Origin of the sequence: Brevundimonas sp. MEB006b (genome assembly GCF_030209705.1) — a bacterium.
GTDB lineage: Bacteria > Pseudomonadota > Alphaproteobacteria > Caulobacterales > Caulobacteraceae > Brevundimonas.
This window is the reverse complement of record NZ_JARVRL010000002.1, coordinates 169720-281081: the sequence shown is the minus strand read 5'-3', so window position 1 is coordinate 281081 and position 111362 is coordinate 169720. Positions and strand designations below refer to the sequence as shown.

The window sequence follows — 111362 nt, the reverse complement described above, 5'->3', positions numbered from 1 at the left end:
CGTCGGTGCCGGTTTCCGTCTCTTCAACCTCGACCTGACCATAGGTGTAGGACAGGCTCCAATCGACGTTCTTGACGAAGGAGACCTTGTCGAAGCTGCCTTGAACGCCGGCCACGAAGCGCAGCAGGTCGCGCGTGCTGTACTGGTCGCGGTTTTCGCCGAACAAGGTGTGACGCGCGTAAGGCGCGGCGGCCGTGCCGGCGACGGTGCTGGGCGCGGTCGCGGTGGGCGGATTATAGAGGGTGATCCGGTTCGCATAGATCGCCTGGCGCAGGTTGTCAGGGATGTAGGCGTTGTCGGCGATCCGCAGACCTTGGCGGTTGAAGAAGTTGTAGTTCGAGCCGATCTGATTGGCCGTGGTCGCGCCGCCGTAGAAACTGTTCGGCAGGTTGTCACCCAGGATAAAGTCGTAGAAGTCCGGCTGCGACGAGAAGTGCGTGTCTTCGGTCACATACTTGGCTTCGACGAAGGCCAAGATGTCGTTGGTGACCTTGAAGTTCGCGCCGACCTGATAGCGCTGCGATTCCGAGGCGGGAACGCGGGTGATGAGCGAGAACTCGGCAGGCTGGTCGCCGTCGCCGCCGATGGTCAGCGGACGGTTGATGCCGGTGTTGCCGATACGCTGGCCGAAGTTGGCCAGGCGTGCCGTCGTGCCGTCGAAGACCCAGGTGCGGCCCGGTTCGACCGAGAAGCAGTTCGCGCTGCTGCCGCCGATTGCGGTGTTGACGCTGGCGCAGTTGGCGTAAGGCACGTCCGGATCGTTCAGCGGGCTGGCCTGCTGGTTGTTGGCCAGGGTCGTTTGGCCCCAACGCGGGCGTTGCAGAGTGCGGTAGCCATAGAACAGCTGGTTGTCGCGGTCGCCGTCGTAGCGAGCATTGGTCGGATCGGCGTCGATGCCGACCAGACCGCGGGCGTTGCGGAGCCAGTCGATGTCTATCGACTGCACTTCGTCGAGCTTTTCGTATTCGCCGAAGCCGTAGACGTTCAAGCGATCGTCGAAGAAATTCTTGCCCAGCAGGGCGGAGACGCGGCGGGTGGCTTCGCCGTTATCGTTGATCATGCCGTAGTTGGCGTCTAGTTCCAAACCTTCGAAGTCCTTGCGCAGGACGAAGTTCAGAACGCCCGACACAGCGTCAGCGCCGTAAACCGACGAGGCGCCGCCGGTGATGATCTCGATGTTCTGGATCAGCAGACGCGGGATGGTATCGACGTCGACCGAAAGCGTGCCGCCTTGAGAACCGACGTGACGACGGCCGTCCACCAGGGTCAGGGTGCGGCCGGCGCCGAGCGAACGCAGGTTGGCGAACGAAAGGCCGCCGATACCCAGGACGCCAGTGGCATCAGAGGGCACTTGCGAGTTCGAAAGGGCCGGGATGGTGGCCAGATAATCGATCACGGTCGATTGACCTGTGGTCAAAAGCTGGTCGCCGGAGACCTGGATGAGAGGGGTCGCCGAGTTCACTGGGTCACGTCGGATGCGCGAACCTGTGACGACGATTTCTGCAACCTCGTCAGCGGATTGGGCTTGAGCCGACACGGGTCCAGCATTGAGCGTCGTCGGCTCCGTGGTCTGCGCAGCGACACCACTCGCGACAAGTGCGCTAGCCAGGACTGTGGATGTCAAAAGAAGGTTTCGCATAAATTCTCCCTGAGCAGCTGCGGCATTAAAAAGCCGATACCATGTTCAAACTGCCATAGGACGGGCACAAAGCCGACACAAGGAACAGCGTCAAGCGCGGCCGTGACCAAATCACTCTTCGGACTCTAGCTTTTTACAACGTGTCATAAAAGAAGCACGTCAACGTTCGCCCGAATGGGGCGGCAATATGTTTTTTGCACGGGCTAGGCTTTATGCGCCAGCCTACGTCCGAACGTTAATTACTGCGATCCAGTCGGGCAGTTCTTCGATGCGAGCGAGGGAGACGTAGCGGGGCTCGTCGACCGGGGCGTCGGCCAATTCGTGGACCCAGGTGACGTGATAGGGGATGTGGACGCCGAAGGCGCCGGCGGCGATGGCGGGTAGGACGTCGGACTTCATCGAATTGCCGGCCATGACGGCCTCGGCGGGGCCGGTGCCGTGGCGGTTGAAGACCCGCTCGTAGGTGGCGCGATCCTTTTCTGAGACGATCTCGACGGCGCTGAACAGGTCGCCCAGGCCTGAGGCGGCCAGTTTGCGCTCCTGATCCAGCAGGTCGCCCTTGGTGATCAGGACAAGTCGGTATTTTTCGGACAGTTCGGCGACGACCGAATCCACGCCGGGCAGGGTCTCGACCGGGTGGGCCAGCATCTCGCGACCGGCGGCCAGGATCTCGCGCACGACATGGGGCGGCGCCTCGCCGTTCGTCAGTTCCATCGCCGTCTCGATCATCGACAGGGTGAAACCCTTGATGCCGTAGCCATAGAGCCGCAGGTTGCGTTGCTCGGTTTCGGCCAGGCGCGCCTCGATGGTCGCCTCGTCGCCGTGGTCGGCCAGAAGATCGACGAACCGCGCATGGGTCAGGCGGAAGATCGTCTCGTTGTGCCAGAGGGTATCGTCGGCATCGAGGCCGACCGTGGTGATGCTCATGCCGCGCCCCTATCATGGGACGAACAAGGAAGGGAGACGCGATGAACGGATCGGCGGTGGTGATCGGGGCGACGGGCGGCATCGGCCGGGCGATGGTCGAGCGGATCGTGGCGGACGGCGCGTTCGAGACCGTGTGGGCCGTGTCGCGCTCAGGCGCGGATTTGGCGGGCACGCAGGCGCTAGCCGCCTATCTGGAGGATGAGGCAAGTCTGGCCACCGCCGCCGAGCGGATCGGCCAGGGGCCGGCCCCAACCCTGATCGTCGTGGCGACCGGGGTGCTTCACGACGGGCTCCAGCCGGAACGGTCGTTTCGTCAGTTGGATGCGGAACACCTGTTGCGGGACTACCGCGTCAATGCGATGGGGCCGGCGCTGGCGGCGAAACATCTGCTGCCGCTGATGCCGCGCGATCGACGCGCGGTGTTCGCGGCCCTGTCGGCGCGGGTGGGGTCGATCGCCGACAATCGGCTGGGCGGCTGGCACGCCTATCGGGCGTCCAAGGCGGCGCTGAATATGATCCTGCGCAATCTGTCGGTCGAGATGGCGCGCAGCCATCCGCAGGCGGTGATCGCCGGTTTGCATCCGGGTACTGTGGCGACGGACCTGAGCGCGCCGTTCCAGAAGGGGGTGGCCGAGGGCAAGTTGTTCACGGCCGACCATTCCGCCGAGCGGATGCTGTCCGTGCTGTCGAACCTGACCCCGGCCGACAGCGGCGGCGTGTTCGCCTGGGACGGGGTGCGGGTGCCGGAATAGCGCGCAGTCGTGACTTGAGCGAAGCGGGCGACTGACGTCAGATGGTGGTCATGCGTCTGAGCGTTTCCGCCCGGCTTTTCAGCCTCATGTTGCTCTGCCTGCCGTTGAGCGTTCCGGCCGTGGCCATGCCCGCTGTCGATACGGTCGTCGCAGCAGCGCCCTCGCGGGATCGCGCGCGGCTGAATCAGCGCGTGTTCGATCGGGTGTGGAGCGAGGTGCGGCGGGGCTATTACGATCCGACCCTGCACGGCGTGGATTGGAACGCCGCACGGGCGACGTTCCGGCCCCAGGCCCTGGCGGCGAGCGATGAGCGCGGGCTGTACCGCGTCATCAATGCGATGCTGGATCTGCTGGACGACGGTCATGCGGCGGCCAGTCCGCCGGCGGCGGTGCGGCGTCAGGAGGCGCAGTTCGCCCGGCGCGCCGTGATGGGCCTGACCCTGATGCGGGGCGAGACGCCGGACGACTGGACCGTCGAGCGTGTCCGGCCGGGCTCGCCGGCCGAGGCGGCGGGCGTGCAGATGGGCTGGGCTTTGAACTCAGTCGATGGGCAGCCCTGGGGGCCGGATGTCGAGACCTATGACGGGGTTCCGGTGCAACTGGTCCTGACCGACGATGCGGGACAGAGGCGCGAGATCGCCCTGACGCCGCGGGTGATGGAGGCCATCGAGCCGTTCACCGCCGACAAGTCGCGACCGGGGGTGCTGGTGCTGCGTGTCGAGCAGTTCGACAAAGGCCTGGGCGCTTGGGTGGGTAGTGAGCTGGAAGGTCTGCCGCCGGACGTCGATGTGGTGTTGGACCTGCGCGGCAATCCCGGTGGGCGGCTGATGGAGGCGGAATCGGTCCTGACCTGTTTCCTGCCGCGCGATCAGGTCTGGGCGACGCGGACGGGACGCAGCGGCCGGCCGGTGGTTCTGAGGGCGGCGGGCGACTGCGGCGATCGGCGCGATCCCTTGGCCAATGATGTGGCGGTTCTGGTGGATCAAGGCAGCCGCAGCGCCGCCGAACTGACGCCGGCGGCCTTGCAGGAGGCGCGGCGCGGCATCGTGGTGGGCGAGAAGACCGGCGGATCGGTGCTGATCGCCCAGGAGACCAATCTGCCGGACGGCGGGCGGCTGACGCTCAGCCGAGCGGACTTCGTGACTTCGGGCGGGATTCGGCTGGAGAAGCGGGGGGTCACGCCCGATATCGCCGCGCCTCGCACCGTGGCCCAACGCCGCGCGGGCGACGATCCGACACTGGAGACGGCGATCGCCGCCCTTCAGGCCGAGGATCGCGCCAGGGCCGATACCCCCGCCAGCGGGCTTTGATTTAGCAGCATTTGAACCCGCCGGCGCCGCCGAAGCGGCGCTGTTCGTGCAGGCGGAAGAAGGCGGTCTTGTCCAGCGGCGGCTGGTCGGGATGGGTCGCCGCCGCGTGATCGACATAGGCCTGATAATCCGGCTGACCGATCATGGCGCCGGCCGTGCGCCTGACGCCGCGACCCCACCGCAGGGCGGTGTCGCGGCACAGGCACAGCAGGTCATCCTGAACGTCAGGCACGGGCCGCATCCGCCGCCTCGTCAGCCGCTGTCAGTTGGTGGCTTTCCGGATACTCGCGCACCGTCGGGCGGTTGTTCGCATAGGCCTTGCGGCACGCCAGGACGCCATAGACGACCATGGTGACGACCACGAACAGGAAGCCCGCCGTCAGGGTCGAGTTGACGTAGTCGTTGACGACGATGCGGTGCATGTCGCCGATGCTCTTGGCCGGGGCGATCAGTTCGCCGGCGCCCAGCGCCTCCTGATATTTGCGGGCGTGGGACAGGAAGCCGATGCGGACGTCCGGGTGGAACAGCTTCTGGAAGCCCGCCGTCAGTGTGCAGATCAGCAGCCAGGTCGCGGGAACGACCATGACCCAGGCGAACTTCTCGCGCTTCATCTTGAACAGGACGACGGTGCCCAGGATCAGGGCGACGGCGGCCAGCATCTGGTTGGCGATGCCGAACAGGGGCCACAGGCTATTGATGCCGCCCAGCGGATCGACCACGCCGGTGTAGAGGAAATAGCCCCACAGACCGACCGTCAGGGCCGTGGCGACGACGTTGGCGCCCCACGACTTGGTCTCGCGCATCTTGGGCACGGCGACGCCCAGCAGGTCCTGGATCATGAAGCGGCAGACGCGTGTGCCGGCGTCGACCGTGGTCAGGATGAACAGGGCCTCGAACAGGATGGCGAAGTGATACCAGAAGGCCATCATGGCCTTGCCGCCGATCACGCCGGACAGGATGTGCGCCATGCCGACCGCCAGGGTCGGGGCGCCGCCTGCGCGCGACAGGATCGAATGTTCGCCCACGTCGCGCGCCAGCTGTTCAAGCTCTCCGGGCGTGATGTGGAAGCCCCACTGGGCCACGGCGGCGGCGGCTGAGACCGCATCGTTGCCGATGACGGCGACCGGGCTGTTCATGGCGAAATAGACGGCCGGATCCAGAACCGTGGCGGCGATCAGGGCCATGACGGCGACGAAGCTTTCGCACAGCATGGCGCCGTAGCCGATCATGGCGATCTGGGCTTCGTTCTCCAGCAGCTTGGGCGTGGTGCCCGACGAGATCAGGGCGTGGAAGCCCGACACCGCGCCGCAGGCGATGGTGATGAACAGGAAGGGGAACAGGGCGCCGGCGAAGACCGGGCCGGTGCCGTCGATGAAGGGGGTGATGGCCGGCATCTGAAGGTGCGGACGCACGATCAGGATGCCGACGGCCAGGGCCACGATCGCGCCGATCTTCAGGAAGGTCGACAGATAGTCGCGCGGCGCCAAGAGCAGCCACACCGGAATGACCGAGGCGATGAAGCCATAGACCATCATCAGGATCGCCAGGGTCGGGCCGGTCAGGGTGAAGGCCGGACCCCAGAACGGATCGGCCGCGATATGGCCGCCGCCGATGATGGCCAGGATCAACAGGACGACGCCGATCACCGACACCTCGCCCACGCGGCCCGGCCGCAGGAAGCGGGTGTATAGGCCCATGAAGATGGCGATGGGGATGGTGGCGGCGACGGTGAACGTGCCCCACGGGCTTTCGGCCAGAGCCTTGACCACGACCAGGGCCAGCACCGCCAGGATGATGACCATGATCATCAGGACGCCGACCTGGGCGATGATGCCGGGGATGTTGCCCATTTCGGTGCGGATCATGTCGCCCAGCGACTTGCCGTCGCGACGCGTGGACATGAACAGGACCATCATGTCCTGCACCGCGCCGGCCAGCACGGCGCCGACCAGAATCCACAGGACGCCCGGCAGATAGCCCATCTGGGCGGCCAACACCGGCCCCACCAGCGGGCCTGCGCCGGCGATGGCGGCGAAGTGGTGGCCGAACAGGACGTTCTTGGGCGTCGGCACATAGTCCAGCCCGTCGTTGCGGCGCATCGCCGGGGTCAGGCGCGCGGGGTTCAGCTGCATGACCTTGTTGGCCAGGTAGCGGCTGTAGAACCGATAGGCGATCGCATAGGTGCAGACGGCGGCGACCACCATCCAGACCGCACTGATGCTTTCGCCCTGATACAAGGCGATGATGCCGAGGGACACCGCCCCCAGGATGGCGATGGCGCCGAAGATTATGGGTGTGCTGAGTTTGCCCACGACAGATCCCTCCCGGCCGGCTGACTGCGACCCTCGCCCTTGGTTTGCACCACAATGCGGGACAAGGCCAATCGACTAAAGTCGTAGAAATGAGGGATCGGGCGTCTCCTCCCTGCGGAGCGGGGAGGTGGCGCGGCGCGCCTTCGCGTCGTGACGGAGGTGTTCTGCGACGCATCGCGGGCGCGAGTGGGATTTCACCAACCTCCACCGCTTCGTGGTCCCCTTCCCCACAGGTGGGGAGGAGACGGCAGTGTCAGTTCCGAACGACTTTCACACAGCCTGCGGCTTCACGCGCGCGGTCGCGGGCCTGTTCGACGTCGGCGCCGCGGGCGGTGGCTACGCCCATGCGGCGGCGCTCGAAGGCCTCGGGCTTTCCGAACAGACGCAGATCGGCGGTCGGGACCGACAGGGCCTCCGCGACGCTCTCGAAGGCGACCCCTTGCGCGTCCATGCCGCCATAGATGACGGCGCTGGCGGCGGGTTCACGCTGGGTCACGTCGACGGGCAGGCCCAGGATGGCGCGGGCGTGAAGCGCAAACTCACTCATGGTCTGGCTGGCCAGGGTGACGAGGCCGGTGTCGTGCGGACGGGGCGAAACCTCAGAGAACCAGACCTGGTCGCCCTTGACGAACAGTTCGACGCCGAAGACGCCGTAACCGCCAAGTGCCTCTGTGACCTTGGCGGCGATGTCCTGGGAGGCGGCCAGCGCAGCGGGCGTCATGGGCTGCGGTTGCCAGCTTTCGACGTAGTCGCCCTTGACCTGGCGGTGGCCGATGGGCGCGCAGAAATCGTTGCGGGTCGAGCCGTCGGCGTCGCGCGAGCGGACGGTTAGCAGCGTGATCTCGAAGTCGAAGTCGATGCGTCCCTCGACGATGACGCGGGCGCTGGCGACGCGGCCGCCGTCCTGGGCGTAGGTCCAGGCGTCGGCGATTTCATCGGCGCTTTCGACGAAGGACTGCCCTTTGCCCGACGATGACATGACGGGCTTGACGAAGTTGGGATAGCCGACGGCCTCGGCGCCGGCGGCCAGTTCCTCGGCCGAGCCGGCGAAGGCGTAGGGGCTGGTGGGCAGGCCCAGCTCTTCGGCGGCCAGTTTGCGGATGCCCTCGCGGTTCATCGTCAGTTGCACGGCGCGAGCCGTCGGGACGACCGTCGCCATGCCGGCGGCCTCGATATCGGCCAGGACCTCGGTGGCGATGGCCTCGATCTCGGGCACGATGAAGTGCGGGGCCTCGGCCAGGATAACGCCGTTCAGCACCTGGGCGTCGGTCATGGGGATGACGTGGCTTCGGTGCGCGACCTGCATGGCCGGTGCATTGGGATAGCGATCGACGGCGATCACCTCGACGCCGAGCCGCTGAAGCTCGATGGCGACCTCCTTGCCCAGTTCGCCCGAGCCCAGCAGCATGACGCGCACGGCGGTGTCGGAAAGCGGGGTGCCGAGTTTCATGGGCGTCAGGCTCCGGTAGCGGGTTCGATCAGGTCCCAGGCGTTGCCGTAGAGGTCTTCGAAGACCACCACCTTGCCATAGGCCTCATATCGCGGGGTTTCGCGGAAGTGGACGCCGGCGGCAAGCCAGGCGGCGTGGTCGCGCATCAGGTCGTCGGTTTCCAGAAACAGCCAGACCCGGCCGCCAGCCTGGTTTCCGACCTGGGCCTTTTGGGCGTCGGTCGTAGCGCGCGCCAGCAGCACGCTGGTCTCGCCACCTTTGGGCGTGACCCGCACCCAGCGTTTGCCTGCGCCCATGTCGGTGTCTTCGCTGAGCGCGAAGCCCAGCTTGCCGACATAGAAGGCGATGGCCGCGTCATAGTCGTGAACAAGCAGGCTGATCGCGCCTATGCGGCTCATTTCGCGGGCTCCGCATAGAGCTGGCGAAAGGCGTCCAGGGCCGCGCCGTGATAGATGGTGGCGTGGCTCTCGGTTGGGCGAGGCGTGAAGCTCCAGCTCAGGCCGGGCAGGGCGTGGTCGCGCAGATTGGCCGTCAGGACGTCCATCGGCGCCTGCATTTCGGGGCCCTCGTCGCCCAGGGTCAGGATCAGGGTCCGCGGATCATTCGACTGGTCGCGCAGACGGGCCCCCGCCTGACGCGCCAGTTCACCGCCGTCCCACCATAGACTGGGGCTGACGGCGACATAGGCGTCGAACATCTGCGGTTCCTTCAGGAAGGTTTCGACCACGAACAGGCCGGCGAGGGACTCGCCCATCAGGGCGGTTTCGCCGCTGGTGCGGAAGCGGGTCTCGACGAAGGGCTGGACCTCTTTGGCCAGGAAACGGCGGAAACGGTCCGAATGGCCCTGGGTCGGATAGCGGGCGATCAAGTCAGGATCGGTGGTGGGCAAGGCCAGTTCGTCGCGGCGGTCCACCGAGGCGATCCCGACCACGATGACGTCGCGGGTCGTGCCGACGACGGTTCCCAACTGGGCGAGGCCGGAGATGTGGTGGAAGTCCTGATCCTGACCGCCGTCGAGGACATAAAGGACGGGATAGGTCTTGCCGCTGTCGGCATAACCAGGCGGCAGCCAGATGTTGATCTCACGCGTCGCGCCCATGATCCCGGAGGGCAGGGCGTAGGACCGGCCGATGACGATGGGGGTTTCGGCTATGGCTGGCGTCTGGGGAACGGTCTGGGCGAGGGTCGGTGCCGCGCCGAGAGCCAGAAGAAGACCGAGTGTGAGGCGTTTCATCGGAGGCTCCTGAAATCCTCCCCCGTGAAGCGCAGCGAAACGGGGGAGGGGGACCGCGAAGCGGTGGAGGGGGCGGACCTCGCACCGGCGGTCGCCATTATAGTTCGAGAGCCGGCGGATACATCTCGCCCATATCCGCCCTCTCCACCACGCTGCGCGCGGTCCCCCTCCCCCGCAAGCGGGGGAGGACCTGAGACTTACAAGCGCGCCTTGACCGCCGAGACGATGGCGTCCGAGGTGATGCCGAACTTCTCGTACAGAACCTCGGCCGGGGCCGAGGCGCCGAAGCCGGTCATGCCGACGAAGGCGCCGTCTTCGCCGATGAAGCGTTCCCAGCCTTGCTTGATCGCGGCTTCCACGGCGACGCGGACCGTGCCGCGGCCGATGACCGAGGCCTGGTAGGCGGCGTCCTGTTGTTCGAACAGTTCGAACGAGGGGACCGAGACGACGCGGGTCGCCACGCCTTCGGCTTCCAGCGTCTCGGCGGCCTTCAGCGCCAGGGCCAGTTCCGTGCCGGTGCCGAACAGGGTGGCCTTGGCCTCGGCCGAGGCCGCCTTGATCTCATAGGCGCCCTTGGCCGAGAGGTTTTCGGCGGAGGCGACGGTGCGGACGGCCGGGGTCTTCTGGCGCGACAGGGCCAGGGCCGAGGGCGAGGTCTTGGTCTGCAGGGCGATCTGCCAGCATTCCATGGCCTCGATGGTGTCGGCGGGGCGGAAGACCAGCAGGTTCGGAATGGCGCGCAACGCCGCCAGATGTTCGACCGGCTGGTGCGTCGGGCCGTCTTCGCCCAGGCCGATCGAATCGTGCGTCAAGACATGGACGGCGCGGACACCCATCAGGGCGCCCAGACGGATGGCCGGGCGGCTGTAGTCCGAAAACACCATGAAGGTGCCGCCGTAAGGAATGACCCCGCCGTGCAAGGCCAGGCCGTTCATGGCCGCGGCCATGCCGAACTCGCGGATGCCCCAGTTGACGTAGCGACCTTCATAGGTCGGCGCATCCAGGATCGGCGTGCCCTTGACGAAGGTGTTGTTCGAGCCGGTCAGGTCGGCCGAGCCGCCGACCAGTTCGGGGATGGCGGCGAACAGTTCGTCGAGCGCCGCGCCCGACGACTGGCGCGTCGCCTGGGCCGGCTGGGTCTCGACCAGTTCGGCGATCTTGGCGTTCAGGGCGTCGAAGGCGGCCTCGGGCAGATCGCCCTTCATGGCGCGGGTGAAGTCGGCGGCCTGGGCCGAGGCGGCGAGGCGGGCCTCCCACTTCTTGCGGTCCTTGGCGCCGCGACGGCCGACCTTGTGCCAGGCGTCGGCGATGGTCTGAGGCATTTCGAAGGGATCGTGATCCCAGGCAAGGCCGAGGCGCGTGGCGGCGATTTCGGCGGCGCCCAGGGCCGCGCCGTGGGTCTTGTGGCTGCCTTCCATGGTGGCGGCGCCCCTGCCGATCTTGGTCTTGCAGGCGATCAGGGTGGGCTTGTCCTGACGCATGGCCCACTTCATCGCGCCCTTGATGGCGTTCATGTCGTGGCCGTCGATGGCCTTGACCGCCCAACCGGCGGCCTTGAAGCGAGCCTTCTGGTCGGTGGTGTCCGACAGGGAGACCTTGCCGTCGATGGTGATCTCGTTGTCGTCCCACAGGACGTGCAGCTTGTTCAGCTTGTAGCGGCCGGCAAGCGCGATCGCTTCCTGCGACACGCCTTCCATCAGGCAGCCGTCGCCGGCGATGACCCAGGTGCGGTGATCGACCAGATCATCGTCGTACTTCGCCGCCAGATGGCGCTCGGCCATGGCGAAACCGACCGAGGTCGCCAGACCTTGGCCCAGCGGGCCGGTGGTGACCTCGACGCCCGGCATATGGCCGTACTCCGGGTGGCCTGCGGTCTTGGAGCCCCACTGGCGGAAGTTAGACAGTTCTTCCTTCGTCGCGCCCTTGTAGCCGGTCAGGTGCAGCAGGGCGTAGATCAGCATCGAGCCGTGGCCGGCCGACAGGATGAAGCGGTCGCGGTCAGCCCAGTCGGGGCGCGAGGCGTCGAACTTCAGGAACCGGGAAAACAGCACCGTGGCGACGTCGGCCATGCCCATCGGCATGCCGGGGTGGCCCGACTTGGCCTTCTCGACGCCGTCCATTGCGAGGACGCGAATGGCGTTCGCCATCTGCTCAGGCGTGGCCTTTGGTGCGGTTTTGGCGTCGGTCACGGTGGAGACCTCTGTTGGGAAGGCGGAAAAAGGGGGCGCGCCCCTTTACCCCGGCGCGTCCTCGGCTTCTATACGGAATCTAAAGGAGCGACCGATGGCAGACGCCACCACGGCCGCACGGGCGCGTATCGACCGCGCCCTGGCCGAACTGGAACGCAAGATCCTGGAGCTGAAGGCGCGGCCCGCCTCGGCGCCCGCGATCGCGGACGACGATCTGTTCGCGCCGCGTGCGGATAGCCAGCGCGTCGCCGAACTGGAGGCCGCCGGGCGCGAGGCGTCCGAGGCGCTGGGCCGCGCCGCCCAAGCGGTGCGCGAAGTCCTGGCCGAAAGCGAGGCCGGCTGATGGCGACGGTGACGGTCGAGGTCAACGGACGCCCCTATGCGGTAGGCTGCGCCGACGGGCAGGAAGAGCGGGTCCGCATCCTGGCCAAACAGTTCGACAACCAGGTGCGCCAGGTCGCAGGCGACGTGGGCCATGTCGGCGATCTGCGGCTGTTTCTGATGTCCGCGCTGATCCTGGCCGACGAGCTGCACGAGGCGCGGCTGAACGCCGGCAAGGCGGGGCCTTCGTCAACGACTGCGCCGGCGGCGGCTTCGACGGACGGGGTCGCCGAGGCGCTGAACGCTGTCGCCGCGCGGATCGAAAAGATCGCCCAGAACCTGTAGTCGATTATTCCGCTGCGGATGCTGGCGTCGGGGCCGGCGAAGGCCTATCTTAATGACGGCGGGTCTTGCTGCGGCTCACGTCGAAGACAACATATCCTTCTGACCTTAATTCACTCATAGGGATCTGTCCCTGTCCGGGCTCGAGGGCTTGGGCATACGGAGCCCACCTGGCTACCCAGGTCGAGAGGATTTAAACGTTCTTCACGGTTCGCGCGGCGCCGCCACCTTCCTCGCCTTTGTGATGTGCTATCGCTCGCCGCGCGGCGGCTTGCTGCATGAGCACGCGTTCGTAGGGGCGGTTCGATGATCCAGGACAAGCACGAACTTCGATCGGCTGCCCGCGCCTTGCGCAAGCGTCTGGCCGAGACCGATCCGCTGGCCGCCAGCCGGGCGGCGGACCATGCCGATGCCCTTCCTGCCGCTCAGATCGTCGCGCTGTATCGCGCCATGGGGTCGGAGATGGATACCGACGCCCTGGCCGCGGCGCTGGAGGCGGCGGGCCGCCGGCTGTGCCTGCCGGTCGTGGTCCAGCGCGACGCGCCGATGGAGTTCCGCGCCTGGTCGCCCGGCGAGCCGCTGGAGATGGACGCCGCCGGATGCCCCGCGCCGCTGCCGCTGGCCGAGGTCGTCATGCCGGACCTGATCCTGACGCCGCTGCTGGCCTTTGACGATCAGGGCGGCCGCCTGGGGCAAGGCGGGGGCTATTACGACCGGACGTTCGCCGCCCGACCCGACGCCATCCGCATCGGTTTCGCCTATGCCGGCCAAAGGGTCGAACGGCTGGCGCTGGAGCCTCACGACATTCGACTGCATGGCGTTCTGACCGAGACCGGCTATACGGCTTTCAAATGAGACTGGCATTTTTCGGCGACGTCATCGGCAAGTCCGGCCGTGACGGCATCAGCGATCATCTTCCGGGCCTGAAGCGGGACCTGAAGCTCGACTTCGTGGTCGTGAATGCGGAGAACGCCGCGGGCGGCTTCGGCATTACCGAGAACACGGCGCGCGAACTGTTCATGGCGGGCGCCGACTGCCTGACGCTGGGCAACCACAGCTGGGACCAACGCGAGGCCCTGACCTATATCGTGCGCGAGCCGCGCCTGATCCGTCCGGCCAACTATCCGCGCCTGATGGATGCGCCGGGCGCCGGGGCCAATCTGTTCGAGACCCATTCGGGCCGCACGGTCCTGGTCATGAACGTGCTGGGCCGGGTGCATATGGACCCGATGGACGATCCGTTCGGCGCGGTGGAGCGCGAGCTGGCGGCGGCGCCGTTGGGCGCGGTGGCGGACGCCGTTATCGTGGACATGCATGCCGAGGTCACGTCCGAGAAGATGGCGATGGGCCATTTCTGCGACGGGCGCGCGTCGCTGGTGGTCGGCACCCACACCCATGTGCCTACCGCCGACTGCCAGATCCTGCCGGGCGGCACGGCCTATCAGACCGACGCCGGGGGCTGCTGCGACTACGACAGCGTGATCGGCAACGAGAAGGAAGAGCCGCTGCGCCGCTTCACCACCCGGATTTCCGGCGGCCGCTACATGCCGGCCTCCGGCCCGGCGACCGTGTGCGGGGTCTTCGTCGAGACCGACGACCGGACGGGGCTGGCGACGCGGGTCGAGCCGATCCGGGTTGGCGGGCGGTTGTCTCAGGCGATCCCGGTCGTCTGACGCGCCCGGCGACGGTCGATCACCGTCTGGCGCACGACCATCAGCTCGGCCGCGCGACGTTTGGGCGTGTGGGTCGCCAGCACATAGGCCTGTGCGGATCGCGCCAGCGCCAATCGTTCCTCGGGTGACGAGATCAGCCGGTCCATCGCCGCCGCCAGTGTCTTCGGGGTCACCGCATCGACATAGAGGGCGTGCGGCCCGCTGGCTTCACGCAGGCCGCCGCGCCCGGACGAGATCAGGGCCGCGCCTGCCGCATGGGCCTCGATCGCCGTGAGGCCGAACGGCTCATCCCAGACAGACGGCGTCAGGGCGATGGCGGCCGTCTGCATCCGTCGCCGCACCTCGCCCAAAGGCGCGGACTTCAGCACCTCGACCCGGTCGCCATACTTTTCCAGCGGCGCGACATGTCGGGCCGCCCAGCGCGCATGATCGTCCCAGTCGTTCAGCATCAGCACGGCGCGCCAGTCGGGATGGGCGTCCAGAACGCAGGGCAGGGCGGCGCACAGCACATCGACGCCCTTTTCCGGCATGGCGCGCCCGGCGAAAGCGATCACCGGCTCTCGATCCTCGGGCGAGGCCAGCCAGGCGCCGGCCTCGATGGGGTTGGGCACCGCGAACGCCCGGGCGTGCAGATCGGGGAAGGTGCGCACGAAGGCGTCGCGCTCCGCCACGCTCACGAAGACCAGGCCGTCTAGCCGCTCATAACGCGCCCGATAACGCCATCGGTCGATGGGGTGGCGCGGCGGGCGCAGGGCGTTGTGGCGATAGAGAAGGTGGGGCGTCTCGGGCAGGGCCTGCTGCACGGCCAGCGCCTGTTTCACCTGCTGATGATGTTCGATCACATCAGGTCGAAAGGCGCGCAGCCGTTCGATAAGTGTCGGCATGCGGCTACGCCCCGCCGGCAGGGCGTCCACGCTTGCTGAAACGCCGTCGTCCGCGCCCTGACAACAGAAGATGCGCGTCTCGCCGCCCTGATCGACACCCGCCATCGTCCGCACCACCGTCTCCATCGAGTTCGGCTGGGCTTCGGAAAACAGGCATCCCGGCGGGAGCAGGATGGCGGTGCGCAAGGTCGCCTCCAGTGGGAAAGTCGGCGCGACCTATAGACGGTTCGTGGCGGAACGGCGACGGCGCCTTAGCTGTTCGGGTAGCCCAGTTCCGGCTCCATCCTCTCGAAGGTGCGGTTCATGGCGTAGGCGTCCAGATTGGGCAGGGCGATATGGCCGAAGCGCAGCGACAACTGGTCCTCTGCGGCGGACTCTCCGCCCTTCGATACCGCCGCGACGTAGAAGGCCGACGCCAGCCCGGTGCGATCCGATCCGCCGGCGCAGTGGATCAAAAGGGGCTTTGGTGCATCGCGCATGATGGCGATCAGGGTGCGGACCTCCTGCGGCGTCAGCTCTTCCTTGGACGACATGCGGAAGTTGATGTGCTGGATGCCCAGGCGACGACTTTCGGCGACCTCGTCGTCATACCAGGGTGAGCCGGGGTTGTGGCCCCGCAGGTTCAGCACGGTGCGGATGCCGTGCTGGCGCTCCATCCGGTCCAGCAGGCCGGGGCGCGGCTGACCGGCCCGATAAATCTCTCCGGCGATGACGGTGTGGACATTGCCGCTCAGGGCGACGCCGATGATGTAGGCGATCAGGCAGACGAGACTGACGGCGGCCGAGATCAGCACGAGCTTCAAGGGTGAGAGCCGGCGGATCACGCGGGGCGCGCTCCCGTAAACCATTTGCGATAGTTGGCCGTGGTGGCGATCAGCAGCACGACCAGCAGGCCTAGCAACGCCGCCGTCGATCCGATGGTGCCCAGGTCCAGTCCGCCCTTGGCGTGCGATTTCGTCAACAGGTCACCCATTGTGGCTCCGAAGGGACGGGTCAGGACGAAGGCGATCCAGAACAGGACGGTGGTCGAAATCCGGGTGAATTTCCAGGCCAGGATCGTCAGGACGATGCCGCCCGAGATCAGGGCGTTGCTCCACAGATACCCCAGGCCCGAGGTGTCGGCCAGAAAGTCGCCCAGGGCCGTACCCAGCGTGTTCGACGCCAGGATGGCCAGCCAGTAGAAGGTCTCCACCCCCGGCTCGCGAATATGATCGACCTTCAACGAGCCATAGGTCAGCCGCCAGGCCGCCAGAACGGCAATCAGGACGCCGGCGATGATCGTCGCACCCGTGGCGTAACCCAGGCCCAGGCTGCGATCCATGAAGTCGGACAGGGTCGTTCCCGCCGTGCTGGTGGACAGGATCACCAGCCAGTAGAGGGCGGGATGAAACCGCTTTGACCGCAACTGAGCGATCAGGGTGATGACGAAGAACCCCAGCAGGATCAGCGAACTGACGGCATAACCGACCTTCAGCGTCATCGAGACCAAATCGCCGCCGGTCTCGCCGACCGTGGTGGCGCAGATCTTCATGAGCCAAAAGGCCAGAGTGACCTTAGCCACCTTATCGACCGCGCCCGTGGGCAACTGTTCAGCAGACGTGGCGCTCATCGTGGCGATCCGGTTTCGACGGCCCACGACGCGCCGGATTTGCGGCCAAGTTTGGGCTGGATCAGCCCTTGCGCCGCGCCCTCAGCCGCAATCGCATGGGCTCGCGGCTGCGCAGGGTGATCTGGTGGACCGGACGGGGTTCCACCGTGGTCAGGGCCTCGACATCGGCGACACGAAGGATGGCGGCGAGCGCGATCATCGCCTCCTGCAGCGCGAAGGTGGCGCCGATGCAGACGCGGGGCCCGGCGCTGAAGGGGATGTAGGCGTAGCGATCAATGCTCTTGCGGTTCTGCGGCAGGAAGCGTTCGGGCCTGAAGGCGTCGGGGTCGTCCCACAGCAGTTGGTGGCGCTGGAGGATCCACGGCGAGATGATGACGGTGGCGCCGGCCTTGATCGTCTGTCCGCCGATCTCGTCGTCGGCCAAGGCCTTGCGGGCCATGGTCGGGGCGGGCGGAAACAGGCGCATCGTCTCCTCCAGCACGGCGCGGGTCCAAGGCAGGGCCTCGGCCCATTCTGGATCGGAGACGTCGAAGGCGTCGGCCTCGGCCTGGAGTCGGGCCAGATACTCCGGCTGGCGCGACAGCAGATGCAGGGTCCAGCCCAGGGCGCGGGCCGTCGTCTCGTGTCCCGCCAGGATGAAGGTCAGGATGTTGGCCGCGACCTCTTCGTCGCTCAGGCCCGGACCGCCGTGTTCGTCGCGGGCCAGCAGAAGCGCGCTGAGCAGGTCGTCTGGCGGCGCGTCGCCGCTCTCGATCTTGGCGCGGCGGGCCTCGACCAGCTTCGTCACGCGCTGCTCGAAGAAACGGGCCGAGCGGAAGCTGGCCAGGCGACCCAGGCGCGGCGCCCAGTCCGGCGCGCCCAGCACGTCCAGCGGATCGATGCGCGCGCCGTTGGCCAGAAACTGGTTCAGCGCCCGCTCGAAACCGCGCGCCTCGCCGCCCAGCTCGTCCGAGAACATGGTCGCCGACAGAATGTCGAAGGTCAGGCCCGACATTTCGCTGTCGATATCCAGCACTCGCCCGCGCGCCGACAGCGACCAGGCGGCCACGCGCGCGTGACAGACCTCGGCCATCCGGGCGTTCAGCGTCGCCATCTTGGCCGGTGTGAATAGGGGCGCGAGGATGCGCCGCGCGCGACGCCAGGCCTCGCCCTCGGTCAGCAGCAGCCCTTCCGCCAGCATCGGTCCCAGCACACGCCGTTGCAGATCGCCCTTCACATAGTTGGCGGCGTTCTCGGTCAGGACGTGCCGCACACCCTCGGGATGGCTGACCACCAGGATTTCACCAAAGGCCGAAGATCCATGCAGTTGCGGCTCGGTAAAATGCCGCTCGGACCACATCTGGATCGGATCGCGCCAGCTGATCCACAGGAAGGGCAGCAGCGACAGCGGTTTGCCCGCGCGCCGGGGCGGTATGGCCGGGCGGAAGATGGTGTCGGCGGTCGTCGCGTCCATCAGACGCTCCCTGTTCAAGTCGCCGGTTCAGCCAGGCGCATCGCCTCTGAAACGCGCCATCCGGCTCCAGCGTTCATGCGGGATCAATGCGACGTCAACGCGGCGTCAACGCGGCGGGCGCGCCCTGCCAATCGCGGCGAGCAACCGCGTCATATCTTCAGCAGCCAAGTCTTTCGCGCGCTGGCTGGAGACGGCGGGTTTCGAAACCGTCGCTACGGGTGGAGCGGCTTGAGCCGCTCTCTTCTTTTCGCGCCTTTCGAAAAGGAAGCGTTGAAGACCCCAGACGAGGTGAGGCGTCCACGGCTGGCCGCAGGCGGTGCTCTTGCCGGCCTTGTTCAGCAGGCCGGCGACCTCGTTAGGCCGGGTGAAGCCGCTTTTGAAACAGGCGCGGAGCAGGGGATCGAGCTCATCCAGAAACGCCTCATTGGAGCGATCACGAAAGGCGAAATGCTTCAGCTCGTCTCTGGTGATCTGCGAAGGCTTGGAAGACGGCCGCCCAGCTGACGCGGCCTTGGTGCGGGTGGGCCCCGCTGGCTTTCCGCCGCCGCGATAGGGTCCCTTGGCCAATCTCAGTTCGCCGGAGGGGCGGTCGGCGTCCAGGCCTTCATTTCGGCGATTTCGCGCGTCTGGGTGTCGACGACCGCCTGGGCCATGCGGCGGATTTCCGGATCGCGGCTGTCGCGCAGGGCGACCTGGGCCATGGCGACGGCGCCTTCGTGGTGGGCGATCATCTTGGCGACATAGGCCTGGTCGATCGTCTGACCCGAGGCGGCGGCCATCTTGCGGTGCATCTCGGCTTCGGAGGCGGCGAAAGCTTTGTCTCCGGGGGGAGGGCTTCCCATGGCGTGACCGGCATGACCGGCGGCTTCCATCTGTTCCGTCGTGCGCGCCGCCGCAGCCTGGTTGGCGGCGGAGGTGTCGCGAAGCGCCTGTTGCACAGGATCGCCGCCGCCATCGCAGGCGCTCAGCAGGCCGAGCAGGGCGAGCGGCGTCAGGACGCGGATCATGCCGCGTCGCCCAGCCAACCCGGCATCCAGCCTTCGTGCCATTCGCGCAGATGGGCGACGGGGATGCTGAACAGTTCGCCCTTGTCGCCCTTGGAGGCGAAGGCGGCGCCGCCCGCATGGCCGACGACCGAAGCGTGCAGACCCGCCTCGCGCGCCTTGGCGATGATGGCGTCGGCGTCAGGCACGGCGACCAGGTAACGGGCCTGGTCCTCGGCGAACAGGAAGATGTGGGCGTGGGCCGCGCTGGAGGCGTCCAGGGTCACGCCGACGTCGGAGGCCAGCACCAGATCGGCGGCGGCGCCGATCAGGCCGCCGTCCGAGAGGTCGTGAACCACGGTCAGCTCGCCCGCCTCGATCCGGTCGCGCACGAAATCACCGGTCTTCTTTTCGAGCTTTAGGTCCACGGGCGGCGGAGCGCCGTCCTCACGGCCCAGGACCTCGCGCAGATAGATGGAGGCGCCCAGTTCACCCTGGGTCTGGCCGATCAGGACCAGCGCATCGCCCTCGGCCATGGTCGAGAAGCCCGTCACTACGTCGTAGTTGGGCAGCAGACCGACGGCGCCCACGGTCGGGGTCGGCGGAATGGCGACGCCGTTGGTCTCGTTATAGAGCGACACGTTTCCGCTTACGACCGGGAAGACCAGTTCGCGGCAGGCCTCGGCCATGCCGTCGATGGCGCGAACGATCTGGCCCATGATCTCCGGGCGCTGTGGATTGCCGAAGTTCAGGTTGTCCGTGATGGCGATCGGACGGCTGCCGACGGCGGTCAGGTTGCGCCAGGCCTCGGCCACCGCCTGTTTGCCGCCCTCATAGGGGTCGTTCTGGACGTAGCGGGGGGTGCAGTCCGAGGTGACGGCCAGACCCTTGTCCGTGCCGTGCACGCGCACCACGCCGGCGTCGGCGCCTGTCGAGGAGTCCTGAAGCGTGTCGGCCATGACGTGGCGGTCGTACTGTTCCCAGATCCAGCGCTTGGAGGCCATGTCGGGGCAGGCGACGACCTTCATCACCGCATCGGCCCAGTTTTCGGGGGCGGGAATGTCGGCGTGATTCAGCCTGGGCTGAAGCTCCGGTTGGACCCACGGGCGGTCATACAGGGGCGCGTCGTCGAAAAGCGGCGCCAGCGGCACGTCGCAGACGGTCTCTCCGTGATGCTTCAGCACCAGGTGGCCGGTGTCGGTGGTCACGCCGATGATGGCAAAGTCCAGGCCCCACTTCTGGAAGATGCGATAGCCGACGTCTTCATAGCCGGGCTTCAGCACCGCCAGCATCCGCTCCTGGCTTTCCGACAGCATCATCTCATAGGCCGTCATGCCGGTTTCGCGCTGGGGCACCTTATCGAGGTTGAGTTCGATGCCGACGCCGCCCTTGCCCGCCATTTCGACGGAGGAGGAGGTCAAGCCCGCCGCGCCCATGTCCTGAATGGCGGCGACGGCGCCGGACGCCATCAGCTCCAGCGTGGCCTCGATCAGCAGCTTTTCGGCGAAGGGGTCGCCGACCTGGACCGTGGGGCGTTTGGCTTCCGACTCGTCGTCGAACTCGGTCGAGGACATGGTGGCGCCGTGGATGCCGTCGCGGCCGGTCTTGGAGCCGAAATAGACGACGTCATGGCCCGCCTCCGGCGCGGCCGAATAATAGATCTCGTCGGCGCGGGCCAGGCCGACGCACATGGCGTTGACCAGGATGTTGCCGTTGTAGCCCTTATGGAAGTTGGTCTCGCCGGCGACCGTCGGCACGCCGACGCAGTTGCCGTAGCCGCCGATGCCGGAGACCACGCCCTTGACCAGGCGCTTGGTCTTCTCATGGCTGGGATCGCCGAAACGCAGGGCGTTCAGCAGGGCCACCGGCCGCGCGCCCATGGTGAAGACGTCGCGCATGATGCCGCCCACGCCCGTCGCCGCACCCTGGTAGGGTTCGATGTAGGACGGGTGGTTGTGGCTCTCCATCTTGAAGATGCAGGCGTCGCCGTCGTCGATGTCGATCACGCCGGCGTTCTCGCCCGGTCCGCAGATGACGCGCTCTCCAGTCGTGGGGAACTTGCCCAAGTGGATCTTGGACGACTTGTAGGAGCAGTGCTCGGACCACATGACCGAGAAGACACCCAGCTCGACATGGTTGGGCTCGCGCCCCAGTCGGTCGAGGACGACCTGATATTCATTGGGGGCCAGGCCGTATTCGGCGGCCAGTTCAGCCATCGACTTCTGGGGGGTCTTTTGCGGAGCGGTCATGGGCGGCGCTTCTAGCCGCAGATGGGCCCAATGTCAGCCCGCGCGGCGCAAGATCGGGGAACATCGTCCATCGCAGGTGGTTGATTCCGTCGACAGCCAAAGGAGCCGCCATGACCGATACGCCCATCGACCCCGCCGCCACCCCCGAAGACGACGACCTGCCCGAGATCGCCGCCGATGACGCCGGCGCCTCCGCCCTGGCGGAACGGGCTCAGAAACGGGCCGACGACACCGAGGAGGACGAGGCGTGAGCAAGCCCCACACCGACCGCATCGTCCCGGCCTCGGGCCAGCAGATGGATCGTTCGAACGATCCAGAAACCACAGCAGAGATGGACACCGCAGCGCCTGAGGCGGCTCTGGCCAGCCGTCGTCAGCGGCTGACTGGTTCGGCCGTGGGGGTCGGCAGCGTCGGCTTCGATGAAACCGGCACCTTCGACGTGGGCGCCGATGACCACGCGCCTCAGGACGACGCGGTCACCGACAAACCCTGAGTCTTAGCGAGCGCGTTCGACGCCGGGTCGCAGGCGGAAGGTCAGCAGCAGGCCGCCGATCAGCAGGACGATCGCGCCGGCCAGGGCCGTGAAGGCGACGGTCGGCTTGTCCGCCTGTTCGGCGACGAACGCGCCCAGAAGGCCCCAGGCCGTCGGCAGCGGATAGGCGAGGGTGCGCAGCACCGCCGTCACCGCCAGGGCGACGACTGTGACGGCGACGATGGCGACGATGGCCCACAGGTCAGGCGACAGGGCGGCGGGCAGGGCGTTGAACGCGGTCGCCGTCGTGATCAGGTTCAACGGCGCAGCCACCGTCAGCCAGCCCGCCAGTGCCGCCAGCGGCCAGACCAGCAGGATGCGCTCTCGATCGAACATCCGCAGCGCGCGGGTGTGGCCGGATACTGCCAGCATCGGCAGTAACAGCGCGATCAGCGAGGCGAAAATCACGCCCACGCTGGCGGCCTTCAGGTTCAGGGCCGCCACGATGATCCAGAATCCGATGCCGAAGAAGGCGACGGCGGACGGCAGACCCATTCGGCCCAGCAGCGGGCTTTCGCCGGTCTGCGGCAGGGCCTGACGGATCGCATAGGCCAGAATGCCGATATAGATCGGGCCCCAGATCGAGAAGGCGTAGCCCGCAACGCGCAGGGTGCTGTTGCCGTCTGCGGCGAACTCGGCCTGGTTCAGGCCCAGGCCCGCCAGGTTCTGAACCAGGGGCACGACGATGGCGAACAGGGCGGCGGCCAGGACGACCAGTCGACGGGTGCGTTGGCGGGGCGTGGGACGGATGATGGAGGACATTCGATTTCCAGTGCGACGCGTGTTCCCGCCTTTACGCCTCGCCACGCCAGAAGGTTCACCGCGAGCGGCAGAAAAGTGAAGCTTGCATTGGCGGGCGGCGGCTTCATTCTGCTCGACATGATGCTCAAAGCCTCTCTGCCTGCTCTGTTCATCGCGATAGCTGTGGCCGCGGGCCAGGCGTCCGCGCAGACGACCGGAGCGCCCCTGCCGACCACGATCCAGACCGCTTGGTCACGCGTTCGCGCGGCCCTGACGCCTCAGCAGCAGGCCAATGAGGTGCGGGGCTTCCTGTCGGCGCTCGCCAACGAGAACAGACGGCCGACGACGCCGGCGCTGGATGCTCGCGATATCGCCTCGGGCCGCGCCGTGTCGCTCGACGATCCGGCCCTGCTGCAACGTCCGCAAGCCCATGAGGTCACGGTGACGGTGGATGGTCAGTTCCTGATCTTCCGCCCGATATCCCGCGCGAGTCTGGAGCCGTTTTTCGGCCGTTAGGAACCGAAGGCGCCCACAGGCGGTTGTTCGCGGGACCCCTTTAAAAGGATGCTCGCATGGCCGACCCAGACAACGAAGACCTGAACCTGACCGAAGAGGTCGAGGCCAATCTCGCGATCGAACAGGGCCTCGGCGTCGGCGCCCGCGAACTGGCTGCTCAACGCGAGGCCGGAGAAAAGTTGTTCGACGACGATCGGGCCGAAGACGATGAAGCTGCCGACCTGTCGGACGGTCGCGCTCAGATCAAGGACATCTGACGGCCGTCAGGGCTCCATTTTGAAGGTGACCGAGAAACGGACCATTCGGCCGGCAAGCGAGAGACCGGCCGCAGCGGCCTGTTCGGACAGTTTGAGGCGCGCTCGCGGCAGCGACCGTTCAACTGACTGCCACAGGTTGTAACCCGCTGGCTGCTCGCTCTCTGTCTGGCATTCAGTCATCTGACCGGCGTCAGTGAGGACGCAGGACAAAACCACATAGCCCTCCAGCGGGCTTCGACCATTCACCGATGCTGGGAAAACCGGACGCGGCATCGTCTGCCATTGTACGGTATCAGGCAGCCCATCTTGGCCGTTGCCGTCAATCTCCTTAGCCCGCGCTTCGCGTGGGTCGATCATCGGTCGGCCACAGGCGGTCAATGTCTGTTCGATCGCGGTGCTGGATGGATCCAAATCCATGACATATCGCGTTCGCGGACCGCCGGACGTGGATGGAACGATGACCTGAAGCTTGCCGCCTTTCGCCAGATCGCGCGCCACGACTGCGGGTATGCGGCTGAATGCGGTGTTGCGCTGCGTCCCCACCGTCCATACAGACGTGTAGGGCTCTTCCTGGTCGCCGGCCTGAATGCCCAACTCACGCGACATATCGCGACGGGGCGCCTCCGGCAGTCCCGAGATCAAGACGTCGTAAGCTCCATCGACGCAGCGCGCGGCGATAGCCAAACCAGAAGTAAAGTCGATCGTGGCCAGCACGGCCTTGCGCTCGGGCACGGACGTTACCGTCCAGTCCTCGCTCTGTGGAGCGCTTTCCTGAGCCATAACGGGTGCGCCGGCGGCGAGGGCGGCGAAGGCGAAGATGAATCGGAGGCAATTGTGCATCGACCCAATCCGCACCAACTTGCGATTGCCGTCAAGCGGCGGCGTAGATGCTCCGGAACAGGGTCGCGCCGTCGGCGGAGCCGAGTTCGGCTTCGAAGGCGCGATCCGGGTGGGGCATCATGCCCAGGACGTTCCCGCGCGCGTTCTGGATGCCGGCGATCTCGTTGACCGAGCCGTTCGGGTTGTCGACGTAGCGGAAGACGACCTGGCCCTCGCCCTCGATCCGGGCCAGTGTCTCGGCGTCGGCGAAGAAGTTTCCGTCGCCGTTGCCTTGGGTCATCGTCACTTCGCGCTGGCCCTGATAGCCGGCGGTGAAGCGGGTCTGGCCGTTGGCGACGGTCAATGCGATCGGCTTGCAGACGTATTTCAGACCCTTGTTGCGCAGCAGGGCGCCGGGCAGCATTCCGGCCTCGCACAGGATCTGGAAGCCGTTGCAGATGCCGACCACCGCGACGCCGTCGTCCGCGGCCTTCTTGACCGCCTGCATCACCGGCGACTGGGCCGCCATGGCGCCGCAACGCAGATAGTCGCCGTAGGAGAAGCCGCCTGGGATGACGATCAGGTCCAGGCCCTGGGGCAGTTCGGTGTCGGCGTGCCACACCATCGAGACCGGCTCGCCGGTGGAGCGTTCGACGGCGACCTTGCAGTCGCGATCACAGTTGGAACCGGGGAAGACGATGACGGCTGCGCTCATGGCGCGGGCCTTTAGCAGGGTTCTTTCGCCTTGTCAGGCCGTCGCGCGCGCCCGACCGGTCAGCCAGGCGATCAGGAAGATGACGAAGCCGCCCAGGGACAGGCCCATGCCGACCCAGCCGGTCGAGGCCCAGCCATAGCCGGCCGCGATCGCCATCCCTCCCAGCAGCGGGCCGATGGCGTTGGCCGTGTTGAACGCCGAATGGTTGAGCGCCGCCGCCAGGGTCTGGGCGTCGCCGGCGACATCCATCAGTCGCGTCTGCAGGATCGAACCCAGGCCGCCCCCGCCGCCGATCAGGAATACCACGACCATCACGGCCCACAGGTGGGGCGCCGCCAGCGGATAGAGGGCCAGCGCCGCCGCGCTCCACAGCAACAGGCCGCCCGCCGCCTTGAACCCCAGATGGTCCGCCGCCCAGGCGCCCAGGATATTGCCCAGGAACATGCCCACGCCAAACACGGCGAAAACCCAGGGGAGGACAGCCGTGCCGGCGCCCGTCACCGCCTCGAGCGTCGAGGCGAGATAGGCGTAGACTGCGAACATGCCGCCAAAACCAATGGCGCCCACGCCCAGCGTCAGCCAGACCTGACTGCGCTTCAGGGCGCCCAGCTCGCGCCAGGGGCTGGCGTCGGGGTGGGCCGGATCGCGCGGAGCGAATAGGGCGACCAGCGCCATGGTCAGAACCGCCAGCACGCCGACGATGGCGAAGGTCCAGCGCCAGCCGTGGGCATGGCTGATGATGTTGACGACGGGCACGCCTAGAACGGTCCCGACCGTCAGCCCCATCAGGATGGTCGAGACTGCGCGCGTGCGAAAATGTAGCGGCACGATGGAGGCCGCGACCAGGGCCGCCACGCCGAAATAGGCCCCGTGCGGCAAGCCGCTGAGGAAGCGAAAGACCAGCATCCAATGGTAGGTCGGGGCCAGGGCGCTGGCCACATTGCCGATGGCGAACAGGGCCATGAAGGCGATCAACAGCAGCCAGCGTGGGTAGCGTGCGCCTAGGACCGCCAGGATCGGCGCGCCGACTACGACGCCGGCGGCATAGGCGCTGATGACATGGCCGGCGGTCGGCGCATCGACGCCAAGCCCGGCGGCGAAGTCCGGCAGGATGCTCATGGCCGCGAACTCGGTCACGCCGATCGCGAACCCGCCCATGGCCAGGGCGATCAGCACGAGGGCGACCGCCCCGCGCGAGCGGACGGGAAGGCGGGTGTCAAGGGCGGCGTCGGTCATGTTGCGCTGCAAACTAATCAGCGTTCATGACGCCACAAGGGCCACGCCGCCCTGCAACGATCACGCTTTGTTTTCGTAGGTGGCGGTGATCGACGCCTTGGCCAGGGTGTGGAAGTGCAGGTTGAAGCCGAATACGGCGCCGGAGTTGTCGGCCGTGACGTCCAGGCTCTCAACATCAACGGCGAAGACGGTGAAGATGTAGCGGTGCGGACCATGGCCGGGGGGCGGGGCGGCGCCGCCGAAGCCGGGCTGACCATAGTCGGTGCGGCCCTGGATGGCGCTGTGGGGCAGATGCCCGCCCGGCGAGCCGGCGCCGGCCGGCAGCTCTGTCACATCCGCCGGAATATTGGCCACCGTCCAGTGCCAGAAGCCCGAGCCGGTCGGCGCATCGGGATCATAGCAGGTGATCGCATAGCTCTTGGTCCCTTCCGGCGCGCCGGCCCATGACAGTTGGGGCGATTGATTGCCCTTGGCGTGAACCTGGGCGTCCGGCAGCACGCCGCCGTCCTGGATGTCGGTGGAGGTGAGGGTGAAGGTCATGGGCGCTCCGTCAATCAAGCCGTCTGCTAAACTGGCGTCGATGCCGAAGGATGCAACCGTCTCCTTCCCGCGACATGGGAAAGGAGACAGCAGAGTTTACGCCGCCTCGATGCGGTAGCTTTCGATCACCGTATTGGCGAGCAGCTGCTCGCACATCTTCTTGGCTTCGCCTTGCGGGTCTTCGGCGCCGGCGAGGTCGAACTCGATCAGCTTGCCGACGCGGGCGTTGGAGACGCCCGACCAACCCAGACCCTGCAACGCGCCTTCGACGGCCTTGCCCTGAACGTCCAGGACGCCCGGTTTGAGGAAGACGTGAACCTTGACCTTGCTTGAAGCGGTTGGGGCCATCAGTGCAGTCCTCCCTGGATCACCGTCGGCATGCCCTTCATGATGCCCAGGCGACGCGCGACTTCGGTATAGCTTTCAATGACATTGCCCAGGTCGCGGCGGAAGCGGTCCTTGTCCAGCTTCTCGCCGGTCGAGGCGTCCCACAGGCGGCAGCTGTCGGGGCTGATCTCGTCGGCCAGGAGGACGCGGCTGAAGTCGTTTTCCCACACCCGGCCGAACTCGATCTTGAAGTCGACCAAAGTGATGCCGACGGCGCTGAACATGCCGGACAGATAGTCGTTCACCCGCACCGTCATCGCCAGCATGTCGTCCAGCTCCTGGGTCGAGGCCCAGTTGAAGGCGGTGATGTGCTCTTCGGTGACCATCGGGTCGTTGAGCTCATCCTTCTTGTAATAGAACTCGATGATCGAGCGGGGCAGGGGCGTGCCTTCCTCGATGCCCAGGCGCTGGCTCATCGAGCCGGCGACGATGTTGCGGCACACGACTTCCAGCGGAATGATCTCGACTTCGCGGATCAGCTGCTCGCGCAGGTTCAGACGCTTGATGAAATGGTTGGTCACGCCGATGCCGTTCAGGCGCGACATGATGAACTCGCTGATCTGGTTGTTCACCACGCCCTTGCCTTCGAGAACGGCCTTTTTCTGCGCGTTGAAGGCGGTGGCGTCGTCCTTGAAATACTGGATCAGGGTGCCGGGCTCGGGTCCTTCGTACAGGATCTTGGCCTTGCCTTCGTAGATCTTCTTGCGCTTGCTGTTCATGGTCCGGTCCCGGCTTACGGGCGCCCTCCAGAAACAAAAATCGCGCGGCCATATGTGGAGGGGGAAGACCCGGTCCTGGCGGCGCGTTTCGGAATCGTTCGGGCAGTCAATCTCGTTCGGGGTCTCCTTAGCCGAAGGCGGCCCTCGATACAAATGAGGATGGCCGGCGCCGCAATCATTGGGGACAGGATGTCCATGCGACGGAAGTCAGGTTGCGTTCGCGGGCGGGCGGTCTATAGACGGCGCTTGCCCCGACGTTAGCGGGGTGGACGGAGCTTTGCTGAGCGAAATGACGACCTTCGACGATCGGGAAAAGGCCTTCGAAGCCAAATACGCCCTCGATCAGGAGCAGGAGTTCAAGGCCATCGCCCGGCGCAACCGGATGCTGGGCCTTTGGGCTGCGGAAAAGATGGGCCTGTCAAGCGAAAGCGCGGACCAGTACGCCGCCGCCGTGGTGCGTGCCGATTTCGAACAGCCGGGAGACGAGGACGTGTTCCGCAAGGTCGCCGGCGACTTCAAGGCCTCGGGCCTGTCGGTATCGGAGGGCGAGATTCGCTCCAAGATCGATGAACTGGCCTCGATCGCCCGCGAGCAGATCCGCGCCGGCGAGTAATCGCCTCGGTCTTTGGACTGATCTGAGAATTCGAAAGGGCCGCACCCGGGGGAAAGTGCGGCCCTTTCTTCTTGCCGGGGACGTTGGGGGGATGTCTCACCCGGCGTACTGTGCGTCTCGCGCCCCTGAAGAACACCAGGGCCGAGATTTGGTTTCAGGCGTCGCCGCCCGAAACCAAATATTTTTACGGCATCAGAACCGTGTCGACGACGTGGACGACGCCGTTCGATTGGCCCACGTCGGCCTGGGTGATCGTGGACTTGCCGCCCTTGGCGTCGGTTATGATCCAGGTGTTGTTCGGGCCGGCCGAAACCTTCAGTTCTTCGCCCTGAACCGTCTTCAGCGTGGCGGTGCCGCCGTTGGCCTCGGCCTGGGCTGCGATATCGGCGGCCGTCAGACGACCGGCGACCACGTGGTAGGTCAGGATCTTGGTCAGATCAGCCTTCATCGCCGGCTGCATCAGGCTGGTGCGCGTCGCCTCGGGGATCTTCTCGAAGGCGGCGTTGTCAGGGGCGAAGACCGTGAACGGGCCCGCCCCTTGCAGGGTGTCGACCAGGCCGGCGGCCTTCACGGCGGCGACCAGGGTGGTCAGGTTGGAGGCTTTGGAGGCGTTGGCGACGATAGTCTCGTTCGGGCTCATGGCAGCGCCGCCCACCATCGGGTCGGTCGCGGGGGCCATGGCGGCGCCGTCGGCCGGGGCCATGGCGGTCGATTCCGCCGGCGTCGTGGCGGCCGGCTCGTTGTTGCCGCAGGCGCCGAGCGCCATCAGCGCGCCGCCGGAGACAGCGACGAGCATAAGATTGCGAAGTTTGGTCATGTGTTTCGTTCCCTTTGGGCCGCTCTCAAGGCGGTAACGGGAACGTTACGCGCGACACCGCACAATGGATGCATGCCGCGCGACAAGACATCGCAGCTTCACCATTCAGTTTTCGCGCGCACTTTTATGCTGCTTTGCAGCAAGAGAACTATCGTTCGATCAGATCAGTCAACGAATTCCAGATGTTCGCCTTGCCTGCCAGTGGAATTGCATGAGCCGGGCTGGATGAAGGCAGGTCGATAAGGCCAACCCCTGCGACCTCGCCGATAATGCGCCGTCCCAACTTGGCCGCCAGCTTGCCGTTGAAGGCGACCGCTCTCAGCTGCGGCAAGCTGCCGATCAGGCCGCGCAGATCAGCCGCCTCCGGCGAGCGGATCGCGGCATCCAGACTGCCTGACCGTTCCGCCGACGCAACCACATCCCACAGCCCCACGCCGCGCGCCTTCAATCGATCCAGCCGCTGCTCATAGCGAAGGGTTACAAGGTCCTCGCCCAACACACCGCCGATCAGGGGCCAAAAGGCGTTGCGCGGATGGGCGTAGTACTGCGCCGCCTTCAACGAGGCGTCGCCGGGCAGGCTGCCCAGGATCAACAATCGGGTTTCCGCATCGACGACGGGTGCGAACCCCAGCCTGCGATCGCCCGTGTGATCCGTCACTTGACCGGCGGGTCGTCGCGCAGCCAGCCAGTGATCGAGCGGCGCTTGCCGCCGGCGTAGGCGGCGACCGGCGCGACGGAGTGCTGGCGGGGCGTCTTGAACACCGTCCAGACGTTGAAGCCCGGCTTGAACCCGCGCTCGATATCGCCGTTGGCGTCGTGAAACAGCAACTGGCCGCCCCAATCCGGCCGCCAATCGCGCGACAGACCCAGCGTATAGGCCGCGCGCCGCTCGCCGACGCCTGTGTCGTCGTGCTGGGTCAGGAAGTCGCCGGGCCGGAACCAGGTGGCTTGCGCGTCGATCTTGGTCACGCTCGTTTCGCCGGTCACGGCTTTGGCGAATGTTGTGAAGGGCGTGTCGTTGAAAAACTGCACCAGGGCGTGCGTCGCATGGCCCTCGTCCTTGCCGGTGAGCAAGGTCGTGATGATCGGATAGGCCAGATAGATGAAGGAGAAACCGTCGCGACCCTCCGCCAGCGCGCGCTGTATCTGGGCGCCGATCGCATCTCGGCCCATGGCCTGCATGTCTTGCGGCGACAGCAGCTTGCCGCCTTCCGGCGTCTTCAAGGACAGATGCCAAGCCGTGTCGTGTTCGAGCGCAAGCTCCAGCCATTCGGCGCTGACCTCATCCAGCAGATCGGGCACCTGCACCATGCCGTCGCGCGCATAGGCCGCCGCATAGTCGCGGGGATCGAGCCGAGGATTGAGCCGGATCGTGCGCTCGCTCATGACGTCAGTCTCCGAACACCCGCTTGAACACCACGTCCACGTTCTTGGTATGGTAGCCGAGGTCGAACAGGGCCTCGAGCTGGTCGGCGGGCAGGGTGACGCGTTCGTCGGCCTTCAGAAAATCCAGGAAGGCGCCTTCGCCGCGCCAGACCTTCATGGCGTTTTCCTGAACGGCGGCATAGGCGTCTTCGCGCGACACGCCGGCCTGTGTCAGGGCCAGCATGACCCGCTGCGAGTGCACCAGACCGCCCAGGCGGTCGATGTTCTTCTGCATGTTCTCTGGGTAGACGTTCAGCCGCTCGACCACATTCGCCAGACGGTGCAGGGCGAAGTCCAGGTGGATGGTGGCGTCCGGGCCGATGCCGCGTTCGACCGAGGAGTGGCTGATGTCGCGCTCATGCCACAGGGCGACGTTCTCCATCGCGGGCGTCACGGCAGAACGGATCAGACGGGCCAGGCCGGTCAGGTTCTCGGTCAGTATCGGGTTGCGCTTGTGCGGCATCGCCGACGAGCCCTTTTGACCCTTGTCGAAGAACTCCTCGGCTTCGAGGACTTCGGTGCGTTGCAGGTGGCGGATCTCGACGGCGAGACGTTCGACCGACGAAGCGACGACGCCTAGGGCGGCGAAGAAGGCGGCGTGGCGGTCGCGCGGGATGACCTGGGTCGAGACCGGCTCGACGGTCAGGCCCATCTGGTCGGCGACATATTGTTCGACCGCCGGATCGACGTTGGCGAAGGTGCCGACGGCGCCCGAAATGGCGCAGGTGGCGATCTCTTCCTTGGCGGTGATCAGGCGGCGTTTGGCGCGCTGGAACTCGGCGTGATAGCCGGCCAGCTTCAGGCCGAAGGTCACCGGCTCGGCGTGGATGCCGTGCGAACGGCCCACGGTCGGGGTGTACTTATGCTCCTTGGCGCGTGTCTCCAGCGCGGCCAGAACCCGATCGACGCCCTCGATCAGCAGGTCCGAAGACCGCGCCAGCTGGACCGCGAAACAGGTGTCCAGCACGTCCGAAGAGGTCATGCCCTGGTGCAGGAAACGGGCTTCTTCGCCGACGATCTCGGCGACGTGCGTCAGGAAGGCGATGACGTCGTGTTTGGTGGTGCGTTCGATCTCGTCGATGCGGTCGGCGTCGAAGGTCGCATCCTTGCCCTTGGCCCAGATGGCGTCGGCCGATTCCTTGGGGATCACGCCCAGCTCGGCCATCTTCGTGGCGGCGTGGGCCTCGATCTCGAACCAGATCTTGTATTTGGTTTCCTGGGACCAGATGGCGGCGGCGACGGGGCGGGAGTAGCGCGTGATCATGGGCGGGTCGTGTCGGTCGTGGGGGGCGCGGAGTCAAGGTTTGCGGGACGGCGCGGTTGACTTTGCCGACCGTTGTCCCAGATTCAGCGCGCTTTCAGGAGGACGACCTCCCCCACATGGGACCAACGCCGGGACGACCCGACGCCATGCAGGGAGAATGTCATGGGCTGGGTATTCCTTCTTGTCGCCGGTCTGCTCGAAGTCGTCTGGGCGTTTCTGATGAAGGCGTCGGCCGGCTTCACGCGACCGTGGCCGACCGTGGGCATGATCGTCTTCATGATCGGTTCGTTCGGTCTGCTGTCGCTGGCGATGAAGACCCTGCCGCTGGGCACGGCCTATGCCATCTGGACCGGCATTGGCGCAGTCGGCGCCTTTGTGGTGGGCGCGGTCTTTCTGGGCGAGCCGCTGACGCCGCTCAGGATCGCGGGCGTCGCCCTGGTCGCATCGGGCCTGGTTGTGCTGAAGCTGGCGGCGAGCCATTGATGGCGGCGACAGGAGACGCGTGATGGAACTGGTGATCGGCGACAAGGCCTATTCGACGTGGTCGCTGCGGCCGTGGCTGGTGCTGAAACATTGCGGCGCGATCTTCGATGAGATCCTCGTGCCGCTGAACCAGCCCGACACCGATCAGCGCATCCGCGAGCATTCGCCGTCCGGTCTCGTCCCTGTGCTGAAGGTCGAGGGCGAGGTGATCTGGGATTCGATGGCCATCGCCGTCTGGGCGGCCGAACGCTATCCGGAAGCCCGTCTCTGGCCATCGGACGCCCATGCGCGCTGGCTGGCGCGTTCGGCGGCGTGCGAGATGCATGGCGGCTTCACCGCCCTGCGCACGGCCTGTTCGACCGGCCCGGATCACTGGATGGTCGGCCCCAGCCGGGCGCCCGCACCGGACCATCCGGGGCTGGCCAAGGATTTGCGCCGGATCGCCGACCTGTGGCGGAGCCTGCGTGAGCGGTTCGGTGCGGGCGGGCCGTATCTGTTCGGCGACTGGTCCGTGCCGGACGCCTTCTTCACGCCGGTCGCCGCCCGCATCCGCCATTTCCAACTGGACCTCTTCGCGCACGGAGACGACGGCACGGCCCGGTCCTATGCCGAGACCTTGCTGGCTCATCCGCATTTTCTTGAATGGGAAGCCGACGCGCTGGGCTTAACGCGCGACAACCATCCCGGCTGACGCCGCGTTAAGCGGACGCTGTTATTTCGATGGGGATGACGAGCCCGCTCCTGCCCAGCCCTTCGACCCAAGCCGCTGCGCGCGGCCTCAATCCGGTCATGGCCTATGGGCTTGCGGCCCTGGTGGGGGCGGCGTTTTGGGCCAGCCTGCTGTTCGCGGTCTTCTAAGAGGTCAGCGCGCGCCGGCGATGGGAGTCGTCTCGGCGATCAGGACCGGCTCGGCCTGCGGCGGCGGGGCCACGTAATCCAGCGCCATCGGCACGGCGCGCGCGCCCGACGCCACGGCGTCCAGCGTCTTCAGCGGTCCGCCGAACAGCCGCTGATAGATCCAGTAGCTGGCCATGACCTTTTCGACGTAGTCGCGCGCCTGGGGCACGTCGATCGTCTCGATCAGCAGCAGGGGATCGGCGTCCGCGCCCAGTTTTCTGACGGCCGCCAGCATCGGCCCGGGACCGGCGTTGTAGGAGGCCACGGCCCGCAGCAGATCGCCTTGGAAAGCCGGCAGGGCCAGCATTTTGCTGATGTAGGCCTGGCCCAGACGCATGTTGACCGCCGGGACCAGCAGCTTGGTCGGGTCCGAGACGAAGGTGCGATCGCCGGTCATCTCGGCTGCCGTCGTCGGCATGACCTGCATCAGCCCATAGGCGCCGACGCTGGAACGGGCATTGGGATTGAAGTCGGTTTCCTTGCGCGCCAGGGCGTAGACCAGCGCCCGCTCGATGACGAAGCCGCCTTCGGGCGTCAGATCCGGCATCGGATAACGGGTCGCGTCGATGCGCGTGGCGTCCCCGTTGTTGACCGGCAGGATGGCGCGCGCCAGGGCCGTCCACATCTTGGCCGCATCGCCGACGGCGGTGCGCAGGCCGGACCTCAGTTCCGTCTCGGCATCGGCGTTGCGCCCGACCTCATAGAAGGCGACGGTGCGTTTGGCGCGGGCGTCGGCCTGAACGAAGGCTTCCAGGGCGGTCGGTTCGACGGCGGCGCTCTGGGGCACATAGGCGGCGCGACGCAGGCGGGGCTCGGCCTCGTAGGGGCGGGGACCCATGTTCTCGATCGTCGGCTCTTCTCCGAGCTGACGCAGGGCGATCTGGCCATAGAAGGTGGCGGGCCACTGGGCCGACAGGCGCAGATAGTCGGTGACGCGATCCTGACGACCCGACTGGGCGGCGGCGCGCGCGGTCCAGAAGGCGGCGCCGGCGCGGACCCAGGCGTCCTCGGTCGGATCGTTGGCGACGCGTTCGAAGGCGGCGAAGGATTCATGGAACTGGCCCAGACGCCACTCCGCCAGTCCGACCGTCCACCAGTCGCCGATCTGACGCCCCAGGGCCGAGGCGCCGGTCAGGTCGTTGTTGTTGTAGGCGACGCGCGCCGCCTTGGCCGGATCGGTGACGCCGCCGTCGCCGGACACGGCGCTGACCAGACTGTTCCAGGTGCGGCCCAGCACGCCGCCGGGACGCACCGGCTCCGGCGCGCCGTCGGGGCGACGACGCAGCGCCAGCGTATAGACCCGGTCTGCGCACGGCAGATCCGAATAGGTCTCAAGCCAGGCCGTCAGCTCTTCATAGGTGGCGACATGATCAGGATGGAACAGGCTTTCGAACTCGACCTGACCCAGCAGCACACGGTCCTGCGCCTGACGAGCCGCCGTGCGGGCCGTCTCGATATCGCCGCGTCGCAGGGCGTCAAAGGCGGTGGTGTAGGAGATTCTGTCGGCCGAGCTCAGCGCGGTGGGACGTCCGGAACCGGCTCCGGCCTCGGCGGTTGACCCGTAGGGCGTCTCGGCGGTCGCGGCCGTCGTGGCGGCGCAGAACGCAAGGACAAGCGTCGACGCGAGGATCGCGCGGCGGAACAGAAACATAAGCGGCGGCCCCCTCGTTGGCGACGCGCGTAAGCTACGGGCGCGTGTATGGCGATCGGTCGTCAGCATGCGAACATGCCGCGATTAGCCTTGTTCTTCAACCGAGTCCGTTTCAAGGCGAACGGCCAGCGAAAGCAGGTCGCTCCAGACCTGTCGTTTCGCTTGTGGCTGACGCAGCAAAAAGGCGGGATGCAGGGTCGGCATGACGGGCGCCGACACCGCCCCTTCCAGCAGGCGCCATTCCTTCCAGTTGCCGCGCAGCTTCATGATGCCTTCCTCGGCGCCGAGCACCGACTTGGCCGAGGCTGCGCCCAGCAGCAGCACGGCTCTGGGCTTCAGCAGGGCGAAGGCGCGCTCGACGAAGGGTGCGCACACCGCCTGTTCCTGCGGGCTGGGGGTGCGGTTGCCGGGCGGGCGCCAGAAGACCGTGTTGGTGATGAACACCTTGTCGGTCAGGCCTGCCGCCGCCAGCATCCGGTCCAGCAACTGCCCGGCCTTGCCGACGAAGGGTTGCCCCGCCCGGTCCTCGTCCCCGCCGGGACCTTCGCCGACGATCAGAACCGAGGCGTTGGGGTTGCCGCGTCCGAACACCGATTGCGTCGCGCCCATGCCGCGCAGCGGACAGCCCTCGAACGCCGCGACCGCCGCCGCCAGATCCTGAAGCGTCGCGGTGCCGGCGGCCAGCCGCCGCGCCTCGGCGAGGGCGTCGTCGGCGTTGACGCCGGCCAGGGGCATGACGACCGAGGCCGTAGCCCTCTGCACCGCCTTGACGGCCGGCGGCGGGGCGACATGGGTGTGATCGACGGGCGCATCGCCATAACAGGCGTCGACCCCCGCATCCCGCCAGAAGGCGAGCAGGCTTTCGACTGCAGCGATGTCATGGGGTTGCGCGTTCATGTCTCGAACCACCGATAAGCCTTGACCGCCCTCGCGTCACCTTCCGATAAGCGGCATAACCACACAGATAACCGGGATTCAGGGGAAACCATGGCCGAAGACGCCATCGAAGGCGGCGCGGAAAACGCCCGTCAGGACGCCATCATCGACAATCTGCCGCCGCTGGAGGCGCTGAACGGCGTCGAGCGCGAGATCATGGAATATGATGTCGTGATCGTCGGCGGCGGGCCTGCGGGCCTGTCGGCGGCCATCCGCCTGAAGCAGCGCGCGGAAAAGGATGGCAAGGAAATCACCGTCGCGGTTCTGGAAAAGGCGGCCGAGGTCGGCGGTCATATCCTGTCGGGCGCGGTCATCGATCCCAAGGCGCTGAACGAGCTGTTCCCCGACTGGAAGGAACGCGGCGCGCCGCTGGAGACGCCGGTCACGAAGGACAAGTTCCTGCTGCTGGGCCCGCAGGGGTCGGCGTCGCTGCCCATGCCGCTGATGCCGCCCTTCATGCACAATCACGGCTGCTACATCGCCTCGTTGGGCAACGTCACGCGCTGGCTGGGCGAGCAGGCCGAGGCCCTGGGCGTCGAGGTCTATCCCGGCATGGCCGCCAGCCACGTCGTCTGGGAAGAAGAGACGGGTCAGGTGAAGGGCGTCGTCGCCGGCGTCTTCGGCATCGACCGCGAGGGCAAGCCGACCGGCGATTTCCAGCCCGGCATTGAACTGCACGGCAAATATGTCTTCATCGCCGAGGGCGTGCGCGGCTCCCTGGCCAAGACCATCATCGCCAGGCACAAGCTTCAGGACGGCAAGTCGCCCCAGAAATACGGCATCGGCCTGAAAGAGTTGTGGCAGGTGCCGGCCGACAAGCACCAGCCCGGCCTGGCCCAGCACACGACCGGCTGGCCGCTGGACGAACACACCGGCGGCGGCAGCTTCCTGTATCACTTCGGCGATCGCTACGTGGCCGTCGGCTACGTGGTTCACCTGAACTACAAGAACCCGTTCCTGTCGCCGTTCGACGAGTTCCAGCGCTTCAAACACCACCCTGAGATCGCTCAGCACCTGGAGGGCGGAACACGCATCTCCTACGGCGCGCGCGCCATCACCGAGGGCGGCCTGCAGTCGATCCCAAAGCTGAGCTTCCCCGGCGGCGTGCTGATCGGCTGTTCGGCCGGCTTCGTGAACGTGCCCCGAATCAAGGGCAGCCACAACGCCATGAAGACCGGCATGCTGGCCGCCGACGCCGCCTATGAGGCCGTTCAGGCCGGGCGCGCGGGCGACGAACTGGTCGAATACCAGACCGCCTTCGAAAAGAGTTGGGTCTACAAGGAGCTGTCGGTCGTCCGGAACGCGAAGCCCCTGCTGTCCAAGTTCGGCACGACGCTGGGCGGGGCGCTGGGGATGTTCGACATGTGGTGCCGCACCCTGTTCGGCGGCCTGTCGCCGATCCCGACGCTGAAGCACGAAAAGACCGACGCCGCCTCGACCGGTCTGGCCGCCGACCACAAGGCGATCGCCTATCCCAAGCCGGACGGCAAGCTGTCGTTCGACAAGCTGTCTTCGGTGTTCATCTCCAACACCAACCACGCCGAGGACCAGCCGGCCCACCTGAAGCTGCTGGATCCGTCGATCCCGATCCGCGTCAACCTGCCCAAATACGGCGAGCCGGCGCGGCTTTACTGCCCGGCCGGCGTGTACGAGGTGGTCTATGGCGACGAGGCGGCCAAGGCCGATCCCCGCTTCGTCATCAACGCCCAGAACTGCGTTCACTGCAAAACCTGCGACATCAAGGATCCGTCACAGAACATCGTCTGGACCACGCCCGAAGGCGGCGGCGGTCCCAACTATCCGAACATGTGACGGAACGGGGCAGGGGCGGCGTTCCGCCCTTGCCCGCCGCCGCAAAAGCGTGAAGGGTCCGGGCATGATCGCCTCCCGTTCTCGCCTGTTCGCCGCCTCCCTGACCGTCCTCGCTGTGGCGCTTGCCGGCCATGCCTCGGCTCAGGAAACGACCCCGCCCGCCCCGACGCTGGACACCCATCCGCCGGCCGTCATCTTGGAGCCGGGCCAGACGGCGCCGGGTCAGGCTGCACCGGCTCAGGTGCCGACCGAGGCCGCGTCCGATCCTCACATCATCATCACCGACACGCCCGCAACGCCGGCGATCCCGGCCGTCTGGGCGCCGATCCCGACGAACGCCGAGGGCCGCAGCGCCTATGGTCTGTATCTGGCGGGCAAGCTGGCCCTGATGCAGGGCGAGGGGGCCACCGGCTCGGACTATCTGGCCCAGGCGGAACGGCTGGCACCGGAACAGCCTCGCGTGCGCGAACAGGCCTTCACCTCCGCCCTGCTGACCGGCGATCTGGATGTGGCGGCCGCCCTGGCCCCGACCGATGCGACCGCGTCTCCGGCGTTCGTTGAGGGCGGGCGGCTGGTGCGTCTGGTGCAGGACTTCGTGCGCGGCGACGCCAGGACGCCGAACGCCGAACTGGCCCGTCAGCCCATCGGCGCGCCGCACGCGCGCGCCGGTCTGCTGGTCGCGCCGTGGATCGCCGCCGCAGCCGGCGACTGGACCCGGGCGCTTCAGCCGGTCCCGACCGCCGGCGATCCCCTGACCCTGGCCTTCGCCCGCATCAATCGCGCCGCCCTGCTGGAAAAACGTCGCGACTATGCCGAGGCCGAGGTCGAGCTAAAGACCGCTTCCGAAGTCGCCGGCGTCGGCGCCCTGTTCAAACGCCCCTATGGCGAGTTTCTGGAACGGCGCGGTCGCCGCGACGACGCCGTCGCCCTGTATGAAGCCGCCATGGCGGTGCAACCCGTCGATCCGGGCGTGGCCCGCGCGCTGCAACGGCTGAAGGACGGAGGGCGCCCGCCCGCCTTGCCCGACTTCCGCGAAGGCGCCGCCCAGGGCCTGATCACCGCCGCCGCCCAGGCTTCGGCCGAGCGCGGCAACGAGTTCGCCGCCGTCTATCTGCGCCTCGCCCAGAACCTGCACGACGATGACGAGACGGAATATCAGCTGGCCCAGGTGCTCTCCCGCGCCGGTCTGAAGTCCGCCGCCCGCAACGCCCTGTCGCGGGTCGGGACCACCGATCCAAAACTCTATGCCGCCGCCCGCGCTCAGCTGGCCGTGGCTCTGGAAGAGGACGGCCAGTCGCAGGACGCGCTTACCGAACTGCGCCTCGCCGCCGCCGCCAGCCCCGACGATCGGCAGATCGCCTTGGTCTTGGCCGGTCAGCTGATGCAGCTGAAACAGCATGACGAGGCGCTGACCCTGCTGGACGGGCCGCTTCTGAACACCGCTGATCAGGGCGCCAGCGTCCACTTCCTGCGCGGCGCCGCCTATGAGGCGCTGGGGCGCGTTCCCGAGGCCGAGGCCGAACTGTGGGCCGCGCTTCAGACTGCGCCGAACGACGCCGATATGCTGAACTACCTCGGCTATCTCTGGGTCGATAAGGGGCTGCGGGTGCAGGAAGGCGCCGAAATGATCGCTCGCGCCCACGCGCTGGAGCCCGACAACGGCAACATTCAGGATTCGCTGGGCTGGGCGCAGTTCAAACAGGGCCAGTACGACACCGCAGTCAACACGCTGGAAGAGGCTGTCGACAAGGAGCCGTCCAACGCCGAGATCAACGATCACCTCGGCGACGCCTACTGGAAGGTCGGCCGTCAACGCGAAGCCGTCTGGCTGTGGAACCGCGTCCTGGTGCTGGAGCCCGAACCCGAACGTCGGGCCGAGGTCGAACGCAAGATCGCCAACGGGCTGGACGGCGCGCCGAGCGCTCAGGGCGTCGCGCAATAGGTCATGCCTGCCCTGACCGCCCTGGCGCCGGCCAAGATCAATCTGTTCCTGCACGTCGGCGCGGTGGACGCGGACGGCTATCATCCGCTGTCCAGCCTGGTCGCCTTCGCCGATGTCGGAGATCGCGTGTCGGTCGAGCCGGCGGATCGTCTGTCGCTGACGGTCGATGGCCCTTTCGGCGGCGGGCTGGGCGCGACGGACGACAATCTGATCCTGCGCGCGCTGCGTCAGCTGGGCGAGGCCTGCGGCGTCGCGGAGCCGAAACTGAAGGTCACGCTGGACAAGCGCCTGCCCATCGCGGCGGGGCTGGGCGGCGGATCGTCCGATGCGGGCGCGGCGCTGAAGCTGGCGCGCGACGTCCTGGCGCTCAATCTCGACGACCACGCGCTTGAGGCGGTCGCGGGCGTCGTCGGCGCGGACGGGCCGATGTGTCTGCGGATGCGCACGGCCTGGGCCGAGGGCAGGGGAGACGTCCTGACCGACGAACCCTGCCTGCCGCCGCTGCCGGCCGTGCTGTTCAACCCCGGCGTTCCCTCGCCGACCGGCGCCGTCTATCGCGCCTACGACGCAGGGCCGGTGCGAGCGGCCGACAGACCCGCGCCGCCCCGGGACTGGTCCATCGCCGCCGTCATCGAATGGCTGTCGGCCCAGCGCAACGATCTTGAAGCGCCTGCGCTGGCCCTGACGCCGGCGATCGGCGCAGCCCTCTCGGCGGTGGCGATGACCGACCAGATCGCCCTGACCCGCATGTCCGGCTCAGGCGCGACGGTGTTCGGTCTGTACCCCAGCGACGACGCGGCCCAATCTGCTGCGCGCGCATTGTCCGCCGCACATCCCACGGCCTGGGTCAAAGCAACGCAGCTGTCCGTACAGCAACGCTAAAGCTTTGTGGCCGAATACCGGCGATCAGACTGCGAAACCGGCGATTTCGCCCAGGTCTCGCCCAGATTATCACAAACGTTACGCATTGTTTCGAAATCTCGGAACCAGATCACGGCGTTCTGATTTGAGTCGGCAGTTCCGATGTCTGGAACGGGTCGCTGTCTCCCCGTGGCGATCCTCAAACAGGAAAAAGGAAATCGCCATGCTTCGTGCAAAACTGCTTGCCGCCACCGCCGTCGTCAGCCTGATGGCCGCCCCCGCGTTCGCCCAGGACATGACCGCCCCGGCGACCACGACGACGCCCGCCCCGGCGACCATGCCGCAAACCGATCCGGCTATGCCAGCCATGCCGCAGACGCCGGCGCCGACGGCTGAGGCCGCCGCGACCACGACCACGACTGCAGAGGCGACCACGCCTGTCGCCGGCGAAACCGTTGTCGACAAGCTGAAGGCCAGCGGTCAGTTCACCACACTGCTGGCCGCGCTGGACGCCGCCCAGCTGACCGACACCCTGGCCAGCCGTCCGGCCATCTCGATCTTCGCCCCGACCGACGCCGCCTTCGCCGCCGTGCCCGAGGCCGAGCGTACCCGTCTGATGGACCCGGCAAACGCCGCCGAACTGCGCCAGCTGCTGCTGTATCACGTCATCGTCGCCGACGTGACGCCCGACCAGATCATGGGCAAGAAGGGCGGCGTAGAGACGGCCGCCGAGAGCCAGGTTTTGCTGGACGGCACCGGTTCGGCCATCAAGGCTGACGGCGCGACCGTGGTCAGCGCCGAGTTGGACGCCTCGAACGGCGCCATCTTCCCGATCGACAAGGTCCTGAACCCGGCGAATTCCATGGCCGCCATGGGCGATGAAGAGGCCGCCGCGCCCGCCGAAGCCGCCGCTCCGGCCGCTGAGGCGACGCCGGCTGCTGAAGCGACGCCGGCCCCGACCGCGCCGAACGGCCAGCCCGCCGCGATGACGACCACCACGTCCTCGTCGCCGGTCGTCAACCCAACCGATGGTCAGGTCGATACCCCGGCCACCCCGCCGGTCGATGCGGCTGATCCCGCCGCCGACGGCGCGGCCGAAGCCAAGCCGACCCCGAACTGATCAGGGTCATCCACGCGCTCGCTCGGTAGCGTGTTGAAGCGGAAGGCGGCGGGCCCTATGGTCCGCCGTCTTTTTTGCAGCCCCTCCCCACGAGCCCGATTTGACCACCTCGACCGAGCCGCTCGCGTTTCAGGACCTGATCCTGACGCTCCACCGCTATTGGGGCGAGCAGGGCTGCGCCATTCTGCAACCCTATGACATCGAGGTCGGGGCCGGCACGCTGCATCCCGCCACCGTCCTGCGCGCGCTCGGCTCCAAGCCGTGGAAGGCCGCCTATGTCCAGCCCAGCCGCCGCCCCGGCGACGGCCGCTATGGTGAAAACCCCAACCGCCTCCAACACTATTACCAATACCAGGTCATCCTGAAGCCGAACCCGGACAACCTTCAGGAGCTGTATCTGGGGTCGCTGGCGGCCATCGGCATCGATCCGAAACTGCACGACATTCGCTTCGTCGAGGACGACTGGGAAAACCCCACCGTCGGCGCCTGGGGTCTGGGCTGGGAGGTCTGGTGCGACGGGATGGAGGTGACGCAGTTCACCTATTTCCAGGGCGTCGGCGGCATCGAGGTCGATGTGGTGTCGGGCGAGCTGACCTACGGGCTGGAGCGTCTGGCCATGTATGTGCAGGGCGTGGACAACGTCTATGATCTGAAGTTCACCAAGGAGGGCCTGACCTATGGCGAGGTCTTCCTGGAGAACGAGCGGCAGCAGTCGGAAGCCAACTTCCACGGCTATGACGTGGACGGGCTGAAACGCCGGTTCGAGGACATGGTGGGCGAGGTCCAGCGCCTGCTGGACATGCGCGGGCCGCAGGATCAGCCGCTGGTCCTGCCCGCCTACGATCAGGTTCTGAAGGCGAGCCACCTGTTCAACCTGATGGACGCCCGCGGCGCCATCGCCGTCGCCGAACGCCAGAGTTACATCGGCCGCATCCGCGAACTCTGCAAAGCCTGCGCCCTCGCCTACGTCGAACAAGAGCGGAAAACCGCCTGATGCCCCAACTTCTCCTCGAAATCTTCTCCGAAGAGATCCCCGCCCGGATGCAGCAGGGCGCCGCGCGCGACCTGGAGCGGATGGTTTCCGACCGTTTGAAGGCCGCCGGCCTGACGTGGGAGGCGCTGACGACCTATGCCGGTCCGCGCCGCCTGACGCTGGTCATCGACGGCCTGCCCGCCGCCACGCCGGACCGCGAGGAAGAGGTCAAGGGCCCGCGCGCCTCGGCCCCCGAACAGGCGCTGGAAGGCTTCCTGCGCAAGACCGGCCTGACGCGCGATCAGCTAACCGAGCGCGACGGCGTCCTGTTCGCCGTCCTGTCGTCCAAGGGCCGCGCCACGACCGATCTGGTCGCCGAGACGGTGGATCAGGTCGTCCGCACCTTCCCCTGGCCGAAGTCGATGCGTTGGGGGTCCGGCACGCTGCGCTGGGTGCGTCCGATCAAGCGCATTCTGTGCCTGTTCGACGGCAAGGTGGTCCCGTTCGAGATCGACGGCATTTCATCCGACGCGATCACCGAGGGGCACCGCTTCCTGGGCTCGGGCCAGCCGCTGAAGGTCAGCGACTTCGTCGACTACCGCACCCAACTGGAAAAGAACTTCGTCCTGCTGGACGTCGCCGATCGCAAGCTACGCATTCTGGAACAGGCCAAGGCCGCCTGCGCCGCGCGCGGCCTCGCCCTTGTCGATGACGACGGCCTGCTGGACGAGGTGGCGGGTTTGGCCGAATGGCCGACCCCGATCCTGGGCGATATGGACCCGCAGTTCCTGGCCCTGCCGCCGGAAGTCGTGCGCCTGTCGATGAAGGTGCACCAGAAGTATTTCGCCGTTCGCGATCCGTCCAAGGATGGCCTGGCCCCCAACTTCCTGGTCGTCGCCAATGTCGAGGCCACCGACGGCGGCAAGGCCCTGGCCGCCGGCAACAGCCGCGTCCTGAGCGCCCGCCTGAACGACGCGCGTTTCTTCTGGGATGAGGACCAGAAGGTCGGATTCGACGCCTGGAACGCCAAACTGTCTGGCGTCACCTTCCACGCCAAACTGGGCACCCTGGCCGAGCGCGTCGAGCGCATCGCTGCTCTGGCGCGCGAGATTGCGCCGCTGGTCGGCGCCGACGCCGACGAGGCCGAAACCGCCGCCCGCCTGTCCAAGGCCGACCTGCTGTCGGGCATGGTCAGCGAATTCCCGGAACTGCAGGGGATCATGGGCGGCTATTACGCCCGTCTCGCCGGCCATTCCGACGCGATCGCCGACGCCGTGCGCGACCACTACAAGCCGCAAGGCCCCGCCGACACGGTCCCGACCGCGCTTGTCACTGTGGCTGTGGCTTTGGCCGACAAGCTGGACACCTTGGTCGGCTTCTTCGCCATCGACGAGAAGCCCACGGGGTCGAAGGACCCGTTCGCCCTGCGCAGAGCGGCGCTGGGCGTGATCCGGCTGGTGCTGGAGAATGATCTGCGGCTGAGTCTCATCCGATTTATGCCAGCGACCATCGCACATGCGCTGACTTACCCTGACCGTGAGAATGCCGAACAAGCAGTCACGTTAGCTCTAGCGTTGCGCGATCAGTTCGGTATCCCATCCGCTCAGGTTGCTGCCGAGGAAAGCCTTGCGCTTTTAAGCCCTAGTCGAGCGTCCGAGATGGTTGCTCAAACGAGTGATAAAGCCTTTTCCATTGCGATGGAGGTCAGCACCTTCTTCGCCGACCGCCTGACCGTCCTCCTGCGCGACAAAGGCCAACGCCACGACCTCGTCGCGGCCGTCTTCGCTTTGGGCGACGACGACCTCGTTCGCATCGTGCGTCGGGTGGAGGCGCTGGCCGCCTTCCTCGCCACCGACGACGGGGCCAATCTGCTGGCCGGCTACAAGCGCGCCTCCAATATCCTGCGCGCTGAGGAGAAGAAGGGCTCGCTGCCCACCGGCATGGTCCAGACCGGCCTGCACAATCAGCCCGAGGCCGAGACCACCCTGGCCTTCGCCGTCGGCGCCGCCCGCACCGCCGTCGAGGCCGCGCTGGAGACCGAGGACTTCGCCGCCGCCATGACGGCCCTGGCGCGCCTGCGCGCGCCCGTGGACCGCTTCTTCGACGACGTTCTGGTCAACTCCGACATCCCCGCAGAACGCGCGAACCGGCTGAAACTGCTGGGCCAGGTCCGCGACGTCATGGGCCAGGTCGCCGACTTCGGCCAGATCGCGGGGTAGGGGCCGCATCGTCTCCTCCCCACGCGTGGGGAGGGGGACCGCGCAGCGGTGGAGGGGCTCTTGACGTCTCACGGCTGCGACGTGGTGAAGAACCCCTCCGTCACGGCGCAAGCGCGCCGCGCCACCTCCCCATTTCATGGGGAGGAGACGGGGTGTTTCAGCTTCGGATTCGGTCTCTCGCCCTGTCGGCGATGAACTCGAGCACGTCGCCTAAGTCCACCCGCACCTGTTCGGCCGAGACGCGGATGACCGCAATGCCCTGGGTCGCAAGCCAGCGCGTGCGTCGAGCGTCGTGTTCGCCTCGGCCTTCGTGGCTTTCGCCATCGACCTCGACCGCGAGCATCGCCTCGGCGCAATAAAAGTCGAGCACATAGAGGCCCGCCGGATGCTGGCGACGGAATTTCAGACCGTCCAGAGCGCGGCGGCGCAGGTGGACCCACAATCGCGCTTCGGGCGGGGTCAGGGCGCGGCGCAGGATGCGGGCGCGCGAGACGGAGCCTTCATGCGTCAACAACCCCTCCACCGCTTCACGGTCTCCTCCCCATTTCATGGGGAGGAGACGATGACGTCAAGGTTGTGCGCACACGTCGCCTGGAAACCGCACACCCCCTCACGCATTGTTACATCCGCAATGGTCAAGGCCGCTCTCACGCGCTAGATCATGCTGCATGTGCGAGCGGGGCCAACCCGCCGGACGATCCGAAAAGCTCAGGGACTGCATGATGACTCAGTGGGTGTACGGCTTCGGCGGAGGCTCCGCCGACGGCGACGCGTCGATGAAGAACCTTCTCGGCGGCAAGGGCGCCAATCTGGCGGAAATGTCGTCGCTGGGTCTGCCGGTTCCTCCGGGCTTCACGGTCACCACCGAGGTTTGCACCCACTATTACGCCAACAACGAGACCTATCCGGCCGATCTGGACACTCAGGTCCAGGCCGCCCTGGCCAAGGTCGAGGGCGTGGTCGGCAAGATTTTCGGCGATGTCGAAAACCCGCTGCTGGTGTCGGTGCGGTCAGGCGCGCGCGCGTCCATGCCGGGTATGATGGACACGGTGCTGAACCTGGGCCTGAACGACCAGACGGTCGAAGGTCTGGCCAAGCTGTCGGGCGACCGTCGCTTCGCCTTCGACAGCTATCGCCGTTTCATCACCATGTATTCCAACGTCGTGCTGGGCCTCAGCCACGACGATTTCGAAGAGGTGCTGGACCAGCACAAGGATCGCCTGGGCGTCACAGTCGATACTGACCTGACCGCCGCCGATTGGGAGAAGGTGGTCGCCGACTACAAGGCCGTGGTCGAGCGCGAACTGGGTCACGCCTTCCCGCAGGATCCCAAGGACCAGCTGTGGGGCGCCGTGGGCGCCGTGTTCGAAAGCTGGATGAACGACCGGGCGAAATTCTATCGCCGCATGCACGACATCCCTGAAAGCTGGGGCACGGCCGTCAACGTCCAGTCGATGGTGTTCGGCAATATGGGTGAGACGTCGGCGACCGGCGTGGCCTTTACCCGCAACCCCTCGACCGGCGAGGCGCGCCTGTACGGCGAGTTCCTGATCAACGCCCAGGGCGAAGACGTGGTCGCCGGCATCCGCACGCCGCAGTCCCTGACCAAGATCGGCCGCGAGGAGATGGGCGAGACCGCCCCCTCGATGGAAGAGGCCATGCCCGAGGTGTTCGCCCAGTTCGTCGACGTCGTCGGCAAGCTGGAAAGCCACTACCGCGACATGCAGGACATCGAGTTCACGGTTGAACAAGGCCGTCTGTGGATGCTGCAGACCCGCAACGGCAAACGCACCGCCAAGTCGGCGCTGAAGGTCGCCGTGGACCTCGCCGCCGAGGGTGTGATCTCTCAGGAAGAGGCCATCAGTCGGGTCGAGCCGTCGGCGCTGGACCAGCTGCTGCACCCGACGCTGGACCCCGATGCGGCGCGCACCGTGGTCGCCGCCGGCTTGCCGGCCTCGCCTGGCGCCGCGACCGGCAAGATCGTCTTCGACGCCGACGAGGCCGAGCGCATGTCGGGTCTGGGCGAGGCGGTCATCCTGGTGCGCGAAGAGACCAGCCCCGAAGACATCCACGGCATGCATGCGGCGCGCGGCATCGTCACCGCCCGCGGCGGCATGACCAGCCACGCCGCCGTCGTGGCGCGGGGCATGGGGCGGGCCTGCGTCTCCGGCGCCGGCGAGATCCACATCGACGAAGCCAAGGGCGTGTTCACCGCGCGCGGCCGCACCTTCAAGGCCGGCGAGGTCATCACCATCGACGGCTCCAAGGGCGAGGTGCTGGACGGCGCCGTGCCCATGATCGAGCCCGAACTGACCGGCGACTTCCAGACCCTGATGGGGTGGGCGGACAAGGTGCGCCGCCTGAAGGTCCGCGCCAACGCCGAGACCCCGCTGGACGCCAAGACCGCGCGCGGCTTCGGCGCCGAGGGCATCGGCCTGTGCCGCACCGAGCATATGTTCTTCGACGACACCCGGATCGCCGCCGTGCGCGAGATGATCCTGGCCGACGACGAGAAGGGCCGTCGCGCGGCCTTGGCCAAGATCGCGCCGTTCCAGAAGTCGGACTTCGTCGAACTGTTCGAGATCATGGCCGGCCTGCCGGTGACGGTGCGCCTGCTGGACCCGCCGCTGCACGAGTTCATCCCCCATACCGAGGAAGACATCGACGCCCTGGCCGCCTCGTCCGGCATCGACGCCGAGAAGCTGAAGCGTCGCGCCAAGGAACTGCACGAGACCAACCCCATGCTGGGCCACCGCGGCTGCCGGCTGGGCGTCGCCTATCCCGAAATCTATGAGATGCAGGTCCGCGCCATCATCGAGGCGGCGCTGGAGGTCAAGCAGAAGTCGGGCGCCGCGCCCCTGCCGGAGATCATGCACCCCCTGGTCGCCCTGGGCCTGGAGATGAAATATCTGCGCGAGCTGACCGACCGCACGGCCAAGGCCGTGTTCGAGGAGACGGGCCAGAGCCTCGACTACTTGGTCGGCACGATGATCGAACTGCCGCGCGCCGCCATCCGTGCAGGCGACCTCGCCGAATACGCCCAGTTCTTCAGCTTCGGCACCAACGACCTGACCCAGACGACGTTCGGCATTTCGCGCGACGATTCCGGCCGGTTCCTGCAGGCCTATCTGGACAAGGGCATCTTCGAAGCCGATCCGTTCGTGCGTCTGGACCAAGACGGCGTGGGCGGCCTGATCGAGATCGCCGCCGAGCGCGGGCGCAAGGTCCGGCCCGAGGTCAAGCTGGGCATCTGCGGCGAACATGGCGGCGACCCGTCGTCGATCGCCTTCTGCGAACAGGCCGGGCTGGATTACGTCTCCTGCTCGCCCTACCGCGTGCCGATCGCCCGTCTGGCGGCGGCCCAGGCCGCGCTGAACGTGGAGCGCGAGAAGGACCGCTAGGCCTTCTCAGCAAGACGAACCCAAGAAGGGCGGTCTCGGTCGAGGCCGCCCTTTTTGCTGCGGCGCCACAAAGTCGCCGATCTTGACGGAACGCTGTATGTGTCCCGGCGTCCACAGGCATTCGTCGTGTTTTCGGGCCTCTGGAACAGATGACGCTGTGACCTATTTAAGCACTCGCTGGATGGGGCTGATGATCGGCTCGGTCATCACATCTAGGAGTTAATAAGAAACAATGCGTAACATTCTTCTCGCTGCTGTCGCCGTTTCCGCAATCGCCGCTCCGGCCTTTGCTCAAACCAACCCTGAGCCGCGTGGTTACGGCTCGCTGGGCTACACTCATCTTGAAGGCGACAATGCAACGACGGGCGCTGTCACCGGTCGTCTTGGCGTCAACCTCAACCGTTACATCGCTGTGGAAACCGAAGCCTCGGTCGGCGTGAATCATGACGACTTCACCGTCGCGGGCGTCGATGGCGAGATCAAACACGAGTGGGACGCCGCCGGCTACGTGGTCGGCAAGGTGCCGGTCTCTGACAAGCTGGAACTGTTCGCACGCGGCGGCTACGGCCACACCGAGCTGAAGCAGAAGTTCCCGGGCGCCAACACCGACGTGGGCGGCGACAGCTGGAACTACGGCGCCGGCGCCAACTACTACCTGGACGGCGTCAACGGCGTGCGCGCCGACTGGACCCGTCGCGACTACCGCGACAACGGTGGTGAAGCCGACGCCTATTCGGTCAGCTACATCCGTCGCTTCTGATCTGATCGATCAGTCCTAACGACGAAGGCGCGCTCCGCAGGGAGCGCGCCTTTTTCGTTCAGAACAGTGAAATCAGCCGAAGTCGCCGGCCAGGGCCCAACGCTGCGAGCCTTCGCCGAACGGGCGAACGAACCAGTCGCGATAGTATTCAAAGGTCTCGATGATCTTTTGTCGAAGATCGGGCGGGTTGACCGCCTCGCCGCGCTGGCGCTTCATCGCCGCCACGCAATCGACCACCATGTTCTGATGCGCCGAGCCACCCATGCTCTTCAACACGGTGGCGATATCATGAGCCAAGCTTTCCAGGACCTGCTTGGGCGTCTTGTGAGCCATTCGGGACATCCCCTGTTCTCGACAGGAGAATGCGTGACAAAAAGTCGTGAAAGATTCAAGCGTGGCCGGGCGAGAATCATCATGGATGCGAATTAACCTGACACAACGCGGGTCGCGCGGTTTGGTTCTCTCAAGGGAGAAAACCATGACGAATTTCGATCCGGCGGCCGCGACGGCCCAATGGCTGGCGACCTTGTCGCCCCAGGAAACGGCCCGGGCCATCGCCTATACCCACGGTTCGCATTGGCTGATCCTGTGGAGCTTCCTGGTCTCGGCCCTGGTCGCCTGGATCATCGTGCGTACCGGCCTGCTGGTCGCGATCCGCAGCCGGATCGAACGTCGCCGTCGTCGGCCGATCCTGGCCAGTTTCGCCGTCGCCCTGGTCTATTCGGGCATGAGCTGGGCGCTGACCCTGCCGTGGGCGATCTATCAGGGCTGGTGGCGAGAGAAACAGTATGGACTGACCAGCCAGGCCCTGGGCGGCTGGCTGGGCGAGGCTGTGATCGGCGCAGCGATTTCGGTCGTGGCGACCTCGCTGCTGCTCGTGGCGATCTATGCCCTGATCCGGCGCGCGCGTCGGTTCTGGTGGGCCTGGGCGGCCGGCGTGACGGCGGCCTTCATCGTCATCGGCCTGGTGCTCGCGCCCCTGGTGATCGAGCCGATCTTCAACACCTACACGCCCGCGCCAAACGGGCCGGTGCGCGACGCCGTCGTGACCCTGGCCAAACAGACGGGCACGCCGTCGGACAAGATCTTCATCTACAACGGCTCCAAACAGTCCGACCGCTACACCGCCAATGTCTCGGGCCTGTTCGGTACGGCGCGGGTGGCGATGAGCGACACCATGTTCAAACAGGGCGCGGATCTGGCCGAGGTGCGCGGCGTGATCGGCCACGAGATGGGCCACTATGTCCGGGCGCACATTCTCTGGACCGTCGGCATTTTGGTCCTCCTGTCGGTGCTGGCCTTCTGGCTGACCGACCGGCTCTATCCAGTGGCGCATCGTCTGCTGAAGGCGGATCGCGTAGGCGACATCGCCGACCCTGCGGGTCTGCCGGTCCTGGCCCTGGTGCTGGCCTTCTTGGGCGTGCTGGGCACCCCGGTCTTCGCCACCATGACCCGCACGATGGAGGAGGACGCCGACCACTTCTCGCTGGTTCACGCCAATGCGCCGGACGGCCTGTCCAAGGCCCTGATCAAGACCGCTGAATACCGCGCGCCATCGCCGTCGGCGATCGAGGAGTTCCTGTTCTACGATCACCCCAGCGTGGAGAACCGCATCCGCCGCGCCATGGAATGGAAGGCGACGCATCCCGCCCAAGCCTTGGCAGAGCAACCGACGCGTCCTTAGGGCATTGAAGGCTTCGCCATTCCAAGCGGAGCCTTCGCCCCATGATCGACCTTTATCGCGGCCTCGGCCTGGGCGTTCCGGCCCTGATGGACATCGCGCCCCTGATCGCGCGGGTCGTGGTCGGGGGAATGTTCTTCCTGTCCGGCTTCTACAAACTGTTCACCCCGGCCCAGGCCGAGAAGATGCAGAAGACGATGGTCGAGGCCGGCATCGCCGCGCCGCGCCAGACCGCCAAGTTCGTCTCGGTGTGCGAGTTCGCCTTCGGCGCCCTGCTGATCATGGGCCTGTTCACCAGCCTGGCGGCCCTGGTGCTGCTGATCATCAGCCTGGTCGCCCTGGTGACGGTGGCGTCAAAGTCGGTGGAGGGAACCAGCCTCGGCTATCGCCTCTCCAGCTATTTCGACCTGCCCGAGACCCTGCTGATGGTCATCCTGGTCTGGCTGATCGCCAACGGGCCGGGGGTGTGGAGCCTGGACTTCGTCCTGTTCCTGCCCCGGCTTTGAGGCTTCAGGCCGCGCGCTTCCTGACAAAGACCGTCCCGGCCGAATAGCCGGCACCGAAGCTGCAGATCAGCCCCGTATCGCCCGCCTCGAATCCGTCGTTGTGCAGGTGGAAGGCGATGATCGACCCGGCCGAGGAGGTGTTGGCGTATTTGTCCAGGATGATGACGTTCTCATCGGCCGACGGCTCGCGACCCAGCACCTTCTTGCCGATCATCGTGTTCATGTTGATGTTGGCCTGGTGCAGCCAAAGGCGCTTTAGCTCGTGCGGATCCAGGCCCAGTTCGCTGGCGTGATCCACGATCATGTCCGACACCATCGGCACCACGTCGCGGAAGACCTTGCGGCCCTGCTGGATGAACAGCTTGTCGTTCTGGATGCTGTCGTCGGCCTCGGGGCTGTCCAGATGCGCGGTGTCGCGCGCGTTGCGATTCAGGAAGCCGAAGTTGTTGCGGATGTTGTTCGAGAAGGTCGTCTTCAGCCGCGTGCCCAGCACGTCCCAGCCGCCGGGTCCCGCCGTGTCCGACGACTCCACGATCACCGCCGTCGCCACGTCGCCGAAGATGAAATGGCTGTCGCGGTCGGTGAAGTTCAGGTGGGCCGAACAGACTTCCGGATTGACCATCAGCACGGCCTTGACCGAGCCGCCGGCGATGAAGTCCGCCGCCGTCTTGATGCCGAAGGTCGCCGAGCTGCACGCCACATTCATGTCGAAGGCGAACCCCTCGATGCCCAGGGCCTGCTGAACCTCGATCGCCATGGCCGGATAGGCGCGCTGCATGTTCGATGCGGCGCACAGGACCGCGCCGATCTCGCTGACCGGCTTGCCCCAGGCCTCAATCGCCTGACGCGCCGCCTTGACCGCCATCTCGGCCAGGATCGAGATTTCGTCGTTGGACCGTTCGGCCAGGTTCGGCGCCATCCGCTCGGGGTCGATGATTCCGGCCTTGTCCAACACGAACCGGCTCTTGATGCCCGACGCCTTCTCGATGAATTCGGGCGAGGAGTGCGACTTGGCCTCCAGCTCGCCGGCCTCGATCTGGGCGGCGTGGCGGGCGTTCCAGCCGTCAGCCCAGGCGTTGTAGCTGTCGACCAGTTCGGCGTTCGAGACCGACTGTTCGGGGGTGAAGAGGCCGGTGGCGGCGATCACTGCATTCGACACTTTGTGGTTCCTATCGCTCGACGCGCGGCGTCTCGCTGCTTGAGGAGTGTGTTCCTATCGCTCGGCCCGCGGGACCTTGCTGCTTGAGGACAGTCCGTTTCCTATCAGAACGCGTCAATAGGACGGCGGCGGCTTGCGGTCGAGACTGGCGATGACGCCGGCGGCCCAGCGCTGGACCTGGCCGCGCGGCGCCTTGGGGGTCGGCTGGTCGCGCGCGGCGATCAGCCGGTCCACCAGATCCTCGGCCTCGCAGGGCCAGCCCTCGGGCGTGACATAGAGGGGATAGGCGATCAGGGCGGCGTGGACCAGGTGATCGACGCCGGCGCGGCGGCTGCGGCGCTCGAACGTCAGCCGGTCGTCGGTCAGTCCCCATCCGGCATAGAAGGGCCGGCCATAGACCGACACCGCCTTGCCCCGCATCAGGGCCTCGAACCCGGTCAGTGAGGTCAGGGTCGCCACCCGGCGACAGGCGCTCAGACAGTCGATGATATCCAGCCCGTCGCCCACCGCATCGACCGAGGCCATGGCCCCGGCGTCCAGTCGCCCAGGCCGGTTGCCCGCCAGCACGTCGGGGTGATTGCGATAGACCAGAAAGGCGTCCGGATGATCGCGCCGCGCCGCCTCCACCAGGGCCGAGTTGGTGTTCAGATCCGGCGCACAGCCCAGCAGGATCGACTTGTCGTTCTCGACCTGACCAACGACCAGCAGGATGTCGCGATCAACAGGCCAGTCCGTCGGCGCCTGACCCCTCAGATTGTATTTCGACAGGCCGGCATCGACCACGCGCGTCCGCAGGGCGGCGGCCCGCGCCAGCTGAACCGGCGACAGGTCCGAGGTTTCGATCAGGGTTTCCAGCCGCGAAGGCCGCGACGGATCGTAATAGACGCCCTGATCGTCCAGGGCGACCGACAGGGCGCCGACGAAGTCGGACCCCAAGCCCCGCGAACGGATAAAGCCGTCTTCCATCCGCACGGTCGGGCCGTCAAATGCAGCCGCCGCCTGACGCGTCGCCTCGCTCTCCTTGCCCGCCCACCAGATCAGTCGGCCGTTGGTGGCGGTCGCATGGGCGGCGGCGCGCGACGGCGACATGAAATAACGCATCGTCGCCTTGGGCGAGTTCAGCAGGCGGCGCACCGGCGGACGCTTGGCGGGGGCGAACCCGACTGCCGACCAAAAGCCCGCTAGTCGGTCGGCCCGGTCGCGCAACGCGATCAATCGCTCCAGCGCCTGTTCGGCCTCGCACCGTTCGCCGGTGACGGGATCGACATAGCGGCTGTAGGCGATCAGGGCGGCGGCGGCGACCTGTTCGATCGACCGCGCGACGCCGCGCCGCCCCGTCTGGACCGCATCGGTCGTCAGACCCCAGCCGGAATAGAAGGGCGCACCGAAACACCGCACCGGCAGGCCGCGCAACAGCGCCTCGAAGCCCAGCGCCGAGGTGACGCAATAGACAGCATCCACCGCCGCCAGCAGGTCGGCGGGCCGTACATCCGTATCGACCAGAGTGACGCCCGTCAGGTCCGTCACGCAGCCGCGCTTCTTGCCCGCCGCTACCGCCGGATGGCGTTTGACGATCAACTGGGCGTCCGGCTCGTCGCGCCGCGCGGCGGCGATCATCTCATCGAAGCTCTGGGCCGTCGCGAGGCCACAGGCGATTGAGGCGTCTCCAAACGTCTGGTCCACGATCAGCACACGCCGACCGGGTTTCAGCAGGCCCGGATCCAGCGGCCCGCCCATATTGGTCTTGGACACGCCAGACGCCACGATCCGGTCGATCAACCCGCGCGCCCGCACGGTCATGGCGGCGTCGCACCAGTCGTCGGCCGTCTGGATCAGATGCTCCAACCGACTGGGCCGCGTCGCATCATAATAGACGCCCAGATCGTCGACGATGAGGCTCAGGCTGGTCGCCCCCGCCTCGCCGATCCCGACCGATCTTAGGAACCCGTCCTCCAGCGCCACATAGGGCCGCCCGTTCTTCTGCGCCCACCGTCGCCCCGCCGCCGCCGTCGGCTTCATCCCCCAGCCCAGCACCGCTTGCACGTCCTCGCCTGGCAACCGACGCAGCTCGTAGTCGGCCAGAAACACGTCGAGGAACGGGACTTTCAGCACGCCGGGCGCACAGACCCAGGCCGGGATTTTCGAAGGCGTGTCGGAGGGTAGGGGCAAGGCGAGTCCGCTGAGTTTCGACGCGAGGTTTAGGGCGGTTGCGTAAAGGCGGCTAGGGTTCGCACCCGTCTCCTCCCCATTTCATGGGGAGGTGGCTCGAAGCGCAGCGGAGAGACGGAGGGGTTCTGCACCGCATCACGGGGGCCTGCGGGACTTCCAGAGCCCCTCCACCGCTTCGCGGTCCCCCTCCCCACGAGTGGGGAGGAGACAGCCGGTCAGCCCGCCCGGGCCAGCAAGGCCTTCGCCTGCTCCAGATGCAGCCGCTCGACCATCGCCCCGTTCACGCGGATCGCGCCCCGCCCCTCGGCGTCTGGCGCATCGAAGGCGGCGACGATCGCTCGCGCATCGGCGATCTCGGCTTCGGACGGCGAGAAGGCGGCGTTGGCGGCCGCGATCTGCGACGGGTGGATCAGGCTCTTGCCGTCGAACCCGTACAGTCGCCCCTGCAGTGCCTCGGCCGCCAGGCCTTCGGCATCCTCGATCCGGTTGAACACCCCGTCGATGGCCAGCAATCCGTTGGCCCGCGCGGCGGCGACCAGCATCGCCAGCCACGGCTTGAACGGTTCGCGATCCGGCGACGCCGCCGTCCCCAACGCCTTGGCGAGGTCGTTGACCCCTAGCATCAGCCCGTCCAGCGCCCCATCCGACGTGGCGATGTCGGCCAGGGCCATCAGCGCGCGCGGCGTCTCGATCATGGCCCACAGGGCGCAGCCCTCGGCCAGGCCGGCGGACAGGGCGTGCACGGCGTCGGGCGTCTCAACCTTGGGCGCGACGACCAACGTAGCTCCCGCCGCCTTCATCGCCGCCAGATCGTCCAGCCCCCAATCGGTGTCCAGCCCATTGATCCGCACGCCCAGGCGCGGCCCGAAGCCCCCGCCGCGAACCGCCGCGACGGCGGCTTCGCGGGCGTCAGCCTTGGCCTCGGGCGCCACAGCATCTTCCAGGTCCAGCACGGCGACATCGCAATCCAGCGTCCGCGCCTTCTCGATCGCCCGTGCATTGGAGGCGGGCAGATAAAGGACGCTGCGGACCCGGTCGCTGCGCATCAAACGCGGCCCGTAACGGGCACCAGGGAGCCGGTCATGGCCCGGCTCTCGGGCGAGGCCAGGAACAGGATTATCGCGGCCAGATCGGCCGGCGCGACCCAGGCCGCCGGGTCGGCGTCGGGCATGTCCTGACGGTTCGTCGGCGTGTCGATGATCGACGGCAGGACGGCGTTGACGGTGACGGATGTCGTCTTCAGCTCCTCGGCCAGCGCCTGGGTCAGGGCGTGGACCCCGGCCTTGGCCGCCCCATAGGCCCCCATGCCGGCCCCGGCCTTCAACGCGGCGGCCGAGCCGACGTTGACGATCCGTCCCTCGGGCGAAGCCTTCAGCGCCGACAGGGCGGCGCGGCTGGCGTTGACGGCGGTGGTGACGTTCAGCGCATACATCCGGTCCCAAGCCGGTTCCGCATCGTCGGTCGTCTGCCAGACAAAGCCGCCGGCGATGTTCAGCAGGGCGTCCAGCCGCCCGAACCGCGCGATCACAGCATCGACGGACTTCTGCGCCTGGCCGGCGTCCGTCAGATCGACCCCGCCGACCTCCAGCACGTTGTCGGGCACGGCATGGCCCGAGGCATGGTCGATGACCGCGACCTGCCAACCGGCTTTCAGCGCCGCCTCCAGCACCGCCCGGCCCAGGACGCCGTGTCCGCCCGTGATTGCGACTGTCCGCTGCATCATCCGCTCCTCCATGTCGCCGGGGACCATAGAGCCGGCTGCGGCCGGATCAACCGGCCCGATCAAGCGTCGGCGAACACCTTCGCCATCAACCGCTCCAGCGCCTCCTGATCGTCCGTATCGAAGGCGGCCGGCGTCGTCGCATCCACGTCGAACACCGCGATCAGAGCGCCGGATGCGTCGCGCACGGGCACCACGATCTCGCTGGCCGAACGGCTGTCGCAGGCGATATGGCCGGGGAAGGCGTGCACGTCCTCGACCAACTGCGTCTGGCCGGTCGCTGCGGCCGCGCCGCACACCCCGCGCCCGAACGCGATGCGCAGGCACCCCAGCGTCCCCTGGTAAGGCCCGACCACCAGTTCGTCCGCCTTGTCCGGCGCCACGACATAGAAGCCGGTCCAGAAATAGTGCTCGAACGCATCGGCCAGCATCGACGCCACCGTCGCCATTCGCGCCGTCACATTCGGCTCGCCGTCCAGCACGGCCAGGACTTCCGCCTCGACCTCCAGATAGCGCGCCGCCTTGTCGGCGGGACGATCATTGCGGGCGACATAGGCCATCAGGGAAACTCCGGAGCGGGACAGGCTGGCGATATAGGCGAGCGGCCGGCCGAAGGGGAGGGGGCCGTCATTCGCCGCCGCCTGGCCGGGAACGCTTCCATACGCCCCCGTGTTGGCGCTGGGAGACAACGACGGAGGCTCGCGTGACATCCACCCCTTCACGATCGCTCAGCTTGATCGCCGCCCTGATGCTGTCGGCAGCCGCGGCCGCCTGCGGTCAGGACGCCGACGCGCCTGGGCCAGCTGACGCGACGCAGATCCCCGCGCCGTCCGCACCAGAGCCGACAGCACCGCCTGCGGAACCGGCGAAGACAGGCTCCAGCCCCGCCACGTCGTCGTCGGCATCCGCGACGCCTGCGGCGTCGCGCAAGTCCTGCTATCTCTCGGTCGACGGCAAGGTTCTGCTCGACGAGCCGTGCCTCGTCTATCCGTTCGGCGACGGCGGCTACACGATGAACGCCTGGTCCGAGGGCAAGCCCAAGAACTCGCATTTCGCCGTCGTCGTCCTGATGGCCGACGGCTCGGCCGACGCCACCTGGAACGCCGATCCCGATGACGATAAGGCCGGCGATCGTCTGGGAACCGTGCGCCTCAGCGACGGCTGCTGGATCAACGACCGCGTGCGCATTTGCGTGCGAAAGTCGATTTCAAAAATGTTTGTGTCAGGACCACTTAAGACTGGCTCAAGCGCTGCTTGAAAAAGCGCTTAATTTCTCCCCCGCAAAGTAGCTGACCACTTAACAGTGCTTCAGTCGGTTTGAATTTTTCTCGGAAGTGATTGCAGTTTAGCGCCAGAAGCGGTCATTCACTGAGCGCCGGAAACACGTCATTCATCGATGCAGTCCGAGCCTGGGGACGTCCGCTTTTTGGTCCGATGCCTTTGGCCGATTCTGACCCATGGCGGACGTCTAGGGCGTCCGGTTTGGGCTCGCTAATTTCGCGCAGATTGGTCTTTTCGTATGGATGCAGTGACGCCAGTAGGCGCGTGCTATCTGCATATAAGATTCTGACATGTTCGTGCTTCTTCTTGCCCTGCAGTCCCCGCCAAGCCCTCCTGAAGATTGGATGAATGTTCTCTCATCCCCCGACGGCGTGTTCGGAGCCGATGCCACCACATTCACTATGCAAGGCGAGGGGCGCGGGATCAGGACTGTGTGGATCGAGCGTGGACAAGCTCCAGTGCTCGACCGAATGGTTGGAAACTGCAGGTCGAAGACTATCCGGTGGTTGAGCGAGCAGGACGATTTGGCAGATGCAACAGCCAAAACCGACAATGATGGAGCTTTGCAGAAACCGGACGAGTGGGAGGAGACACTTCTCAAAAGACTTTGCAACTATCCATACCTTTTCGATGCGCGGCTAGTCCCTGAAGGGTCGGGTCTAATCATAAATACTGATCGGACTCCTCGCGATCTTGCTACCTTCACGGCGGCGGCCCCTCAGATGATGGAGCCGACGCAACTGCCCCCTCCGCCGATTCAATGCGTTCCTGGAGTGGCCGGGCGGTATGTTCGCTCGCGTGAGGACTGCTAAGAAGGCCTGCGCTGTATGGCTATAGGGGTGAGGTTTGCTTCCAACTCTAGCTGACATCGACCGCGACTGCTTTCGGCAGGGGAACCCAAGACTGAAATCGACCCAGTGCGGACACCCAGGCGGGTGATTGTCTGCAGCGCAGCATAGGTTCAAAATCTCCGCAGGGCTAGATTGGGAGTTGGCATTGGTCCAGATTCGCTTCCTGCGATTGTTCATGCTGGTGCCGCTGGTGATGGCATTGCTGGGTTTGGCGCTCAGCAGCGTGAGCCCACCCGCTGGGCTCGCGGTGATGCTCGTTGCGCTTTTTTGTGGGGCTGTTTGTTTTCGAGATCGTCTGTCCGAAATGCGGGAAGTCTCCTTATATCCGCGTCCGTTTTCGCGAAGATGGTCGCGAGCGGATTAAATACTCAGCGCCTCTGATGGAAACTGTTTGCTCGCGATGCGGCCATGATTTTTATTGAAAATACATCAGCCAACGTCCTTTTCGCATTCTTTAGCGAACTTCGTCTCACGACCCGTTGCTGACGTTCGTTAGCGCCTCGCCTTACGCTCTGACCGCTCCTGCCAAGCGAGGCCGCCGAAGACAGCTAGTAGGCCCACGAGAAAGAGGGCGTCCTGTATTATGGGAGCGGCGCCAAGCATCTCCGCTGGCAATCGAGCGGTTAGTAACACCAGCCCTCCCCAGGTCACGGCCCGCGCTATGCCATTCGGTTTAGGTCCTCGACCTTCCTGCAGATCAACCATTGGCTCTCCACCCTGCGTTGAAGATAATGATGCGTAACTTACGCTGTCCACCCCTAGCCGATGTTTGAGACGCTCGCTCACGGGGGTCGCCAAGGTCCGCTTTCCACCCTTCTGAGACATAGGGGCAGTCCGCTTTACGGCGGGCCGCCCCAAGCCTGCTCAGAGGTCGATCTGCTCTGAAATCTCCAGCGCGTCGTCGGCTTCGATGCCGAGATACCTGACGGTGCTCTCGAGCTTTCCGTGCCCGAGAAGGAGCTGGCAGACGCGAAGGTTTCCGGTCTTCTTATAGATCAAGGCCGCCTTGGTCCGTCTCAGGCTGTGGGTGCCATAGGCGCTGGGGTTCAGGTCGATCATTCTTGCCTAGGTTTCGACCAGCCGGGCGTACTGCCTGGTGCCTATGTGCTCTCCATCCCGGCTGCGGCTAGGGAACAGCCAGTCGTCACGCCGTCGTCCTCGGCGCTCCAACCATTGAACCAGAGCTTCCCTAGCGGCCTCCGTGATCTCGAACGGCACGGGCCGACCGGTCTACTGCTGGATGATCATCGACCGCTGCCGAATGGCGCCGCCTTGAGCAATATCGCCGAGACGGAGTTTTACCAGATCACAGCCCCGCAGTTTGGCGTCCAATGCGATGTTGAACATCGCAACATCCCGTATCGATCCAACGGACTTCAGGTGCTGACGGATCGCCCAGATGTGCTTTGGCTTGAGTGGGGCCTTCGCACCGGTCATTCGACCAGCGTTCCAGGGTTTGCGGGGTAAACGAAACAGATCGGGCTGGCTCATGGCCACCTCCCACGATCAACACCCTTCCTCCTCAAGATACGCTCCAAACAACCTAGATGCGCCAACAGCAGTCATGCGCACAGTGTCGTAGAGCAGACTTCCAGCAACTTTGTCAGGAGATTATGGGCTTGCTAGTTTCGTATCTCAGTGCTCGTGCGTGCTGCCCAACCGCTGCCGATATCGGGCTCGCTCGGATGGTGAGAGACTAATTGTCCTCGTCAGGACCGATCGCTTGGTCAGATGGCTCATACAGATAGTCCAGCAAATCGCCTGGTTTGCAATCCAATGCAGCGCACAGGCGGGCAAGCGTGCGGAATCGGATGCCTTTGACCTTGCCTGATCGAAAGAGGGATAGCTGAGTCTCGCTCAGTCCGACCTGCTGAGCCAAGTCACGAGCTTTCAGGCCCTTAGCGGTGATTAGCCTGTCGAGTGTTACCCGGACCGGCATCAGATCATCTCGTCCAGCTCGGCCTGGACAGCCTCAGCCTGATCCAGAACACGGCCCAGAAGGAAAAGGGCTCCGCCGATCATCCCCAGCGTCATGCCCGCGACATCGAAATGCAGGTATCCACCGCGCATCTGTTCCAAGAAACGCAGCAGGTTGGTCGCGACGAATACGCTGAAGACGCCGCCAAGCCCAAGCGCCAGACCGACCCGCCGCAAGGCGTTGGCTACTGTCGCGGTGAACATGCTGCCGCGAGCCAAATCACCCATCGCCTGACCGATCGACCAGACGCCGAACAGGTAGCAAAACGGTGAAACTGTCCACACCAATGGCGTCATAAGGCTGCTCCCATCCATCCTTCCAGACAGCGAAGTGATGACGGGCACGATGACCCCGGCCCACGTCACCAGCAGGCCGACGCTCAGCGTCATAAATACCGCCAGCCAGCGAAAACGGACGCACATACGTCGAAATCGAGAGAGGTCCGACGGTCTCATGGCAGCTCCTGCATATGTCCGATTTTTAATCTTGACTTAAAGATCGATGCTTCGCAACTTTATATCGGACTTAAACACGGAGAGCGTAGCTTATGACGGCGCCAGCCATCGAAACAAGGCATCTGCCGAAGTGCTTTGCGCCCACGTCGCTCTGCCTCGTTGCAGTCGCCGGCATCGGCCTCATCACGGATAATCTCGGTCTCTGGATCTGCGTTGCGATTGCGGTGGGCGCCGCCCTGACAGGGTTTCTCGCTTGGAGGGCAAAGCGATGATAAGGGGCACATCTTCCGACCGGGCTGTTCGGCCCAAGTTCACCGCTGGCTATGCGGGGCTCTTGGCGCTCGTGATCCTGGGCACCTTCGTGATCCACGAGGGCGCGCACTGGGGTGCAGGCACGATACTCGGGCACCAGATGTCCTACGGCCTGAATGGCTCGGTTCCCTCAGCCGCGACATCGGCGGGCGACCACGCCCTGATCTCGATCGCCGGTCCTCTTGTCACGATCCTACAGGCCCTGATCGCGCTCTACCTGGTGCGCACCAGACGAAGTCTGGCCGCGTTTGCGGTCCTCTATGCTGCGGCCTTCATGCGCGTGGTGGCGCAGGGATTGAGTTTCATCCTGCCCAATGACGAGGCGCGCGTCAGTGATTGGCTCGGTATCGGCTTCTGGACTCTGCCTATCGTCACCGCCTCGGCCTTAGTCGCTTGCACGATCTGGGCTTCGCGACGCCTTGGGGCGTCATGGCGCTTTAACGCTCTGGCTTATCTCGTAGCTAGCCTCACCGTAAGCGTGATTGTGGGCGCCGACATGATGATCCGACGCGCGGGGTGAGCTTGACGCTTTGATGCGAACCGAACCTCAATCGGATCAAATTGGATGGGAGATATGCCTGACCGCGCACGCAGACGCGCACTTCGTCGCCGACTTCGCGTTCGATCCGACGCGGACGCTAGGCGCCCGCACGGATATGACCGTCCCCTTGGTTCGGAGAGCCGTTCCAGAGACCTTTTTCGATCTAGATCTAAGGCAAGTCGAAAATGGTTGTAGCGAAGTTGTTGAGTGTCGTTTGCGACATATCGGTATTGTTCAGGACCACTACCGATCGACGATCCGACGGTCGGTAGGTGAGAAGGGATTTGTATCCCCCCACGGATCCGGTTTCCCAAGCGACAGGTCCGGCAGATCCTACGCGCACCCTCCCGCCTAGGGCGTAGCCTTCCTGCAAGTATCGGACATTCAAAAGGTCTGACTTCGATTGCGGGGTCAAAATAGGCCCGCTCAGGAGCCGATCTGCGAATGTCAGCAAGTCAGCAGCATCCGAATAGAAGGTTCCAGAGGCGGCCCCGTAGCCATAACATGTGCTCATATCCAACTGCGCGGCGACGGTCTGACCATCGAAGGCTGGGACTAAGCCGGGAATGCCTTCGAACCCGCGGCTGGCGATCCCCGTGTTCGTCAGGCCCATTGGCTCGAACAGCAAACTCTGCGCCAAATCCTCAAAACGTGCGCCGGTTTGAGCTTCAATGACTGCGCGAGCGATCACCCAGTTCATGAAGGCGTAATCGAAGTCCGAACCAGGAACGAACTTCGTCTCCGTCGGCGCGAAACGGCTGACCATTTCTCTCGCAGAAGCATTTGACGTTCGCAGATCGGAATTTGCCTTGGCGGCCGGCATCAAAAGATCAGGAAGCCCGCTCGTGTTAGACAGCAGGTGCGCCAAGGTTACGGTCGCTCCACTGCTCGTAGGGAAATCTGGAAGAAGCGTAGATAGCGGCGTATCCAGGCGCAGCAATCCCATTTCCACCAGCCGAAGAACCATGGCAGCCGTGAATCATTTGGAGATGGAGCCAATGGCGTAGGTTGAGGCGGTGCTGGCCGGGGACTGATCGCGAACGTCGGACACCCCGTAAGCCTTCAGCATGATCGGTCGACCCGCGATCGCAACCGAGATTACGCCGTTGAAGTTCTGCGCCTGGGCAAAGCCGTCAGCAACCACTTCAATAGCCCCCATGGCCATTGCAACGGATTGGCCTGCGGGCATAAGCCACACTGTCGCTAACGACGTGGCGAGCAGTTGGCGACGCGGCATATTCATCTGGAGTTCTCGGTTGGGACGCCCAGCTTCATAGGAAGCTTCACCACGCTCAACCAAGTGACAACGAAGACAGGTTCGCCGCCTACTCGATTGGCTTGAAGAGTAAGCAGCCGCCAGCGCGGAGGGTTAGTCCTGACCGTGGCCCGGTTCGATGGGACCGCCGAGCGGCACTTCCGGGGCCGGAATGTCTGCGCGGACCAGCCGATGCGCCGCCGCCGCAAGCTTGTGTCGCATCTGCGCCGGTCGGCGCCACGGTCGCAGGCTGTCGGAAGCCGAGATTGGATCGCCCAGGTGGTGTTCGGCGACGAACCGGGAGAAGGCGCCGTGACTGCGTGATCGAAGCGGACGCAGACGATCCAAGCCCTGGTCTCGCAGATGTTCGATGCCGGCACTGATGCCGCCGTAGGCCATGATTGCCTGGGTGACGCGCATCTCTTCGCACCCCAGCCAGTGAGCAATCAGCCGATTACGAAATACGCCGACGCACGCCCCTCCCGCCGCTTCAGGGTCCGCCCCCGCATCCAGGGTCAGGTCGCATTCGCTATCGAAGCCCTGCGACCGGTTGTTGACGTTGCTGGACCCGATTCGAATAAAACGGTCATCGACGACGGCGAGTTTGGCGTGGACGATGATGATCCGGCCATTGCGCGTGACAGGGCTGTAGGCGCTGAACCGCCCATGCCGATCGGCGTTTTCTAGCCTCTTGAGAAAGGCCGAGCGCGTCTTGTCCATGGTCATTTGATCGAACCAGCTTGGCGAATGCTGGGTCGAGACCAGGATCACCTCCGGGCCATCGGCTTCATCAAGCCGCTGGGCGATAGCCTCCGCGACGACGGGCGAGGTGAAATACTGGTTCTCAATGTAGAGGGTCGTCTTGGTCGCAGCGATCGCGGCCAATGTGGCCGCCTCGCCCTGCCTCAACTCCGGAAAATCTTTCCACGGGGCCTGGGTTCGAGACACGCCGATCTCAACGTTTTCCAGATCGGGCTTCACAGCGTCCGGCCAGACGTCGCAAACGCTTTCAGCCCAGGCGGCAAGCGGCTCTCCCGTCGCTCTCGCCCACCGTTCGCGGAAAAGGGCACCCAGAGTGGCCGCCGGAGGACCATCGACCATCGCCATGACCTCATGGCGGCAATCGTAGCAGGGCGTTCCCTTATCGGTCTTCCCCCGACGCGGGTCGGGGTGGAGATGTTCGGGGCTATCCCATCGGTCGGGACCGATGTCGCAACTGCCGCAGAAGGCCACGGCGTCATCCACGATGATGACCTTCTGGTGGTGGGAAGCGCCTGGCGGCAAGGTTCCGTCCAGACGGAAATCGACGCGCGTGTCGGCGAAGAAGCGACGGCTGCGCCAGGGAAAGAAGCGCTGCGTGGCCGCAACGGCTAGGGGCGACTTCCAGCACAGGATCCGGATTTCCAGATCTGACTGGGCTTGCGACAGCTCTTTGAGGAAGCGGCCGATTGTTTGCGGACCAGAGCCGTCCGCTGGCTTGTGATCAAGGACGGTGTCGGGATCAAAGGCCCAGTTCAGGAAGTGGATGGTCCGACTCGCCTGGCTCATCGCCGCCTTTGCGGCCGCCAGATAGGGCTCCATGTCCACCAGCAGCGCGGCGCGGGGCGCGACTTCGGCACGCCAGCAGGTGGTTCCGACTTCCAGCATGTCCGTGTCTCCCGACCAAAATCGCCCGGTGAGCCGGTCGCACAGCTTACATCATATTGAAGATGTCGCGACGCCCCCGCCAGGCATCCGGAGCGTCGCGACGCTTCTCTTACTGGGTCCGGGCCGCAGCGTCAGCGGCCGCATCGGTCTTGCGCGCTGCGGTATCGGCGGCGGCATCGGCGTTAGCTGCCGCGTCCTTGGCTGCATCGGTGGTTGCGTCGGCGGCGGCGTCCGCATTCGCGGCTGTGTCACTGGCCGCCGAGGCGACCGTGTCGCCGGCGTTTTCCGCCGTAGCGGCGGCGTTTTCCTCGGTCCGCTCGGAGCAAGCCGACAAGGCCAAGGCGGCCGCGGCGGCGATATACAGCATACGCATGATGTGTTTCCTCTTGCTGACCCGGCGGCTGATCCGCCTTCGATTGCAGCGTCGTCAGGCTAGGGCGAAGGCCTGCCGATGGCGACAGACATTTTCTGATCCTGCTTCGATGTGTCGAGCGTCTGACGGCAGTTTCCCCAAACGTCTCAGGTAGGACGCTAAATATCTGCATCGAGTCAAAAGCGAACAAGGAGCCGGTCATTGGAAAGATGAGCCAGCCGCTGAGCCACTCTTAGGTGGTTATGAGCCACTTCTAAGTGGTCCCGACAGGTTTGGTAGGCCCGGAGGGACTCGAACCCCCAACCAGACCGTTATGAGCGGTCGGCTCTAACCATTGAGCTACAGGCCCCCAAGGCACGCCTCGGCGGTAGGGGTTTCGCCTAGCAGGCGCGGGCGCGGCTTGCCAAGCGGGGGCGGGCAAGAAGGCGATCTTTCGGCGATTTCACGAAGATGAACGGAAACTGCCACGGCGCACGGGCGTTGGTTCAGGCGAGAACGGCCAAGGTCGTTGCAACGGATCGGCGAACGCGCCGGTCCCGGATCGCTTACGGAGAAGACTGCATGACCCGCACCCTGGCCGCCGCCCCCCTGAAGACCCTGTCGTTGAAGACCGTCGCCCTGGGCGGCGCCGTCGCCGCCGCCGCCGTCCTGGCCGCCGCCACGCCCCGCGCCATGGCTCAGACTGCTGAACCCTCGATGGGAGCCATGCACATGATGCAACCCGCGCCGTCGCTGAACCTGTCTGCCTATGGCGAGGTCAAGGCCGCGCCGGACATGGCCACCATCACCTTCGGCGTTCAGACCGAGGCCGTCACGGCTCAGCAAGCCATGCGCGATAACGCTGCGCAAATGACGCGCGTCGTCGCCGCCCTGCGTCGCGCGGGCATTGCTGAACGCGATATCCAGACCTCCGGTCTGAACCTGTCGGCGCAATACGACTATGTCCAGAACGAACCGCCCAAGCTGCGCGGCTATCAGGCGGTCAACCGCGTGACGGTGGTCATCAACGACCTGAGCAAGGTCGGCACGACGGCCGACGCCGTGGTTGCCGCCGGCGTCAACCAGATCGACGGCATCAGCTTCGGCCTGAAGGATCCGACCGCCGCCGAAAACCAGGCGCGCCAGCTGGCCGTGCGCAACCTGCAGGCCAAGGCCCAGCTGTACGCCCAATCGCTGAACGTCCAGCTGTCGGGCATTCGCAACCTGACCGAGGGCGGCGGCTATGCGCCTCAGCCGCCGATGCCGATGTTCGCCGCCCGCGCTGCGTCGATGGATCGGGCCGAGAGCACCCCGGTTTCCGCCGGCGAACTGACGGTGCGGATCGACATCACGGGCGTCTACGACATCGCCCGCTGATCGCATTGGCCGGATAAAGAAAAGGCCCGCCGTCGCCGGCGGGCCTTTTTGCATTCTGAGAGGCGAAGCGCCTTAGCCAGCGTTCTTGATCGCGTTGGCGTCGTCCAGCAGGACCACGTTCGGGTTCCACTGACGCGCCTCTTCCTGCGGCAGCTGGCCGTAGGTGACCACGATCACCTTGTCGTTCTTCTGCACCAGGCGGGCGGCGGCGCCGTTGACGCCGATGACCTTCGAGCCGCGCGGAGCCTCGATCGCATAGGTGGTGAAGCGCGCGCCATTGGTGATGTTTAGCACGTCGACCTGTTCGTGCGGATAGATGCCTGCGGCGTCTAGCAGGTCCATGTCGATGGCGATCGATCCTTCGTAATCGAGATCGGCCTGGGTCACCGTGGCGCGGTGCAGCTTGGACTTCATCAGGGTGACCAGCATCGTGCGGTCTCCAGCAAGAAAAACGCGGGGCGCAGGCCCTCGCTCACAGGCGGCTCATATAGGGATTTCCGGGCCTCGCATCAATCCGCACGCTGCGTCGCAGCAATCGGGTGCGGCTGCGAACGCTAGGTCAACCGACGGATTGCACGCGCGTCATTTGACGACGGCCCGCGTCCCCCTATGCTGGCAACGCCATTTCCGGCCTGCGAGCGCGCGTTTTCCCTCCGATGAAGCAATTCTTCCTGACGGTCCTTGGTGTCTTCACCGGGCTGATCCTGTTCGTCGTCGTCATTCCCGTGGTGCTGCTGACGGTCGCCGTCGCCTCGTCGTCCAAGCCGACGACGCCGGCGACTACCGTGCTGGAGCTGGACTTGCGCGGCGGCGTCAGCGACCAACCGTCGTCCAATCCGTTCGCGGCCTTCGGCAGTTCGGGCCTGGCCCTGACGGACGTGGTCGATGGCCTGCATCAGGCCCAGGGCGACAGCAGCGTCAAGGCTCTGCTGATCCGCCTGCCGGAAAGCGGCATGACGCCCGCCACCGCCGACGAACTGCGCCAGGCGATCCATCGTTTCCGCAACGCAGGCAAGCCGGTCATCGCCCACAGTCAGGGCTTCGCCCCGTCGGGCGCGGTTATGTCTACCTATATGGTCGGGGCCTCGGCGTCGGAGCTGTGGATGCAGAACACAGCCGGCTTCCAGGCCACGGGCTTCTCGGCCGACAGCCTGTTTTTGGGCCGCGCCTTCCAGAAATACGGCGTCAAACCCGAGTTCGAACAGCGCTACGAGTACAAGAACGCTGTCAACGAATACACCCAGAGCGACTACACCGGCCCGCACCGCGAGGCGATGACGGCCTGGATGACGTCGATCTACGACACCGCCCTGGCCAACGCGGCCAAGGATCGCAAGACGACGGCCCCGGCGCTGAAGACGGTGATCGAGGCCGGCCCCTATTCGGCCGAACAGGCCCTCAGCAACCGGCTGATCGACAAGGTGGGCCAGGTCGAAGAGGCCGAGATCGCCATCAAGACCCGCGCCGGCAAGGGCGCCGAGATCGTCGAGTTCGGCAAATACGCCAGCCAGAAGGGCGAACGCACGGGTTCGGGCAAGAACGCCATCGCCATCGTGGGCGGGGAGGGGGCCATCGTCACCGGGCGCGGCGGCGGCGCCAGCTTCGGCGGCGGCTCGTCCATCCATTCCGACGACACGGCCGAGGCCATCTACGACGCGATCGAGGACAAGAGCGTCAAGGCGATCGTCTTCCGCGTCTCTTCGCCCGGCGGTTCGCCCGAGGCGTCCGAGCAGATCCTGGCCGCCGTGCGCGCGGCGCGGGCGGCCGGCAAGCCGGTGGTGGTGTCCATGGGCGCCTATGCGGCCTCGGGCGGATACTGGATCAGTTCTGAAGCCGACTGGATCGTGGCCCAGCCCACGACCCTGACCGGCTCGATCGGCGTGTTCGGGGGCAAGTTCGTGCTGGCCGATGCGCTGGGCCGGTTCGGCGTCGACATGCGTGAGCTGACGGTGGGCGGGGAATACGCCGACGCCTTCTCGCCGACGCAGGCGTTCACGCCCCAGCAGCGCGCGGCCTTCGCCGGTTCGATGGACCGGATCTACGAAGACTTCATCACCCGTGTGGCGACGGGCCGCAAACTGTCGCCGGACCGGGTGCGCGAAATCGCCAAGGGTCGCGTCTGGACCGGGGCCCAGGCCCTGCCTCTGGGCCTCGTCGACCAGCTGGGCGGCGTGACCGAGGCGGTGAATAAGGCTCGCCAGCTGGCCAAGATCCCCGACAACGAGCCTGTCCGCTTCAAGCATTTCCCCAAGCAGCAGTCGCCGTTCGAGGCCCTGTCGGAAATGTTCGGCGTCCAGACCGAGGCGGCCAAGGCCCTGGTCATGCTGGGCGGCGTCATGGCCGATCCCCAGGCCCAGGCCGTGATGCGCCGGATCGACAGCGACCGGATGCGCAGCCAGGGCGCGGTGGTTCTGGCCGACCAGCCGATCTTTTGACGGGGCGCGGCGCACGCGACCGTGCGTCGCGGTCCATTGACCGCTGGCCCCGATGGACCGACATTGCGTATAAGGCGTTCCCCGGATCGCCTGAAAGGATGATCCATGTTCCAGCCTGAACGTCTCGCCGCCATCGGCCATGCCGCACGCCGCCGTCCCAACGGCCTGGTGGCCTCCGTCATGTGGGTCGCCGGCATGATCGCCGCCGTCTGCGCCATGGCGGTCGGCGCCGTCCTCGCCGTCTTCACCGCTGCGGCCGTGGCGGTCATCGCCCTGTTCGCCGGCGTTCTGGTCTTTCTGGTCGGTCTGGTCATGCGCACCCGCCGCAATATCGCGCCGCGTCGCCGCAACAGCGATCCGGACCTGATCGAGGCGCACAAGGTGGACGGCGCCTGGGTCGCCTATGGCTGGGAGCGCAACGGCCGCTGAGCCGACGCCGCCCATGACGTCCTACATCGACGCGCCTTCGCCCAACTTCGACGCGCGCCGTGCGCCGCCGGACATGCTGGTGCTGCACTACACCGGCATGCAGACCGGCGAGGCCGCTCTGGCCCGCCTGCGCGACCCCGAGGCCAAGGTTTCGGCCCACTATCTGGTCGAGGAAGACGGCCGCGTCTTTCAACTGGTGCCCGAGGAGCGCCGCGCCTGGCACGCCGGTTGCGGCGTCTGGCAGGGCGAGGACGACTGCAACGCCGCCTCAATCGGCATCGAGATCGTCAATCCCGGCCATGAGTTCGGCTACCGCGCTTTCCCCGAAGCCCAGATCGCGGCCGTCATCGCCCTGATCTCCGACATTCGCAGCCGCTGGACCATCGCCGACAACCGCATCATCGCCCATTCCGACCTGGCGCCGGATCGCAAGGAAGATCCGGGCGAGCTCTTCCCCTGGAAACGCCTGGCCGAGGCCGGGCACGGCCTGTGGTTCGAACCGGCGGCCGAACGGGTTCAGGCCTTGGGCGGCCTGTTGCAGAAGGGCGATCAGGGTATCGGCCCGATGGTGCTCAGCGCCGGCCTGCATCGGCTGGGCTACGGCCTGAAGGCCAGTGGCGACTACGACGCCGCCGTCGAAACCGCCGTCCGGGCCTTCCAGCGTCATTGGCGCCCGGCCCGCGTCGACGGCGTCGCCGACGGCGAAACCCGCGCCCGCCTGGTCGGCCTGCTCCAGCTGGCCAGCGCCGAGAGCGTCACGGGCGTGCTGAACTAGGGTTCGGATCGGTCCTGGAAGGGCCCGAAGACGCGGATGATAGAAATGGTGCGGTTCCCGTCGTCGATCCGATACAAGATGCGATGGCCCTCGACAGGGCGTTCTCGAACGCCTGCGACATCGCCCTCGGGCCATCTGAACGGAGTGAACTGCAGTTCAACGATGGCGCGCGTAATGCGGGCGGATCGCAACCGCGCCTTCAGACCGCTTCCGGGTTGATACAGCCAACGCCGCACCGCTAGCAGATCGACGCGCGCCCGAGCGGTGAAGATGACCTGATAAGGCCCGCTCATTCAGCTAAAGCGGGCTCGTCCAGGTCTTCGCCGGCGGACCAGCGATCCAGCCATTCCAGCGCTTCGTCGCCGGAAATGACGCGCCCGGCAGCGATGTCCGCATCGGCTTCTGCGACGCGCGCGCGCTCCCAGGTCAGACGGCGTTCGCGCTGTTCCGGGCTTTCTTGATCGGCGACATGAGAAGCGGGTTCGGCCATGGGTCGATCATATCCCATTTGCTGCCCCGGCGCATCCGTCAGTTGACCTCGGCGCCTCTAACGCGCATCTAGCGCGCGCCAGACGGCTGGGCGGTCGCGGCGGACTTCGCGTCCGTCGAGGAAAGTCCGGGCTCCACGGTGAAAAGGCGGCGGATAACTTCCGCCCGGGGTGACCCGAGGGATAGCGCCACAGAAAGCAAACCTCCGGCCTTGCGAGGCCGGTAAGGGTGAAAGGGTGGGGTAAGAGCCCACCGCGGACCTGGCAACAGGGACGGCATGGCAAGCCCCGCCTGGAGCAAGACCAAATAGGGACATCGCGCGGGCTCGCTCGCGGGGCTCACCGCCTCAGATGTCCGGGTAGGTCGCGAGAACCGATCAGCAATGGTCGGTCCAGAGGAATGATCGTCGCCGATCCGGGCCTCGGCTTCGGAGCGGAACAAAACCCGGCTTACAGGCCGTCTGGCATTTTTCTTGGCCTACCGCGCTTCGCGCTGCTTAAGGCCGACGTTTTTCTTTGGGCCTATCGGCCTTCGGCCTACTTGAGGCCAGTAGGGCTGGGGGTTGGCGCCCTCCCTTAGCCCGTCGCCTAATCCGAGTTGGGATTATCCCCGCATTTCAGCGTTCTGGCGGCGGTCCCGCGCTTTCGCGCGCGTTAACCTATTGTCTGGCAATGAAAGGTTAGAACGCCTCACAGCCTGTGAATACTTTGTTTGTTCCGTGTATGTTCCAGCTGTTCGAGCGTGCTTAAGTCGTCACACGTCAAAACATGGTTAAATCTTGGCTTCGATCCCATTGAGGCCCATTTCATCCCATGCTATCCCAGCTTCATGATTTGGGGCTGAGAGGCGGGCGCGGCGGGCGTTCGTCAGGGCATCTAGGGACGGGCCGAAGGCTCGATTGGACAGGGCGTGTTTCTCTCGACCTATGAGAAGCAGCTGGACGGCAAGCGCCGTCTCCTCATCCCCAACGATTTCCGCACGACCGAAAACGGCGCCGCCGGCGGCGTCTTCATCTTTCCTTCGATCGAGGCCGACTGCCTGGAAGCGGGCGGCGACCGCCTGTTCGCCGTCTATGCCGAAATGATCGAAGCCCTGCCGTTCGGCTCCGAGGAGCGTTCGGCGCTGGAGTGGCAGGTGATGGGCGAGCAGGTGCGTCTGGCCTACGATTCCGGCGGTCGGATCACCTTACCCGAGGCGCTGTGCGCCGAGGCGGGTTTGGGCGACACCGTCGTCATCGTCGGCCTGAACGACCGCTTCCAGATCTGGTCGCGCGAGAAATGGGCGGCTCGCCGCGCCGAACAGCGCGCCCTGGCCAAGGCCGGCATGGCCCAGATCGGCGCCCTGAAGCTGGCGGCCCAGATGAAGCTGGCGGGAGGTGGATCGTGACTGACGCTCCCCCCAATTCTCCCCACGCCCCCGTCCTGCTGACCGAGGTGATTGAGGCCCTGGCGCCCGCGCCCGGCGATGTCGTGATCGACGCCACCTTCGGCGCCGGCGGGTATACCCGCGCCATCCTGAAGACCGGCGCCCAGGTTGTCGCCCTGGATCGCGACCCGACGGTCCAGCCGCACGCCGACGCCGTCGCCAGCGACTTCCCCGGTCAGTTCCAGCTGATTCGCACGCCCTTCTCGGGTCTGGCGCAGGCGTTCGCCGACAGCGGCAAGGCGAAGCTGGACGGCGCCGTCTTCGACATCGGCGTCTCTTCAATGCAGCTGGATCAGGCCGAGCGCGGCTTCTCCTTCATGCGCGACGGTCCGCTGGACATGCGCATGTCCGATGAGGGCGCGACCGCCGCCGATATCGTCAACACCTGGGACCACGGTCCCCTGGCCCACATCTTCAAACTGTATGGCGAAGAGCGCCAGTCGGGCCGCGTCGCTACCGCCATCCTGCGTCGTCGCGTCGAACAGCCGTTCACCCGCACCCTGGATCTGGCCGAGGTGGTAGAAAAGGCCTTGGGCGGCCGTCGCGGCGCGCCCATCCATCCGGCGACGCGGGTTTTCCAGGCCCTGCGCATCGCGGTCAACGACGAACTGGGCGAGCTGGAGCGCGGTCTGGAGGCCGCCGAGGCGACGCTCGCCCCCGGCGGGCGTCTGGCCGTCGTCACCTTCCATTCGCTGGAAGATCGCATCGTCAAGGCCTTCCTGACCGAGCGCACCGGCAACAGCCCCGCCGGTTCGCGTCATGCGCCAATGGCCGTCGATCCGCGCAAGCCCAGCTTCACGCTTCAGTTCAAGGGCGCGCGCGAGGCAGGCGACGAAGAGCGTTCCACCAACCCCCGCGCCCGCTCGGCCAAGCTGCGCGCGGCCGTGCGCACCGACGCCCCGGCCTGGGGTCGGATCGATGGGAGAGCGGCGGCATGACCACGGCGCCCTTCTTTACCTATTCCCGCACCGCCCTTCAGCGCCTGTTCGACTGGAAGGTGCGCGGCGTGCGCTGGGTCGAGATCATCGGCGTGGCCCTGGTCGCGATCATGATCGTGTCGGTCTATGCGGCCAAGGCCGCTGCTGCGCGCGAAAGCAGCCGCATCGCCCAGATCGAACAGGACATCCGCGAGAACGGACAGCGCGTCCGCTTGCTGCGCGCCGAGGTCGCCCGGCTGGAGCAGCCCGCGCGTCTGGAAAGCCTGTCGCGCCAGATCGGCATGGCCCCCGTCGCCGTCGCCCGTCAGGCCAAGGAAGGTCAGCTGACCGCCCTGAAGCCCGTCCCCGCTCAACCCGCCGCGTCCGCTCCTGCAGCCGCGCCGGCGCCGGCCGCCGTCGCCGATGACGCGCCCGTCCCAACGCCCTCGCCGGAGCCGGCGCAATGAGCGTTCAGGATCATCGCTACCACCGCCCCGCGCCGGGCGCCGATTTCCAGGAACGGCTGCAAGGCCGCCTGTCGCCCTTCTGGCGCTGGCTGACGGAACTGGTCTGGCGGCTGGAGCACGGCTTCGAGCGCGCCCGCGCCGACGCTCGCCCGGAAGAGGACACGCGCGTCCGCATCTTCCTGATCCTGATCGTCTTTTCCTGCGTCTTCGGCGGCCTGGCCATCGGCGCATCGTATAAGGCCCTGTTCGCCCCGGCCAACGGCCTGGGACGCGGCGTCAATCCGAACGCCCTGGTGCGCGGCGACCTGACGGATCGCAATGGAGAGCTGCTGGCCACCAACATCGTCCACTACGGCCTCTACATCGATCCGGCCGAGATCTGGGATCGCGACCTGGCCTATCGCCAGATCCGCCGCGCCCTGCCGCGCATCTCGGCCGAGCGTCTGAAGAAGGTGCTGGGCGGTGACCGTCGCCTGATCGCCCTGACCGGCCTGACGCCTCAGGAAAAGGCCGCTGTCCACGACCTGGCGCTGGGCGGCGTCACCTTCGAGCCCGAGGACCGCCGCGCCTATCCGTTGGGGACCTCGGCCGTCCATCTGATCGGCGACGCCGACACGGGCGGGCAGGGCGTCTCGGGCGCCGAACTGGCCTTCAACGACGAGATCCGCGCGGCCGGTCAGCGCGGCGAGGCCTTCCCTCTGTCCATCGACCTGCGCGTCCAGGGCGTGCTGGAAAACGAACTGGCCGCCGCCGCGATCAAGAACCAGGCGAAGGGCGCCGTCGGCATCGTCACCGACGTCCAGACCGGCGAGGTGCTGGGCATGGCGTCCTGGCCGACCTTCAACTCGGCTGATCGCGGTGCGGCGCCCGACGGCGCCACGCTGAACCGCGCCGTCTCGGGCCACTACGAAATGGGCTCGGTGTTCAAGACTTTCACCGTCGCCGCCGGCCTCGATACTGGCCGGGCCGACATGACCACCCTCTTCGACGCCTCCCAGGCCTTCCAGATCGGCGATCGCAAGATCAAGGATTTCCACGCCCAGAACCGGGTGATGACGCTGGAAGAGGTCTATCTGCACTCATCCAACATTGGCACGTCGCAACTGGCGGTGCAGATGGGCCCCAACACCATGCGCGACTATTTCCGCCGCCTGGGCCTGCTGGACGCCGCCAAGATCGAGCTGAAGGAATCGGCCAAGCCCGTCGTGCCGCGTCGCTGGGACAACTCGACCCTGGCGTCGCTGTCCTTCGGCTACGGCATCATGATCACCCCGGCCCAGATGGTTCAGGCCATGGGCGCCCTGACCAATGGCGGTCGGATGATCCCGCTGTCGCTGCGCAAGGGCGGCGCCCGCAACGTCCAGCCGCAACAGGTCGTCACCGAAGAGACCTCGCGCGCCATTCTCGACCTGCTGCGTCGCAACGTCGTCAAGGGTTCGGGCGGTTTCGCCGACGCGCCGGGCCTGCGAGTCGGCGGCAAGACGGGCTCGGCCAACAAACTGGTCGGCGGTCGCTATGACCCCAGCCACGCCCTAGGCTCCTTCGCGGCGGTCTTCCCCGTCGATGGCCCGCTGAACGGCAAGCGCTACGCCATCCTGATCGTGATGGACGAGCCGGGGACCTATCCCAAGACCGGCGCCTATGTCGCTGCGCCCGCCGTGCACAATATCGCGGACCGCATCGCCGGCTTCCTGGGCGTCGAACGCCGCGACGACCGCTGGCGCACGGCCTCGGGCGAGAAGATCCCGCAGTATCAGGACGTGGCGGGGGACGGGCTTTGAGCGCGCTTCACCTGTCCGACCTGCTGCGCCGCGACGTGTCCTCGGACCCGGTCATCACCGGCGTCACCGCCGACAGCCGCGAGGTTTCGCCTGGCGCCTTGTTCGTCGCCCTGCCGGGCACGGCCGCCGACGGCCGCGCCTTCATCCCGCAAGCTCTGGCGCAAGGCGCGGCTGCGGTTCTGGCCCCGACCGACACGCCGGATGGCGCGGCGCCCGTTCTGGTCACCTCGGGCGACGTGCGCCGGGCCTACGCCATCGCCGCGCGCGGCTTCTACGGCGCCCAGCCCAAGACCTGCGTCGCCGTCACCGGCACCAACGGCAAGACCTCGGTCGCCACCTTCTGCCGGCAGATCTGGGCCGGGATCGGCCACAAGTCCGCCAGCATGGGCACGCTGGGCGTCATAGGCCAGAAGGGCGTCAAGACCTACGCCCTGACCGGCCCCGGCCTGACCAGCCCCGACGCCGCCGAGGCCGCGCGCCTGATGGCCGAACTGGCCGCCAAGGACGTGACCCACGTCGCGCTGGAGGCCTCGTCCCACGGTATCGATCAGCGCCGCCTGGACGGGGTCGCCCTGAAGGCGGCCGCCTTTACCAACCTGACCCAGGACCATCTCGACTATCACGGCACCATGGCGGACTACCGTTCCGCCAAGATGCGCCTGTTCGAAACCCTGCTGCCGCGCGGCCGCACCGCCGTGCTGAACGCCGATTCCGACGCCTATTCGGTCTTCGCCTCCGCTTCGATCATGGCGGGCCTGGGCGTCATGGGCGTGGGCGAGCGCGGTCGCGACCTGACCCTGATCGGCCGTCGCGCGACGCCGGAGGGCCAGCGTCTGACCATCGACGTGCGCGGCGACATCCGCGAAATCCTGCTGCCCCTGGCCGGCGCGTTTCAGGCGTCCAACGCCCTGGTGGCGGCCGGTCTGTGCATCGCCGCCGGCGATCCTACCGACGCCGTCATCGGCGCGCTGGAAGGCCTGACCGGCGCGCAAGGCCGCCTCCAACGCATAGACGGCGGGCAGGAAGGCCGGGGGGAGGTCTATGTCGACTACGCCCACACGCCCGACGGGCTTGAGACGGTTCTGAACGCGCTGCGTCCGCACGCGACGGGCCGCCTGATCGTCGTCTTCGGCGCCGGCGGCGATCGCGATCGTGGCAAGCGTCCCCTGATGGGCGAGATCGCCGGGCGTCTGGCCGACATCGCCATCGTCACCGACGACAATCCGCGTTCCGAAGACGCCGCCGCCATCCGCGCCCAGGTCCGCGCCGGCTGCCCGGACGGGATCGAGATCGGCGACCGCCGCGCCGCCATCGAGGCCGCCGTCGAAATGATGCGTGACGGGGATGTGGTGGTCATCGCCGGAAAAGGGCATGAACAGGGTCAGATCGTCGCGGGCGTGACCCACCCCTTCGACGACGCCACTGTCGCGTCCGAGGCCCTGTCTCTCTATGCCTGAACACTCCGCCCGCCCGCTCTGGTCGGCCGCCGAAGTCGCCGCCGCCACGGGCGGCGTGCTGCAGGGCGACGACCGCCCGATCACGGGCCTGACCTACAACAGCCGCGAGATCGTCCCCGGCGATCTGTTCCTTGCGCTCAAGGGCGAACGCGACGGGCATCAGTTCGCCAGCGGCGCCTTCGCATCGGGCGCTGCGGCCGCCCTGGTCGAACACCCGGTTGAAGGCGGCCCTTGCGTCGTCGTGCCCGACACCTTGCGCGGCCTCGAAGCCCTGGGCGTCGCCGCCCGCGAGCGCGCGCCCCATGTGAAGCGCGGCGCCGTCACCGGCAGCGTCGGCAAGACCAGCGTCACCCAGGCGATCAAGGCGGGCCTTGATCTGGCGGGTTCAGCGCATGGCTCGATCAAGAGCTACAACAACCACATCGGCGTGCCCCTGACGCTGGCCCGGATGCCGGCCGAGACCCAGCGCGCCGTGTTCGAGATCGGCATGAATGCGCCCGGCGAGATCGCGCCGCTGTCGCGCTTCGTCGCCCCCCACGCCGCCTGCGTCACCACGGTCGGTCCGGTCCATATCGAGGCCTTCGCGGACGGCGAGGCCGGGGTCGCGCGTGAAAAGGCGACCATCTTCCAAGGTCTGGTCCCGGGCGGTGCGGCCGTGGCGAACGGCGACGTCGCCTTCTCGGCTATCCTGTGCGACGCGGCCAAGGCGGTCGGCGCGCGTCTGCTGACGTTCGGATCCGACGCCGGCCATGACGCCCGTCTGCTGGACTTCCGGCCGGACGCCGAGGGCGCGGCGGTCGCCGCCGAACTGTTCGGGCGACGCATCGACTATCGCCTGGCCCAGTCCGGCGCCCACTGGGGCCTGAACAGCCTGTGCGTTCTCTTGATGCTCGACGCCCTGGACGTGTCGCTGGAGACGGGTCTTGAAGCCTTGGCGGGGTTCCAGCCGCTGGCTGGGCGCGGCCAGACCCGCACGGTCACGACGCCGGACGGCGCCTTTACCCTGATCGACGAAAGCTACAACGCCAATCCGCTGTCCATGGCCGCCGGGTTCAAGACCCTGGGCGCGCGCTCGACCTCGGGCCGCCGCGTGGTCGTGCTGACCGACATGCTAGAGCTGGGCGAGCAGAGCCGCGACCTGCATGAAGGCCTCGCCGGCCCCATCGACGCTGCCGGGTTGGACCTGGTCCACGCCGCCGGTCCCGAGATGCGCTGGCTCTACGACGCGCTTCCGGTCTCGCGACGCGGCGTCTGGCGCGCGACGGCGGCGGAACTGGCGGCCGAGGCGGCCCTACTGGTCGCGCCCGGCGACATCGTCATGGTCAAGGGTTCGAACGGCTCCAAGGCCTCGCTGGTGGCCCAAGCCTTGGCGAACCTCAGTCGCGCCGAAGGCGTCCCCTCAAGCAGTGACGCCCCGCGGGCGTCGCGGTAGGGAAGAAACATGTTCTATCTGCTCTATCTCTACTACGCCGACGTGGCGCACCAGTATCCGCTGCTGAACCTGGTTCAGTACCAGACGGTGCGCGTGGCCCTCGCCATGGCCACCGCCATGATCGTCGCCGTCGCCATGGGCAGCCGCTTCATCAACTGGATCCGCGCCAAACAGGGCCGGGGCCAGCCGATCCGCGACGACGGCCCGGTGTCCCACCTGTCCAAGGTCGGCACCCCGACCATGGGCGGTCTGATGATCCTGGCCGGCATCGGCGTGGCGGTGCTGCTCTGGGGCGACCTGACCAACCCCTACATCTGGATCGTCAGCTTCGTGACGGCGGCCTTCGGCGTGCTGGGCTTCATCGACGACTACGCCAAGGTGACCAAACAGACCTCGGCCGGCCTGACCTCGAAACAGAAGCTCCTGGCCCAGACCGTCGTTGCCGTCGTCGCCGGCGTCCTGACCGTGCTGTGGATGACCGTCTCGCCGACCTCGCCGGGGCTTGAGACGTCGATCGCCTTCCCCTTCTTCAAGGCCGTGCTGCTGAACATCGGGTGGTTCTATGTGGCGTTCGCGGCCTTCACCATCGTCGGCTTCTCCAATGCGGTGAACTTGACGGACGGTCTGGACGGTCTGGCGACCGTGCCGGTGATGATGGCGGCGGGCGCGTTCGGCGTGATCAGCTACCTCGCCGGCAACTTCGTCTTCGCCCAGTATCTTCAGGTCCACCACGTGCCTGGTGCGGGCGAATTGGCCATCTTCTGCGCGGCCATGATCGGCGGGGGCGCGGGCTTCCTCTGGTACAATGCCCCGCCGGCCAAGATCTTCATGGGCGACACCGGTTCGCTGGCTCTGGGCGGCGCTTTGGGCGCCATCGCCGTCACCACCAAGCACGAACTGGTCCTGGGCATCGTCGGCGGCCTGTTCGTCATGGAGGCCGCCTCGGTCATGATCCAGGTCGGCTATTACAAGCTGACCAAGAAGCGTATCTTCCTGATGGCGCCGGTTCACCACCATTTCGAGAAGATGGGCTGGCCGGAATCTACCGTCGTCATCCGCTTCTGGATCATCGCCGGCGCCCTGGCCCTGCTGGGCCTGTCCACGCTGAAGCTGCGCTGATCCGATGATCCCCGTTCCTGGCTTTGAAGGCAGGCGGGTCGCGGTCTTCGGCCTGGGACGGTCGGGGATCACAGCCGCACGCGCCCTTCAGGCCGGGGGCGCGATCCCGATCCTGTGGGACGACGGCGAGGCCGGCCGCGCGCAGGCGAAAGGCGAGGGCTTCACGGTCGAGGACCTGGCCGCCGCCGACTGGTCCGACTTCGCCGCCCTGGTTCTGTCGCCCGGCGCACCGCTGACCCATCCCAGGCCGCACTGGACCGTGGACCTGGCCCGCTCGGCCGGCGTGCTCGTCCTCGGCGACATCGAACTGTTCGCCCGCGCCCTGGCCGACCGGCCGAAGGATCAGCGGCCGCGCGTCGTCGCCATCACCGGCACCAACGGCAAGTCCACCACCACCGCCCTGATCGGCTGGGTGCTGAAGTCGGCGGGCCTGACGGTCCACGTCGGCGGCAATATCGGCGTCGGCGTCCTGGCCTTGCCCGAACCGACGCCCGACGCCGTCTATGTGATCGAGGTCTCCAGCTATCAGCTGGACCTGACCACGACCTTCGCCCCTGATGTCGCCATCCTGACCAACATCAGCCCCGACCACCTGGACCGCCACGGCGGCATGGACGGCTATGTCGCGGCCAAGGCGCGGATATTCGCCAATCAGGGACCGGATGGTGTGGCCCTGGTGGGCGTGGACGATACCTGGGGGCAGGGGGTCGCATCTGAACGCTCCGAGCGCGTCATCGCTATTTCCTCCTCCGCTCATCCCCGCGAAGGCGGGGACCCAGGGCTTTCGTCAGGAGATGATGCCGAGGATCAACGTCTTGCCCCATCCCTACCGGTGGAGCGCCCACAAAACTGGGTCCCCGCCTTCGCGGGGATGAGCGGCATCAAGGCTGTCCCCGGCGCGATCTGGAGCGAAGGTCGCAAACTCGTAAACCTCTCCACCGCGCGCTCGCTTCCCGGCCGTCACAACGCCCAGAACGCCGCCTTCGCCTATGCAACCGCCCGCGCGCTCGGCGTCTCGCACGACGCCGCCGTGGCCGGCCTGCTGTCCTTCCCTGGCCTGGCCCACCGTATGGAGGCGGTCGGCCGCCTCGGCTCCGTGCGATTCATCAACGATTCCAAGGCCACCAACGCCGACGCCGCGCGTCAGGCCCTGGCCTCCTACCGTTCCGTCTTCTGGATCGCCGGCGGCGTGCCCAAGGCCGGCGGCATCGCGGACCTGGCCGACCTCTTCCCCCACATCGCCAAGGCCTATCTGATCGGCGACGCGGCCCCGGCCTTCGCCGAAACACTTGCTGACACGCCCCACGTCATCGCCCACACCCTCGACGCCGCCGTGGCCGCCGCCGCCGCCGATGCGGCCTCTGCCGGCGGCGACCAGATCGTCCTCCTGTCCCCCGCCTGCGCCAGCTTCGATCAGTTCAAGGACTTCGAGGCGCGTGGAGAGGCCTTCCGCGCCGCCGTCTTGGCCCTCGGCGCCGTCCCGGAAACCGCGTCATGAGCGCTCCCTACACCCCCGCCTTTTCTCGCAACGACCAAAGCCATGTGGCCCAGTGGTTCTGGACCGTGGATCGCGGCCTGCTGGGTGCGGCGCTCGCGCTGATGGCTCTGGGCGTGGCGCTCAGCTTCGCCTCCAGCCCCGCCGCCATCCTGGCCGATGAATCGATCACCGACCCCTTCCACTATTCCTGGCGGATGATGGTCTTTTCGGGCGTGGGGCTCAGCATCATGCTGACGACCTCGCTGATGTCGCCGCGCGGCGTGCGGCGCATCGCGGTCCTGGCCCTGTTCGGGGCCATCGTCGTGATGATGGCCTTGCCGTTCATCGGCGACACGGTGAAAGGGGCCGCCCGCTGGGTGAACTTTGGCCCCTTCAGCCTGCAACCGTCCGAGTTCGCCAAGCCCGGCCTGATCGTCTTCGCCGCCTGGATGTTCGCCGAGGCGCAAAAGGGCCAGGGGGTGCCCGGCGTCACCATCGCCTTCGGCTTCTACGCCCTGACCGTCTCGCTGCTGCTGATCCAGCCCGACATCGGCCAGACGCTGCTGATCACCACCACCTTCATGGCCGTCTTCTTCATGGCGGGCGTGCCGTTCAAATGGATGGCGGTTCTGGCCAGCTTGGGCATGGCGGGGCTGGTGTCGTTGTATTTCGTCTTCGGACACATGCGCGACCGCCTCAGCCGCTTCTTCTCGCCCGAAACCACCGACACCCACCAGATCGACAGCGCGTCCGAGGCCATCCGCGCCGGCGGCCTGCTGGGCCGGGGCATCGGCGAGGGCGTGATGAAGCGCCGCGTGCCCGACCTGCACACCGACTTCATCTATTCCGTCGGCGCCGAGGAGTTCGGTCTGATCCTCAGCCTGATCATGATCAGCCTCTACGCCTTCATCGTCATTCGCGGCATGCGCCGGGCCATGAAGCTGACCGACCCGTTCGAACAGACGGCGGCGGCGGGCCTGTTCATGCTGATCGGGCTTCAGGCCTGCATCAACGTCGCGGTGAACCTGAACCTGATCCCGACCAAGGGCATGACGTTGCCCTTCATCAGCTACGGCGGCTCCTCCATGCTGGCCATGGGCCTGACCATGGGCTTTGCCCTGGCCCTGACGCGACGCCGCCCCGGCGCCTACGAACCCGGCGCCAGCCTGACCATGGGCCGGCGGTTGCTGTAGTTCTCTTTCGTCGTCCCTCGATCTCGTTACGCCAGTCGTAGGAGGACGAAAGAGCGGTTAGCCAGCCTTCTTTGACGAAAACATGCGGATGATTTCCGTCGCTTACCGCTCGCGATCGACCGTCTCCTGCCCACGCTGCAAAACCGTGCGATCCTGTCGCCGCCCCATTCCTCGCCGCACCGTTCCTGTCCGACATTAGACAGATTAGACGAATTAGACGGTGTTTTTGCCTGCCCACCGTCTGAACTTCAGACTATTCAGACCCTCTTTTTCGGAGCCTCGCCCATGACCAAGCTCTGCGTCGTCGCCGCCGGCGGCACCGGCGGCCATATGTTCCCGGCCGAGGCGCTGGCGCGCGAGATGGCGGCGCGCGGCTGGCGCGTGGTGCTGGCGACCGATCACCGGGGCGAACAATACGCCCACGCCTTTCCCGCCGAGGAACGGCTGGCGCTGGACGCCGCCACCGGCTCCGGCCCGCTGGGCCTGATCAAGGCCGGCGTCGCCATCTTCAAGGGCGTGGTTCAGGCGCGAACGGCCTTCGACCGGCTGGGCGCCGATGTCGTCGTCGGCTTCGGTGGCTATCCGTCCGCCCCGGCTCTGGTCGCCGCCGTCACGTCCCAGCGACCGACGGTGATCCATGAACAGAACGCGGTCCTGGGCCGCACCAACCGCCTCCTGGCCCCCTATGTCGGTCAGGTCGCTTCATCCTTCCCGACGCTCGAACGCGCGCCGGCCAGGGTCCAGGGCCGCTCGCACGTCGTCGGCTCGCCGGTGCGGTCCGAGATCCGCGCCCTGTTCGACCGCCCCTATGTCGCCCCCGCCGCCGACGGCCCGATCCATCTGCTGGTCACCGGCGGCAGCCAGGGCGCCCGCATCCTGTCTGAGACCACGCCCCGCGCGCTGGCCGCCCTGCCGGAAGCCCTGCGTCGCCGCCTGAAGGTGCAGCAGCAGTCCCGCCCCGAGACGCTGGAGGCCGCCCGCCAGATCTATCTGGAGGCCGGGATTGAGGCCGAGGTCGCCCCCTTCTTCCGCGACATGGCTGAACGGCTGTCCAGGGCCCATCTGGTCGTCGGCCGCTCCGGCGCCTCGACCTGCGCCGAACTGGCGGTCGCAGCCCTGCCGTCCGTCCTGATCCCGCTGAAGATCGCCACCGACGACCACCAGCGCCTGAACGCCAAGGCCCTGACCGATGCGGGCGCGGCCGAGGTCATCCTGGAAGACGACCTGACCGTCGATCGCCTGGCCTCGACCCTGACCGGCGTCCTGTCCGACCCGGCGCGCCTGTCGGCCATGTCCGCCGCCGCCCGCAGCGTTGCCATCCCCGACGCCGCCCAACGCCTGGCCGACCTCGTCGAGGCGACGGCGGGACGTGCATAATGTCTCCTCCCCACGTGTGGGGAGGGGGACCGCGTAGCGGTGGAGGGGTTTTCGCGCCGAACGAACCCCTCCGTCACGGCGCGAAGGGCGCGCCGCGCCACCTCCCCATCGCTTCGCGACAGGGAGGAGACATCAACCCTCTCGGCCCTGACGCGTTAGGAAGCTCATGCCTCCCGAAATCATCGCCGTCACCCGCCAGATCCGCGCCCTGTGGCATCGGTTCGACTGGCTGCCCGAATGGGCGGTCATCGGCCTGGTCCTGCTGGTCTTCGTCGGCGGCGGCTGGCTGACGCACAAGATCGTCTTCGCCATCCTGCGTCGCGTCGTTCGGAACAAGGATCTCTTCTGGCGCGGCGTGGTCGAACGCGCCCGGGTCAAGCTGCGCGTCCTGATCATCATCATCGGCATCGGCATCGGCGTGACCGTCTCGCCGATGGATCCCGGCCCGTCCGAGGATATCCGCAGCGCCCTGCTGTTCCTGTTCATCCTGACCCTCGGCTGGATGGCGTCGGGCGTGCTCGACATGTGGTCGGTCATGCATCTCAAGCGGTACAATATCGCCGTCGAGGACAATCTGCTGGCCAGGAAGCACCTGACCCAGACCCGCATCCTGCAGCGGGTGGCCAAGGTCGTGCTGTTCATCGTCACCGTGGGCCTGGCCCTGATGACCATCGCCGGTTTCCGTCAGTGGGGCGTCAGCCTGCTGGCCTCGGCCGGCGTCGTCGGCATCATCGCCGGTCTGGCGCTTCAGCCGATCCTGACGAACATGGTCGCCGGCATCCAGATCGCCCTGACCCAGCCCATCCGCCTGGATGACGCCGTCATCGTCGAGAACGAGTGGGGCAATGTCGAGGAAATCACCTCGACCTATGTGGTGGTCAAGCTGTGGGACTGGCGCCGGATGGTGCTGCCCCTGTCCTACTTCATCACCAAGCCCTTCCAGAACTGGACGCGCGAGAACGCCCGTCTGATCGGCGTCGCCTTCTTCTACGTGGACTACGAAGCGCCCATCGACCGGCTGCGCACCGCCTTCGAGGGCATCGTCAAGGCGTCCAAACACTGGGACGGCGACGTGCAGGTGATGCAGGTCACCGACATCACCGAACGCGTGCTTCAGGTGCGCTGCCTGGCCAGCGCCCGCTCGGCCCCGGTCGCCTTCGACCTGCGCTGCGAGATCCGCGAGAAGCTGATGGCCTTCATGCGCGACGAATGCCGCGAGGCCCTGCCGCGCGACCGTATCGAATGGCCACAAGGGTCGGACAAGCCCGCCGAGGGGGCGGTCAGTCCGCCAGCGCCCTTTGTCCCTGGCTGATGGCCTGCTCCAGCGTCAGCGCCTGGGCCGGCCGTTCGGCTCCGCAGGCGATAGCCAGCAGCTCGGCTGCATCCCCGCCCGGCGCGGCGTCATAGGCGGGGGCGGCGTCGGGCGTCGCCGGCCCTTCCGTCCCGTCCGCCTTCAAAGAGGAGAAGTCCAACCGATCCGCCGTCCTCGCGCGGCAGTCGAACGCCCACCGCGACCAGCCCCCGACATAGGTCACATCTCCGACCTTGAACCCGGCCTCGGTCACCTGCAGCTCCCGCATCCGCGCCACGTCGCCCTCGCGTTTGATCGAGGCCACGTCGGCATAGATGGCGAACCGTCCCACGCCGGTCAGGACCATCTGCGGATCGGCGAGCGCGAGCAGCAGGGCGATCATGCGACCAGGGTCTCCGCCTGTTTCAGGTCCACGCTGACCAACTGGCTCATGCCGCGTTCGGGCATGGTGACGCCGTACAGCCGGTCCATCCGGCTCATGGTCACGGGGTTGTGGGTGATGACGATGAAGCGGGTGTCGGTGCGGCTGCGCATCTCGTGCAGCATCCGGCAGAAGCGGTCGACGTTGGCGTCGTCCAGCGGCGCGTCCACCTCGTCCAGCACGCAGACGGGCGCGGGGTTGGCCAGGAAGACGCCGAAGATCAGGGCCGCCGCCGTCAGCGCCTGCTCGCCGCCGCTCATCAGGCTCATGACCGACAGCCGCTTGCCGGGCGGGCAGGCGTAGATCTCAAGCCCCGCCTCCAGCGGGTCGTCGCTCTCGACCAGCTTCAGCTCCGCCTGGCCCCCGCCGAACAGGGCCTCGAACAGGGTCTTGAAGTTGGCGTTGATCACGTCGAACGCCGCCACCAGTCGCTCGCGGCCCTCGGCGTTCAGCTCGTCGATGCCGTCGCGCAGCTTGGCGATCGCCTGGGTCAGGTCGATCCGTTCCGACTTCATGCTGTTCAACCGCTCGCCGTATTCGACCGCCTCGTCCTCGGCGCGCAGGTTGACGGCCCCCAAGGCCTCGCGTTCGCGCTCCAGCCCGTAGAGCAGGCTCTCGGCGCCGGCGGCGTCGGGCGGGCGGGCGATGGCGTCGTCGGTCAGCTTCTGACCCAGTTCCTGCGGCGACATCTGCGCCGTTTCGCGCAGGGTGGTCTCGGCCTCGGCCAGCTTCTCGGCGGCGGCCTCGGCGCGGGCGGACAGGCCGGCGCGGGCCTCGCGGGCCTGCGACGCGGCGGTCTCGGCGGCGCGAGACGCGCGGTCGGCCTCGGTCGCCTCAGTCTCGGCGACGGCCATGGCGTCCGACGCCGCCTGTTTCCTCTGTTCGGCGCCGACCAGCGTGTCCAGCAGCTTGCCGCGCTGTTCGGCGAAGCCCTGGGGCGCGACCTCGGCCTGCTTCAGCAGGGCGGCCGTCCGGTCGGCGTCCTTGGCCAGGGCGCCGACGCGGCCGGCGCTGTCCCTGGACCGCGTGACCCAGCCTTCACGCGCGCGGGTCAGGCTGCCCAGCCGCTGCTCGCGACCCTGGCGATCGCGGGCCTCGGCGTCGCGGTCCGACCGGGCGGTCTGGGCGGTGGTGCGGGCCGCGTCGGCCGTGGAGCGGGCGGCGGTCAGTTCGTCGCGCAGGCCGGCGATCGTCTCGGACGGGGCGTCGGTGGTCTGGGCGGCGTCCAGGGCGGCTTGCGCCTCGGCTGCGTCGGCCGCCAGCCGGCTCACGGTGTCGTCCAGCGCCTGGGCGCGGGCCTCGCGGCGGGCCTGCTCGCGGGCCAGGGTTTCCACGCGGTCGCGGGCGGCGGTCACGGCCTTGTCGGCGGCGAAGGGCTTCAGGCGCGCGGCCTTGACCGTCTCTTCGGCGGCGCGAAAGGCTTCCGTCGCCGACTTCTGGGCCGCCTGCGCCTGATCCAGCGCCGGTCTGCCCTTGTCGATCTCGGCCTCCAGCTCGGCCAGGCGCGTGCGCTGTGCCAGCCGCACGGCGGCCGGGCGCGGCGCCTCGGCGCGGCTGACGAACCCGTCCCAGCGATAGAGGTCGCCCTCGACCGTCACCAGGCGCGCGCCGGGAGGCAGAAGTCCGGCCAGCCGGACCGCCTCGGCCTTCGGCGCCACGCCGCAAAGAGCGAGGCGCGCGGTCAACTGTGCCGGCGCCTGAACATGATCCGAAAGCGGCGTGATACCGGCGGGCCAGGACGGGGGGCGCGCATCCGCCCCGCCCCAGTAGGCGGCGGCTTTGGCGTCCAGCGCCGCGTCCAGATCGTCACCCAAGGCGGCGGCCAGGGCGGCCTCATAACCCTTGTCGGCCCGCACCTTGTCCAGAGCCGGAGGATGGTCACGCTTGCCGGTGACCAGCAGTTGGGCCAGGCCGCGCGCCTCGGTCTGAAGCCGGCCCAACCGGTCCTCTGCGGCGCGGGCGGCGGTCCGTGCCTCCTGTTCGGCGCGGGCCAGTTCGCCGCGTGTCGCCTCGGCCGCCTCGACGGCGTCGCGCGCCGCGGCAAGGTCGGCCTGCGCCGCTTCCAGCGCCTGACGGGCGGTTTCCAGCTCGGGCGTTTCCAGCGGCCCTAGAGCCTCGCGTTCGCGCCGGGCCTGATCGTGCTGGGCGGTGACGCGGGTCAGCCGGGCCTCGGCGTCGCGCTTGCGGGCCGTCTCGGCATTGGCGCGGGCCTCGACGGCGGCCAGCATCCCCGCCAGCCGTTCGACCTCGCCGTCGGCGGCCTTGCGGGCGTCCTCGGCGGCCGCCAGGGCCATGTCCAATTCGGGGCCGCGTTCGGGGGCGGCGGCGATCTCGGCCTTCAGCCGGCTCAGTTCGTTGTCGAGCCGGTCCAGTTCGCGCTGGGCGTCGGCGGCCATGCCGTCTTCGCGCGCGGCGTCGGCGGCGATGCGGGCGGCCTCGGCCTTGAGGCGATCCACTTCCGCACGGGCCGCCTGTTCAGCCATGTCCAGCCGATCGCGCTCCAGGCTGGCGCGGTGCAGCAGAGCGGAGGCGACGGCGTCCTCTTCCCGCGCGGGCTTCAAAGCGTCCTGAGCGGACAGGGCGGCCGTCTGTGCGGCGGCGGCGGCGGTCGTGGTGTCGGCCACCGCCCGGTCGGCCTCGCGCAGTTCGGCGGCGGCGGCCTCTGCGGCCAGACGCGCGTCGTTCCAACGCACATACAGCAGGGCGGCCTGAAGGGCGCGGATCTCTGCCGAGATCTTCTTGTACTTCTCGGCTTGGCGGGCTTCGCGCTTCAGCCGGTTCAGCGCCGTCTCCAGCTCGCGGCCGATGTCGTCCAGCCGGTCCAGGTTGGTCTCGGCGGCTTTGAGGCGCAGCTCGGCCTCGTGCCGACGGGTGTGCAGACCGGCGACGCCGCCCGCCTCTTCCAGAATGCGCCGGCGGTTCTGCGGCTTGGCGGCGATCAGTTCCGAAATCTGGCCCTGACGCACCAGGGCGGGCGAGTTGGCGCCGGTCGAGGCGTCGGCGAACAGCAGCTGCACATCGCGGGCGCGCACCTCCTTGCCGTTGATGCGGTAGGTCGAGCCCTGACCCCGGTCGATGCGGCGCGACACCTCCAGCACGGGGCTGTCGGTGAAGGGCTGGGGCGCGCGGCGTTGCGCGTTGTCGATGGTCAGGCTGACTTCGGCGTGGCTGCGCGGGGGACGGCCGGCCGCTCCGGCGAAGATGACGTCGTCCATGCCCTGGCCGCGCATGGCCTTGGCTGAGTTGGCGCCCATGACCCAGCGCAGGCTTTCAAGGACGTTGGACTTGCCGCAGCCGTTCGGGCCGACGACGCCGGTCAGGCCGGATTCGATGTGCACCTCCGCCGGATCGACGAACGACTTAAAGCCGACGAGCCGGAGGCGCTGGAACTGCATCGTCCTGGCGGACTACCGAAGCAGCGGATCGATGGCGGCCGACAGGGCCTCCAGCGAATGCTCCATCACCATCGTCCCGTTGACGAAGAAGGTGGGCGTGCCGGCGACGCCGGCGGCGCGCGCACCCTCGATCTGGGCGTCGAGGGCCGTACGGATGGTCGGGCCGTTCAGGCAGGCCTCGATCTGCTCGCGGGTCTTGCCGCTGGCGGCGATGCCGGCTGCGAACCAGGGCTGGGCGCCGGTGGTCTGCAGGTTGGCCTGATCGCGCATGAAGACGGCCGCCACGTCGAAATAGCGTTCGGGCGCGGCGCACAGGGCGACCGCAGCCGCGGCGGCGGCGACATTGGCGGGCGCGGTCGGCAGGTTGCGGTGAACCAGCCGGACCTTGCCGGTGTCGATATATTTGGCCTTGAAGGCCGGCAGCACAGTGTTGTGGAAGTCCGCACAGTGCGAGCAGGTGAAGGACGCGTATTCAATCACCGTGACCGGCGCATTCGCCCGACCCAGGATATGATCCTGGGCCGTGACGGGCGGGGGCGCATCGGCGGCGAGCGCCGGCGTCGCCAAGCCGCCGGACAGAGCGGCGAGGGCGAAACCGGCGGCGATAAAGGCGCGTCGCATCATCTGATTTGGCCTCGGTTACTTGGCCAGGGCCGCGTCGATGGCGGTGGACAGGTCGGCCAGGCTGGCGCCTTCGCCGCCGGGCGAGATGACCTGGGTTTCGTTGACGTAGAAGGCCGGGGTGCCGGTCACGCCCTGGGCGCGGGCGGCCTGGACGCGCTTCTCCATGGCGGCGACAGCGTCCTTGTCGGTGACGCAGTCATTGAACTGCTGCTCGGACAGGCCGGCGGCCTGGGCGGTGCGCAGCAGCCAGTCGCGCGGCGAGGACGTCAGCATCTCCTGCTGCGTCGCCATCAGCTGGTGAACCACGTCGAAATACTTGTCCGGACCGGCGCAGCGCGCGACCAGGAAGCCGGCGGTGGCGGCGTCGACCGGCGGGGTCGGCAGTTCGCGGAAGACGTAGCGGACCTTGTTGGTGTCGACGTATTTGGCCTTGAACGCCGGCCAGGTGTTCTTCTGCCACAGGGCGCAGTGGGGGCAGGTGACCGAGGCGTATTCGACCACCGTGACCTTGGCGCCTTCGGGCGCGCCCAGACCCATGTCGCCCTCGGCCGCACCCTTGGCGCCGCCGCCGCAGGCCGCCAAAGCCATGGTCGCCAGTGCGGCGCCGGTGATGGCCGCACGACGGCTCATGCGGGCGAAGCGGGATTCAGTGTCGGCCATGAAGGTTCCTCGGATCGGATCGTTGGCGATGATCGCGCGATTCCCCGGGAATGGCGCAACCGTGAACTAGTCTGGAACAGGTGCGGCGAAGTTTTGTCAACAGCGCCTTATCCGCGCGCCCAGGCCCGATTGATCGCCGGTGCGGGGATGAAACTTTGCGGCCTGTCCTGGCGGGGCGGCGGATCGCTTATGCCCTGCTGAATGAAGCGCATCGCCGACAGCAGGCCGGACCGTGAGAAGGGCTTGGGGATCACGCCGTGGGCGCCCAGGAAGTCCTCGGGGATCATCTTGGGGTTGGCGGTCAGAAAGACAACGGCCGTGGACGGCCAGCGATCCTTTATCAGGCGACAAACGTCCAGACCGCTGGAGTTATCCGCCAGCTGGATGTCGACAAAGGCGATGTCGGGCGGCGCGTCGAGCGACAGCGACTCGACCTCGCTCAGGGACATGGCTTCTCCGACCAGCCGGTGGCCTTCGTCCTCAAGCATCGCCTCGAGGTCCATCACAAGCAGGGCCTCGTCCTCGACGACCAGGATGTCGAAGTGAGGCCCGGCGGCGCGCACCTAGCCGCTCACGGGGAAGTCGACGACCGCGCGCGTTCCGGGGTCGGCTGGCAGCCACAGCGTCTTGCCGCCGATCTGCTTTGAAAGACGACCGATCAAAGTCTTGCCCAATCCCTGATGCGCAGCGCCGGGAATGCCGGGGCCGTCGTCCTGAACAACGACCTGGCCGCCTTGTTCCGTTCTTTTGGCCGAGACGATCAATCGGCCGCCGCGATCCTCGGGGAAGCCGTGCTTGATCGCATTGGTCAGCAGTTCGTTGATGATCAGCCCGATCGACGAGGCATGGGTCGAAGGAATGAACATGGGCTCCACATCGACGGACACCTCGATATCGGTGCGTCCTGTCGAGCCAATCACATCGGCGACCAGGGTGTTGGTGAAGGCGCCGACGTCAAACTGGGTGACGTCCTCGGACTGATAGAGTTTGCGGTGAACGGTCGCCAGGGCGTCCACTCGCTCTAACATGGAGTCCAAGGTGGCGGTCAGGGCCGGATCGGACAGCGAGCGCGATTGCAGCCGCAGCAGCGAGCCGATCATGGTCAGGTTGTTCTTGACCCTGTGATCGACCTCGTGAAGCAGTAGGGTCTTGGCGGCGAGCGCCTCTTGCAGATCGGCGGTGCGGGCGGCGACTTCGCGTTCGACCAGGGCCTTCTGCTTTTCGACATAGGCCTGGGCCTCGATCCGCTCGGTCACGTCCAACTGCGAGGCGAAGAAATATTCGATGTCGCCGTGGGCGTTGCGCACAGGGCTGATGAACAGGGCGTTCCAGAAGGTGCTGCCGTCCTTGCGATAGTTCAGCAGATCGATGTGGATGTCTGTACCGGCCTGCAGGGCGTCGCGGATTTTGGCCACGGCGTCCCTATCGGAATCTGGCCCCTGAAGAAAACGGCAGTTCTGGCCGATGATCTCGTCGCGCTCGTAGCCGGTCAGGTCCTGAAAGGCCTTGTTGGCGAAGACGATGGGATTGTCGTCGCGACGCGGGTCGGTGATGACCATCGGCATGCGCGTGCCACGTATGGCAGCGGCGAACGGATCTCCGCGCCCGATTTCGTGTTCGACGACATCGGTAAGTCGCCAGTCGTCTTGCTGCTTCATCGGGGCTCGGAATACAGGCGCGCGACCGGAAGCGCCGTGCGGATATTTGTCGCTTTACAATCTCTTCCTACAGCACCGGGGGGCGACTGCCAACCAAGGCGCGGCGCTCAGTCGGACTTGATGTCGGAGCGCGACAGGGCGACGCGGCCCAGCCGGACCAAGGCGGCGCGCAGATCGTCGGGGGCTGAAGCAATCGATGCGGCCAGATCGGCCTCGGCCTCGGCGGGCAGGGGCGGCGGCTTGGCGCTGCGTTTGGGACGGGCGGCGGCCTCCTTCAAAGGGGCGACCGGACCCTGGGCGATGCGCAACCGGTCCACGGTCCCGGCGCCCAGGAACAGGTTGACGCGGGCCAAGATGTCCTCGGACTGATGCTGGATCAGCAGGGCGGCGGCGCCGGCGACGCGCAACTCCAGCACGCCGGGCTGACCGCCCTTGCCCTTGGTCAGCTTCTGCGGGCGGGTGACGCGCGCCAGGCGATCGCCGACGATCTCGCGCCAGCGGGGCTCCAGCGCGCCGGCGCCGCGTCCGAACTGTTCGTCCAGCTTCTTGATCAGGGGCGTCAGCGCCTTGCCCGCGCGCGGCGCCGGTCGGGGGACCGGACGGGTGCGGCGGCGAGACAGGATCTCGCGGACCTCGGCGTCTGTGGGCAGCGTGCGGCGCATGGGTCTATATAGCCCGACCGATGCCTGACGTCTCTCCCGACATAGACCTGATCCGCTCGCGGCTGCTGGCCTGGTACGACGCCCATGCGCGCAGCCTGCCGTGGCGAGCGGCCGTCGGCGCGCCGCGGACCGAGCCATACCGCGTCTGGTTGTCGGAGGTCATGCTGCAGCAGACGACCGTGCCGCATGCGACGCCGTATTTCCACGCCTTCACCACGCGCTGGCCGACGGTCTCGGACCTGGCGGCGGCCGAGGATGCAGAGGTGATGGGGGCCTGGGCGGGACTGGGCTACTATGCGCGTGCGCGCAATCTGCTTGCCTGTGCGCGCGCGGTGGCGGGCGAGCATGGCGGGGTGTTTCCGGACACCGAGGCGGCGCTGCTCGCCCTGCCGGGCGTCGGCGCCTACACGGCCGCAGCCGTCGCCTCCATCGCCTTCAACCGGGCGGCCAATGTGGTGGACGGCAATGTCGAGCGGGTCATGGCGCGTCTGTTCGCGGTCGAGACGCCGGTCCCCGCCGCCCGGCCCGAGCTGAGGCGGCTGGCCGGCCTGTTCGTCACCGACGAGCGGCCAGGGGATTGGGCGCAGGCGTTGATGGATCTGGGCGCGACGGTTTGCCGGCCCAAATCACCGTCGTGCGTGACCTGTCCGGTAGCCAGCGAATGCCTGGGTCTGGCCACGGGCGACCCGACCCGGTTCCCGATAAAGACGAAGAAGGCGGAGCAGCCGCATCGGCGGGGCATCGCCTATGTGCTGGTTGACGACCAGGGGCGGGTCGCAGTCGAGACGCGACCCGAAAAGGGGCTGCTGGGCGGAATGCTGGGCCTGCCGACCAGCGACTGGACGACAGGCGAGCCTGTTGCCGCAGCGCCGGTCGAGGCCGACTGGCGCGACGCGGGGGCTGTGGAGCACGTCTTCACCCACTTCAGCCTGACGCTGGCGGTGATGACCGCGCGCGTCGATGCGGACGGTGACTATCGCTGGATGCCGATCGAGGCGGCCCGGGCCGCCCTGCCGACGGTTTTCGCCAAGGCGCTGGACCGGGCGAGCGTGCCTGATCTGTTCGGCTGAGGCCTATCGCAACGTGCGGATCGAAACCTTGCCCTGCTTGTGATGCGGGATGACCACGGCGCGACCGTCGGCGTGCTGGATATTCAGATCGACAACGGCGACGCCGACTTCCAGGCCGGTGATCTTGAGACGATCCAGACCGGCGGGCAGGACGGGGTCAGAGAGATCGACCGTCTCGGTCCAGGCGTCGATCGACAGGCCCAGGGTCGCCTGAAGCATCAGGAAAACCGATCCCGCCGCCCAGGCCTGGGGCAGGCAGGCGACCGGATAGGCGATGGGCGGCTCGCCCGGCTCACGCGGGAAGCCGCAGAAAAGTTCGGGCAGCCGCAGGTGGAAGTGGGCGGCCGCAGCGTAGATCTCGGCCAGGATTTGCGCGACCGCATCGCGCTCGCCGTAAGCCGCCATGCCGGCGGCGGCCATGGCGGTGTCGTGCGGCCAGACCGAGCCGTTGTGATAGCTCATCGGATTGAAGCGGGCCTGTCCGACCTCCAGGGTGCGGATGCCCCAGCCGGTGCGGAACTCGGCGGTCAGCAGGCGTTTGGTGACGCGCCGCGCGCGTTCCAGCGACGGCAGGCCGGTGAACAGCAGGTGTCCAGCGTTGGAGGCGATGGCGCGACATTGCTGGCCGTCGCCGTCGAGGGCCACGGCATAGAAGCCCTCATCTTCCATCCAGAACTTTTCCTCGACCAGCGAGCGGACCTGTTCGGCGCGCATCCGCCATTCGGTCGTGCGATCGTCGTGCAGGCGCTCGCCCAGATCACCCAGCGCTTTCCAGGCGGCGAAGGCGTAGCCCTGGACCTCCAGAAGCGCGATCGGACCTTTGGGGAAGCGACCGTCGGCGTGGAAGATGGAATCCTCAGAGTCCTTCCAGCCCTGGTTGGACAGGCCGGTGTCGGCCCCGCGCTGGTAGTCGATCAGGCCGTCATTGTTGCTGTCGCCATAGTCGCGCATCCAGTCGGCGGCCGCGATCAGATTGGGCCAGAGCTTGCGGATCAGATTCAGATCGCCGGTGCGGTTGGCGTAGGCTCCGGCCAGGGCCACGAACAGACAGGTGGTGTCGACCCCGCCGTAATAGAGGCCGAACGGCACCTCATGCAGGGCGCTCATCTCGCCGCCGCGCGTCTCGTGCATGATCTTGCCAGGCTGGCTGTCCCGGTAAAGCGAGGTCTCGGTCGCCTGACGCGAGGCCAGATAGGTCAGCACGCCCTTGGCCAGCGACGGGTCCAGCCACAGCATTTGCCAGGCCGAGATGATGCCGTCGCGGCCGAACGGGGTCGAGAACCACGGCGTGCCCGCATAGGGATAGGGGCCGGTCGGCAGGTCTGTGGTCAACAGCGCCATGTCGGCGCGCGACTGGTCCAGCCAGTCGTTGAAGCGCGGGCTGCGCGGGCCGCGCACCGAGGCGCCGCGCCGGCGTTTGGCGCGCATGGCCAGGCGCGCCTGTATGGCGTTCTGTCGCCAACGGTCGGCGTCCGGTGTCTCGCAGGCGTCCACGCCGCACTCGATGAACAGGTCCAGGGAGCGGCCCTTGGGCAGGCTGAACATGAACTCGGCGCGCTGATGCGTCAGGCGCGCGGGCGGTTCGGAGAAGGCGATACAGCTGGATCGATCCACGTCGTCCAGCCCGGTGTAGCGGAAGGTGACGCGGCGACCGTCGGTGGTCGGCGTGTGGATCGTCCCGCGCTTGGCCCGAGGCGTGCCGCGCACCTGGAAGATATCGAAGAAGTCCGCGCCGAAGTCGAAGGCCAGCGGCAGCAGGATGTCCTCCACCCCGTGGTTGACCATGCGGATGCGCTCGAACATCCGCCGGTTCCACAGGAAGCGCCGGCGCTCGATATGCAGGACACCAGCCGGGGCCGATCGACCGCCCATCGGGGGCAGGGGACGGTTGGTGGTGTGGCAGGAAAAGAAGACGTTGTCCTGGCTGACGCCGGACGACAGGCGCGACGGCTTCAGCAGGCCGACGGTCATGGCCCAGCGCGACAGGACGCGGGTGTCACCCGCGAACAGGCCGTCGGCGCCGCCCTTCATGTCGCCCCACCCGTCGGCGACCAGGAAGGTGTCGCCTTCCTTCAGCGCCATCAGCTGTTCGAGACCCGTGGCCTCGACCGATTCACCGGCGGTCAGTTGAGTGGAATAGGCGTCGTCCATGCGGTCTCTTCCCCGTCGTTGTGAGGCCTCGGCCGAACGTGTCGCACCCGAATGCGGCGCTCAGGGGCCGCTTGCAGACTTTAATGGGCAAGTCGCCGACGAGTTCAGGCGAACCTGTGCTTTTTCATCGCCAAGCGACCTGAGAGACTTACTTGATCAGCCGTACGACGCCGATGGACCGCGCGATGTCGCGGAAGGCGGCTTCCAGAGCGGCGCTGTCTTCTGCCAGGAAGGCATGGTCGGAATCGCTGGCGCAGGTCCTCAGCAAATTGCGCCCGTTCTGCGTGGGCACGTTCAGGCCGACGGTGAAGACCTCGATCTTGTTCGACTTGGCATAGGTGCAGATCGAACCGAAATCGGCATCCGTCGCCGCCAGCTCATTGGCTTTGGCCGTTGCGACGTGCGCGCCGTCCGACGAGCGGTAACGCAGGGTGTTCACACCATCGGTCATCAGCACCAAAATCTTGCGCGGCGTGCGGTTCGCCGGATCGTAGGCGCCGCCTTCCTGGAACGGCGCGGTAGGCGACAGCAGATTGATGCCCCAGATCAGGCCGGATGGAATGTGGGTTTCGGGTTTGTAGCCGCCGACATTGATGACGAGGTTCTTGATTGCGTTCAGCACGCTGGACTTGCTCTTGGACAAGGGGCTGACCGCATTCAGGCAGCTCTGGCCCGTCGTCAGGAAACCCTTGTAGGGCGTCGCCGGCGACTGGTCGTTCAGCCGCGTCGTGCCGACGTTGCGCGAATAGACGCAGCCGAACCACTTGTAGCTGACGTTGCAAGCATAGGGCGGGACGGTGACCGTCTTGACCACCTGATCCTTGTAGCAGGTGCCGGTCTCGCTGACGCCGTCGCGCACGGTGGTGCAGGGGTAGGGAGTGCCGCCGCTGTAGGTCGTCTTGGTCGTGCAGGTGCGCTCCTGAACATAGTCGTCGGGCACGGAAATCCACGAGGCCTTACGATTGCCAATCCCGACGTTGACGTAGTCCGCATAAGGCACGACGCCGATCGAGACCTCGTCGCTCTCGGTCGCCATCAACTCGTTGACCAGCAGACTGGCCGAGCTCTTCAGCGCATCGATCCGCTTGATCGAGCGGCTGTCCTTTTCGCTCATCGACCAGGTGTTATCGAGCACCAGGACGGTCTCGATCTTCTGCGCCACGCCGCGCGTCGCCTCGGACAGGGCGTTGATGTCGAACTGTTTGACGCCCGCCAGACCCGCGAAGATGGGCTTGACCCCGCCCTTGAAAGTCACCCTGACGATTTTGCCATCGACGTATTGGGTGCCGGTCTTCCAGCCATCGATCAGTTGGCCAGTCTTAAGATTGGCCTCCAGATAGGGACCGCTGACCGCTTCCAGTTCCTTGACGGTCTGGGCGCGGGACGCCGCAGCCCCCAACGCTGCTGCATCGAGCGCTTCCTGGACCTGGTTCCTGACCGAGACATAGCGATTGATGTCGATGGCCAGGCCGACCATCAGTGTCAGCCCCATGGCGGACAGGGCGAAGAAGGTCGCAATGTTGCCCGCGGTATTCCGGCGCAGATGCGCCAGCCGCCGCCTCATCGCTGTCCATTGCATAGTGGTCGCCCCGATTTGGGACGACCGTAATGGATAAGCTTAACTTTTGGGTGAACGCCGTTACAAACTCAGGATTGCAACGGCGTCCCGACTGAGTTGGTTTCAGGCGGTGGCGGCGAAGCTGCGTTCTTCACGAGGACGCAACGGCGTGACCACGTCATCCAGCGCGGTTTCCGCGAACGGGCGACGGGCCAGCAGATCGCCGTAGACGTCCAGATACCGGCGCGCCATGGCGGTGGCCGAGAACCGCAGATCAAACCGCGCGCGGATCGCCTCGCGGTCCAGCAGATGCGCGCGTCCGGCCGCGGCGATGGCCTGTTCCATCGTATCGACCAGGAAGCCGGTGGCGCCGTCTTCGATGACCTCAGGCGTCGAGCCGCAGCGGAAAGCGATCACCGGCGTGCCGCAGGCCATGGCCTCGATCATCACCAAACCGAACGGCTCCGGCCAGTCGATAGGGAAAAGCAGGGCCTCGGCGCCGCCGAGGAAGGCAGACTTCTGGTGATCGCCGATCTCGCCGATGAACTCGATCAGCGGATTGCCCTCGACGAGCGGGCGGATGGTCTCTTCCCAATAGCGTTTGTCGGCGGCGTCCACCTTGGCGGCCATCTTCAGACGCTTGCCCAGTTTGGTGGCGATCTCGATGGCGCGGTCGGGGCGTTTCTCGGGCGAGATGCGACCCAGGAAGGCTAGATAGCCCTCGGACTTCGGGGAGAAGATGTACTGTTCGCCCGGCATGCCGTGATGGACGGTGGCTTTCCAGTTGGCGAAATGCAGCGGCTTACGCTGATCATCGGAAATGGAGACCAGGCCGAACTCGCTCCAGCGCGCATAGACGCCGGGCAGGTCCTTCATATCCAGACGGCCATGCAGCGTCGTCAGAGTCTTGTCCGCATATTTCTGGAACAGCGGGAAGTGGACCATGTCGGTATGGAAGTGGATGACGTCGAACTCGTCGGCGCGGTCCAACACTTCGCCCAGCATCGACAGGTGGGCGGCGAGGTCGGATTTCAACGGCGCCGGATCCAGACGGATCGCCTGATCACGCACGGGCACAAGACGCGCCTTGGTCTGGGCATCGGCGCTGGCGAACAGCGTCACGTCGTGGCCCAGATCGACCAGGGCGTCGGTCAGATGCGCGACCACACGTTCCGTACCGCCGTACAGCTTGGGAGGCACAGCCTCGTACAACGGGGTGATCTGCGCGATTTTCATGGTGATGTGCTCCGACACCGCATCCTGGCGGGCCGTTGACATCAATGTTCTCGCAACTGCGAAGTTCCGTCGCAGCTGATGAATTTTCACATACGTTTCGCGGGGTTACAGCGAAGCTGACCCATATTGAGTGTGCGAAATCGTACGTATTGGCGACGGATTGCCGGCTAAGTGATTGATGTGGCTTACGCGACGCGCGGTCGCAGCGGCTTACATCGCGGCGCGAACTTCCGAACGGAGGGCGTCGATGGATTTCAGCCCCTGGTCGGTCTTGAAGCGCCAGTAGGTCCAGCCGTTGCAGGCCGGTGCGTTTTCCAGCAGCGCGCCCAGCTTGTGGATCGAGCCGCTGAGCGAACCGTGAACCAGCGAACCGTCCGCACGAACACGCGCCTCGCGCTCACCCTTTGGGCAATACAGACGGTCGCCGGGTTGCAGCAGGCCGGCCTCGACCAAGGCGCCGAACGGCACCTTGGGCTCGGCGCGCTTGGAGCCTGTGACCATCAGGTCTTCGGGGCGGGCAGGGATGACCGAGGCGATACGGGTTTCGGCGACCTCGGCATAAGTCTCGTCACGCTCGATGCCGACGTAGTGGCGGCCGAGGCGTTTGGCGGCGGCGCCGGTGGTGCCGGTGCCGAAGAAGGGATCCAGGATCACGTCGCCGGGGCGCGTCGCCGACAGCAGGACGCGGTGCAGCAGGGCTTCGGGCTTCTGGGTCGGATGGGCCTTCTTGCCGTCGGCGTCCTTGATCCGCTCCTCGCCCGTGCACAGGGCGAAGGTCCAGTCTGAGCGCATCTGGGTGTCTTCGTTGAAAGCCTTCAGCGCATCATAGTTGAAGGTGTAGCGCTTCTGATCCCGCGACTTGGCGGCCCAGATCAGGGTTTCATGGGCGTTGGTGAACCGGGTGCCCTTGAAGTTCGGCATCGGGTTGGACTTGCGCCAGATGATGTCGTTCAGCACCCAGAAGCCCAGGTCCTGGATCGCCGATCCCAGGCGGAAGACGTTGTGGTAGCTGCCGATCACCCAGATCGAGCCCTCGGGCTTCAGGACGCGGCGGCATTCCGCCAGCCAGGCGCGGGTGAAGGCGTCGTAGTCGGCGAAGCTGGCGAACTTATCCCAGTCGTCATCGACCGCATCGACCTTGGAATTGTCGGGACGCAGCAGGTCGCCGCCCAGCTGCAGATTATAGGGCGGATCGGCGAAGACCATGTCCACCGAGGCGTCGGGCAGGCTTTTCAGCACCTCGATGCAGTCGCCACGATGAATGACGTCCTTGGCGAGGACAGGGGTCTTCAGATCGGACATGGAAACGCGGCCCCGCAACAGTGAGACCACTATGGTGAATCCTTGTGGTTAAGGTGGATTAAACGGCAGGGTCAGCCGGACGATTTTGCAAAACCGACCGCACCATCCACAGCCTTCTTGGGTCAGCGTGTTCCTGATTTGTTCCGTTTGTGCTCTAACCGTCTGCGGCGGTCGGCGGCGTGATGGAGGATCAGATGAACGACGGAATCCTGGCCCATATGATGGCCGAACTGGATGCGGAACTGGCGCGGGCGGAGCCGTCCTTGCCCGCTCATCCCGAACATACGCGCCAGACCGAGATCATGCGCGCCCTGGCCTTGGGGTTGGGAAACTTTGAGCGGATGCGGGCGCACGACGTGCATCTGCTCGCCGCCAGCCTGTCGCCGCGATCAGCCTGATCCGGCGTCAGGGTTTGCGCTTGAACGTGTCGCCGATCTCAGCAGCGTCCAGGCCGTCCGGTCCCGCGCTCTGGCGCTCGGCCTGACCGACCGCCTTCGTTGCCTTGTCAGAGGTCAGGGCGTCCGGTTTGCCGGCTGGATCGGCGCCGTTCTCTTCACGACCTTTGGTCTGTTCGCGGTCCATGGTGCTCTCCGTTGCTGGGACAGGTAGCGCGATCGGGAGCTGCGCGTTCCGTCAGCCGGCCGTATTGACCTTCGCCACCACCGACATGCCCGGCGCCAGGCGCTCGGCGGCGGGCTGGTTCGGGTCGATGCGGATGCGGACCGGGATGCGCTGGGCCACCTTGGTGAAGTTGCCGGTGGCGTTGTCGGGGCGGATGACGCTGAACTCCGACCCGGCGGCGGGGGCGATGCGTTCGACATGGCCGCGCAGGGTCTGGCCGCCCAGGGCGTCGACGGTGATCTCGACCGGCTGGCCGACGCGGATGTTCTTCATCTGCGTCTCCTTCATATTGGCCGTGACCCAGACCACGTCCGGCACCAGACCCATCAGTTGGGTGCCCGCGGTCACATACTGGCCCTGGCGCACGCCGATCTCGCCCAGACGACCGGCGCGGGGGGCGACGATGCGGGTGTTGGCCAGGTCGATCTGGGCCAGGCGCACGGCGGCCTGGGCGTTCTCGACGGCGGCGGCCAGGCTGTCGCGGCCGACGACGGCGGAGGTGACGCCGGTCTGGGCGATGCCCTCGGCGGCGCGGGCCTGGGCGACCTGGGCCTGGGCGCTGCGCAGGGCGGCCTCGGCGACGTCTACATTGGCCTGGGCGACCCAGCCGCCGGCCTTCAGGGTGCGGGCGCGGTTGGCGTCGGCCTGGGCCCGTGTCAGCGTCGCTTCGGCGGCGGCGATGGAGGCGCGCTGCTGGGCCACCGATCCGCGCGCCGACGCCTGGGTCTGGGCCGAGTTGGACAGGGCTGCCTGGGCCGAGTGCAGGCTGGCCTCCGCCTGCTCCAGCCGCTGGCGATAGATGCGGTCGTCCACCTGGGCCAGCAACTGCCCCTGTTGGACGGTCTGGAAGTCCTGGACCGGCACGGCCGTGACATAGCCGTTCACCTGCGGGCTGATGATCGTCACCTGGCCGCGCACATAGGCGTTGTCCGTGCGCTGGATCGCGCCCCGGAAGGGCGGCAACTGCCAGGCGTACAGCACCATCAGAACGCCCAGCAGGGCGACCCCGGCGGCGATGACGGTCCACATGACGTTCTTCTTCGGCGCAGGCGCAGGCGGAGCAGCGGCAGGCGCTTGCGGGGCGGCGGGGGCGGAAGAGGCGGGGGCGGGCGGGGCGGCGTCGGTCATTGTGGGTCTCGGTTCAGTCGGCGGCGGCGACGGCGCTCTGGACCGCAGCGTCTGCATTGTTGTTCTTGGCGTCGCGGCGCGCCTTCCAGCGCGGCCGCAGGTGGGTGACGGTCACCCAGGCGGAGCCCAGGGCCGCGATCACGGCGATGACCAGAAAGACATCGTTGTAGGCCAGCACATTGGCCTGCTGCGTCACCTGTCGGCCCAGCAGGACGGCGCCTTCGGCGTTCGCCAGCGCGGGATCCGTTATCGTCGAGGCATAGGCGCCCGACAGCTGGCGCATCCGCAAGGCGACCTGCGGATCCAGCGCCGAAATCCCGGCCGCCAGCTGGTTGGAATGGTATTTCTCGCGGAGGATCTGAAGCGTCCCGGTCAGCGCCGAACCCGCCAGACCGCCGACGTTCTGAAGCACGCTGAACATGACGATGAAGCTGATCAGGTTCTGCTTGCCCTGGGTCAGCACCTTGACGATGCCGATCATCAGCGCCGGGCCGATGAACATGGCCGAGGCGAAGGCGATCAGGGCCTGGCTGAAATACAGCTGCGCCGGGCGCGTCAGGACCGTCGAATGGCTGTCGATCCACGCGCCGACCGCGATCAGCGCCAGGGCGATGGCGATCGGCTTGTTCAGCTTCTCCATGTTCAGGGTGAATGCGCTGACCAGGGTGCCGGCGATCATCGACAGAAGGATGACGACGAAGAGGCCGTGAAGCTGATCCGGTCCCAGGCCGACGACGGTCAGGAAGCCCACCGCGCCGGATGTCTGCTCCGACAGCACGATGCGGATCAGCAGGATCGCCCCGAACAGGCGCAGCAAATCCGGTCCGGTCAGCCAGCGGGTGTTGATCAGCGGGTTCTTGCGATTGTGCTCGACCAGGAAGGCGGCGGTCAGCAGGATGACGGACCCGATCAAGGCCCAGCCGATCCAGGCGGCTTGCGTCCACCAGACGATCCGCCCCAGACCCAGGGCCGCACACAACAGGGCCACGCCTGGCGCAAACAGGGCGAAGGTCAAAAAGTCCAGCCGGTCGAACACGCGCAGCCGCTCGGACGGCGGCAGTTTGACCACCTGCACCGCGCCCCAGGCGACCAGGCACAGGCCCAGCTCGAACAGATAGAAGGCGCGCCAGTCGCCCAGCTGGAGCAGGCCGGGCATGACGAGCCGCGAAATCGGCACGGCGAAACTGGCCAGGCCGATGCCGATGATCAGCCCTTTGAGTCTATGCGCCGCCGGAAAGGCCTGGATGATGTAGAGGAAGCCCAGGCTGGAAAGGCCCGCGCCCGCCATGCCGGCGATGGCCCGCACCAGCAGGGTCGATTGATAGTTGTCGACGAACAGATGAGCGGCGCAGACCAGCACGAAGGCCCCCAGGAAGATCTGGGTGAACAGGCGCAGGCCGTACTGCATCCGGAACTTGACCAGGATCAGGTTCATGCAGGCGTTGGTCATGACGAAGACGACCGGCAGCCATGCGGCCTCGGTGATCGTGATCCCCAGCGAGCCTTGCAGGTTCTGGATGTTGGCGGTGACGGCGGCGTTGCCCAGCGATCCGACCATGGCGACCAGCAGGCCGGTCAGGGCGTACTGGATCCGCATCGGCCAGGGGTGATCGGGCGTGGCGGGCGAGCCGGGCATCATCGGCCGCTCGTGCGGCTTCAGCGTCTCGACATACTGTTCCCAGGGCAGGTGCCAGTTGTTGCGGGCCATCAGCGCGGTTCCCCGCGCGGTCTCAGCCCGTCCAGAACAAGCGCGCGGGTGCGCAGCGACACGGCCTGGCGCTCGGCTTCGTCCGCGCCCTGAAAACCGGCGCCCAGCAGGGTGGCGATCAGACGGATGTCCATCGGCCGCAGATCCTCCCTCACCAGGCCGGCGGCCTGGGCCCGCTTCAGCGGTGCGGCGCCCGCCTCCATCAAGCTCTGCCGCAACGGTGTAAGCGCATCTGGCGACCGCACGTTCCGCACGACCCCGGCCAGTCCCGCATTGCGCACCATGTCCTCGGCCAGGCGGTCCAGAAACCAGAAGAAGGCCTGCGGATCATCGCCCTGTTCGGCGGTGCGCCGACCCAGGTCTGCGACGTCGGCCTCCAGCACCGCCAAGGCCAGTTCGGTGCGGTCGGAGAAGTGCCGGTAGAGGGTGCCGCGCCCCACACCGGCCCGTTCGGCGATCAGATCCAGGGGCGCATCCAGCCCCTGATCGGCGAAGACCGCGCGCGCCGCCTCCAGCACCGCCGCCCGGTTCAGAGCGGCGTCCTTACGGACAGGTTTTTCGGCAGGGCGCGTCATGGTGAGGCGCGTAAATGGACACGACTGTCCGTTTTGCAAGGGGCGGCTAGAGCGCTTTTTCCAGCACCGCGAATTCCAGCTCGGGTCGGGGCGGATCGACGGGGAAGGGGCGAGTCTCGCCGGTGGGGGTGTAACCGCGTCGTTCGTACCAGGCGATCAGTTCGGTCCGGCGGTGGATGACGGTCATTTCCATGCGGCGCGCACCGAAACGCGCGATCGCCTCGCTTTCGGCGGCCGCGAGCAGACGACGGCCGAGGCCGGACGCCTGCAAGGTCGGCTCGACCGTCAGCATGCCGAGATAGGTCAGGTCGTCGCCGGCGTGGGCGACCTGGACGCAGCCGATCAGCGCGCCGTCGCGATGGGCCAGCAGGATGACCCGGTCGGGATCGGCGATCAGAGCCGACAGCTCCGCCGCGCTGGTGCGATCATCGAACAGCAGGTCCGCCTCGTGCGTCCAGCCGGCCTTGGCGGTGTCGCCGCGATAGGCGCGCTCGATCAGAGGATGCAGCGCGGCGACGTCGTAGGGCGTCGCCACGCTGACGGCGATCTGCGTCACCGGCTGACGCCCAGCTCCGTCAGCAGATGATCCATCCCATAAACGTCGCGCAGGGCCACGGTGACGGCCTGGGTGGTGACGATCACGCTGCGGTTGGTGTTGCGGTCATAGCCATAGGCGTTGCGCTGGGTCAGGACGGTGGAATCGAAGTTGGCCCCGATGATCTCGCCCCGGGCGTTGACCGCCGGCGAGCCGGACGAACCGCCGATGGTGTCGGTCGAGACGGCCATGTCCATCACCGCGTTCGGATCGATCCGGTCCTTGGCGGCCATCAGCTTGGGCGCGACCGTGAACGGCTCGGCGCCGGTGGCGCGGTCCCAAAGGCCGGCGAAGGTGGTGAAGGCGCCGAAGCGCTGACCTGGCACGTCGGAGCCTTCGACCTTGCCATAGGTCAGACGCAGGGTGCCGGTGGCGTCGGGATAGACGGCGTCGCCATAGGCGGCGAAGCGGGCGGCCGCCAGCTGTTCCGACGCGCGGTCGGTCGGCGCCTTGACCTTATTCTCCCATTCCGTGCGGACGGCGCGGGCGTCGGCGTCGATCGACAGCAAATACTGGATCATCGGATCGTCCGACGCCTGAACCGCCGCCAGGCCGCCGGTCCACAGGGCGCGACGCACGGCCGGATCGGCCAGCTTGGTGCCTGAGACGACGCGGGCCGACAGCTCTTCGGGGCTTTCCTTGCCCAGCAGGGTGCGAACGTAGGGGCTGTCCACCGTCAGCGATTCGCGCGTCTTGGACAGCCACCATTCCAGCCGGATCTGCTCAAGCTCGGGATAGGTGGGCCGCTCGGCGAACAGGCCGGATTCGACGCCCGGCAGGCGGCTGTCGGCGAACTCGGCCAGACGCTGGTCCGACGGCTTGGCCCGCTCCTGCGCGCCGCGCACGATGGCCTTGGCCCACTGGAACAGCTGCGATCCGCCCGCGACCGAGGTGGTGCCCAGGCCCGTGCCGCCTTCCAGCAGGGCGGTCGGCGCATAGAGTTCGCGCGCGATGGGCTGGACCGCTTCCAGCGCACCCCAGGGATCGGGACCATTTCCGTTGGCGGCGGCGTAGCGCTGCATGAAGTCGACCTCGGCCGCCGCCTTGGCCTGGATGAACTGGGCGTCGGTCAGGGCGCGCATCCGGCCCAATCCGCGCTTGTAGGTGTTCTCCACGCCCACGATCGGGTCCATGGCGATAAAGGCTTGGTCCTCGCCCTCTTCAGAATAGCGGATCAGACGACCGCGCAGCTCCGAGGCGATCAACTGATCCAGTGGCAGGACCACGTCGCGGATCGTGGCCAGCTGGTCCATCGTAAGCAGGCGCTGGGTCGCGCCGGGATTGCCGGTGATGAAGACGGCCTCGCCCTCGGTCGGCTTGTCGGCGTTCCAGGCGAAGTGGACCGGCGACTCGACCGGTTTGCCGTCCTCGTACAGGCGGATGAAGGCCGCATCGATGGCGAAGCGCGGGAAGGAGAAGTTGTCCAGATCGCCGCCGAAGGTCGCGGCGCGATCTTCCGGCGCCCAAGCCAGGCGCACATCGCTGTATTTGCGGTACTTGTAGAGTTTGAACTGGCCGCCCCGGTACAGGCTGACGACCTGGCAGCGGATCTTGGGATCGTTTCCGCAGGCTTCGGTCTCGATCCGCCCGGCCTCGGCCTCGCGCGCTTGGGTGAAGGCCTGGCCCTCAAGCCCTTCGCCGGCCTTGTGCATCCGCTCGGTGACATCGGAGATGTCGGTCAGGATCTCGGCCGTGGCGCCGGGGCATTTGCGCTCCTCCTCGCGCGTCTTGGGCGTAAAGCCGGTCTCGCCATATTGCTGTTGCGGCGTGGACAGGTTGGCGACGCAGGTGGCGACACAGTGGTTGTTGGTCATCACCAGGCCCTGGCCCGACACCACGCCCGCCGAACAGCCGCCGAACTTCACCGACGACAGCCGCACCCGATCCAGGAAGGCCTGGTCGATATTCGTGCCCAGCGTCTGGTTGGCGCGGGCGATGGGGAAGTTGTCGTAGGTCCACATGCCTTCCTCGGCGCTGGCCGAGCTGGCGGCGGCGAAAGCAAGAACGGCGGCGGAGGCGAGGAGAAGAGGGCGCATGGAAAACTCCTGATCCTTCTCCCCTCGGGGGAGAAGGTGAGCCCAAAGGGCTCGGATGAGGGGGCTCTGCCCGCATTCAAAATGGAAAAAGGGGGCCTGGGTCAACCAGCCCCCTCATCCGTCTCGCTAGCGCGAGCCACCTTCTCCCCGAGGGGAGAAGGATTTTCGGCTTAGCGACGCACGCCCAGTTCGCGCAGCAGGCGCGGCTGGTTGTAGACGTTGCGCAGGGCCTCAGTGATGGCGGCGGTCGAGACCGTCACCGTGCGGTTCAGCTCGGGGTCGTAACCGAAGCTGCCGCCCAGCGAGTGGATGTTGCCGTCGAAGGCGGCGCCGATGACTTCGCCCTTGGCGTTGATCACGGGCGAGCCCGAGTTGCCGCCGATGATGTCGTTGGTCGAGACGAAGTCATAGACGGTCGACTTGTTGACCTTGCCCTCTGCCGCCAGCCAGTCCTCGGCCGCGTTGAAGGGCTCAGCGCCGGTGTTGCGCTCATAAAGGCCGCCGATCTGGGTGAAGGGTTCGACCGTCACGCCGCGATAGGTCCAGCCCTTCACCTGGCCGTAGGACAGGCGCAGGCTGAAGGTCGCATCGGGATACAGATTGGTGCCGTAGACCGCGAACCGGGCCTGGGCGATCTTTTCGCCGGCGCGGCTGGTCGGGCCGGATACGGCCGATTCCCACTGGGTGCGCACGGCCTGGGCCGCATCGTCATTGGCCAGGACGAACTGGATCAGCGGGTCGCCCGAGGCGGCCAGTTGCTCCGGCGTCATGGCCAGGGCCTGGGCGCGGAAGGCGGGATCGGCCAGGCGCGTGCCGTCGACCAGACGCTCCGCGATCTGCTCGGGGCTTTCCTTGCCCAGCAGCGCCTTCACGTTCGCATTGTCGACCGTCAGATATTCGCGGGTCTTGGACAGCCAGAAGTCGAGATAGATCTTCTCCAGGTCGTTTGAGATCGGCGTTTCGGTCGCCAGGCGACGGCCCAGCGAAGCGATGTCGGCGTCCGAATAGCCGGCGCGGCGTTCAGCGATGGGCTTGGCGCGTTCCTTGGAGGCGCGGACGATGGCCTTGGCGTAGCTGTAGAGCGACGAGCGCTGACCGGCCGCCGATTCCAGCTGGCGATAGGGCAGATAGAGGTCGCGCTGGGCGCTCGAGGCGCGTTCCAGATCGGCCCACGGATCGCCGATGCGTTGGGCCAGGGCCGGGTCGGCGGCGACGCGCTGGCGCAACTCCTGCTCCTCGCGGCGTTTGGTGGCCATGAAGGCCGGGTCGGTCAGGGCGCCCTGCTGGCCGTAGTTGACCTTGAAGCCGTTCTCCAGGCCGAAGATCGGATCGACCGAGACGCGCTTGGCCTCTTCGCCGGTGGTCGAATATTCCAGCAGGCGACCGCGCAGTTCCGAGGTTTGGATCAGGCTGATGGGCAGTTGCTGGTCACGCAGGGTTTCCAGCTGGGCCACGGTCAGCAGGCGCTGGGTCGAGCCGGGGTTGCCGGCGACGAAGGTGACGTCGCCTTCCTTGGGCGCATTGGCGTTCCAGGTCAGGTGGTTGGGCGTGGCGACCGGCTTGCCGTCCTCGTAGATGCGCAGGAAGCCGGCATCCAGGGCGTAGCGCGGGAAATTGAAGTTGTCCGGGTCGCCGCCGAAGAAGGCCGCCTGGAACTCGGGCGCGAAGACCAGGCGCACGTCATCGTATTTGCGGAACTTGTAGAGCTTGTACTGGCCGCCGCGGTAGAAGCTGATGACCTGGCAGGTCAGCTTTTGGTCGTCGCCGCAGGTCTCCTTCTGGATCTTGTCGATCTCGGCGGCGCGGGCCTGGACGAAGGCGGCGCCTTCAAGGCCGGCGCCGGCGCCGGTCACGCGGTCGGTGACATCGACGATGTCCGTCAGGATCTCGGCCGTCTGGCCGGGGCACTTTTTCTCTTCCTCACGCGTAGCGGGCATCCAGCCGTTCTTGACGTAGTCGTTCTGGGCCGTGGACAGGTCCTGAACGCACGACACGACGCAGTGGTGGTTGGTCAGCACCAAGCCTTCGTTGGACACCAGCGAGGCCGAGCAGCCCTGCAGGCGGACGGCGGCGTTGCGCACGCGGTCCAGCCAAGCCTGGTCGATGTTGGTGCCGTACTTCTCGTTCACCGTGGCGATGGGAAAGTTGTCGAAGGTCCACATGCCCTCGTCGGCGCGGGCGGAGGTCGCAGGCGCGGACAGGACGGCGGTGGCGGCGCCGAGCGCGGCGAGCGAGGCGGTGAGACGAAGCGAGGGCAAGGACATGAAGGCGTGTTTCCCGGAGCGTGGGACGGCCTGTCCCATCTGTTATGTTGTAACTAGCGCCGACGAAGGCCCGGCGCCAAGAGGCTGCATCGCCCTTAATCCCCGGATTTCAAACCCGCAATGTCCGTGTGGCGGAACCCTTACCCCGATTTAACTTGGCGGTGAGGGGGCGCACGGTCAGATAGGCGCAAGTACCGGGGGTTTATCGACGACGATGTCGCTTGCGCTATCAACACTGCTGTTCGAGTGGCGTCGCTATATGGCGGCGGTCATGGCCCTGGCCCTGTCCGGGCTTCTGGTCCTGGCGATGACCGGCGTCTTCATCGGCATCGGTAAGGGATTCACCGCGACCATCGAACGGTCGAACGCCGACATCTTCATCATGCAGCCCGGCGCCAAGAGCCTGATGGGCGGACCGTCGGGCGTGCCGCGCCGTTTCATTCCCCTGGCCTACAACCACCCCGAGGTGGTCGAGGTTATGCCCCTGGACGGCGCCGGGGGCACGTTCCAGAACATCAAGAACGTCGATCCGACCAAGAGCCAGGCGGACAATGCGTCGCAGGGCGCGCCGCGTCAGAAGTTCGTCCAGGCCAGCATCATCGACACCCGCCCCGGCTCGGTGACCATCCCGACCGACTATTCGCAGGAACTGGTCGATGCGTTGCGCCAACCCTACACCGTGGCGGTCGATGAGACGGCCCTGACGACCCTGGGCGTGAAGCTGGGCGACAAGGCGCTGTACAACGGCCAGACCGTCACCGTCGTCGGCGTGACGCGCGGCTATCCCAACATGATGCAGCCGGGCGTGGTCATGTCGCGCGACACCCTGCGGATGCTGGGTCAGGCCGACACCGGCGCGCGCGTGGGTCCGCTGATGGTCAAGCTGCGTGATCCGGCCCGTGCGCCCGTCGTAGTGGCCCAGCTGAACGCCATGGGCAACGGTCAGTGGAAGGCCTGGACCAAGCAGCAGCTGGCCGACGCCAACGCCGGCGCCATGTTCGAGGAAGGCATTCTGGTCATCATCATCGGCGGCTGCGTCGTCCTGGGGATCATCATCGGGGTCGCCATCACCTGGCAGACCCTGCGCGGCGCCATCATGGCCAATATCAAGGAGTTCGCCTCTCTGCGCGCCCTGGGCGTCAGCATGGGGTCCTTGCGTCGGATCGTGGTCGAGCTCAGCTTCTGGGTCGGCGTCGTCGGCGTCATCGCGGCCATCGTCCTGACCTGGCTGGTGTCGCTGCTGGCGATGATGGGGGCGGTGATCATCGCCCTGCCGCTGTCGCTGCTGATCGTCGTCGGCATCGGCCTGATCGCCATCGCCATGGTGTCCGGCCTGCTGTCGCTGGGCATCCTCAAGAACAGCCAACCGGCGGACCTGCTGCGATGAACGTTCATACAAAGGTTCACGGCAAGCACGGCGATTTCGCCATCGAGGCCAAGGCGCTGGTCAAGCGGTTCAAGTCCGGCAAGGCCTGGGTCGAGGTGCTGAAGGGCGTCGATTTCGATGCGCGGCATGGTGACCTGACCATGGTCATGGGGCCGTCCGGCTCGGGCAAGTCCACCCTGATCGCAGCTCTTTCGGGCCTGCTGAAGCCCGAAGAGGGCCGGGTGGACGTGCTGGACGTCGACGATCTGTGGAAGCTGTCCTCGGGCCGCATCGACAAGTTCCGCCTGGATAACTGCGGCTTCATCTTCCAGGGCTTCAACCTGTTCCCCGCGCTGACGGCGCTTCAGCAGGTCGAGACTGTGCTGAAGTTCCAGGGGCTGACCGCAGGCCAGGCCAAGAAGCGCGCCACCATCGCCCTTGAAGAGGTCGGCCTGGGCCACCGTCTGCACCAGCGGCCGGCGGCTTTGTCGGGTGGTGAAAAGCAGCGCGTCGCCATCGCCCGCGCCCTGGCCAAGGATCCCAAGATCCTGTTCGCCGACGAACCCACCTCGGCCCTAGACGGCGAGAACGGCCAGGTGGTCATCAAACTGCTGCGCCGCGCCGCCACCGAACACGGCGCAGCCGTGATCTGCGTGACCCACGATCCACGCCTGGAGGCCTGGGCCGACCGGGTCATCCACATCGAGGACGGCAAGATCTTGGACGACCAGCGCCGCATCCCCGATCCGAACGCCATCCTGGCGTCCCACTAACCGACACGACGATTTCCCTTAGGACGACACGCCAATGCCCGGCTTTCTGAAGAAAAAACGCACTTGGATCGGCCTGCTGCTGGTGATCGTGCTGGCGGTCGGCTTCATGCTGTTCCAGTCCGCCGCCAAGACCAAGAAGGCCGAGCAGGAGAAGGCGGCGGCGACCAAGGTCGACAGCCCCTATGCGGCTATCGCCAATGGCAAGGTCGACGTCGAGGGCGGCATCATCCAGATCGCGGCCCGTCGCGGCGGCATCGTCCGTGACGTTCTGGTTCAGGAAGGCGATCGCGTCGTCGCCGGTCAGATCCTGGCCCGTCAAGAAGACGACGAAGCGCGTCTGGCGGTGCAGGCCGCCGCCGCCGCCGTCAGCCAGGCCGAAAGCCAGCTGGCCCAGATCCGCGTGGACATCCGCACCGCCCAGCGCGAGCAGGAGCGTCTGCAACGTCTGGTCGCCACCAACTTCGTCGCCGCCCAGCGCATGGACCAGGCCCAGGACGCCATCGCCACCGCCCAGGCCCGGCTGGGGTCGCAGGTCGCCGCAGTCCAGACCGCGCGCGCCCAGCTGGATCAGGCCCGCTACAATCAGGAACTGACGGTCATCCGCGCCCCGACCAACGGCCGGATCGTGCGCCGCTACGCCAACCCCGGCGCCGGCGCCTCGACCCTGAACGTTTCCAACATGTTCGATCTGGAACCCGACGCGCCGCGCATCGTCCGCGCCGAGGTGGTCGAGAGCGACCTGCCGAACCTGACCGACGGCCAGGCCGTCGAGATCAGCCCCGAGGGCGACGCCAGCAAGGTCTATATCGGCGCCGTCATGCGTCGGGCCGCCGTGTTCGGCGCGCGTAAACTGGCCTCGGACGATCCCTCGCAACGTAGCGACGAGCGGGTGGTTGAAGTGGTCGCCTCGGCCGGCGATGCGCCCCTGCTGATCGGACAGCGGGTGCTGGTCAAGTTCATGAAGCCGGGCGAGACCGCCGGGGCCAAACGCGCGGTCGCCGCCGGCGTCGGGCCCAGCGAGGCCATGAAGACGAAATAGAACGTCGGATCAGCGGCCGGTGAAATTGCCCGGCCGCTTTTCCAGCACGGCGGCGACGCCTTCCTGATGGTCCTCGGTCAGATGGGCGAGCGCCTGCATGGCTGCCGACATCTCCAGCATCTGGTCGAAGGTCGTGTCGCGGCCCTGGCGCAGCAGGGTCTTGGCCATACGCAGGGCCTGGGGCGGCT

General features: G+C 66.7%; 111 protein-coding genes, 1 tRNA gene and 2 other RNA genes (2 of these 114 only partly in view). 49 read left to right on the top strand and 65 right to left on the bottom strand.

Features of this window, described 5'->3' with window-relative positions; genetic code table 11:
* Both QRN13_RS03030 and QRN13_RS03025 read right to left on the bottom strand, forming a co-directional pair.
* Positions 1–1639, bottom strand: partial view of a TonB-dependent receptor domain-containing protein gene (locus tag QRN13_RS03030; RefSeq protein ID WP_284876803.1) — the 5' portion only. The gene continues 1706 nt to the left of window position 1, outside the view; 1639 of the gene's 3345 nt are visible here — the first part of the coding sequence; its start codon is at positions 1637–1639; its stop codon lies off the left edge, out of view.
* Between the two features lie 222 nt (positions 1640–1861).
* Positions 1862–2566, bottom strand: a complete 705-nt coding sequence (locus tag QRN13_RS03025) for an HAD family hydrolase (RefSeq protein ID WP_284876802.1) — start codon at positions 2564–2566, stop codon at positions 1862–1864.
* Positions 2567–2607: 41 nt separating this feature from the next.
* Between QRN13_RS03025 and QRN13_RS03020 the strand changes: the two genes are divergently transcribed.
* Together QRN13_RS03020 and QRN13_RS03015 are read left to right on the top strand one after the other, a co-directional pair.
* Entirely contained in the window at positions 2608–3318 is a 711-nt protein-coding gene (locus QRN13_RS03020; protein WP_284876801.1) for an SDR family NAD(P)-dependent oxidoreductase, read from the top strand.
* Between the two features lie 50 nt (positions 3319–3368).
* The gene (locus QRN13_RS03015) at positions 3369–4628 is read left to right on the top strand and encodes a S41 family peptidase (protein ID WP_284876800.1); all 1260 of its coding nucleotides are present in this window, start codon (positions 3369–3371) and stop codon (positions 4626–4628) included.
* A gap of 1 nt (position 4629) precedes the next feature.
* On the opposite strand, the gene QRN13_RS03010 is transcribed toward QRN13_RS03015, so the two are convergent.
* From QRN13_RS03010 to tkt, 6 genes are all read right to left on the bottom strand, one after another.
* Entirely contained in the window at positions 4630–4860 is a 231-nt protein-coding gene (locus QRN13_RS03010) for a YbdD/YjiX family protein (RefSeq protein ID WP_231576559.1), read from the bottom strand.
* Positions 4853–6940, bottom strand: coding sequence for a carbon starvation CstA family protein (locus QRN13_RS03005; protein WP_284876799.1), 2088 nt, complete (start codon positions 6938–6940; stop codon positions 4853–4855). The genes QRN13_RS03010 and QRN13_RS03005 overlap by 8 nt, the downstream gene beginning before the upstream one ends.
* Before the next feature lie 253 nt (positions 6941–7193).
* Positions 7194–8390 carry a formate-dependent phosphoribosylglycinamide formyltransferase gene (gene purT / locus QRN13_RS03000; protein WP_284876798.1) on the bottom strand — a complete coding sequence of 399 codons (1197 nt, stop codon included), beginning with the start codon at positions 8388–8390 and terminating at the stop codon, positions 7194–7196.
* Between the two features lie 5 nt (positions 8391–8395).
* Positions 8396–8788, bottom strand: a complete 393-nt coding sequence (locus tag QRN13_RS02995) for a VOC family protein (protein WP_284876797.1) — start codon at positions 8786–8788, stop codon at positions 8396–8398.
* Positions 8785–9624: an alpha/beta hydrolase gene (locus QRN13_RS02990; RefSeq protein ID WP_284876796.1), complete on the bottom strand. Its 840-nt coding sequence runs from the start codon at positions 9622–9624 to the stop codon at positions 8785–8787. The genes QRN13_RS02995 and QRN13_RS02990 overlap by 4 nt, the downstream gene beginning before the upstream one ends.
* Positions 9625–9821: 197 nt before the next feature.
* Positions 9822–11813, bottom strand: a complete 1992-nt coding sequence (gene tkt, locus QRN13_RS02985; protein ID WP_284876795.1) for a transketolase — start codon at positions 11811–11813, stop codon at positions 9822–9824.
* 94 nt (positions 11814–11907) lie between these two features.
* On the opposite strand from tkt, the gene QRN13_RS02980 reads away from it, so the two are divergent.
* The 5 genes from QRN13_RS02980 to QRN13_RS02960 all read left to right on the top strand — a co-directional run bounded on the left by QRN13_RS02980 (position 11908) and on the right by QRN13_RS02960 (position 14149).
* On the top strand, positions 11908–12156 hold the full coding sequence (locus QRN13_RS02980; protein WP_153922428.1) for a hypothetical protein: 249 nt from the start codon (positions 11908–11910) through the stop codon (positions 12154–12156).
* Positions 12156–12479, top strand: coding sequence for a cell division protein ZapA (locus QRN13_RS02975; protein WP_284876794.1), 324 nt, complete (start codon positions 12156–12158; stop codon positions 12477–12479). The genes QRN13_RS02980 and QRN13_RS02975 overlap by 1 nt, the downstream gene beginning before the upstream one ends.
* A gap of 62 nt (positions 12480–12541) precedes the next feature.
* A non-coding RNA gene (ssrS, locus tag QRN13_RS02970) (6S RNA) lies at positions 12542–12702 on the top strand.
* Positions 12703–12782: 80 nt separating this feature from the next.
* Positions 12783–13331 carry a 5-formyltetrahydrofolate cyclo-ligase gene (locus tag QRN13_RS02965; protein ID WP_284876793.1) on the top strand — a complete coding sequence of 183 codons (549 nt, stop codon included), beginning with the start codon at positions 12783–12785 and terminating at the stop codon, positions 13329–13331.
* A complete protein-coding gene (locus QRN13_RS02960) occupies positions 13328–14149 on the top strand; it encodes a TIGR00282 family metallophosphoesterase (protein ID WP_017504752.1) in 822 nt (273 codons plus the stop codon). Before QRN13_RS02965 ends, QRN13_RS02960 begins: the two co-directional genes overlap by 4 nt.
* On the opposite strand, the gene QRN13_RS02955 is transcribed toward QRN13_RS02960, so the two are convergent.
* From QRN13_RS02955 to QRN13_RS02940, 4 genes are all read right to left on the bottom strand, one after another.
* Positions 14128–15219, bottom strand: coding sequence for a glycosyltransferase family 4 protein (locus QRN13_RS02955; RefSeq protein ID WP_284876792.1), 1092 nt, complete (start codon positions 15217–15219; stop codon positions 14128–14130). The two genes, QRN13_RS02960 and QRN13_RS02955, sit on opposite strands and share 22 nt — an antisense overlap.
* Before the next feature lie 65 nt (positions 15220–15284).
* Positions 15285–15827 (bottom strand): phosphatase domain-containing protein, encoded by a 543-nt coding sequence (locus QRN13_RS02950; RefSeq protein WP_235551235.1) that lies wholly within the window; start codon positions 15825–15827, stop codon positions 15285–15287.
* A 26-nt stretch (positions 15828–15853) separates the two neighbouring features.
* Positions 15854–16642 (bottom strand): COG4705 family protein, encoded by a 789-nt coding sequence (locus QRN13_RS02945; RefSeq protein WP_284876790.1) that lies wholly within the window; start codon positions 16640–16642, stop codon positions 15854–15856.
* Positions 16643–16703: 61 nt separating this feature from the next.
* Positions 16704–18095, bottom strand: coding sequence for a cytochrome P450 (locus tag QRN13_RS02940; protein ID WP_284876789.1), 1392 nt, complete (start codon positions 18093–18095; stop codon positions 16704–16706).
* Between the two features lie 228 nt (positions 18096–18323).
* Here QRN13_RS02940 and QRN13_RS02935 point away from each other — a divergent pair, with 228 nt between their 5' ends.
* Positions 18324–18599, top strand: coding sequence for a hypothetical protein (locus QRN13_RS02935; protein WP_284876788.1), 276 nt, complete (start codon positions 18324–18326; stop codon positions 18597–18599).
* 65 nt (positions 18600–18664) lie between these two features.
* Here QRN13_RS02935 and QRN13_RS02930 read toward each other — a convergent pair whose 3' ends face one another.
* Positions 18665–19102 carry a DUF305 domain-containing protein gene (locus tag QRN13_RS02930; protein ID WP_284876787.1) on the bottom strand — a complete coding sequence of 146 codons (438 nt, stop codon included), beginning with the start codon at positions 19100–19102 and terminating at the stop codon, positions 18665–18667.
* Positions 19099–21327, bottom strand: coding sequence for a phosphoribosylformylglycinamidine synthase subunit PurL (gene purL, locus QRN13_RS02925; RefSeq protein ID WP_284876786.1), 2229 nt, complete (start codon positions 21325–21327; stop codon positions 19099–19101). Before purL ends, QRN13_RS02930 begins: the two co-directional genes overlap by 4 nt.
* A 110-nt stretch (positions 21328–21437) precedes the next feature.
* Between purL and QRN13_RS02920 the strand changes: the two genes are divergently transcribed.
* Both QRN13_RS02920 and QRN13_RS02915 read left to right on the top strand, forming a co-directional pair.
* The gene (locus QRN13_RS02920; protein WP_199059072.1) at positions 21438–21578 is read left to right on the top strand and encodes a hypothetical protein; all 141 of its coding nucleotides are present in this window, start codon (positions 21438–21440) and stop codon (positions 21576–21578) included.
* The gene (locus QRN13_RS02915; RefSeq protein ID WP_199059071.1) at positions 21575–21820 is read left to right on the top strand and encodes a Tat pathway signal protein; all 246 of its coding nucleotides are present in this window, start codon (positions 21575–21577) and stop codon (positions 21818–21820) included. Before QRN13_RS02920 ends, QRN13_RS02915 begins: the two co-directional genes overlap by 4 nt.
* A 3-nt stretch (positions 21821–21823) precedes the next feature.
* Here the strand turns inward: QRN13_RS02915 and QRN13_RS02910 are convergent, their stop codons facing one another.
* Positions 21824–22621 carry a TspO-related membrane protein gene (locus tag QRN13_RS02910; RefSeq protein WP_284876785.1) on the bottom strand — a complete coding sequence of 266 codons (798 nt, stop codon included), beginning with the start codon at positions 22619–22621 and terminating at the stop codon, positions 21824–21826.
* Between the two features lie 75 nt (positions 22622–22696).
* On the opposite strand from QRN13_RS02910, the gene QRN13_RS02905 reads away from it, so the two are divergent.
* Both QRN13_RS02905 and QRN13_RS02900 read left to right on the top strand, forming a co-directional pair.
* Positions 22697–23116 (top strand): hypothetical protein, encoded by a 420-nt coding sequence (locus QRN13_RS02905; protein WP_284876783.1) that lies wholly within the window; start codon positions 22697–22699, stop codon positions 23114–23116.
* Between the two features lie 56 nt (positions 23117–23172).
* Positions 23173–23373, top strand: coding sequence for a hypothetical protein (locus QRN13_RS02900; protein WP_055752960.1), 201 nt, complete (start codon positions 23173–23175; stop codon positions 23371–23373).
* A gap of 6 nt (positions 23374–23379) precedes the next feature.
* On the opposite strand, the gene QRN13_RS02895 is transcribed toward QRN13_RS02900, so the two are convergent.
* The 6 genes from QRN13_RS02895 to purC form a co-directional block, all read right to left on the bottom strand.
* Positions 23380–24213 carry a hypothetical protein gene (locus QRN13_RS02895; protein WP_284876782.1) on the bottom strand — a complete coding sequence of 278 codons (834 nt, stop codon included), beginning with the start codon at positions 24211–24213 and terminating at the stop codon, positions 23380–23382.
* Positions 24214–24244: 31 nt separating this feature from the next.
* On the bottom strand, positions 24245–24907 hold the full coding sequence (gene purQ / locus QRN13_RS02890; RefSeq protein WP_284876781.1) for a phosphoribosylformylglycinamidine synthase subunit PurQ: 663 nt from the start codon (positions 24905–24907) through the stop codon (positions 24245–24247).
* A gap of 33 nt (positions 24908–24940) precedes the next feature.
* Positions 24941–26143, bottom strand: coding sequence for an MFS transporter (locus QRN13_RS02885; protein ID WP_284876780.1), 1203 nt, complete (start codon positions 26141–26143; stop codon positions 24941–24943).
* 60 nt (positions 26144–26203) lie between these two features.
* The gene (locus QRN13_RS02880; protein WP_284876779.1) at positions 26204–26683 is read right to left on the bottom strand and encodes a YbhB/YbcL family Raf kinase inhibitor-like protein; all 480 of its coding nucleotides are present in this window, start codon (positions 26681–26683) and stop codon (positions 26204–26206) included.
* A 96-nt stretch (positions 26684–26779) separates the two neighbouring features.
* Positions 26780–27031: a phosphoribosylformylglycinamidine synthase subunit PurS gene (gene purS, locus QRN13_RS02875; protein ID WP_055805975.1), complete on the bottom strand. Its 252-nt coding sequence runs from the start codon at positions 27029–27031 to the stop codon at positions 26780–26782.
* Positions 27031–27789 (bottom strand): phosphoribosylaminoimidazolesuccinocarboxamide synthase, encoded by a 759-nt coding sequence (gene purC / locus QRN13_RS02870; RefSeq protein WP_055752965.1) that lies wholly within the window; start codon positions 27787–27789, stop codon positions 27031–27033. The genes purS and purC overlap by 1 nt, the downstream gene beginning before the upstream one ends.
* A gap of 289 nt (positions 27790–28078) precedes the next feature.
* Here purC and QRN13_RS02865 point away from each other — a divergent pair, with 289 nt between their 5' ends.
* The gene (locus QRN13_RS02865; protein WP_039244540.1) at positions 28079–28402 is read left to right on the top strand and encodes a DUF1476 domain-containing protein; all 324 of its coding nucleotides are present in this window, start codon (positions 28079–28081) and stop codon (positions 28400–28402) included.
* A 184-nt stretch (positions 28403–28586) separates the two neighbouring features.
* On the opposite strand, the gene QRN13_RS02860 is transcribed toward QRN13_RS02865, so the two are convergent.
* The 4 genes from QRN13_RS02860 to purB form a co-directional block, all read right to left on the bottom strand.
* Positions 28587–29219 carry a fasciclin domain-containing protein gene (locus tag QRN13_RS02860; RefSeq protein WP_284876778.1) on the bottom strand — a complete coding sequence of 211 codons (633 nt, stop codon included), beginning with the start codon at positions 29217–29219 and terminating at the stop codon, positions 28587–28589.
* Positions 29220–29367: 148 nt separating this feature from the next.
* The gene (locus QRN13_RS02855) at positions 29368–29877 is read right to left on the bottom strand and encodes a DNA-deoxyinosine glycosylase (protein WP_284876777.1); all 510 of its coding nucleotides are present in this window, start codon (positions 29875–29877) and stop codon (positions 29368–29370) included.
* A complete protein-coding gene (locus QRN13_RS02850) occupies positions 29874–30605 on the bottom strand; it encodes a 2OG-Fe(II) oxygenase (RefSeq protein WP_284876776.1) in 732 nt (243 codons plus the stop codon). The genes QRN13_RS02855 and QRN13_RS02850 overlap by 4 nt, the downstream gene beginning before the upstream one ends.
* 4 nt (positions 30606–30609) lie before the next feature.
* A complete protein-coding gene (gene purB / locus QRN13_RS02845) occupies positions 30610–31908 on the bottom strand; it encodes an adenylosuccinate lyase (RefSeq protein ID WP_284876774.1) in 1299 nt (432 codons plus the stop codon).
* Positions 31909–32070: 162 nt separating this feature from the next.
* On the opposite strand from purB, the gene QRN13_RS02840 reads away from it, so the two are divergent.
* From QRN13_RS02840 to QRN13_RS02830, 3 genes are read left to right on the top strand one after another with little or no spacing between them, the layout of a single operon-like run.
* Positions 32071–32391 (top strand): DMT family transporter, encoded by a 321-nt coding sequence (locus QRN13_RS02840; RefSeq protein ID WP_284876772.1) that lies wholly within the window; start codon positions 32071–32073, stop codon positions 32389–32391.
* Between the two features lie 22 nt (positions 32392–32413).
* On the top strand, positions 32414–33082 hold the full coding sequence (locus QRN13_RS02835) for a glutathione S-transferase family protein (RefSeq protein WP_284876771.1): 669 nt from the start codon (positions 32414–32416) through the stop codon (positions 33080–33082).
* Between the two features lie 35 nt (positions 33083–33117).
* Positions 33118–33249, top strand: coding sequence for a hypothetical protein (locus tag QRN13_RS02830; protein ID WP_284876770.1), 132 nt, complete (start codon positions 33118–33120; stop codon positions 33247–33249).
* Between the two features lie 4 nt (positions 33250–33253).
* Here QRN13_RS02830 and QRN13_RS02825 read toward each other — a convergent pair whose 3' ends face one another.
* Positions 33254–34939 (bottom strand): lytic transglycosylase domain-containing protein, encoded by a 1686-nt coding sequence (locus QRN13_RS02825; RefSeq protein WP_284876769.1) that lies wholly within the window; start codon positions 34937–34939, stop codon positions 33254–33256.
* Between the two features lie 84 nt (positions 34940–35023).
* Positions 35024–35836 carry a uracil-DNA glycosylase gene (locus QRN13_RS02820; RefSeq protein WP_284876768.1) on the bottom strand — a complete coding sequence of 271 codons (813 nt, stop codon included), beginning with the start codon at positions 35834–35836 and terminating at the stop codon, positions 35024–35026.
* Positions 35837–36031: 195 nt separating this feature from the next.
* Here QRN13_RS02820 and QRN13_RS02815 point away from each other — a divergent pair, with 195 nt between their 5' ends.
* The 6 genes from QRN13_RS02815 to glyS all read left to right on the top strand — a co-directional run bounded on the left by QRN13_RS02815 (position 36032) and on the right by glyS (position 44802).
* A complete protein-coding gene (locus QRN13_RS02815) occupies positions 36032–37687 on the top strand; it encodes an electron transfer flavoprotein-ubiquinone oxidoreductase (RefSeq protein ID WP_153922619.1) in 1656 nt (551 codons plus the stop codon).
* 64 nt (positions 37688–37751) lie between these two features.
* Positions 37752–39629 carry a tetratricopeptide repeat protein gene (locus QRN13_RS02810; RefSeq protein ID WP_284876766.1) on the top strand — a complete coding sequence of 626 codons (1878 nt, stop codon included), beginning with the start codon at positions 37752–37754 and terminating at the stop codon, positions 39627–39629.
* A gap of 3 nt (positions 39630–39632) precedes the next feature.
* Entirely contained in the window at positions 39633–40511 is an 879-nt protein-coding gene (locus QRN13_RS02805; RefSeq protein WP_284876764.1) for a 4-(cytidine 5'-diphospho)-2-C-methyl-D-erythritol kinase, read from the top strand.
* Between the two features lie 202 nt (positions 40512–40713).
* On the top strand, positions 40714–41610 hold the full coding sequence (locus tag QRN13_RS02800) for a fasciclin domain-containing protein (RefSeq protein ID WP_165117952.1): 897 nt from the start codon (positions 40714–40716) through the stop codon (positions 41608–41610).
* Positions 41611–41710: 100 nt separating this feature from the next.
* Positions 41711–42604: a glycine--tRNA ligase subunit alpha gene (locus QRN13_RS02795; protein WP_055805924.1), complete on the top strand. Its 894-nt coding sequence runs from the start codon at positions 41711–41713 to the stop codon at positions 42602–42604.
* Complete coding sequence (gene glyS, locus QRN13_RS02790) at positions 42604–44802, top strand: glycine--tRNA ligase subunit beta (protein ID WP_284876762.1); 2199 nt, start codon at positions 42604–42606, stop codon at positions 44800–44802. Before QRN13_RS02795 ends, glyS begins: the two co-directional genes overlap by 1 nt.
* Positions 44803–44959: 157 nt before the next feature.
* On the opposite strand, the gene QRN13_RS02785 is transcribed toward glyS, so the two are convergent.
* A complete protein-coding gene (locus QRN13_RS02785; protein WP_284876760.1) occupies positions 44960–45313 on the bottom strand; it encodes an endonuclease domain-containing protein in 354 nt (117 codons plus the stop codon).
* Positions 45314–45521: 208 nt separating this feature from the next.
* On the opposite strand from QRN13_RS02785, the gene ppdK reads away from it, so the two are divergent.
* Positions 45522–48203 carry a pyruvate, phosphate dikinase gene (gene ppdK / locus QRN13_RS02780; protein ID WP_350224831.1) on the top strand — a complete coding sequence of 894 codons (2682 nt, stop codon included), beginning with the start codon at positions 45522–45524 and terminating at the stop codon, positions 48201–48203.
* Between the two features lie 232 nt (positions 48204–48435).
* Positions 48436–48963, top strand: a complete 528-nt coding sequence (locus QRN13_RS02775; RefSeq protein WP_284876757.1) for a porin family protein — start codon at positions 48436–48438, stop codon at positions 48961–48963.
* A 72-nt stretch (positions 48964–49035) separates the two neighbouring features.
* Here the strand turns inward: QRN13_RS02775 and QRN13_RS02770 are convergent, their stop codons facing one another.
* Positions 49036–49296: a hypothetical protein gene (locus QRN13_RS02770; protein WP_105625219.1), complete on the bottom strand. Its 261-nt coding sequence runs from the start codon at positions 49294–49296 to the stop codon at positions 49036–49038.
* Between the two features lie 145 nt (positions 49297–49441).
* Between QRN13_RS02770 and QRN13_RS02765 the strand changes: the two genes are divergently transcribed.
* Both QRN13_RS02765 and QRN13_RS02760 read left to right on the top strand, forming a co-directional pair.
* Positions 49442–50647 carry a M48 family metallopeptidase gene (locus tag QRN13_RS02765; protein ID WP_284876756.1) on the top strand — a complete coding sequence of 402 codons (1206 nt, stop codon included), beginning with the start codon at positions 49442–49444 and terminating at the stop codon, positions 50645–50647.
* 41 nt (positions 50648–50688) lie between these two features.
* A complete protein-coding gene (locus tag QRN13_RS02760; protein ID WP_284876755.1) occupies positions 50689–51150 on the top strand; it encodes a DoxX family protein in 462 nt (153 codons plus the stop codon).
* A 4-nt stretch (positions 51151–51154) separates the two neighbouring features.
* Here the strand turns inward: QRN13_RS02760 and QRN13_RS02755 are convergent, their stop codons facing one another.
* The 5 genes from QRN13_RS02755 to msrC all read right to left on the bottom strand — a co-directional run bounded on the left by QRN13_RS02755 (position 51155) and on the right by msrC (position 56758).
* A complete protein-coding gene (locus QRN13_RS02755) occupies positions 51155–52309 on the bottom strand; it encodes a beta-ketoacyl-ACP synthase III (RefSeq protein WP_284876754.1) in 1155 nt (384 codons plus the stop codon).
* Between the two features lie 114 nt (positions 52310–52423).
* On the bottom strand, positions 52424–54478 hold the full coding sequence (locus tag QRN13_RS02750) for a capsule polysaccharide biogenesis protein (protein ID WP_284876753.1): 2055 nt from the start codon (positions 54476–54478) through the stop codon (positions 52424–52426).
* A gap of 215 nt (positions 54479–54693) precedes the next feature.
* Complete coding sequence (locus QRN13_RS02745; protein ID WP_284876752.1) at positions 54694–55524, bottom strand: HpcH/HpaI aldolase/citrate lyase family protein; 831 nt, start codon at positions 55522–55524, stop codon at positions 54694–54696.
* Positions 55524–56201 carry an SDR family NAD(P)-dependent oxidoreductase gene (locus QRN13_RS02740; RefSeq protein ID WP_284876751.1) on the bottom strand — a complete coding sequence of 226 codons (678 nt, stop codon included), beginning with the start codon at positions 56199–56201 and terminating at the stop codon, positions 55524–55526. Before QRN13_RS02740 ends, QRN13_RS02745 begins: the two co-directional genes overlap by 1 nt.
* A 59-nt stretch (positions 56202–56260) precedes the next feature.
* Positions 56261–56758: a free L-methionine (R)-S-oxide reductase MsrC gene (msrC, locus tag QRN13_RS02735; protein ID WP_055753342.1), complete on the bottom strand. Its 498-nt coding sequence runs from the start codon at positions 56756–56758 to the stop codon at positions 56261–56263.
* 143 nt (positions 56759–56901) lie between these two features.
* Between msrC and QRN13_RS02730 the strand changes: the two genes are divergently transcribed.
* The gene (locus tag QRN13_RS02730) at positions 56902–57456 is read left to right on the top strand and encodes a hypothetical protein (protein ID WP_284876750.1); all 555 of its coding nucleotides are present in this window, start codon (positions 56902–56904) and stop codon (positions 57454–57456) included.
* A gap of 1738 nt (positions 57457–59194) precedes the next feature.
* Here the strand turns inward: QRN13_RS02730 and QRN13_RS02725 are convergent.
* The 4 genes from QRN13_RS02725 to QRN13_RS02710 form a co-directional block, all read right to left on the bottom strand.
* Positions 59195–59389 carry a site-specific integrase gene (locus tag QRN13_RS02725; protein WP_284876749.1) on the bottom strand — a complete coding sequence of 65 codons (195 nt, stop codon included), beginning with the start codon at positions 59387–59389 and terminating at the stop codon, positions 59195–59197.
* A 171-nt stretch (positions 59390–59560) separates the two neighbouring features.
* The gene (locus QRN13_RS02720; protein WP_284876748.1) at positions 59561–59821 is read right to left on the bottom strand and encodes a site-specific integrase; all 261 of its coding nucleotides are present in this window, start codon (positions 59819–59821) and stop codon (positions 59561–59563) included.
* Positions 59822–60026: 205 nt separating this feature from the next.
* On the bottom strand, positions 60027–60269 hold the full coding sequence (locus tag QRN13_RS02715) for a helix-turn-helix domain-containing protein (RefSeq protein ID WP_284876747.1): 243 nt from the start codon (positions 60267–60269) through the stop codon (positions 60027–60029).
* The gene (locus tag QRN13_RS02710; RefSeq protein ID WP_350224830.1) at positions 60269–60697 is read right to left on the bottom strand and encodes a DUF2975 domain-containing protein; all 429 of its coding nucleotides are present in this window, start codon (positions 60695–60697) and stop codon (positions 60269–60271) included. The genes QRN13_RS02715 and QRN13_RS02710 overlap by 1 nt, the downstream gene beginning before the upstream one ends.
* Positions 60698–61097: 400 nt before the next feature.
* On the opposite strand from QRN13_RS02710, the gene QRN13_RS02705 reads away from it, so the two are divergent.
* On the top strand, positions 61098–61595 hold the full coding sequence (locus QRN13_RS02705; RefSeq protein ID WP_284876745.1) for a hypothetical protein: 498 nt from the start codon (positions 61098–61100) through the stop codon (positions 61593–61595).
* Positions 61596–61785: 190 nt separating this feature from the next.
* Here QRN13_RS02705 and QRN13_RS02700 read toward each other — a convergent pair whose 3' ends face one another.
* The 5 genes from QRN13_RS02700 to QRN13_RS02680 form a co-directional block, all read right to left on the bottom strand.
* Positions 61786–62583, bottom strand: a complete 798-nt coding sequence (locus QRN13_RS02700) for a serine hydrolase domain-containing protein (RefSeq protein ID WP_284876744.1) — start codon at positions 62581–62583, stop codon at positions 61786–61788.
* A 12-nt stretch (positions 62584–62595) separates the two neighbouring features.
* The gene (locus tag QRN13_RS02695; RefSeq protein WP_284876743.1) at positions 62596–62859 is read right to left on the bottom strand and encodes a serine hydrolase; all 264 of its coding nucleotides are present in this window, start codon (positions 62857–62859) and stop codon (positions 62596–62598) included.
* Between the two features lie 126 nt (positions 62860–62985).
* Positions 62986–64518: a phospholipase D-like domain-containing protein gene (locus QRN13_RS02690; RefSeq protein WP_284876742.1), complete on the bottom strand. Its 1533-nt coding sequence runs from the start codon at positions 64516–64518 to the stop codon at positions 62986–62988.
* Between the two features lie 109 nt (positions 64519–64627).
* Positions 64628–64891, bottom strand: a complete 264-nt coding sequence (locus tag QRN13_RS02685; RefSeq protein ID WP_284876741.1) for a hypothetical protein — start codon at positions 64889–64891, stop codon at positions 64628–64630.
* Between the two features lie 273 nt (positions 64892–65164).
* A tRNA-Ile gene (locus QRN13_RS02680) sits at positions 65165–65240 on the bottom strand.
* Between the two features lie 212 nt (positions 65241–65452).
* Between QRN13_RS02680 and QRN13_RS02675 the strand changes: the two genes are divergently transcribed.
* Entirely contained in the window at positions 65453–66247 is a 795-nt protein-coding gene (locus QRN13_RS02675) for an SIMPL domain-containing protein (RefSeq protein WP_284876740.1), read from the top strand.
* 72 nt (positions 66248–66319) lie between these two features.
* Here QRN13_RS02675 and panD read toward each other — a convergent pair whose 3' ends face one another.
* The gene (gene panD, locus QRN13_RS02670; RefSeq protein WP_017504542.1) at positions 66320–66676 is read right to left on the bottom strand and encodes an aspartate 1-decarboxylase; all 357 of its coding nucleotides are present in this window, start codon (positions 66674–66676) and stop codon (positions 66320–66322) included.
* 227 nt (positions 66677–66903) lie between these two features.
* On the opposite strand from panD, the gene sppA reads away from it, so the two are divergent.
* The 3 genes from sppA to QRN13_RS02655 all read left to right on the top strand — a co-directional run bounded on the left by sppA (position 66904) and on the right by QRN13_RS02655 (position 69886).
* Positions 66904–68682, top strand: coding sequence for a signal peptide peptidase SppA (gene sppA / locus QRN13_RS02665; protein WP_284876739.1), 1779 nt, complete (start codon positions 66904–66906; stop codon positions 68680–68682).
* A gap of 105 nt (positions 68683–68787) precedes the next feature.
* Positions 68788–69111, top strand: coding sequence for a hypothetical protein (locus QRN13_RS02660; RefSeq protein ID WP_017504540.1), 324 nt, complete (start codon positions 68788–68790; stop codon positions 69109–69111).
* 13 nt (positions 69112–69124) lie between these two features.
* Positions 69125–69886: an N-acetylmuramoyl-L-alanine amidase gene (locus QRN13_RS02655; protein ID WP_284876738.1), complete on the top strand. Its 762-nt coding sequence runs from the start codon at positions 69125–69127 to the stop codon at positions 69884–69886.
* On the opposite strand, the gene QRN13_RS02650 is transcribed toward QRN13_RS02655, so the two are convergent.
* Positions 69883–70179 carry a type II toxin-antitoxin system RelE/ParE family toxin gene (locus QRN13_RS02650; RefSeq protein WP_284876737.1) on the bottom strand — a complete coding sequence of 99 codons (297 nt, stop codon included), beginning with the start codon at positions 70177–70179 and terminating at the stop codon, positions 69883–69885. The genes QRN13_RS02655 and QRN13_RS02650 overlap by 4 nt on opposite strands.
* Positions 70176–70376 carry an antitoxin gene (locus QRN13_RS02645; protein ID WP_284876736.1) on the bottom strand — a complete coding sequence of 67 codons (201 nt, stop codon included), beginning with the start codon at positions 70374–70376 and terminating at the stop codon, positions 70176–70178. The genes QRN13_RS02650 and QRN13_RS02645 overlap by 4 nt, the downstream gene beginning before the upstream one ends.
* 78 nt (positions 70377–70454) lie before the next feature.
* Between QRN13_RS02645 and rnpB the strand changes: the two genes are divergently transcribed.
* The 12 genes from rnpB (at position 70455) to QRN13_RS02585 (ending at position 84332) form a co-directional block, all read left to right on the top strand.
* Positions 70455–70843, top strand: an RNA gene (gene rnpB / locus QRN13_RS02640) — RNase P RNA component class A.
* Positions 70844–71284: 441 nt separating this feature from the next.
* Positions 71285–71761: a division/cell wall cluster transcriptional repressor MraZ gene (locus tag QRN13_RS14690; RefSeq protein ID WP_017504538.1), complete on the top strand. Its 477-nt coding sequence runs from the start codon at positions 71285–71287 to the stop codon at positions 71759–71761.
* Complete coding sequence (gene rsmH, locus QRN13_RS02630; protein WP_284876735.1) at positions 71758–72738, top strand: 16S rRNA (cytosine(1402)-N(4))-methyltransferase RsmH; 981 nt, start codon at positions 71758–71760, stop codon at positions 72736–72738. Before QRN13_RS14690 ends, rsmH begins: the two co-directional genes overlap by 4 nt.
* Positions 72735–73184: a cell division protein FtsL gene (gene ftsL, locus QRN13_RS02625; protein WP_017504536.1), complete on the top strand. Its 450-nt coding sequence runs from the start codon at positions 72735–72737 to the stop codon at positions 73182–73184. The genes rsmH and ftsL overlap by 4 nt, the downstream gene beginning before the upstream one ends.
* Positions 73181–74965 (top strand): peptidoglycan D,D-transpeptidase FtsI family protein, encoded by a 1785-nt coding sequence (locus tag QRN13_RS02620; protein WP_284876734.1) that lies wholly within the window; start codon positions 73181–73183, stop codon positions 74963–74965. The genes ftsL and QRN13_RS02620 overlap by 4 nt, the downstream gene beginning before the upstream one ends.
* On the top strand, positions 74962–76422 hold the full coding sequence (locus tag QRN13_RS02615) for a UDP-N-acetylmuramoyl-L-alanyl-D-glutamate--2,6-diaminopimelate ligase (protein ID WP_284876733.1): 1461 nt from the start codon (positions 74962–74964) through the stop codon (positions 76420–76422). Before QRN13_RS02620 ends, QRN13_RS02615 begins: the two co-directional genes overlap by 4 nt.
* Entirely contained in the window at positions 76415–77854 is a 1440-nt protein-coding gene (locus QRN13_RS02610) for a UDP-N-acetylmuramoyl-tripeptide--D-alanyl-D-alanine ligase (protein ID WP_284876732.1), read from the top strand. Before QRN13_RS02615 ends, QRN13_RS02610 begins: the two co-directional genes overlap by 8 nt.
* 9 nt (positions 77855–77863) lie before the next feature.
* Complete coding sequence (mraY, locus tag QRN13_RS02605; RefSeq protein WP_017504532.1) at positions 77864–78973, top strand: phospho-N-acetylmuramoyl-pentapeptide-transferase; 1110 nt, start codon at positions 77864–77866, stop codon at positions 78971–78973.
* 4 nt (positions 78974–78977) lie between these two features.
* Positions 78978–80471 carry a UDP-N-acetylmuramoyl-L-alanine--D-glutamate ligase gene (murD, locus tag QRN13_RS02600; RefSeq protein WP_284876731.1) on the top strand — a complete coding sequence of 498 codons (1494 nt, stop codon included), beginning with the start codon at positions 78978–78980 and terminating at the stop codon, positions 80469–80471.
* Positions 80468–81643, top strand: coding sequence for a peptidoglycan glycosyltransferase FtsW (locus tag QRN13_RS02595; protein WP_055805836.1), 1176 nt, complete (start codon positions 80468–80470; stop codon positions 81641–81643). Before murD ends, QRN13_RS02595 begins: the two co-directional genes overlap by 4 nt.
* Positions 81644–81928: 285 nt before the next feature.
* Entirely contained in the window at positions 81929–83020 is a 1092-nt protein-coding gene (gene murG, locus QRN13_RS02590; protein ID WP_284876730.1) for an undecaprenyldiphospho-muramoylpentapeptide beta-N-acetylglucosaminyltransferase, read from the top strand.
* Positions 83021–83186: 166 nt separating this feature from the next.
* Complete coding sequence (locus QRN13_RS02585; protein ID WP_091749403.1) at positions 83187–84332, top strand: mechanosensitive ion channel family protein; 1146 nt, start codon at positions 83187–83189, stop codon at positions 84330–84332.
* Here the strand turns inward: QRN13_RS02585 and QRN13_RS02580 are convergent.
* The 7 genes from QRN13_RS02580 to QRN13_RS02550 all read right to left on the bottom strand — a co-directional run bounded on the left by QRN13_RS02580 (position 84301) and on the right by QRN13_RS02550 (position 91752).
* A complete protein-coding gene (locus QRN13_RS02580; RefSeq protein ID WP_284876729.1) occupies positions 84301–84714 on the bottom strand; it encodes a surface-adhesin E family protein in 414 nt (137 codons plus the stop codon). The two genes, QRN13_RS02585 and QRN13_RS02580, sit on opposite strands and share 32 nt — an antisense overlap.
* Positions 84711–88148: a chromosome segregation protein SMC gene (smc, locus tag QRN13_RS02575; protein ID WP_284876728.1), complete on the bottom strand. Its 3438-nt coding sequence runs from the start codon at positions 88146–88148 to the stop codon at positions 84711–84713. The genes QRN13_RS02580 and smc overlap by 4 nt, the downstream gene beginning before the upstream one ends.
* Before the next feature lie 12 nt (positions 88149–88160).
* Positions 88161–88772, bottom strand: a complete 612-nt coding sequence (locus tag QRN13_RS02570; RefSeq protein WP_284876727.1) for a thioredoxin domain-containing protein — start codon at positions 88770–88772, stop codon at positions 88161–88163.
* A 15-nt stretch (positions 88773–88787) separates the two neighbouring features.
* The gene (locus tag QRN13_RS02565; RefSeq protein WP_039246870.1) at positions 88788–89432 is read right to left on the bottom strand and encodes a DsbA family protein; all 645 of its coding nucleotides are present in this window, start codon (positions 89430–89432) and stop codon (positions 88788–88790) included.
* A 107-nt stretch (positions 89433–89539) separates the two neighbouring features.
* Complete coding sequence (locus QRN13_RS02560; protein ID WP_082503461.1) at positions 89540–89995, bottom strand: response regulator; 456 nt, start codon at positions 89993–89995, stop codon at positions 89540–89542.
* Positions 89996–91090 carry a PAS domain-containing protein gene (locus QRN13_RS02555; RefSeq protein ID WP_055754079.1) on the bottom strand — a complete coding sequence of 365 codons (1095 nt, stop codon included), beginning with the start codon at positions 91088–91090 and terminating at the stop codon, positions 89996–89998.
* Between the two features lie 107 nt (positions 91091–91197).
* Positions 91198–91752 carry a DUF721 domain-containing protein gene (locus tag QRN13_RS02550; RefSeq protein ID WP_055754080.1) on the bottom strand — a complete coding sequence of 185 codons (555 nt, stop codon included), beginning with the start codon at positions 91750–91752 and terminating at the stop codon, positions 91198–91200.
* 20 nt (positions 91753–91772) lie between these two features.
* Between QRN13_RS02550 and mutY the strand changes: the two genes are divergently transcribed.
* Positions 91773–92822: an A/G-specific adenine glycosylase gene (gene mutY / locus QRN13_RS02545; RefSeq protein ID WP_284876726.1), complete on the top strand. Its 1050-nt coding sequence runs from the start codon at positions 91773–91775 to the stop codon at positions 92820–92822.
* A 3-nt stretch (positions 92823–92825) separates the two neighbouring features.
* On the opposite strand, the gene QRN13_RS02540 is transcribed toward mutY, so the two are convergent.
* From QRN13_RS02540 to QRN13_RS02525, 4 genes are all read right to left on the bottom strand, one after another.
* Positions 92826–94973, bottom strand: a complete 2148-nt coding sequence (locus tag QRN13_RS02540) for an amylo-alpha-1,6-glucosidase (protein WP_284876725.1) — start codon at positions 94971–94973, stop codon at positions 92826–92828.
* A gap of 148 nt (positions 94974–95121) precedes the next feature.
* Entirely contained in the window at positions 95122–96552 is a 1431-nt protein-coding gene (locus QRN13_RS02535; RefSeq protein WP_284876724.1) for a pilus assembly protein TadG-related protein, read from the bottom strand.
* 102 nt (positions 96553–96654) lie between these two features.
* Positions 96655–97767, bottom strand: coding sequence for a glycosyltransferase family 4 protein (locus QRN13_RS02530; RefSeq protein WP_066554628.1), 1113 nt, complete (start codon positions 97765–97767; stop codon positions 96655–96657).
* A 210-nt stretch (positions 97768–97977) separates the two neighbouring features.
* Positions 97978–99069: a site-specific DNA-methyltransferase gene (locus tag QRN13_RS02525; RefSeq protein WP_284876723.1), complete on the bottom strand. Its 1092-nt coding sequence runs from the start codon at positions 99067–99069 to the stop codon at positions 97978–97980.
* 194 nt (positions 99070–99263) lie between these two features.
* On the opposite strand from QRN13_RS02525, the gene QRN13_RS02520 reads away from it, so the two are divergent.
* On the top strand, positions 99264–99467 hold the full coding sequence (locus QRN13_RS02520; RefSeq protein WP_228763748.1) for a hypothetical protein: 204 nt from the start codon (positions 99264–99266) through the stop codon (positions 99465–99467).
* A gap of 7 nt (positions 99468–99474) precedes the next feature.
* Here QRN13_RS02520 and QRN13_RS02515 read toward each other — a convergent pair whose 3' ends face one another.
* The 7 genes from QRN13_RS02515 to QRN13_RS02485 all read right to left on the bottom strand — a co-directional run bounded on the left by QRN13_RS02515 (position 99475) and on the right by QRN13_RS02485 (position 107996).
* A complete protein-coding gene (locus QRN13_RS02515; protein ID WP_284876722.1) occupies positions 99475–99651 on the bottom strand; it encodes a hypothetical protein in 177 nt (58 codons plus the stop codon).
* Positions 99652–99702: 51 nt separating this feature from the next.
* Positions 99703–100818: an HlyD family secretion protein gene (locus QRN13_RS02510; protein ID WP_284876721.1), complete on the bottom strand. Its 1116-nt coding sequence runs from the start codon at positions 100816–100818 to the stop codon at positions 99703–99705.
* Positions 100819–100831: 13 nt separating this feature from the next.
* The gene (locus QRN13_RS02505) at positions 100832–102526 is read right to left on the bottom strand and encodes an MFS transporter (protein ID WP_284876720.1); all 1695 of its coding nucleotides are present in this window, start codon (positions 102524–102526) and stop codon (positions 100832–100834) included.
* Positions 102526–103101 carry a TetR family transcriptional regulator gene (locus QRN13_RS02500; RefSeq protein WP_284876719.1) on the bottom strand — a complete coding sequence of 192 codons (576 nt, stop codon included), beginning with the start codon at positions 103099–103101 and terminating at the stop codon, positions 102526–102528. Before QRN13_RS02500 ends, QRN13_RS02505 begins: the two co-directional genes overlap by 1 nt.
* A 46-nt stretch (positions 103102–103147) precedes the next feature.
* Complete coding sequence (locus QRN13_RS02495) at positions 103148–103657, bottom strand: GNAT family N-acetyltransferase (RefSeq protein ID WP_284876718.1); 510 nt, start codon at positions 103655–103657, stop codon at positions 103148–103150.
* Positions 103654–105732 carry a S46 family peptidase gene (locus QRN13_RS02490; protein WP_284876717.1) on the bottom strand — a complete coding sequence of 693 codons (2079 nt, stop codon included), beginning with the start codon at positions 105730–105732 and terminating at the stop codon, positions 103654–103656. Before QRN13_RS02490 ends, QRN13_RS02495 begins: the two co-directional genes overlap by 4 nt.
* A 170-nt stretch (positions 105733–105902) precedes the next feature.
* On the bottom strand, positions 105903–107996 hold the full coding sequence (locus tag QRN13_RS02485) for a S46 family peptidase (RefSeq protein ID WP_284876716.1): 2094 nt from the start codon (positions 107994–107996) through the stop codon (positions 105903–105905).
* A gap of 214 nt (positions 107997–108210) precedes the next feature.
* On the opposite strand from QRN13_RS02485, the gene QRN13_RS02480 reads away from it, so the two are divergent.
* From QRN13_RS02480 to QRN13_RS02470, 3 genes are read left to right on the top strand one after another with little or no spacing between them, the layout of a single operon-like run.
* The gene (locus QRN13_RS02480; RefSeq protein WP_055753087.1) at positions 108211–109383 is read left to right on the top strand and encodes an ABC transporter permease; all 1173 of its coding nucleotides are present in this window, start codon (positions 108211–108213) and stop codon (positions 109381–109383) included.
* Positions 109380–110135, top strand: a complete 756-nt coding sequence (locus QRN13_RS02475; protein WP_284876715.1) for an ABC transporter ATP-binding protein — start codon at positions 109380–109382, stop codon at positions 110133–110135. Before QRN13_RS02480 ends, QRN13_RS02475 begins: the two co-directional genes overlap by 4 nt.
* A gap of 34 nt (positions 110136–110169) precedes the next feature.
* On the top strand, positions 110170–111174 hold the full coding sequence (locus tag QRN13_RS02470) for an HlyD family secretion protein (protein ID WP_039248126.1): 1005 nt from the start codon (positions 110170–110172) through the stop codon (positions 111172–111174).
* Positions 111175–111183: 9 nt separating this feature from the next.
* On the opposite strand, the gene QRN13_RS02465 is transcribed toward QRN13_RS02470, so the two are convergent.
* Positions 111184–111362 carry the 3' portion of a crotonase/enoyl-CoA hydratase family protein gene (locus QRN13_RS02465; protein ID WP_284876714.1) on the bottom strand. Its footprint extends 619 nt past the window's final position, so 179 of the gene's 798 nt are visible here — the last part of the coding sequence; its start codon lies beyond the right edge, outside the window; it ends in the stop codon at positions 111184–111186.

Bases quoted from the DNA above. Each gene is read 5' to 3' on its own strand.
- QRN13_RS03025 (WP_284876802.1), bottom strand. From the start codon at position 2,566: ATGAGCATCACCACGGTCGGCCTCGATGCCGACGATACCCTCTGGCAC.
- QRN13_RS03020 (WP_284876801.1), top strand. From the start codon at position 2,608: ATGAACGGATCGGCGGTGGTGATCGGGGCGACGGGCGGCATCGGCCGG.
- QRN13_RS03015 (WP_284876800.1), top strand. From the start codon at position 3,369: ATGCGTCTGAGCGTTTCCGCCCGGCTTTTCAGCCTCATGTTGCTCTGC.
- purT (WP_284876798.1), bottom strand. From the start codon at position 8,390: ATGAAACTCGGCACCCCGCTTTCCGACACCGCCGTGCGCGTCATGCTG.
- QRN13_RS02995 (WP_284876797.1), bottom strand. From the start codon at position 8,788: ATGAGCCGCATAGGCGCGATCAGCCTGCTTGTTCACGACTATGACGCG.
- QRN13_RS02990 (WP_284876796.1), bottom strand. From the start codon at position 9,624: ATGAAACGCCTCACACTCGGTCTTCTTCTGGCTCTCGGCGCGGCACCG.
- QRN13_RS02980 (WP_153922428.1), top strand. From the start codon at position 11,908: ATGGCAGACGCCACCACGGCCGCACGGGCGCGTATCGACCGCGCCCTG.
- QRN13_RS02975 (WP_284876794.1), top strand. From the start codon at position 12,156: ATGGCGACGGTGACGGTCGAGGTCAACGGACGCCCCTATGCGGTAGGC.
- QRN13_RS02965 (WP_284876793.1), top strand. From the start codon at position 12,783: ATGATCCAGGACAAGCACGAACTTCGATCGGCTGCCCGCGCCTTGCGC.
- QRN13_RS02960 (WP_017504752.1), top strand. From the start codon at position 13,328: ATGAGACTGGCATTTTTCGGCGACGTCATCGGCAAGTCCGGCCGTGAC.
- QRN13_RS02945 (WP_284876790.1), bottom strand. From the start codon at position 16,642: ATGAGCGCCACGTCTGCTGAACAGTTGCCCACGGGCGCGGTCGATAAG.
- QRN13_RS02940 (WP_284876789.1), bottom strand. From the start codon at position 18,095: ATGGACGCGACGACCGCCGACACCATCTTCCGCCCGGCCATACCGCCC.
- QRN13_RS02930 (WP_284876787.1), bottom strand. From the start codon at position 19,102: ATGATCCGCGTCCTGACGCCGCTCGCCCTGCTCGGCCTGCTGAGCGCC.
- purL (WP_284876786.1), bottom strand. From the start codon at position 21,327: ATGACCGCTCCGCAAAAGACCCCCCAGAAGTCGATGGCTGAACTGGCC.
- QRN13_RS02920 (WP_199059072.1), top strand. From the start codon at position 21,438: ATGACCGATACGCCCATCGACCCCGCCGCCACCCCCGAAGACGACGAC.
- QRN13_RS02910 (WP_284876785.1), bottom strand. From the start codon at position 22,621: ATGTCCTCCATCATCCGTCCCACGCCCCGCCAACGCACCCGTCGACTG.
- QRN13_RS02900 (WP_055752960.1), top strand. From the start codon at position 23,173: ATGGCCGACCCAGACAACGAAGACCTGAACCTGACCGAAGAGGTCGAG.
- QRN13_RS02895 (WP_284876782.1), bottom strand. From the start codon at position 24,213: ATGCACAATTGCCTCCGATTCATCTTCGCCTTCGCCGCCCTCGCCGCC.
- purQ (WP_284876781.1), bottom strand. From the start codon at position 24,907: ATGAGCGCAGCCGTCATCGTCTTCCCCGGTTCCAACTGTGATCGCGAC.
- QRN13_RS02885 (WP_284876780.1), bottom strand. From the start codon at position 26,143: ATGACCGACGCCGCCCTTGACACCCGCCTTCCCGTCCGCTCGCGCGGG.
- QRN13_RS02880 (WP_284876779.1), bottom strand. From the start codon at position 26,683: ATGACCTTCACCCTCACCTCCACCGACATCCAGGACGGCGGCGTGCTG.
- purS (WP_055805975.1), bottom strand. From the start codon at position 27,031: ATGGCCCCAACCGCTTCAAGCAAGGTCAAGGTTCACGTCTTCCTCAAA.
- purC (WP_055752965.1), bottom strand. From the start codon at position 27,789: ATGAACAGCAAGCGCAAGAAGATCTACGAAGGCAAGGCCAAGATCCTG.
- QRN13_RS02865 (WP_039244540.1), top strand. From the start codon at position 28,079: ATGACGACCTTCGACGATCGGGAAAAGGCCTTCGAAGCCAAATACGCC.
- QRN13_RS02860 (WP_284876778.1), bottom strand. From the start codon at position 29,219: ATGACCAAACTTCGCAATCTTATGCTCGTCGCTGTCTCCGGCGGCGCG.
- QRN13_RS02850 (WP_284876776.1), bottom strand. From the start codon at position 30,605: ATGAGCGAGCGCACGATCCGGCTCAATCCTCGGCTCGATCCCCGCGAC.
- purB (WP_284876774.1), bottom strand. From the start codon at position 31,908: ATGATCACGCGCTACTCCCGCCCCGTCGCCGCCGCCATCTGGTCCCAG.
- QRN13_RS02840 (WP_284876772.1), top strand. From the start codon at position 32,071: ATGGGCTGGGTATTCCTTCTTGTCGCCGGTCTGCTCGAAGTCGTCTGG.
- QRN13_RS02835 (WP_284876771.1), top strand. From the start codon at position 32,414: ATGGAACTGGTGATCGGCGACAAGGCCTATTCGACGTGGTCGCTGCGG.
- QRN13_RS02830 (WP_284876770.1), top strand. From the start codon at position 33,118: ATGACGAGCCCGCTCCTGCCCAGCCCTTCGACCCAAGCCGCTGCGCGC.
- QRN13_RS02825 (WP_284876769.1), bottom strand. From the start codon at position 34,939: ATGTTTCTGTTCCGCCGCGCGATCCTCGCGTCGACGCTTGTCCTTGCG.
- QRN13_RS02820 (WP_284876768.1), bottom strand. From the start codon at position 35,836: ATGAACGCGCAACCCCATGACATCGCTGCAGTCGAAAGCCTGCTCGCC.
- QRN13_RS02815 (WP_153922619.1), top strand. From the start codon at position 36,032: ATGGAATATGATGTCGTGATCGTCGGCGGCGGGCCTGCGGGCCTGTCG.
- QRN13_RS02810 (WP_284876766.1), top strand. From the start codon at position 37,752: ATGATCGCCTCCCGTTCTCGCCTGTTCGCCGCCTCCCTGACCGTCCTC.
- QRN13_RS02805 (WP_284876764.1), top strand. From the start codon at position 39,633: ATGCCTGCCCTGACCGCCCTGGCGCCGGCCAAGATCAATCTGTTCCTG.
- QRN13_RS02800 (WP_165117952.1), top strand. From the start codon at position 40,714: ATGCTTCGTGCAAAACTGCTTGCCGCCACCGCCGTCGTCAGCCTGATG.
- glyS (WP_284876762.1), top strand. From the start codon at position 42,604: ATGCCCCAACTTCTCCTCGAAATCTTCTCCGAAGAGATCCCCGCCCGG.
- ppdK (WP_350224831.1), top strand. From the start codon at position 45,522: ATGATGACTCAGTGGGTGTACGGCTTCGGCGGAGGCTCCGCCGACGGC.
- QRN13_RS02775 (WP_284876757.1), top strand. From the start codon at position 48,436: ATGCGTAACATTCTTCTCGCTGCTGTCGCCGTTTCCGCAATCGCCGCT.
- QRN13_RS02770 (WP_105625219.1), bottom strand. From the start codon at position 49,296: ATGGCTCACAAGACGCCCAAGCAGGTCCTGGAAAGCTTGGCTCATGAT.
- QRN13_RS02765 (WP_284876756.1), top strand. From the start codon at position 49,442: ATGACGAATTTCGATCCGGCGGCCGCGACGGCCCAATGGCTGGCGACC.
- QRN13_RS02760 (WP_284876755.1), top strand. From the start codon at position 50,689: ATGATCGACCTTTATCGCGGCCTCGGCCTGGGCGTTCCGGCCCTGATG.
- QRN13_RS02745 (WP_284876752.1), bottom strand. From the start codon at position 55,524: ATGCGCAGCGACCGGGTCCGCAGCGTCCTTTATCTGCCCGCCTCCAAT.
- QRN13_RS02740 (WP_284876751.1), bottom strand. From the start codon at position 56,201: ATGATGCAGCGGACAGTCGCAATCACGGGCGGACACGGCGTCCTGGGC.
- msrC (WP_055753342.1), bottom strand. From the start codon at position 56,758: ATGGCCTATGTCGCCCGCAATGATCGTCCCGCCGACAAGGCGGCGCGC.
- QRN13_RS02725 (WP_284876749.1), bottom strand. From the start codon at position 59,389: ATGATCGACCTGAACCCCAGCGCCTATGGCACCCACAGCCTGAGACGG.
- QRN13_RS02720 (WP_284876748.1), bottom strand. From the start codon at position 59,821: ATGAGCCAGCCCGATCTGTTTCGTTTACCCCGCAAACCCTGGAACGCT.
- QRN13_RS02715 (WP_284876747.1), bottom strand. From the start codon at position 60,269: ATGCCGGTCCGGGTAACACTCGACAGGCTAATCACCGCTAAGGGCCTG.
- QRN13_RS02710 (WP_350224830.1), bottom strand. From the start codon at position 60,697: ATGACGCTGAGCGTCGGCCTGCTGGTGACGTGGGCCGGGGTCATCGTG.
- QRN13_RS02700 (WP_284876744.1), bottom strand. From the start codon at position 62,583: ATGGTTCTTCGGCTGGTGGAAATGGGATTGCTGCGCCTGGATACGCCG.
- QRN13_RS02695 (WP_284876743.1), bottom strand. From the start codon at position 62,859: ATGAATATGCCGCGTCGCCAACTGCTCGCCACGTCGTTAGCGACAGTG.
- QRN13_RS02690 (WP_284876742.1), bottom strand. From the start codon at position 64,518: ATGCTGGAAGTCGGAACCACCTGCTGGCGTGCCGAAGTCGCGCCCCGC.
- QRN13_RS02685 (WP_284876741.1), bottom strand. From the start codon at position 64,891: ATGCGTATGCTGTATATCGCCGCCGCGGCCGCCTTGGCCTTGTCGGCT.
- QRN13_RS02675 (WP_284876740.1), top strand. From the start codon at position 65,453: ATGACCCGCACCCTGGCCGCCGCCCCCCTGAAGACCCTGTCGTTGAAG.
- panD (WP_017504542.1), bottom strand. From the start codon at position 66,676: ATGCTGGTCACCCTGATGAAGTCCAAGCTGCACCGCGCCACGGTGACC.
- sppA (WP_284876739.1), top strand. From the start codon at position 66,904: ATGAAGCAATTCTTCCTGACGGTCCTTGGTGTCTTCACCGGGCTGATC.
- QRN13_RS02660 (WP_017504540.1), top strand. From the start codon at position 68,788: ATGTTCCAGCCTGAACGTCTCGCCGCCATCGGCCATGCCGCACGCCGC.
- QRN13_RS02655 (WP_284876738.1), top strand. From the start codon at position 69,125: ATGACGTCCTACATCGACGCGCCTTCGCCCAACTTCGACGCGCGCCGT.
- QRN13_RS02650 (WP_284876737.1), bottom strand. From the start codon at position 70,179: ATGAGCGGGCCTTATCAGGTCATCTTCACCGCTCGGGCGCGCGTCGAT.
- QRN13_RS02645 (WP_284876736.1), bottom strand. From the start codon at position 70,376: ATGGCCGAACCCGCTTCTCATGTCGCCGATCAAGAAAGCCCGGAACAG.
- ftsL (WP_017504536.1), top strand. From the start codon at position 72,735: ATGACCACGGCGCCCTTCTTTACCTATTCCCGCACCGCCCTTCAGCGC.
- QRN13_RS02620 (WP_284876734.1), top strand. From the start codon at position 73,181: ATGAGCGTTCAGGATCATCGCTACCACCGCCCCGCGCCGGGCGCCGAT.
- QRN13_RS02610 (WP_284876732.1), top strand. From the start codon at position 76,415: ATGCCTGAACACTCCGCCCGCCCGCTCTGGTCGGCCGCCGAAGTCGCC.
- mraY (WP_017504532.1), top strand. From the start codon at position 77,864: ATGTTCTATCTGCTCTATCTCTACTACGCCGACGTGGCGCACCAGTAT.
- murD (WP_284876731.1), top strand. From the start codon at position 78,978: ATGATCCCCGTTCCTGGCTTTGAAGGCAGGCGGGTCGCGGTCTTCGGC.
- QRN13_RS02595 (WP_055805836.1), top strand. From the start codon at position 80,468: ATGAGCGCTCCCTACACCCCCGCCTTTTCTCGCAACGACCAAAGCCAT.
- murG (WP_284876730.1), top strand. From the start codon at position 81,929: ATGACCAAGCTCTGCGTCGTCGCCGCCGGCGGCACCGGCGGCCATATG.
- QRN13_RS02585 (WP_091749403.1), top strand. From the start codon at position 83,187: ATGCCTCCCGAAATCATCGCCGTCACCCGCCAGATCCGCGCCCTGTGG.
- QRN13_RS02580 (WP_284876729.1), bottom strand. From the start codon at position 84,714: ATGATCGCCCTGCTGCTCGCGCTCGCCGATCCGCAGATGGTCCTGACC.
- smc (WP_284876728.1), bottom strand. From the start codon at position 88,148: ATGCAGTTCCAGCGCCTCCGGCTCGTCGGCTTTAAGTCGTTCGTCGAT.
- QRN13_RS02570 (WP_284876727.1), bottom strand. From the start codon at position 88,772: ATGATGCGACGCGCCTTTATCGCCGCCGGTTTCGCCCTCGCCGCTCTG.
- QRN13_RS02565 (WP_039246870.1), bottom strand. From the start codon at position 89,432: ATGGCCGACACTGAATCCCGCTTCGCCCGCATGAGCCGTCGTGCGGCC.
- QRN13_RS02555 (WP_055754079.1), bottom strand. From the start codon at position 91,090: ATGAAGCAGCAAGACGACTGGCGACTTACCGATGTCGTCGAACACGAA.
- QRN13_RS02550 (WP_055754080.1), bottom strand. From the start codon at position 91,752: ATGCGCCGCACGCTGCCCACAGACGCCGAGGTCCGCGAGATCCTGTCT.
- mutY (WP_284876726.1), top strand. From the start codon at position 91,773: ATGCCTGACGTCTCTCCCGACATAGACCTGATCCGCTCGCGGCTGCTG.
- QRN13_RS02540 (WP_284876725.1), bottom strand. From the start codon at position 94,973: ATGGACGACGCCTATTCCACTCAACTGACCGCCGGTGAATCGGTCGAG.
- QRN13_RS02535 (WP_284876724.1), bottom strand. From the start codon at position 96,552: ATGCAATGGACAGCGATGAGGCGGCGGCTGGCGCATCTGCGCCGGAAT.
- QRN13_RS02530 (WP_066554628.1), bottom strand. From the start codon at position 97,767: ATGAAAATCGCGCAGATCACCCCGTTGTACGAGGCTGTGCCTCCCAAG.
- QRN13_RS02525 (WP_284876723.1), bottom strand. From the start codon at position 99,069: ATGTCCGATCTGAAGACCCCTGTCCTCGCCAAGGACGTCATTCATCGT.
- QRN13_RS02520 (WP_228763748.1), top strand. From the start codon at position 99,264: ATGAACGACGGAATCCTGGCCCATATGATGGCCGAACTGGATGCGGAA.
- QRN13_RS02515 (WP_284876722.1), bottom strand. From the start codon at position 99,651: ATGGACCGCGAACAGACCAAAGGTCGTGAAGAGAACGGCGCCGATCCA.
- QRN13_RS02510 (WP_284876721.1), bottom strand. From the start codon at position 100,818: ATGACCGACGCCGCCCCGCCCGCCCCCGCCTCTTCCGCCCCCGCCGCC.
- QRN13_RS02505 (WP_284876720.1), bottom strand. From the start codon at position 102,526: ATGGCCCGCAACAACTGGCACCTGCCCTGGGAACAGTATGTCGAGACG.
- QRN13_RS02500 (WP_284876719.1), bottom strand. From the start codon at position 103,101: ATGACGCGCCCTGCCGAAAAACCTGTCCGTAAGGACGCCGCTCTGAAC.
- QRN13_RS02490 (WP_284876717.1), bottom strand. From the start codon at position 105,732: ATGCGCCCTCTTCTCCTCGCCTCCGCCGCCGTTCTTGCTTTCGCCGCC.
- QRN13_RS02485 (WP_284876716.1), bottom strand. From the start codon at position 107,996: ATGTCCTTGCCCTCGCTTCGTCTCACCGCCTCGCTCGCCGCGCTCGGC.
- QRN13_RS02480 (WP_055753087.1), top strand. From the start codon at position 108,211: ATGTCGCTTGCGCTATCAACACTGCTGTTCGAGTGGCGTCGCTATATG.
- QRN13_RS02475 (WP_284876715.1), top strand. From the start codon at position 109,380: ATGAACGTTCATACAAAGGTTCACGGCAAGCACGGCGATTTCGCCATC.
- QRN13_RS02470 (WP_039248126.1), top strand. From the start codon at position 110,170: ATGCCCGGCTTTCTGAAGAAAAAACGCACTTGGATCGGCCTGCTGCTG.